Below are 115,343 nucleotides of genomic sequence, written 5' to 3' on the forward strand. Positions count from 1 at the left end.
AAGAGTAGGGGGTTGTTAGTTAGCTGGCAAGGCTTTTTTCATTTTCGGAAATGGTCTGCACTTTTCGGTTGCCAAAGAGTGTACTTTTATTTTGCCAAACACATACAAAGTAACTTTATCCACCAAAAGGGGAATCAATACATCAATACTATAATAAAAGGTCAACCCCAAACTTTATTTGCTATGAAGCGAATCAATGCTGGGCCGGACATATCCAGCAAGGACCTGGTTCGGGTGATGGAAAGATAGAAGCGTATACTTAACTCCCATCCAAAAAGGGGTGAACTGTGACCCGCAAGATGGACACTTGAAAAAAGTGACCGTCTTGCGGGTTTTTGTGTTTTAATCTTCTCCGGTCTTCTTAGTGACCTGGTATTTGAAAATTAGTTTTAGACTATACGTCAGAATGAAGCTATCCACGGATCTAAACTGAATAATTAAGTTGAACACTGCCTCATTGAACTATCGAACCCTTTAGTTCAAAAACAACCTGTGTTCATCATATCGTTTTTCTTTTAAAGTACACTCTTGTCCATAAAAAGATTGCATTACCTATCAACAAAATACTAAATTCCCATCCAGTTTTACCCTTAGAGAAGAAATTAATTAATGACCAAGTCAACAATGCTAAATTGAAAAATATATAAGCATTTTTGGCAGACTTATCATTTTGGTGTTGCTCCATTTCATCAGCCTTACGCAACTTCATTTTGAGTCCTCCTCGTAAGTAAATAATTCATCAATGGTCGTTCCCAGATGGATTGATAATCTAAATGCCAATGATAATGTGGGGTCATATTTATCATTTTCGATAGCATTTATGGTTTGTCTTGTAACCCCACACATATTAGCAAGATCCTCTTGAGATATATTAATCTTTTTTCTAATTTCTCTTATATTATTCTTCAATGAGTAACCACCATATCTAAAATGTAAAAAACTTTTTACATTTGTTACTTTAACCTCCGTCATGATAAATGTCAAATTGTTTTTACATTATAACCATAACCTCACTGCAATCCTTCCGAGACGGTCTACTTTATTTAAACTTCCAGTTAGCTTAACGCGCTGCCAGTCTACAACTTTATTATTCGAATTTTACTTATGAAACAATACAATACGACATCGAGTCTAAAACTATTTATAAATACCTTGGCGATTAAAATGACCGGGATTCCTTGATAGATAAGGAGTGCCGGTCTAATACTTTATTATCACTGAACACTACCCCTAAAAACCGTGTCATATCAACAATTCCAGTCTACGACTTTATTATCATCGGACACATGGAACCAGGCAGTCATAATCCAAGTTGCAGAGTTTACAAAACGAACCCCCGCTTCTGGTTAGTAGCGGGGGTCTTTTACGACCAACAAGTCGGTGAGTGCTTCTGTGTGACCTTATGGCCATTTAACTGACGATTCCTAGGCATTAGACGGCCGCTTGCTATTACTTCGAATATCCGATGAGGACCGCTGTGTTTTCGTGCACAGAGAAGCGGGCTTCTTTATTGCTATGTATATCAATAACCCGAAGTGGTCCGGAGAGTCCTGATAAAATAGCTGCATTCACAAACGAATCGGCAGTAATGGTTTTGGTGTTACCAAAGCGATCGGTTACGGCAAACTGAGTATTCAAATTTTCTCCTCCCGGAGTCTATATATTTTAAGGACCGGACGGAAGTTCTAAGTCCTTTGCAGTCTTGGTTCTTATGTGGTACTTGACTTAAAGATAATACTTAACATGACGGGTGTCTATTCACGTCACATTGTCGCCAAAGCAACGAGGAATCAATCGCTGCCCCAGAAATTGCTTATCAGACATTTGCAAATGATGACAGTTTGTCTTCCGAATATTGTAAAATGTAATAGAGAATACGAATACAAGTATGCAAGTGCTATTGGGGGAAGTAAGCGTTGGAATGGGCGTATTTAACTGGTACTAAGGTTGAATTAGAAGTAGAGGCGCAACATCTTGTTAATCAAGGGTACGACAGAAAAGCAGCTAAGCGTGACTTGGTAGCTAAGTATCGCGGTATTTCACAGAAGGACGGCTTCACATGCCCTACGTGTCATCAAAAAGTACATATTGTCATGGATGACCCTATATATTTCCGCCATTACTCTGAAGAACTGTCTCAGTGTGTTTCGAAGGAAAACCGGGAGACATATGAAAGACAGAGCAAAGCAGAAGATCAGAAAATTCATAGAGTGGGAAAGCAGCTTATTTATACGATTTTAGAAGGCCAAGCAAGGATCCATGGAATTACTGTGAGAGAGGGATATTTCTATAACAAACGATTGTCCATCGTTCCTGATTTTGTTCTTGAATTTCCTGGTTCAGAAAAGACCTGGGCGATTGATTACCTAACTGGTTTAAAAACGAGTAACCTCTACCTTGATGACATCATTCGTCGGAAAGCGATTTATCAGTCATACGGAATCGAACCCTTTTTCTTTCTCGATATTAAATGGTTAACTGTACATCCGGAAGAACAACTATTGGGTCTTATTATACCGGCCGAGCAGGAAATGTCTTCAGTGTCTCCTTGCGATAGGGAATGGTCAGACTGGCTGAATGAAAAGGAAGCCATGATTGGCCAATTGCATTATAACGAAACACATGTATTGCGTTCACTTCGACCATATTCGGTTAATCATGTCGTCTACCTTGATCCACATGAAAGGCATGCTTATATACTTCGATATTTGAAAACCAGTACCCAATGGAATCTCTTAATGACATATCCATTTGCAATTCCTTTGGAGAGCGCTTTGACACTTGAACGTGATCACTTATCTTTTAAGGACTCATTGGGTGTAGAGTCGGAGCGTAAAGAATGGTTTATTGAGTTGCTCAAGGAGATACACGATATTGTCAGAGCGGAAAAAGAGCGACAGAGAGCTGAAGCTCACAGACTAGCAGAGAAGGAAAGAAACCGGATCTTGTGGCTTGAGGAAGAAAATGAAAAGATAAAACGAGAAGCTATGCAAAGGAGAGCAAGTAGTAATTCTAATGATGGTGTGTCCAGCTACGATGATTGGTTGATAAAAACAAAACAGATTGTGCTTAAACAAAAAAACAAGCAACAAATCAAACAAATCACGGAGCTTCTTCACTTTTATGAGGTTATTGGTATCTCACATCATGGAGACTACAACCAGGCGCTCAAATTAATCGAAATGATTGATTGGAACGGCTATATAGACCTTCAGAGTCATAATGTACTCGTCAATGCCCTTCAGAGACTGTCAGACTTTGCTATCCCTTTCATCAATGAGTTTCGATCTGCAGGGAATGAAGTTCCGTGGCAGCTAACCAAACCAATAAACTTGGTCATGGAAAAGCAGCCAGCAAGTAAGACAAAACTTGAGGAGTCCAGGAACAATCAAGAGCAGCTCGTAATGCCATCTCTTGATAAAAAGCAGAAAGAAAAAGTTAAGAGGGTTTTTCTCAGTAGGATTGATGGTGAATCTTACTTAAATAGTGGCGCAGTGGAGTGGGAAGGTATTCAGGTAGCGTTATGGAGGGTCGTAGTCTTCAAGCATTACAAAAAAATTGCAGCTGGTAAAATGAACTTAGCGGGTCTCATAAAAGAATTTGAGGAAAGTGGAATAACGTTTAATCAGCAAACTAGCCTGGTGCAGTACCCTATACATAAAATGATTGAAGCAATTGAGAAAGCTGTAGGAAATAAATAAATGGTTGGAGTGTGGATCCGTGGGTGCAAAGTACCATCATTTAATACCCCAGACGTATCTTAAAAGTTGGTGTTATTCTGGTAACAGCCTTTATATGAATTCGAAACATGACATGAAGACGTCCGAGCCAAGAAATACTGCGAGTATATTTGGGGAAGACCATTATCATTCAATAAAAGTTGGAATGCCAATTTGTACAGAAGATGACCTTACTAAGATTTTTTCACCTTTGGATGGTATTAGGGTGGAATGCGAGGGAAAAACACTTACCACATTAAGAGACTACAATAAGTTTTTCACTGATTTTGACGACTGGAATCTATTTTACCCGAATGGTCCCAAAGTTCCCAAAGGAGCTAGGAATAAAATTAAGCATGAAATATCAAATTGTAAAATTCTTGATATTGAAGAAGCCTGGAGTTCCAAGTATGAGAACGGATGGAATACATTATTGAACAAGATTAAACAAGAGGTTTTACAAGGAAAAGACATGAAGATTGCCAAGTTTTATAAAGAAGAATTAATGAAATTCGTCGTTTCGTTAAATTGGAGAAGCTATACAAGTAATGAAATCCTAACAGAAGAATTGCATTCACTAAATAATATCGTCGATATGAAAGGGATTGAAATTCCTGTTGAGGAAAGGGATAGACATAAAAGTGTTACCGTTTTTGATGATTTAATGCATAACTATTTATTAAAGAAGTTCAGAGAGTTCTTAAATGAAAAAGGAGTTATGTACAGCCATGCATTACGGTGCATAAGGGAATTAACTATTAGATTTTATTTCGCCGGAGGGAAAGTTCGATTCCTTACAAGTGATAATCCGAGTTTTCAGTATTTTGACAAAAATGGCTTTAGACATCACATTATGCCTGTTTGCCCTGAAATACTAATTAGTTTTGAAAAAAATAATCCCATTACAGATAATTACTATGTGGAAATTATTGATGATGAAACCGTTCATCAGTACAATTCGCTAATAGTAAGTAATTCTGATCAATTTGTTATAAGTATAGAGTCCGGAATATGAAATTATCTGTAAAAACCCCAGCACTAATGAATGTATTATGATTATCTGACTAACTAGGTAAGGAGGGATGATGAGTGGAAAAGAAAAGAAAATGCGTACGGTATGCAAGCTTCCCTGACACAACTAATGGGTGTATTGGCTTTTATCAGTTTAAAGAAACTGGAGAAGCTATAATTCCTCGGATTAGCGTTGTAAAAGAAAAGGAGCGGGGGAGATCATTTGTTCAAGTAAATACACCCGAAAAAATGAATGAAATTGCTAAGCAGGTTGGAGCGAAAACAAGAGAGCAGTTTCAAGATGAATTGGCTGGACGGCCTTGGTTAGATTCTTATTCTGAGTATTTATCTGGCAAGATAGGTGAGTACTTGGAACGATACGAAGAAAGAGGAATCGGATTGCTAGTGCACGTCAATGATGGTAAGAATATTGATGAATGGTTGGAACTTTGGTGTCCACCAGGTGAGTTCGTGCGTTGGGAAAACAAGAGGTATAGAAAATGAGGAAATTATAGCAGAAACGAAGCCAAACAATGAACGCCCTGATATAGGGCGTTTTCTCTATATAATGGGGAATTTTCGTTATCTGCATGGTACGTTTGTAACACTCGTGAGCGAAATGAGAGTTATGCATAAATCCATTCATGGAAAGATATGCTAATTCCATCCGAATCATAGGAAGGTGGTGTATGAACAGGTGATGCGATACCAGATCATTAAGCCACTTGATGATGACTGGGAAGTTCTTGGGCAAGTATTACGTACAGTCCAACGCGAGACTCATACGCTGCTGAACAAAACCGTGCAGTTGGCATGGGAGTGGCAAGGTTTCTCTTCTGGATACAAAGAAAAATATGGACTGTATCCTATACAGCAAGAGGTACTCCCAAAGAAAAAAGGCGGTAATGTCGGGTCCATTAGGCATTACGCCTACGATCTCCTAAAAGACGTGTACACGGTTAGTGACAGACGAAACCTCAATCAGTCAATTAAGCGTGCTACCGATAAGTGGAATTCTGATGTGCTCGATATCCGCAAGGGTGAGAAGTCGATCCCCTCATTCAAAAAGGATTGCCCGATTGACGTAGTATCACAAGCGTATTCGCTTCATAAGGAATCGGAATGCTTAGTCATGCGAACAGGGCTCATGAGCACAGAGTACAAAAAGGAGTTAGGGCGTAGTTTCGGATCGTTTGACCTACTCATTGCCGGGGAGTATAAAGCCGGTGTCTCACAGATCTTATCTCACAAGAAAAAATGGTTCGTGAATCTTACATACTCGTTTGAGCAAGTAGATTCTGTTCTCAATCCGGATCGTATCATGGGAGTTGATCTGGGTATCGTGTATCCCGTTTACCTAGCGTTTAATGACCTATTTGAGCGTTATAAGATTGATGGCGGTGAGATCGAGAATTTCCGTAAGCAAGTTGAGCGCAGGCGCCAGCAGCAGAACTGGCAAGGAAAATACTGTGGAGATGGACGAATAGGTCATGGCGTTCATACGAGAATAAAGCCGACAGAAGTCACCGAAGAGAAGATTGCTAACTTCCGGGACTCCTGCAATCATAAGTACTCACGTTTTGTGGTGGAAATCGCACTTAAACATGGATGCGGTACCATTCAGATGGAGGACTTGTCGGGATATAGTGAAGTAAAGGATGATGCATTCCTCAAAAACTGGGCGTACTATGATCTCAAACAAAAAATTGAGTACAAGGCGAAAGATGCTGGTATTAAGGTAGTGAAAGTGAATCCGAGATTTACCAGTCAACGTTGCTCGAAGTGTGGTCATATTGCTAAAGAAAACAGGCAAGAGAGGGCGTTTCTCTGTCAGGCATGTGGATTCCAGGCGCATGCGGATTATAACGCTGCAAGGAATATCGCAACAAAAGATATCGAGGATGTCATCAAACAGGTTCTTTGAAATTTTAAAAACTAATGGGGCGATCCAGCGTCCTTAAATCGAGAGGGTGGGTGCGAGGATTACATATTATGCGCCAAGACACTCGATAAGGTGAAAAGCCACTCCATGCAGTGCGTGGGAACAGTCTCAAGCTTATGATTTCGAGCGGCCCTGATGTTTTTCGTTTCAGGGTGCTCGCATAAAAACTGCCAAAACAGGTGGTGCGAAGCCATACCAGTACTAGCGCTCGGAACAGTCATACAAGCTTGATTCAGTTTGGAGTATGGTTTTTTTACCCGGTACGAAGTAGCGCTATCGGCTTGGAACAGCGATTCAAGCATGTTATTGTTTGGATCTATAAGAAATGTTCTTATATACCGCGCGCTCATGCCTCGAAACAGTCAAACGAGTAAGTTTCTATTTGGAGGAAGCGATCCAGCGTCAAAAAACCATTGTAGGAAATATCGTTTTCCTACATGGGTTTGTTTTTATAATCCTTAATGACTACCAACATATTATCAGCACTTCGGGGAGTATAACCAGGGAGGGGTAAGTACCACTTAAGATAAGACTCTTAAATTTTACGGGATAACCGGCACCGTTGTGGGAGAGGTAAAACAGGGTAATGACCGCGTAAGCATCGAACTGCATGACAAACTGAAGGCGTTGAATGTTTATAAGCAGATAATTGGGCGTAGAACATTCAGTCTAGACAGTAAGTATATCTAAAAGTTAAGTAAGTAATGCCAGATGGATGATCCAATAACGTTAAAGAAAAAGATTCAATTTTATGATGTTATGTAAACTTTAAATATTATAATCGTTTTCAGTTCATAAAAGAGCCATTTCATGAACTGAAATGAAAACGTAACAAAACTGACTAAACTCATCTTCTCCCGATTAATTAATAAGTGGAAGAATGGATTCGCAAAAATACGTGTATACAATTGTTAGCCTGTGAATGTATCGATGAGCATTTCAATATTTAAATTTACAGATGAGCTCACTTCAAACGAGTTAGTATTTTGTTGTCGTTGAAACCGACACAAAAGTACTTACCATTCTGCCGAAACCTTAAAATCTAAGCTCCCAATACACCTTCAATCAGGTAAGTACTTTATTGACGTAAGATACGACACAAAAATACTTACTATTACTGCCGTGTTTATGAATAGTAAGCATTTTAGTGTCGTTAATGATTATAGTAAGTACTTTGTTGTCGGTATCGTTAGTAGATTGGTGTCGTCAGACAACATTACACGTATTTACTTATCCCATCTAATTGTTGCTCTTTTTATAAGTTTACATAATATATATTATCGGACTCAAAGCAAAATAGGAAATGATAAGAAGAGTAGCCATCTCTTAGCTGCATTACCTCAAAAATACTAATAATCATATGCAGTGTTCTTTACCGCCGGCATGTGCATCCATAAACACATCGATCATCTTTCTCCTAAAGTTACGCATTCGCTGCTTAAACATGTGGTCAACATCAGCCACAAGTGCTCATCAAAATACTCAAAAGACATAAACTCAGAGGTCTTTTCATATTGATGCCAGTTCTGAACACCGTAATCACGACAAACCCAGACTTCAAAGAGCCAAATAACCGAAGCTTAAACCTAAATACAATTTAATTAAAAAAATTAAATATATTTAAAAAACACTATTTACAAATATTGTAATTTAACTTATATTATAATTAAGATAACTGTACTTAAAAATGACCGGAGGCTCCCCCCATGACAAAACTAAAAACAAAAGCTAAAACCCCCTCTTCCACACCAAAGAAAAGATCTTACGAAGAAACCTTGAACAACCTGGCTGTATACTTGGAGCGAACCAAGAAAAAATAAAAACGAAAAGAGTGCCAAAGGGCGGCACTCTGCTTCGTCGTGTAAGGAACTATTTAGATGCTCTGAGATAAAAACTCGCAGTTCTCTTCCCTTCTACCTCATTCTCCCTTGATTCTCATCCAATCGAACAGGTAAAAATCCGTTAACAAACAAACAATCTCTCCATTTGCATCATATCCAATATAGCTCGCATAGCTTCCATCTCCCCAACCGGTTGAAAACATCATGATGTTGTTTCCATCGCCGATATCTTTCGTCAGCCATGAACGTGTGTGCTTGTATGTATGGTCCATTTCTTTTGACAGTTGTTCTACATACGTGTCGTCTTTGTCCATCTTCTTTTCAAGAAGCTGACAGGCACTTTCATCCATAAAGGAGCCTGTTCCGGAATCGACTCCGTACCCAAAAAATTCGTTGGCAGCCAATTGCGAGACATCGGAGTTCTCCCAAATTGCCATCTTCCAGGCTGCAACCGGTTTATCTGCAAAAACAATTCTCGCAAAAGCTACGCGCTCATCTGGCTCCTGTACCTCCGCCTCAGAAGAAGCATCCGTTGGAGATACTTTTGCGATGGCCAATTGAACAGGAAACGAGCCTTTTGGAAACGACTCCTTAAACGACTCCGTTTCAAACATGACGAATGGATCGTTAGCGATAAGCTTTCCCGTCTTTACCTGCAGATTTCCAAGATCTTGGCGATAGAGACGATATTCATAGTTATCTTGCTCAAACGCCGTATCTTCCACGAACGCTGTTTCAAATAGTTTGGGATACGCAACACTCATGCAATGCTCCTCCTTAAATAGAAAACACCCCACTGACGCTTACTGCCAGCGGGATATCTGATTCCTTGTGTTTATTTGTTCAAAGCTGCTTCAAGTGCTACCTCGATCATTTCGTTGAATGTCGTTTGACGCTCTTCGGAGGATGTTTCTTCGCCCGTAAGAATGTGGTCACTAACCGTTAGAATCGACAAAGCATTGCGCTTGTATTTCGCAGCTAGTGTGTACAATGCGGAAGATTCCATTTCAACAGCCAATACTTGGTACGCAGCCAATTTTTTGTACAAATCGAAGTTCTCACGGTAGAAGCTGTCACTCGTAAAGATATTTCCAACTTTTACAGACATGTTACGCTCAGTAGCTACTTGGTAGGCTTTGTGCAAAAGATCGAAGTTTGCTGTAGAAGCAAAATCAATTTGGTTAAACAGCAGGTGGTTCACCTGTGAGTCTGACGAAGCGCTCATGGCAATGATGACGTCGCGAACTTTGATGTCCTCTTGAATTGCCCCACACGTTCCGACACGGATCAGGTTTTGCACACCATACGATTCCATCAGCTCGTTCACGTAAATGGAAATTGACGGCACGCCCATACCTGTACCTTGTACAGATACGCGTTTACCTTTGTATGTACCAGTAAAGCCCAGCATGCCACGTACATTGTTATAGCATTCTGCTCCCTCTAGGAATGTTTCTGCAATGTATTTGGCACGTAGCGGATCGCCCGGTAACAGGATCGTTTCAGCAATTTGGCCTTCCTTTGCCCCGATATGAATACTCATGTTTATTGCCCCTTTACTTTCAAAAAATTACCTACCAGAATATCGTACTACAAAAACCGAACATTGCAAAATGAAAGTTGCAAGAGCCGATGCACGCACACTGTGTCATCGGCACATTTTCATTTTTGTTTCTATGGAATCAGATGGTTATTTCGTTCGGCAATATAGTGTATGGCTTCCATATGGTCACCCAAGCAAGTGAGCTCCCGCCATGCTCGTTTTCCTTCTGGCCTTCCTTTTTCTCCACTTGTTGCCCCCTTGATGCGATGAGAGCGTTCAATACGAAGCCCTCTCTCAATGGCCATAGCATGCGCCAAAGGAGGAACGAGCAGATGCTGGAACCCGATCTGAGCAGCTGCCTGCCGAGTGATGGCAAAAGGCAAATCGCACATGGAAGACGTACCTAATTCGTCTCGGGAGAGCAAATTGTTTAAAAACGTTCTCGCCAGCATGATTGTCTCCATATTTTGTGCTTTATCCATAATCCTATTCCGGGACCGTTGTAAGGCGATGTCAACGCCTTTATAACACGCCATGGCAAAAGGCTGCAGTTCCTCGGCTTGAATAATGGTATCAGTATCGAGGAATAAGCATACATCGCCACTCGCTTCGCTGGCACCAATGGAGCGCCACACATCTTCTCCGAGTGCAAAAGGGTATATATAGATCTTGAGAGCGTACGTGGAATAAGACAAGATGAGATCAATGGAGCGATCATTGCTTCCATTAATTACCACGATGATTTCTTTCGGGCAAAGCTTTTCAATCTGCTTCAATATTTTTTTCAAAGTCTTCTCGGATTGGGCTACCCCAAGAATGACGCTTAACTTGCTTTGGTTTTCACTTTTTTCGGAGTTGTTTATGCGATCTCCTCCCTGCTTTCTTGGGGGACGAGCGCTTCGCTTTGCGTTTGGCACCCCGTCCATCCACCTCCCTTTCACTGGGTTCCTGATTGAAGACGGAGCGCAAGTGAAGCAATTCGGGGACCTGTAATAATACTCGAAATCGCTCTCCATCAGGCAAGCCAGCGCGCTGACCCTTATCTTGCATGAGGTAACAGATTGCTTCCGCGTGTTCCCGTAAAACAAGCTGCGTTTGCTTCTTCATAGCGCTATGCTTCCCTGCGTACCGTCTCCTAGTAGAAGGGGGCGTAACGGTTGTAACAGAAAGCCCCTGTTCTACTGCGCACGCAAGCGCAAGAGCAGGTGTACAAAGCATTTGATGGCCCATTTTTTTTAGTGCACTTTTGTTCAATGCATATGGAACAAAGCACAACGAGGCGGCTTCCAATTCTGTTTTCCCACTAATATGGTTAAGCAGTCGAGCAGCCAGTCGTTGTGCGGATTGTTTTCGTTTTGTCGGTAAGGATGAATAGGCTGTCAGGACGAGGTCCCAGCCTTTTCTTGAAGCGTCTATGATGTTGCTCAGCAGCGCAGGAGAGGCGCTATTTTTTTCCTCTAAAAAAAGTATCGTTTCTCCTTTTGCGTGCATGGCACCCAGCGATCTTGCTTCGTCATACGTAATGAGTGCATACGAATGAACCACCTTGGCCCCTAATGCATGTGCGTGGCGGGTCGCCCGGGATGTCAATCCAGGACAAACGACAATTACCTCGAGGGTAAGCTCCGTTTTTTTTACTGATTGAATGGTCCTTTGAATCGTCGAGGATTCGTCACTAGAGGGGATGATGACAGACACTTCCGGAAGAACATTGTCTAGGCTGTCCATCTCATCCCTCCCTCTCAAGAGAATTCGTTATACTCTTACTTTACGCTGTCAAACGACAATCGGACACGGCACCTATACCCATCTGATGACTCTGGCAATAGCAACAAAAAAAGGACGAGGAAAAGTCCTTCGTCCCTTGAGTTTGAGTAAGTCGCGTACAATCAGTATGCGCGCCGCTGTAATGAGCGCTGTCTCATGCGTCTTTGTCTTCTTGTTTTCCTAAAGGTATACGCTATTAAAAAGAGGTTCATTCCCAACCAGACAAACATAAGACTATAACGAGCAAAAGGATATTCTTGTTCGTTTGTCGGAGCTTCTGCTGCTTGCTGACGTGCAGCCGGTGGTGAATTACGATGTAACGGATACAACGCAGAGAGTGAACCCGCTTGGACCGAAAGCTGCCCATCGTTGGTTAATTGAACTAATGGTTCACTGCCAATCGGAACGGTTGCATACAGGTCATCTGTTGCCGTATACGTAACAACAGAATCACTTCCTGGAACAGCTGACTCCGTGTAAGCCGCACCACGTGTCGCGATCTGTCTCGTTTCAAACCCTGCAAAACCATAGTCGAGCATCTTCGTTACATCTTTATAAGCATAAGGACTCGATGCGGCTTTCATTGTAACCGCAATCAATTCCGTGTTTCCTCTTTTAGCAGATCCAACTAGCGTGTGCATGGCTTGATCCGTAAAACCATTTTTAATACCAGTCGCTCCTTCATAATCACGCAATAGCTTGTTGTGATTAATCAGCTCCGATTTCCACTCCTTCCCGTCCCAAGGAAGTCGATTCGTACCGACGATCTCACGGAAGATCGGGTTTTTCATGGCATACTGAGCGATTTTGGACATGTCAGAAGCTGTTGTGTAATGATCCGGATCGTGGAGACCATGAGCATTTGCAAAATGAGTCTCCGTGACACCGACCTTTTCTTGAAGGTAAGCATTCAGTTCCTCGGCAAATGTCTCCGTCGTCTGGCTCATATGCTCAGCAATCGCTGTAGCAGCATCGTTGCCAGAATGCATCAATAGACCATACTCCAGCTTTCGCAGAATCACTTGTTCCCCTTCACCCAGGTATACCCGAGTTCCCTCTTCATAGCGTGCTTTTTTGGATACCGTGACAATATCATCAGGGTTTCCTTTCTCAATGGCATAAATCCCGGTTGCGATCTTGGTAATACTGGCAGGGTACAACTTTTCATGGGGATTCTTTTCAAACAGGACTTGTCCGGTTGTAGCATCAATCAAAATAGCTGATTCTCCAAATATGGCTTCCGGCGAGAGTGTTTGCCCCTCTTCAGCAAAAGCCATAGGCAGGTCACAGCTCCAGAGAAGCGTGGCCACAACGAGAAGGTTCGTTAGAAAAAAACGCATGGTAGTCAATATCCTTTCCTTGCTTGTCGCTATTTTACAGATGGCTTTTGTTTCGTATGAAGTTATCTTTCCCTACTTAAGGCGCTTACCTAACAGGTCATAAATCATTTTAAACTTGGGATTATCGGCAAACGCTTCTTCAAAACCACTTACATGCTCTCGATACAGTGCTGCTGCTAATTCCAAATCCTGCTTGACGTACAAGGAAAAGATTTCTTCCAGCTTTTCCTCGAGTGTCGAGTCCACCTCAGCAGGCGTTAGAATCTCCTGTCGCAAATTGTTCATCAACACATCCAGCTGATGAGTGATCACGGAAGCTTCATGCAACTGCTGCAGGACATCAGCCGGGATATTCCCATCGTACTTGTAACGCAGCTCATGCTCGTTAGTTGCCCAAAAATTCATCCCAAGCGTACGAATTTGAATCTCACAATACAACGTCTTCTTTTCGCTTCCATGATAAACGGTATAGGAAACGATCATATGGATGCTACGATACCCAGACTCTTTTGGTGTAGCAATATAGTCCTTGATATCGTGAATCGTTATATCTTCCCGCTCCTGCAGAAGCTGTTGCACTTCTCGCACATCGTCTACATAGCGGCAAACGACACGCAGACCTGCGATATCTTGTACTTCTTTAGCTACCTCGTCCTGCCACTGTGCATTTTGAAAATCAATGCCTTTTTCCTTTGCTTTCTTCAAGAGACTATCTACTTTTTTTACCCGACCTACGACAAATTCAATCGGTGAATAGCGACCGCTTTTGAGAAAGCCGTATTTGATCCCTTTTAATTTCAACTTTAATTCTTCTACTGCCTGTTCATAAGGTGCCAAGAAATGAACCATGTTGTTCAAAACCTTGCTCGGCACGTGTGTAGCTCTCATTGCAGAACACCTCTCTTTACTTCCAGAGGAAAGGTGATTCTTCAAAAAACGGCAGCGGATTCACGTACGTATTCCCGATCAGCATACCGTAATGAAGATGAGGACCTGTGGAGAAACCTGTGGTGCCCATTTGCCCGATCACCTGTCCCTGCATTACCTCTTGCCCGGTTTTAACCTCGAGCTTGGACATATGAGCATAGATTGAAAAGACGTTTAAGCCATGATCAATGATAATGGTGTTTCCAGTTAAGTACAGCGAGTCCGCCAAAACAACTTTACCGTGATTGCTAGCCCAGATTGGCGTACCCGTTTTGTTTGCGATATCGATTGCTGCGTGTCGATTGGCAGGTACTCCGTTTACGACTCGCTGATAACCAAAGGGAGTCGTAAGCTTTCCGATAGCAGGCTGCTTGAAAGGTCCGTCAAAGTATGCAGCTTTGGCAGAAGTAGATCTGGCTGCATTGATCTTTTTTTGATCTGCGTTAATCCGAGCTGTGTCTTGACGCATTTGATTCATTTTTTGACTGACTGTTATGGAATCGACTTCAAATTTTTTAGGTGAAATGGTTAGTGAAACGGACAGCTTTTTATCAGCAGATTGCACCTGATAAGATCCCGGCTTCGCATTAAATGGAATCGGGATAAAGCGGGCATACTCTCCTTGAGAAGGCTCTAGATGATAGGACTGCGAAAACAGCGTTACTGTCTGCGCTTCTTTACTGCGCACAAAAATAACATCGCCCGGATACGTACTGGCTGGCGACACGCTCAGCGATGGCTGTTGTTTTTCCAGTTGAACTTGAGCACCCTTTACCACCTGGCCGTACGTGCTTGTCCCCGAAACGAAAGTCAATGCAGCGACCAACATGAAACTGACCATCGAATGCAACATAGCACGCTCCCTCCCATTTTCCAGTATAACAAAAGACAACTCGAAATGAAAAAGAAAAAGAAGGCTATATAGGAAGCCTTCTTCGAACGAAACCTAGTTTTACAGTTTTTTAGTATATTCCGCCATCATATCCATGATGGATTGCACCCCGGTCAGCATTTCACTTGCCCGCTTCGTTTTTTGCGAGATGGTATCAAAGTCAAGCTTGCTTTTTTTCCGATCATTCCACTGCTTGAACATCTCTTCGGCCATTCCGGGATTTTTACGCACCGCCGTGACACGCATAGAATCTTCAGATACCCACGCCTCAAACTCAGGGTTATCTTTTAAGAGTCGTTTCACTTCTTTTCGTTTCATCCGCGAATTTGTCACTCCTTTCCGATGTACAAACAAAGATAGATTGCTGTTCGTTACACCATATGACTAGTCCGCGGATGTGCTTGTGTGTTTGCACTATAACAGGAAGAAAAGGGCTATAATAAAATAAACAGAAAGGCCCCATAGAAGGGACCTTTCCACATCCAGCTATTTACTTGTAGAGGCTTGGCTTAGCGGCCAGCCATTTGTTGCTCTGCAAAGCTTACCAGACGTTTCGTAATTTCGCCACCAACAGAACCGTTTTGACGGGAAGTAGTGTCTGGTCCGAGATTTACACCAAATTCAGAGGCAATCTCATACTTCAGCTGATCCAAAGCTTGGTTCGCTTGAGGAACTAACAGGTTGTTGCTACCAGAGTTGTTGTTAGCCATGATTGATTCCTCCCGACGCTTTTTTCTTCCTGGACGGCGATGAACCGTCAGCATCGCTGCTTCTCACTTTCGAGACCGGAAGTTGTTGTACAAGAGGTGTTTGATTACCTCTTGTGCTACTATCATCCCACCACATTCGTCAACCATGCATGCTAAGCAAAATGTAATATCTGTCAAAGTTACTTTGGAGCGTTATGCTATAATGATCCGTATAGCTTATAGCTTAGGTTGAGAGGAGTTAGCTTTTGTGAACGAATCAGGTAAGGTATTGCTCATTGACGGCATGAGCTTTTTATTTCGCGCGTTTTATGGATCTGCATGGGGGGGTGGATATCGCCAAACCTCTAGTGGTGTGTACACGAACGCAGTGTATGGCTTCACCAAAATGATGCTGGACTACGCTGAACTGGTACGCCCTACCCATCTCGTTGTTGGCTGGGATGTCGCTTCACGAGAGTCCTTGGTTCGCAGCCAATGGTACGATGGCTACAAATCGAACCGACAAGCAGCACCGGATGAGCTGATCCCGCAGTTTGATTTAGTAAAGGAAGTAACTCAGGCATTCTCGGTTCCAAATTTGGGGTGCCCTGGATTTGAAGGCGATGACGTTTTGGGAACAGTAAGTACACGCCTTGCATTGGACGGGCATCAAGTGATTATTGCCACAGGCGATTACGACAGTCTCCAGCTTATTTCCGAGAATGTGAGTGTAAAGATACTAAAAAATGGCGGTAAGCATGAACACTATGATCCTGCGAGTCTTTTGAACTTGCGCGGAATCACTCCTGAGCAGGTAGTAGATGTAAAAGCATTGATGGGCGACGCTTCTGATTGCATTCCAGGCTGTCCGGGGATCGGAGAGAAAACAGCGACAAAGCTCATCACCGAACACGGTAATTTGGACAACCTATACACGAATCTGGGTAGCTGCACACCGAAAATGCGGAGCAAATTGGAAGAGAATCGCGAGCAGGTATACCTCAGCCAAAGACTAGCAACGATCATTCGTGATGTCCCAGTAGATTTTTCCTACGAGGAAGCGGCTTGGCAATACGATCGTTCTACTGTTCATAGCAAGTTTGACGAGCTGGAATTCGGAAAAACGATGGCAAGCAGAGTCAGCTAGCCCCCTTCACTCGTCCAAGCAAAAAGTACCCATAAAAAAACCCTGACCTGCCATCTTACATAAGTCTTTGGCGGAATCAGGGTTTTTTGGTTTTCTATTTAACAGATTGAAAAACATCGAGCAGAAGCCCCGTATTTTCTTCCCCATCCGTTTCCCAGGTGGATGCAAAACGTACCCGATGGGAAACCCCTAGTATATCGTACTCTTGAATGAGATGCTGACGGGCAGAGCCGACAATAAGACTGTGGAGACGAATTTGCTTTCGCTGCCCAATACTAGAAAGCTTTTCCTGCACATAAGGAGATATTCCACCGATCCCGTCCGTAACCATAACAAAATCGGCACCCTGCATCGATTTTTGACCTTCGACCATTTCGATGGCTCTTTTCATCGGAGCATCAAAATGAGTTCCTCCGCCAAAAGCCATCTGCGCAAGATTGTAAAACGACGTCCAATCAGGCTTTCGATGATAGAGAGCTTGTTCACGAAGTTCACCCTTTGCTCCAAACAACAGAAGTACAAAATCTCGCTTCTCCAGCATCGAAAGAGCCCCGAACGTCATCACAAAAAGTTGAGCTAGCCTCAGTTTATGGCCGCGCATCGAGTGGGAGGTGTCCAGCATGCAAATAACTGGCCCTTTTGTCGGTTGTTCGACCCATCCAGACGTATCATACGTCATGAGCTTTTGCTCGAGCCATTTGAGCATAAAGTAGCTCTCGTAGTCCGGATCGGCGAGAAGTACCGCTTCTCCAGGGAGCATGTGCGCAATATCCCCTGATTGACGCAAATCGTAATATTCCTCGGGCAGCTGCTTGGAGCGAATTTCCTTGCGTCTCATCCGGAAATGATGAACGTTTCTCCCCACCTCGTTGAGAAAAGCGATCAGGTCAGGATGGCGCTTTAGCTTTTCCATCCATTTCATATAGTCCTCAAAGCTCTGTCTCCGAAGCTTGCCCAGCTCATGTCCCCAAGAACGATTGGCAAAGCGCTGACTGGCTGTAACGAGATCATTTACGAAAAGGCTGTCGATCTCCTCTTTTGATAACGATTCCTTCAGCGATTGCTCAAGCCACTGCCCTAGCTCGGTTTCAAAAGCAGCTATGGCCTCCCGCTCCTGCTTGTGCAGACGATCGAGCTGCTTTTCGCGTTGGGCGAGCTCGTCTTCCAGCTTCTTCACTTTTTGCATAAGCTTCGTCCGCTTGGTAAACTGTACGCTCATTTCCTCGCGAAGGCTCGCGATCCGCTCCTGCAGTGCCTTGACTTCTGCCTTTACGAGTGGCTTGGTGTCGATTGCCTCCTGCTTATCTTCAACCATGCGCTTCCCTTGCTGAAGCGTATAGCCGACCAGCTGGAGCTTCTCCATCTGCTTATCGGACAAAAGCTCTGCCATCTGGGCCTGCTGCTGACCTTCTTTTCCTAGCTGCTGCTGGAGCCCGGCAATAAGGGGAGTAAGCTTGTTATCCTTTTCACGCTCTTTCACTTCTTTGTGAAACGTCTCGGTTAACCAGAGAAGCGCTTTGATCGCTGTTTTAAAAGCGGCACTCTCCTGCCCAACCGTCCGTGGCCGAATCATTTTTGTAAAGTACTGCTTCATCAAGCTCCGAATCATCCAATGATGGAACGGTGTTGCTTCCTGAGTCTGATCAACCTCAGCCTGTTCGAGATAAAAGACAAGAAAAAAGTCTGCGAGAAGCTCCAGATCAAACCAAGAAGCGTGTGCACGTGCCTCTTCCACCCATTCCTGAGCAGTTCGAGATGACTTGAGGTAATTCTCAAAGAGATACCGATCTACACCGCTGGCACGAATAATCATGACTCGCACCTCCTACAGTGTAAAGTCGTACTCGGTCCCAGCGATTTCCTTGTCAAACACGGTCCGATACGTACGCTGCAGCTGCTGCAAGATCCGTTCTCCCTCAACCCGCAGGTAGGCATACTTGACCGTGTATTTTTCCACATTGTGGATGAGACGGTTTTTATCCAAAACGAAAGGCTGCAAGTCCTCTTCGCGACGTTGCCACTGAATCAGGCGATTACGCAAATCTTTGGCTGCATCCTCCAGCTCGATGCGACTTTGCTCAAGCAGATGTCTGCTGCGTTCCAGAGCATCCTTTCCCAGTTTGGCGCCTACTTCTTTTTTAAATTGGAAGGCGTGCAGCTCCGATTCCTTTTCACGCCATTTATCCGCTACTTGTTGGAAACGAAGCAATGGCAAGTCATTTTCCATCTCGACTTTGAGCATTTCTGTAAATTGCAGCTCAAACAACTCTTTCATCACTGGCAAATCCTCAGGAACATCCCACATCATATGCGGTGTAAACACCGTATCCCAGATCGTTACCTCTTCACGGCCATGCAGGGCAGCCGATGTTTTCCATACATGAGCAATTTTGCTCCAGCGACGATCGGACAAAATGTATTCTTTAGCTTCCAATTCCTGCTTCATTCGGTAGAGAAAATAGATGATGGGCTCGGGGATTTTCACTTGCTGCGCTGCAGCCTGAATATCTTTTACATCGTACAATGAAAAGACGACTGGCAATGTCGTCGTTGGCAACGAAAACATGCGTTCATAGCTGGATGCCTGCTGCAAATAGTTGACTTCATAGCGAAACAAGAAGCGATCGTACAGCGCTGTCAGTTGCTCATCCTCGTCTGGCAGCTCATTCGAGGCGGCAATCAAAAATTGCAAGGGTACCGCTTCTTTTTCTCTCCCATTGAAATAAATTCGTTCATTGAGAATGGACAAAAGAGCATTCAGGATTGCGCTGTTTGCTTTGAAAATCTCATCCAGAAAAGCAAACTGGGCAGCGGGTAGATACCCATCCGTTTTACGCACATAGTGATCGAGCTTGAGCTGTTGCAGAGATACAGGACCGAACATTTCATCAGGTGTCGTGAAACGGGTCAATAAATATTCAAACCAGTGCTCAGAGCCAAACAGCTGCGAGACTGACCTAGCCAGTTGTGATTTTGCGGTACCAGGTGGTCCGATTAAGAGAGCATTTTCTCCACTCATCATGCCGAGCATCAGCAAGCGAATGAGCTCGCTACGCTCCAGAAAACGGCGTTCTAATAGTTCGATGGCCTGGTCCATTTTTCGTTGAATAGCTGTTGGTGTGTTCATAGCAATAGGCGCCCTCACTCTCATGGTAGAAGTAAGAAAAAACGCCGCTTCCCTCCTCTTGCTTGAAGTCCTAGTCGTTTTTTATAGTGGCATAATGTGGACAAAAATGCTAGTTTTCTATCTGCAAGGTGTATCCTCCCACCTTTCTGTGCACTCACCCATGTCTGCCATAGAGCATATTCTGTGGCAAAAGACTGCAAGGCGGAGTACAGAAGAAGGAGGGTTTCGCATGGGAATTGAGCTTGCTTGGCTTCATGGTGTTTATGTATTGTTCGTACTAGGCATTATTTTCATGATGGTGATGCGAAGGGACACAAGTCTGATCAGTATCGTTGGTATTGCGATTCTTGGGCTCGTTGCGACCGGCTCTGTCACGACAGCAATCGGCGGAATTTTTGGCAGCTTTATCTATGCGATTACGGAGTTGTTACCGACAATCCTCGTGATCTGTATCATCGTAGCAATGAGCCATGTTTTAACAGATACTGGTGTAAACGAAACCATGATCAGGCCCATGACACACCTCGTTCGGAATGCAACACTGGCATATTGGGTCATTGGTATCGTCATGATGGTCATTTCCTGGTTTTTCTGGCCCTCGCCTGCAGTAGCATTGGTCGGAGCCGTCATGCTCCCGGTTGCGTTGCGTGCGGGCTTGCCAGCGATTGGTGTCGCGGTTGCGATGAACCTGTTTGGTCACGGAATTGCTCTGTCGGGAGATTTCGTCATTCAGGGTGCTCCGACGTTAACTGCAAAAGCGGCAGGCATTCCCGTAAATGACGTGATTTCAGCGAGCATCCCGCTTGTCATCGTCATGGGGGTAGTAACGACGATCACTGCATTCTGGTATTTGCGCAAGGACATGAAAATGGGGATTGTTCCTGCGCCAGGAAAGGACACATCCATACCAGATACGGTTTTTACGTCTGCAAAGGTTCCCTTGCGAGATGGTGTGCGGCGTAGCTTGGCTCTTTTCGTGCCAATTCTTTTCGCGCTTGATGTGGTAGCCATGTTTGCTTTTGATTTACGCGGTGGTGATGCGACTGCACTTGTCGGTGGGACCGCTTTGCTGATCTTGATCATCGCAACCATGCTGGCCCATCAGAAAAAAGGTCTTGAACAAGTAACCACTCATTTGATTCAAGGCTTTCAATTTGGCTTTAAAGTGTTTGGTCCTGTTATTCCGATCGCAGCCTTTTTCTATATGGGAGATAGCGGGTTTCTCAAAGTATTCGGTGAGGTCTTGCCGAGTGGGTCGCACGGAATTGTGAACGACTTGGGTGTGGCCCTCGCTCAAGCCATTCCGATCAGTAAAGAGGTAGCCGCTCTCACCGTGTCTGCTGTCGGAGTCATTACAGGCTTGGACGGTTCTGGCTTCTCTGGCATTACTCTTGCCGGCTCGCTAGCACAGCTTTTTGCTACAGCTCTAGGTGCAGGAGCCGCAACCTTGACTGCCCTTGGTCAAATCTCAGCTATTTGGGTAGGCGGCGGCACGATTATTCCATGGGCACTAATTCCCGCTGCTGCGATTTGTGGAGTAGATCCGTTCGAACTGGCGAGACGTAATCTATATCCCGTGGCCATTGGTTTGCTCGTCACTACTATTGTTGCCATGTTCCTCCTATAAGAGTACGCCTATCTATATTGAAAAGGCGAATGGTGGCTGTTTCGCACCGTTCGCCTTTTTTTCTGCGATCAAATTCTGTTTTTGCTGGGGGCTCATACACTTGTACTAGCATCCTATTTGGAAAGGAACACACCGTATGAAGTTGTGGGGAAAAAGTATACAGGTCGCCGCTACATACATTGGGACGGTAGTGGGTGCAGGCTTCGCGAGTGGACAGGAAATTCTTGCCTTTTTCACTTCCTATGGTCATGCGGGAACCATTGGCATCCTAATCGCGACAGCGTTTTTCGTTTGGCTCGGTTATAAAATGATGTGGCTGGCCCATACGCTGCGTACACCCTCGTACGAATCGTTCAACCAAAAGCTGTTCGGTCGTTTGATAGGCAGAACGATGAATATTCTCGTCTTTCTTACCTTATTTGGCGTCACTACGGTGATGCTGGCCGGAGCTGGCTCTGTTCTGGAGGAGCAATTCCATATTCCTTATTTGGCAGGGACGATTGCTACTGCCTTTTTTGCTCTCCTGATCCTTCGTAAAGGGCTGGATCAGCTGCTGATCGTAAATGCCATCGTCGTTCCGTCTATGTTCTTGTTTGCCTTGCTCATATTGGTAGATGGAACGGTCGATTCGCCGCTGCCGATCGCAGCTCCTGTCAGCTATGAATTTCTATGGAAAACGGTCCTGTATGTGTCCTTCAATCTAGCTATGGCGCAATCTGTTTTGATCCCGATTGGTTATACGATTCGCGAACCAGTCATCCTGCTTCGTGCCGCGGTAATAGGCGGTGTTGTCCTTGGCTTTATGCTGCTCGTCGTCCATACCGCCATGCTTGCCAACTGGAATGATGTGCGCTTTATGGACATCCCGATCCTGTTTGTTACCGAGCAATGGAACGAGTGGCTGCAGCTATTCTTTGTGTTTGTTCTGTACTCCGAAATTTTTACCACATTGATTTCTAATGTGTTCGGGATTGGACAACAGCTGCGTGAGCTGGTAAACATCCCCGAATCTCGTCTGTACCTCTTTCTCTTTTCCTCGGCATTCGTGCTTTGCCTCATTGGGTATAGCCAGCTTTTGATGTTTTTGTATCCGCTATTTGGTTATTTGGGGCTGTCCACGTTGTGCAGGATTGTGATGCCGCGGGGGCGGTTGTCACGCTAAAACTTTCCACCAATAACCGTTCTGAAACTTATCCCAGTTTTTGCCCGCAATTCGGGCAGAAATTCGCCCCTTCGTTTTTCGTACCGCAGTTTGGGCAAAAGTTCGGTTTCTTGCCCTCTGAAGACGGTGCAGACGGTGCAGGATTCGGTGCTGATTGGCTATCCGTAGATGGCTTTTGATTTGCGTTCATGTTTTTCATCATTTCGTTTGCGATGTTCATCCCCATCATCATGCCTGCCATGTCTGCAGCGGCTCCACCGCCTTTTACATTGCCAGATGCCATCCCGTCCGTCATGGCAATCTGTTGATACTTTTGCAGATTGCCGACCATTTCGTAGGAAGCAACTTTTGTGATCTTATCTTGTATTTCTGGCGGATAGTTGAAGCTCATGACCTGGAAGCCTGTGATCGTCATTCCGATATCCATCACTTGCATGTCGAGATCTTCTCGAATCCCCTTGGCAATATCAAACGCATTCGCTTGTAGATTGAACATATCTTTGCCTTCTCGGCCGATCCACTTCATGAGCAATTGGTCCAATAAGGAAGTAATCCGGATTTTCACATCTTCCACTAAATAGCTTTCTTTTACCCCAGCGACCCTGTCAATCAAGGTGACGTAGTCGTTCACTTTAAAATTGAAGGTACCGTTCGCCCGAATCGGCATACCGCCTGGGAGCTGTGGAGTAGGGATGAGAACCGGATTTTTTGTTCCCCACTTGACCGTAAACTCCTTCGTATTAACGAACAAGACCTCGACTCTCATCCCACTGTTAAAACCAAATTTAAACCCTTTTAATGTAGATAAAAACGGAATGATTTCTGAGGCAATTTGATACTCTCCCTCATCCTCAAATATCCCTTCGACCTTGCCGTTATGAATGAAAATCGCGTCTTGACCGGGACGAATGATTAGCTTGCTGCCTTTTTTTATCTCCCGATTGCTCCACTTCCAAAAAATCATATCATCTCTAAATTCTTCCCATTCCACTACGTTGGCAAATTGATTACCAAAAAAAGACATTCCAAATCCATCCTTTCCAGCTAAAAAGATCCTCGGCTTCCGCTATGCGAGTGTCCGCCACTAGTCGTTCCGCCACCACCACCGCCGCCCGAGCCATTGCTTTCTTGTCTTTGAATCTTTTGTTTCGTTACTGTTGTTCGAATGTATTGATCTCGTCTATCGAGAATTCCTGATGTATTCGCATCCTCATAGGTTCTTCGATTAATGGTGATACACCCTCCCGAACGGAAGACCATCGCCGCGACAATAATCCCCCCGATGATGCTAGATGCTCCCAATTGTACCCACACATTAAATAGTGGATTGTCCGGGTTTACCCCAGGTTCATACCCCATGTATTTGTCCACTGTCTGCATATAGGTTTGGAAAGCTAGCGCATAATCTCCGCTATTCAAATCCGGGGTAATCTTGTTCCGTATCTTATCGAGCCTCTCGTCATCCAGATACGTCTTTGCTTTATAAAAGCCGGCCAGATACACGTCTCTATTTTTCATGTCCAACGTCAAAATAACCGCATTGCCGTGAGGTTTATCATAGCCTGGCGCATACTCGTCATAAAAGTCTTCCGTCATTTTTATGACATCGCCACTGACATCATTGTTCGTAGTTAAAATGATAATGTCCGTTTCTCGATGCTCCCCATACTGTTTCGCAAGCGTAGTTAACTCTTTATATTCCTCCTGCTTTAATAACCCCACTTCATCAAAAATCAGTTTTTTCCCTTCCGGCGTTAGTGCCACGGCCGACTTCATTCCCATGGGAGAAGCAAGAAAAAACGCGAAGAAGAAAAAGACTACCGACAGAATCAAGCCGCTCCTTCTCACCAAAACCCGCCTCCCATCATCCAGGAAATCAGCTTCAGCGAAAGGAAGCACGAGGCGGAGATGCCCGCGAACCAAGCCATCACTTTGGGCTTACTAATAGGTGGCTTACCAACTACCTTGCCCGTCTGACCGTTCATCGCAAACGTATACTCCAGTTTGTTGTAATCATAGTGCACCACCCACACAGGCAAAAGTGCATACTCTGCATGCCCTAGCTTCGTATCAATCTGCTTATTGGTGTAGTTCACCGTGGTATATTGTGTCATCGTAGACCGAATATACTCTTCGATGAACGGGTGAATTTTACTTTTTGCCCGTGGGAAAAGCTCCTTCTCATCGAAATTGTATTTTTCAGCAACGTAACCAGCCAGATAAGCCGTTTTGAAGCTTTTTATCTGATCATATGGAAATGGCTCTAATTTATCCATCAGTTCATCGTTCATTTTCTCCGAGGCATCAATCGGAACATCGACATAATTCAAACGAATTTTCCTGTAGACATCGAAATGCTGTGTTTCAGTATACCGGTAGTCTCCTTTTGTATAAGTGCTCACCCTCGTCCCATGAGCGTGAACCTCTACGGCATTATTTAACTCGTAGAGCCAAAAGGGGACGTACATCCCGGTTATTCCCTTCACTCGATCCGCTGTCATGAACCCGTTTGGCGTCAGGCGACCATTCCTGCACCATTTTCGAAAAGCCCGCATCGCTTCTTCTTTGCTAATGGAAAAGGGGATGACAAGGGCTGGAGCTAGCTTCCCAGTCAATCGATCGCCAAGGACTATGACAGAACCGCAGAAAGAGCAAGACGTTGCTGTCGTATCCGCATCAGTGATTACTACTGCTCCGCAGCTTTTGCAATGGTACTCGGTAGCCTCATCCTCTGAAAAAACATTTCTTTTCAGCGGATCGGGCATCAGCTTAATATCGTCAGTTCTCCCGCAGCTATGGCATGACAGCATTCCTGATTCGCTGTCGTAAACCATGTCGCTCCCACAATTTGGGCATTTGAAATCAATAACTTGCATCCGCTCACCTCTAAAAGAAGCTGGTTAATCCTTCTTTTTCATTTTTTCTTTTAGCGCAGCCAATTCATCTTCAGCAGTCGTTTTCGAGCTTTTTTCAAATTCCGCAAACAACTCGTCAAAATCGTCCTTTGCTTCCGTACGAAGCTCGGTAATGGCAATAGCTTCGTTATAGGCTTTGTCTACCTTTTCCTCCACGGCGTCAAATGCATTCTCTACGTCGCCCATAGGAGAACCGAGGGAATTCAAGCTTTGCTGAGCTTTCGTTGCCGCTATCTTCTCCTTCAGCTTCGTACGACGCCCTTCCAGCTCCCCAATGTCCGCGCGTAGTTTTTCTTCGATTTGTCGCATGCCAGTGACATTTGAAGCTGCTGCTTGATATGCAGCTTGTAGTTGGACTTCTTTTTCTGCCAGCGTAGCCTTTTTCTTCAGGAACAATCTTGCTTTGTCCTCATCTCCGGATTCTACAGCCTTCTCGGCATAACGCTGCAGCTTTCTGATCTCAGCGCTGCATTCATCAAGCGCGCTTTTTGTCCTTCTTTCATTCGCCAGCACTGATGCCGTCTCTGCTTTTAGCTGCCCCAGATCGCTGTTAATTTTCCTCATGAAGTCATCGATGGTTTTCTCCGGGTCTTCGGTCTTATCTAACAGCGCGTTAATATTACTGGCTAAAATGTCTTTGATCCTTGACAAGATTTCCATAGCGACCTCCCTTTTGACTATGGTATGCAAACCATACTACTCCAAGCCAGCCGGTTTTTCTCTTCCATCGAGCGGGTACCATCTGATTACCCCACGTGGCGGGTTCGTCAATCCCTCATCCAGCAAGGCACTTTGCCAACGAATTCCACCCGGACCATCTGTCGTGTCGCCCTCTTTAATAACAGGTCCATTCTCGTACACATAGTTGGATATATTTCGCAGGAAACCAGCCACTTCGTTTGGATCGCATGCGTCGCGGTGGAAAATCGCCTCGTGATCCATCGCATCCAATTGAAGCATACCAACTGTATCCATCATGAGCCATTCTTCTGGCAGGTTGAACAACCGGACGTTGGACCACAGCTCCAGCGGAGGCAGCTGCGTTTCTTCATAGCGTTGCTTCAGCTCCTGCATCAGTTCTGCTGAAGCGAGACACTCTCCGTTTGGGTTAAAGTAGCAGAGCGCTTCCGGCATTTGAAGCAAGGCTTGAGCAACTGCGCCTACAGCCATTAGCTCTGGGAACGGGTCATAATCTTCCGGCAGTACTGGAGCCTGATCGTCTACCTGGCCAAGCGTATAGCTAGTGCGCACGCGGATAAACGCGGTATGTTCGGCAACAGCCAGTCGCCCTTCCGGGTAACCCCATGCTTGTTGTGCAGCCCGCTCCAGGTTCTGCGGGTACGTATGAGGTCCGAAAAAGCCCATGGTCCACGCACCAAAAAGAGTGGTATCCTCAGCCGGGTCACCCATTTCGTCCGGCCATGGATTGTCCACAACATCCACCTGAATATATCCGTTTTCCTCTGGCCGATATGGGATGAGCAGGCTCGGTCCGCTGAACACCCATTGTTCGGATGAGTCTTTTACATTCGTAATTTCAAACGATTCCTTCAGTACTTTTTCTATGCTATGAATCGATACAGGTTTAGACAGGAGAACAGCGATCCCTTGAGAAAAAAAGCCTTTTGGCATATCGTTACAGCTCCATTCAGTTGTTTGTTTTATCAGCCTTGGAGTTCTCGTTTTACATAAATACCAATCGCTTCTAATTCTTTTACGGCTAACTCCACATTTCGTTCCAGATTTAATTTCAGGATGGCTTTTTCACTGATGGTGTGGCTCTGCAAAATTGGCTTTACCGCATCGATGGATAGCTCGATTTCGTAATAATCCTCAGCCCACTCTATGTAATCCTGTGCCGTCTCATAAATCATACCTAGTAAAAAATCCGATCCGTCATCGAGTTGTTCTGGATTCGCTACTTCACCTGTTCTCCACTCGGTATCACCTGGCTCCCTCCATAAACAAAAAGTGACGTCTTCCTTTGTAAGCGCCTCGTCCTCCAGCCTCTTTAGCAGTGCATCAGGTACCTGTTCGTAAATGCCAGGCCATACCTCGTACTCGTCTCGGGCATGCGGACTCATCGCAGATTCATGGTCGAATCCTTTTACAACAACACCTTCGGGAGCAAACAGGATGTACATATCATCTCCGGAGCCGTTGCTGATGCTTGCCATCGTTACACCTTCATCCCATTGCGGGAAAAATTGATACCTGCGCAGCCAGTCTTCTGAGCACAGAACAATATCGAGCGCGCTTAAACCGAGCAACTGCTGCTTTAATTTTTCTGGATCAAAGAAAGGTTTTGGCCAAATGTTCATACTATTTCAATTCTCCTTTCATACAGCACCATGAGAAAAACACTTTTCTCAATTAAGGATAGCTATCATTAAATACTCGATGTTCCGAGACTCTCCTAATCCCAATCCATGTACGCCTGACATGTCAGCTTTTCATTGCCGCAACCAGGACAAGCCAGGACTACGACCTCGATCTCTTCATCTATCGGCTTTGAAGGCATGACTGTTGAGCAGCGGGGGCAATCATAGCAATTGGTATATGAATCCGAATCTGATTCCATGTGCAAATAGACCGCATTTAACAAGAATTTACATTCCTTACATACATAAAGACCATCATAACAGACGTGTTTGGTACTATTGTCCTTACTAAATTCACGAATACGTTCCTTGACTACGGAATCTTCGTACCATTCCAGAATATCCGTTATATACACGTATCGGAAACCTATGCCTAGAAATACGTTCTGATTGTATGTGCAGTGATTGCAGGTCAGGTTATATGCTACGCCCATGGTTACTGTCCCAGCCCCTTCTTTAACAACGCCTCAAACTTCTTCCGATTCAATATCTCATGTGTTAAAAACTCTCCATTCCAATAAGCCGTATATGTTGTAAACGCAGAAGGCGCACTTTGCGCTTCCTCTCTACTGGTTATTTTGATTTTTGTAACCGGGATTCGGAATTCTTTTTCGATTTCATCAAGCTCTTGATTCGCGTAGTAATCGGTAAAAGGGCATTGATCGGTATACATGACAACGAGCCCATTTGTTTGATCGATGCTTGCTTTCTTAGCATTTACTTTGAATTTCGGTTCAGGAGCTTGGGTAACGAATCGTTTTACCAGGAGTTCAAAGTAAGGCGGGGCAGTATCACACACCTCAAAACCGTTCTTAACGAAAAAGCTCTTATCTGAAAGATACGGTTTTTTCTTCGCACTAGAGATGGCAACGATGCCGTGTTTTTGTTTTTCTTTCGCGTCTTCCATGCATTCGTTTAGCAATCTCGCTCCATATCCCTGCCCTTTATATCTACCAGCAACCCAAAAGCAATTGATAAACAAGTAATTTGGTGCTTCAATCGGAACCCACGCATACTCGGCAGGAATGTATTCAATAAATACTTTTCCGCGAACATCTAGCTTTTTAAACACCAGACCTTCTTCCATGCGGCAGCTTAGCCAATGTTTTTTTAGAATGACACCGTTTTGATTGTCCTTGTCTGATAGGGAGCAACAGATGTGCTGTGAGAAAAGATTTTCCTGAGTCAACGCTAGAATATCCGTCATTTTATCACCTTCTGGTAGTTGTTTTTGGAAAAGCAGATAAAAAAGGATCATTCGGATTTTCGTGATACGACCATCCATTTCAAAAGTATTAGCCCCGTAATTTTTTTCACCTTTATGATCCGAAACAGAAATTATCCGAACGTTTAATCTCTGCGAATGAAGAATATACGCACTTTCACTACTTGTTCTTTATTGCTTTCTACTTACGCTTACTGTCAGCCATTCTTCTTAAGTCCTAAATCCTGCTTACACTAATCTGATAAATCTGTTGAGATGAAGCATCCTCTTCTGCAACAAAACGCAGTTGTACAGAATCGATTTTATAGACGAGATAATGACCTCCGTAAGCTTCACTCGTAAATTCTTCATCTGGGTTTCCTAACGCTTGCTTCACCTCATCTATGCTAAGCGGCACTCCATAAAATTCTGGGGAAACAGCGATTTGATTCACAATCGTTTCGTTTTGTAGTGGAGCAGCTTCAGAATTGCAGGAATCATGCTCGTAGTAAAAAGCTGCAGCACTTTTAGGATGCTCGTACGAATACGTCCAACACTCGTTATTCCCGATTGTTTTTGGTTGTCCATACCTGCTTGTGACTTCTCCATAGGTCGATCCTAATGGCATGTTCACACCTTTGATGCGGCCCTCTTTTGCTGACTCCATGATGTCTTCCAAGAGGTGCAAACTGACTTCTGCAAGATTTCGCTGATTCCCTTCACCTACTGCCAAATCACTTGACTGTCTCTCAGCTTTCTCAGCCACCGAACATCCTGATAACAATACTGCTACAGCTGCCATTCCCCAAATGACAAGTTTCACTTTCCACATGCGCATCCCCACATTTCCAATTTATACAAAATTATCATAACCTTTATTATAGTACGTTTCATTCATGAGAATAAATGGAAATTAAATAAGACACTAACATCTTGGTCAGTGTCTTTGTAGAGCGCCTAGATTTGTCCTGAATTCCGGGCACATCATTCATCCTTTCCGTTACATGATCTGCTTTCGGGAGGTATGAACCTAGTACTTTTTCTTACAATGTGGCGGATGCGGAGGGGGTGTAGGTGGGCATTTAACTGGCAGTGGAACCTGTTGAATTTGCAAAACTTTAAGCCCTACACGTAGGACAATGTTTTCCTGAACAGACGTAAATGCTTGGGCGAACCCGGAGACATTTTTCAGATTGTGACCGATATCCAGCTCAGTAAATTCTGTATAGACCAACTCGCAATAAGGCTTCTCATTGTAAACTTGCCGGTTACCGAATAGCCCCTCGTTCAGCAGAGGTCCATTCCCGCTTTGATTGAGCAGCTCTCCGGATGATGAAAAGTCTGGAGAAAGCTGTAAGGACGGTCCAGCTTGCGGAAAGGTAATATCTGTACAAAAATCGAAGGGAATCATAGCGGTCATGTGGCGAATATCTCCGCATACAGCGCTTGGTGAGGTATGGTCAACTGTTGTATATTCAATATTTTTGCGAATGAACCCTTTTACAAAAAGCTTTGCCGCGTATGGATTAAACGTGGGTACCAGCTCACATTGCTGCAATATCACACTTTTCCATACACGAATGATTTCCAGCGCTGGCTTTTCCAACTGGATATTTGCTTCTACGGCAACGACTACGGAAATCTCTGCAAGCGTCACAGGTACTTTAATGGTTTTCGGAAAAACAGTATCGGTTGTCGTTGTTCCGAACACACGTACGCTTTCTACACTACAGGAATTCGATGGCGGTTTTTTCTCATGATCCTTTTCATGCTTGTGGTGGTGTTCATGCTCGTCGTCATCTTTTTCTTCACAAGAATATTCGACTTTGTATTTATCTTTATCCTTATCGTCATGTTTTCCCATTTGGCTTCCTCCCCAAAGTTACCCTTCCTCCCTATATTATATGGCTTGGCAGTAAGGTGGTATTGGCGATTGCCAAGCGTTAAATGCCCTTTTTTGCTCTTGTAAAGAGATGCGATTATGTATGGTGGAAGCGTAAAAATGAGCATGAGAATAAAGACATGTCCTGTTTCCGTGTGGCTCAAGATTCATCCCCTGTGCCATTGCAAAATTGCTAGTGTCGTTCCCGCTATGTTGTGGCTCCCAGCTCGTTTAAGGAAGGAAATGAGTAGCTAGCCACTCATTTACGTGACAACTCCTTCACCTGGCTGCCACCTTAGGAACCTGGTTTTATGTGAATCATGTGCAAGGGGATGAATTGTTTTCGAAACCACCATACGCGCCCGCTAATCGATGCAAGCCCATGGTACTCTCCCGACGTTTGGGAAAAATGATTGAACGGATCTGATAGAAGCATAGCCTTCCAGTCTCCTGTCTCCATCCATCTTTCATCTAGCTCAGCGGGTTCTTGTTCAGACGTCGCTTTGGGTTCCATGCTTCGCTTGGCAATAGCAGGGTGCAAAACCGTAGAGGTAAAGGGAAAGTATAAGGTTTCATGTGCTCGCTTGTTCGTTTCGGTGGACGTCCCTTTAGCCGTTAGCTCTAAATCCCCCCTGATCCATACAATTTTTTTATGGAAATCCTGGCGAATGTCCTGAATGTTGAGCGTAATATCTGTTTGAATCTCTACCCAGTCTTTTTTCCAAATCACATCAATCGGCTGGACCCAATCCACCTCCCATATTTCTTCAAGGAGCGGCACCTGGATCAAGGAAGCGCCAGCTTGGTCTTTGTAGGCTATGTTTGCCAGGATTACTTGATTGTTTGTTCTGGCTTGCGGTGCTGCAGAGCTTTCGGTCAACCGTTTTTCCGTAGTGTGACCATCTGGTATAGACTTACGGATCTCTTGTTGAGGAAAGGTAGATGACTGGTCGCCATCTTGAGTTGAAGTCGTATCCTCTGGTAGTTTCAAATGTACTTCCCGATTGTCAGGCTTTTGGTCATCATCCACCTCTTTTTGATAGAAAACAGTTGGGGCCAATGATGGTGAGCTGGCTTTCGTCACTTTTGACCGTGCCATAGTCACTGGTTTTGAATATTTCTTCTGCCCCTTTTGGAGAGGAATTGATTTTTTTCTCCCATTTATGCTTCTCTTGGGAAGATTCTTGTCATGATCAGGCTCTTGCTGCTGTTCAGACTGTTTTACGTGGGTAATTTTTTGATGAGGCGCTTTCGGCGTGTTCTGGAATCCTTGATGATTGATATAGGGCTTCTTTTTTGCCGGTGTACGCTTCGGGATAGCCATCTCTTGACCTCCTTCTCTCCGCTATCAGGGATACACATTTTCTTTTTCCATTACACCTTCTCTATAAATACGTGACCAATGTCATTGCGGTATAGTCGCTTGCCTCCTTTTTGGAACAAATAAACCTGTCACATTCGCTGAGGGAAAAAAATAAGCGGTTCCCCCACTTGCAAACAATACGAAATGATTAGATAATCTGACGTATAATGTAAAAACACAGCTCCGGTTGGTAGTCCGGACGCAGGTGCGATACACCCGTATCCCCTGTCAGTAACCTTCCCCCCTTGGGATGTCCATCATTTACGATTCAAATAAAGGGGGCGGTTAATTTGAAACTAACCGTATTTTTCAATGGGCAGTATTGGGTAGGAGTCGTTGAGCTTCAGGAAGGGAAAAAATTAAAAGCTTCCCAGTTTATTTTTGGTTCTGAGCCAAAAGATGCGGAAGTAATGGATTTTGTTCACCATCAGATGCTTGGCCTTCTGTCATCCAGCAAGGAGCAGGTCGACATCAGGACGGCCTCGGAGCAAAAAGTCAATCCGAAGCGGCTCGCTAGGCAGGTTGCCAAGGAAATGCGGACGACGGGCGTCTCCACGTTTGCCCAAGAAGCCATGAAGCTTGATCTGGCGTTACGTAAAAAGGAAAGAAAAGCAACGAATAAGAAAAAAGATGAACTGCTTCAAGAGAAAAAATACCTTCTGAAGGTCCAGAAGGCAAAAGAAAAGCACAGAGGACGATAAGGGTTGCCTGAGGCAGCCCTTTTTCTGTGCATGCATCTATTTGTTTATTGTACTTTTGTCAACCAGTCTGTGATCTCCTCAGTCTGCGACAGGACTGCAATCGGGTCGTAATACCACGAACGCTCCTCTTTCCATATGTAGACACGATTTTTTTTCACCGCATCCAAAGTCGACCAGATCGGATCTGCTTTGAGGTCTTCGATGGTACGATCATTTGATGTCAGGATGATATAGTCTCCGGCATATTTGGGTAATAGTTCATTGGATAGCTCTGCCCACTGCTTATCAAAAATGTCTTTGGCTACCGCAGCTGGCGGTTTTAATCCGAGCGCCTGATATACGGCTTGTCCACCGCGTCCGAAATTATCTCCATAGGCAAATGTATTTTTATCTGCCGATTCCAAAATGGAGAAGGTTGCATTTTCCGGTATGACCATTTTGACCTTCTCTTTGGCAGCAGCGATCCGCTGATCATAGTCTGCAAGCCATGCTTCCGCTTCTTTTTCTTTACCGAGAAGCTTGCCAAAATAAGTCAGCTCTTCATGTGCATTTTTCAAGTTGCCGTAAGGAATGGAGATGGTCGGAGCAATTTTGGATAAAGACTCATATCTGTTTTGGTTGTCGCCTGTTACGATGAGATCAGGCTGCAGCTCGACTACTTTTTCCAAAGATCCGGTTACATCGCCCGTATCATCTACCGCTTTGAGCGCTTCTGCCAAATACGGATTCTGTCTGTGCAAGCCCGGTGCACCAATAGGTATAACCCCAAGAGCAATGAAACTGCCCAGATATTGATCAGCAACGATGCGGGTAGGATGTTCCGGAATCTCTATATCACCGTTGATCGTCGAAATGAACTTTGTTTTTGTTTGCGCAGAGCTTTGTGGGGTAGTAGTCGTTGCAGAAGACGACTGATTCCCCTCTGACGGTGACTGCAAATTGGGAGCATGGCTGGAGCAAGCGCTTATGAGCAGCGCTAAGCAGAGCGTCAAGGTAGCAACTGTGACGGATTTGGATTGTTTGGACATCAGTGTTCGTCCCTCTCTGTTATGCCTAAATTGATAATGATTATCATCACCAATATATCTCCAGAGTCGATCCAAAGCAATGGACGATCTGATGGGAAGAGAAGGACTATCCTTTGCCTTTCGCTCATTACGCTCATGCGCTCTATAATGTGCGGGAGAAATCCCGACGACCTTTTTAAAGATGCGTCCAAAATAAAACGAATCCTTGTACCCTACACTCGCAGCAATTTCTTTTACGTTTGCATCCGTCTGAGTAAGCATCGTCTTAGCATATTCAATCCGCTTTCGTATGACGTAATCAATGACGCTGTAGCCCGTCTTTTTCTTGAAAAGCACAGATAACTGCGGGATGCTGTAGCTCAAGAATTCTGCTAACAACTCCAGCGTGATCGGCTCTGCAAAATGCTCCTCGATGTACAACATGGCTTGGAGAGCAGGGTCCGGTGCTTTCATTTCGATACCTTCCCTATGTATTTGCGACAAAACAAAAGCGACGAACTGATAGAACAACGATTTAATCTGGAAACGCTGCAAATAGCCAAATTCCCTCCACTCCCGCTCCATGTCCTTGATGATCCGAAAGATGGATAGAGGTTGGGTTGGTAGAAAACGGTATTGCAGTTGAAAAGGATTGCTATGCTTGAAAAGCGCAACCAGTTCTGGCCGGAGCGTCAGCGGAAGCGAAGCTTTATAATAAATCATGTAGTACTCGAATTCCTCTTCTACCAAAAAGATGTCCAGCATCGTTCCTTTGCCACTGTGAACGATCTGAAATCGCTGGACGACATGCTCTTCTTCATCCAGCTTGATGTATGCTTCTCCCCGAGTGGCGAACAAGAACACACTGGTTGGCAGCCTATATGACTGCACGGCTTCTCCTGCCCGTAGTACAGAGTGGCGTACATCCAGTACCTTAATGGACGCGTGATTCCACAAAAGAAGTTGGTCGTTTATGATCATTGTGTTTGTTCACCCCAGTTCATTTCCATTCGACCAGCTTTATTATAATTGATAATGATTATCATTTCTAGTAATTATCTTCTTTCGGGAAAATGCAAATCGTTGTAAAATAATAGACAGCTTTGAAAGGAGATGAAAGCTGATGATGTATTCACCCCTTTTCGAAAATGATGTACCTGTAGTTATTCTCCCTTAACGGAAGAATAATTACGTCTCCGTTAAGGACATGAATGATTGTCTATAAAACGGAGGGCAACAATGAAAAATACGTTACTTGGTTCTTTATATTTATCACTCGCCGCGAGTATTTGGGGCGGTATGTATGTTGTTGTGAAAGTCGTGGTCGATATTGTACCACCACTTGAATTAGTATGGCTTCGCTATGTAATTGCTCTTTTCACATTACTACTGATCGGAGCGGTAACAAAGCAATCATGGCATGTTGCAAAACGTGACTGGCTGTTGATCATTTTGATTGGGTTCATTGGGAATACCATTTCAATCGTAACCCAAGAGGTCGGAACCATGCTTTCCACCGCACAAATGGGAGCCATTCTTACTTCAACGACACCTGCCTTTATGGTCCTGTTTGCACGCATGATCTTGAAAGAAAAAATTACGGTAAAGAAAGCCATTTCCGTTGTACTAGCGACAGTTGGCGTTTGTGTGATTGTGGGAACTACTCAAATCGATCCCTCCAATCAGCTAGGTGGCTTATCCCTAATTATCGCAGCACTAACATGGTCGCTTATGTCTGTCCTTGTAAAGCGTGTACCTGGAGAATATTCGCAAATTGTCGTAACAAGCTACAGCATCCTTGTAGCCATTGTCGTTCTGACGCCGTTTACCATCGGGAGATTAACCAAGCTTGATTTTCAAGCGATCATGCAGCCTTCTATTTGGGGGGGCCTGCTATACTTGGGGGTCATTTCTACTGCGTGTGGCTTTTTGCTGTGGAATCGAGGCTTGCAAAAGCTGAATGCTTCTAGTGGCGGACTGTTCTTCTTTTTCCAGCCGATCGTTGGTACTTTTCTAGGTTGGTTATTACTGGGCGAACAGATTGGCTTGTCTTTTTGGATGGGTACGACATTCATTTTTACTGGGGTACTATTAGTCATTCGTGACGAGAAACCTCAAAAAGAAACGATAAACATGGATCATGAATAGGAAAGACTGTCAAAAGACAGCGGCAACCCAGGACTCTTTTTCTCGTCCGAGATTGTCGCTGTTGTTCTTTTTCCAGGGGCTAGACTGCTTGGTTTTCGCTTCCTGCCGGTTCTACTTCTTTTTTGCCGCAAGGAGACTCTCTACAATGAAATCCAGCTGTTTATCCAAAGAATAAATATCATTGTAATAGGACAAACCAAAGCTGATTTCGATAAGACGACCTTCCTTTACAGCGGGAATACTATTCCACACGGAGTTTTGGGACAAATCTACCATACCTTCGTAAGAGGAGCGGAAGACGTAATCGCCTGCGTATACAGGCAAAACTTCAAAAGAGACATTGTGCATGGCCGTGTTTGTAGAAAAGGTGGCTACTTCCTCTTGGATAATCGCCGGTGCTCTCATCCCCAAGTATTCATAAATGACCTGCGATCCGCGGCCATATTGCTTACTATTGACGACGCCCATGCTTCCTTTGCCGCCTTCCATGATGCTCACGGTTTTGTCCATAATACCTGCTTCCTTCAATTTTTTCTTACTCTCTTCCACTTTTGCATAGAAGTTTTCCAGTAAGGCTTGAGACTCGCCTTCCTTTCCTAATACTTCCCCGATCTTCTTCAACCGCTCTTCTACTGACATACTTTCATAAGGAACGTAGACTGTCGGAGCGACATTATGTAACGATTGGTATGTTTCCTCGGAGGGAACAATGATCAGATCAGGATTGAGCGCCAGGATAGCTTCTGGATTCGGTTCAAACCAGTTTCCAAGCGATGCCACTCCATCCAGTTGATTCTCAAAGACAGCTCCCTTCTCTACATCTGATACACCTACAGGCTTCACATTAAGTGCTAGTACATCACCCAGCAAATAAAGGACAACCACACGCTGCGGGTTTACAGGGACTTCGACCTCCCCTTTAACGGTGGTGACCATTTTGGTTTTTGGACTCGCTTCTGTCTGATTAACCGTAACTGCTGTCTGCGCCGGTGCAGTTGATGCCTGTCCCCCATTATTTGCAGAATTCCCTGCTGTACCCGCGGAGCATGCACTGAGTTGAAGCGCCAAGCAGAGTAACAAGATCAGTGCCCAAGGAGCTTTGTTGCCAGTAAACATAGGCATATTTCCCTCTTCTCTATATTGACAATGATTCTCACAATCATTATCAATATACGTCCTTGCTTTCCTTGGGACAATGGCAGATAGCGACTCAACAGATGTCGATTTCGGACGGTGATCCCATTGCATGTGCTCTGTTCGATAACGTATCGGAGGAATACCAGTATACCGTTTGAACATTTTGGCAAAATAATACTTATCTGCATAGCCGATGCCTTCCGCAATTTCTTGCAGGCTTGCCTCTGTTGTAAGTAACAGCTCCTTCGCTTTTTCCATGCGAAGTTTAATCATGTAATCGATCGGAGTGCTACCTGTTTGACGCTTAAAAAGCCTCGATAAATGGCGTGAACTGCAAGCCAAAATATCAGCTAGCAGCTCTACTGAAATGGATTCGTAATAATTCTTCTGGATGTAGTCAAGCGCCTGCTCGACTAAATTCTTATGCTGATACGGTATTTTGTGGTTGTGAAGCTGCCAGAGTAGCTCGTACACAAACTGATAGAAAATCGACTTCACATGAAAACGCTCCAGGCCACCTTTCGCTTCCCATTCACGCTGCATCAAGTCCACTTTTTGAAGCAAGTCGACAGGATTCTCAGGTATAAAGCCATATTGAAGATGAAATGGATTTGCTCTCTCCAGCATGGAGACAATTTCTTGTCGGGCTGGTAGCGAGATCGTTGCCTTGTAATAAATCATATAGTATTCGAATACTTCCTCTATCGGAGCGATTTCTAGGACACTCCCTTTGCCCCCATGTAAAATGAGAAAACGGTTTGCATGATATCGCTCTCCGTCCAGCTGTAAATTCGCCTTGCCTCTTACAGCATATAGAAAAACACTGGTTGGAAGCCGATACGAGCGGAGGACTTGGCTCTGCGGCATAATATCATGGCGAATATCTGCAATTTTTAGGGATGCATGATTCCAAAGGACGAGCTGTTCATTTAACTGCATGGTAGCCTTTCAACTCCTCTGTCCGCTTAACGGAGCTGTAACCTGTAGTGGATATATCTGGGGTTCATTATATATGATAATGGTTTTCATTATCAACAGAACGAGTTCATCATATTTATTTTCCATGCATTTCCTAAAATTATGCCTTTTTCCTATATAATAGATGCAATCGTAATTTTTCGCTTTCGAAAATGGCCATCTTAGAAAAAAGACAGGGTCTGCTTTTGCTCCCCTCTTTTTCGCTAACTCCTATCTCGATCACGCGTATTACGATTAACTAACATGGAACGGGTGAATCTAATGAAAAAGAATCCTTTTTGGTTTCATCTCCTCTCCATCGTTGTTATTGTCATAGCCACGACATCCTTAATCACAAGGGCTTCCTTTTTCCACTTAGCTACTATGCTGGGCTTGGCGGTAGTCATGGCTTCTTTGGGATCGTTGGAATTCTATAAAAACCGAAAGCTGGCCTATATGCTTTTTTGTGTTGCTCTCCTCCAAGTAGTTGTGTTCATTGATTCGATTGTTGTCTTCGCTTCCAAGTAACATCCGGGAATGGTATTGGTACACCTCGCCTCAGAGACTGTTCTTAGATAACAGTGACTAAACCGAAACAAATGTGAAGCAAGCTTTAGGTTACATAACATTTGTTATGTAAGATCAAATTTGAATGCATAGAATGTTCTTGATGAGGTGATTTTAGATCCTCCTATAGAGCTTGCTGTAACTACCATACCTATATTGCTGGATGTCTGCACGACCATCATCCATGACAAAAAGACTGTCGACGAGTAAGACCGACAGTCTTTTGTTATTAAAGGAAACGCCACCCTTTTTGTATCGCTTCGAACCACCGTCTATTCCAATAATTGCATGACCGTTTCAACAGACTGATCAACGAACGTTCGATCCGGACGAGATTTCATCATGACGGTCAATCCGATTAACGACACTACCAATGTATTTGCCAGAGCCTTTGCATGAATATGCGCCTGAAGCTCTCCCGCTTTTTTCCCGCGCTCAATCGTCTCCTGAAAAATAACGGTCAAATACAGCTGGTGTTCTCGTGTTAGAACTTCAAATCTTGGCTCATGGGGGGCTAGCTCTACCATCGTATTAATACAAAAGCATCCCCGATTCCGGTCGTCTTGATAGGCTTGAGACACAATCTCCTGAAAAACCGTGTGAATTGCCTCTTTCACAGAGGGGCCGCTCTGCAAGTGACGTCGGAAGAAGGTCGCATGCTCGTGAATATATTTACGCAGGGCTGCTTCAAACAAATCCTTTTTGTCTCCAAATGCAGCGTAAATACTTGGTTTTTGAATCCCCATACTGATTGTGAGGTCGCTCAAGGAAGTAGCCTCATATCCCTTCTCCCAAAACAAAAGCATGGCCTTCTCCAGTGCCTTGTCCTCCTGAAACTCACGTGGTCGCACCATAGCGTTTTCCTCTTTTCTCTATGGATAATCCCATTTTAAATAGGGATAGATAGTTAAATACCATTCGGTACACTTACAGTACCAACTAACTCTTTTCGTGTCAAATGGAGCAAAGCAAGGAAATGAGGAGTCATCTTTTTAATTGATTCATAAATTTTATTTCCCGAAAAGTTGTTTGATCACAAAACTTCAAATGACCATTGACAAACGGTTGAAACGGATAGTAAAGTAACCTCACAGCTGTTATGTACCGATCGGTAATTAACTTGAATGTCACTCACTCAAAAGAAAAAGGGGCTGGAATTTCTCATGATAGATCCTCATCGTGACGGAGAGATTCGCGACATCTCTGCAAGGCAAAAGAAATTGTCTCATTCTGAATCGGACATTGAAACAACTCAATCTGCCTTTTCCTTTACACGCTTGCTGACTATTCTTTTCGCAACTGCGTGCGGGATGGCTGTTGCCACCATTTACTTTGCCCATCCCTTACTGGATAACATCGCAAGTGATTTTGGAATTAGTCACTCCTCTGTCGGTATTGTCATTACCGTTACGCAAATATGCTATGCTCTCGGACTATTCTTGCTTGTGCCACTTGGTGATCTCGTGAATCGTCGGCACCTAATCATGACTCACATGATTCTCATGATTTTTGCTTTGATCGGTGTTGGTTTTTCGTCATCCAGTTACATGCTGTTTGCCAGTTTGGCTGTCGTCGGCCTACTCGCCGTGGTTACCCAAACACTTGTCTCCTATGCCGCTTCCTTGTCTGAAGAAAGCAACAGAGGAAGTGTTGTCGGTTTCGTCACGAGTGGTGTCGTGATTGGTATTTTGCTAGCGAGATCTTTTGCCGGCATCGTCACTGATTTGGCTGGCTGGCGCTCCGTTTATCTCGCTTCCGCTTTCCTTACAGTGGCCATCTCCATTCTTTTGTACCTGAAGCTCCCTTCGGATGAACGCAAGAAGGAGTCGCTATCTTACCAGCAACTGCTTACATCTACACTCGTTCTTTTCGCCAAGGAACGCATCTTGCGTATCCGTGCGGTGTTAGCTCTGCTTATTTTCATGGTGTTCAGTATTTTGTGGACTTCGCTTGTGCTGCCGCTTCATGCTGCCCCCTTTTCTTTATCCCACTCCGCTATCGGAGCCTTTGGCTTAGCCGGCGTTGCAGGCGCGATTGCAGCAGCGCGGGCAGGTCAGCTCGCCGATCGTGGACTCGGTCAAAAGACGACGGGGATTGCGCTCTTGTTGTTGCTATTATCCTGGTGGCCGATCTATTCGCTTGAGTATTCTTTATGGGCTTTAGGGGCAGGTATTATCTTGCTGGATCTTGCTGTGCAGGCTGTACATGTGACGAATCAAAGCCTCATTTTTGCTGTCCGTCCTGAGGCTCGCAGCAGACTCACAGCCAGTTACATGATCTTTTATTCGATTGGCAGCGCGTCAGGCTCAATCGCTTCTACCACTGTGTATGGCTACGCTGGTTGGTATGGTGTTTGTCTGTTGGGTGCTTCTGTTAGTGCCGTCGCACTGCTGTTCTGGGGATTGACTCTGCGTGAACCGCGCCAAAAAAGCTCGGTATGAGCTGTGGAATGACAGAGCAACTTTTCGAACATCACCCTGTGTTATAACTGACATGAATCCAAAACAGGGAGATGAGAATATGAGCAAGCTGGAAGGGAAAATTGCTTTAGTAACGGGTGCTAGTCGGGGGATTGGTCGTGGAATTGCGCTGCGACTGGCGAGGGAAGGCGCGATCGTAGCTGTGCACTACGGCCAAAGAGAAAAAGAAGCAGCAAGCGTGGTTGATGAGATTTTGCAGCATGGTGGCTTCGCTTTTTCTATCGGTGCAAACTTGACTACACAAGATGGTATACGTGATTTATATACGACATTCGATGAAGAGCTTCAAAAACGTACCGGGGAGAATCAGTTTGATATTCTGGTGAATAACGCAGGGATCGGGCAAATGTTGACCCTGGAAGAAGCGACAGAGGAATCGGTTGACGAGGTCCTGAACATAAATGTCAAAGCCCCCCTATTTGTTACGCAGCATGCGTTGTCTCGCCTGAGGGATGGCGGCCGCATTATCAATATTTCATCCCTTGTCACACGAGCTGCATCCCCTAATGTTTTCACCTACAGCGTATCGAAGGGGGCAATCAACACATTTACACTAGCCCTGGCTCAGCAGCTTGGAAGTCGCAATATTACGGTCAATGCCATTCTTCCGGGCATCATTAATACAGAAATGAATGCTGGAACCTTGCAAAATCCGGATGGACAGAAATACGCAGCTGGTTTGTCCGTTTTTAACAGATGGGGCGAGCCAGACGATGTGGCAGATATTGCTGCATTTCTTGCCTCAGAGGAAAGTCGGTGGATTACCGGGCAGTTAATCGATGCAAGTGGCGGGTCACATCTCTAATCGTCCTCGTACAGGAACGTAACAAAAAAAGCATGAAAGTTCCTTATCAAAAAGGGATTTTCATGCTTTGAACTACCTATAGAGAATCGCAACAAAGATAGCTTCGACAATCCCCAATCGCGTGGGAATTGTATAAAACCATCTTTCGAATACGAAGAGCTTTCATAACAGAAACTTCCACGGTCTTATTACATGGTTCTCAATCCCTTCATACAAAGCGTAGCTAAACGTTTGATGTTAATCCATTTGGCACAACTGCTTGCGCTAACCAGTGCTTATCCGTTTGCACATGATTTTTTCTGACGAATTTTGCTGCTGACCACTTGAAGTCCTCGTAACAAAATCCCTCGGTGACTCTGACTACGTATCCTTCCTGCTCACCGCCAAACCTTGATACTTTCGTGTAGCAGCTTTTTACCACTCCCTCATTCCAGACCCCTCGGTACAGAACAGGTGCAATCTCTAAGCCCAAAAGTGATGCCCACTCGATCATTTCATCCCAAGACAGACATTCATTGTTCTCATTCCAGATCGAGAACACATAAAAGTAGCTTGTGAGCGTCTCATAATGAATAGAGTGCTTGGCAAAAACATTTTCCCCGCATATTCTCCAGCCATCGGGAATGTGGAAGGCTATCGTACCGTGTAGCATTTTCACCCAATGCCTCGATTCGTGGTCCTTGCTATCGATGGACCTGGCGTGAATGTAATCCCGGTATAGTGTAGTGTTTTCCCCATCTAGTTTTTCAGTGACTACTACTTCCCTTCCCTCGAAGTGAGTGATGGTTCGCAAGATTTTATCATCGTCAGTTCTGGTTCGCGACCAAGGTAAATGGAAGGTTCTCGGGTATTTTTTCCTCATGCATTTATTCACCTTCTTACTTGGCATAGGCATCCGCTTCTTTAAAGAAATACAACCTCCATAAAGCTTCATCGCCTAGCAAATGATAAATTTCAGACAGATCCTTTTGAGTGCCGTAATTGATCTTCATGTGCATTTGAATCAAGTTTACGACCTGGAATATAAAATCATCTTCGAATCCTAGCTCTTTCAAGAAGTGACAAGCCATTTGTGCCGAAACGTACTCATGGCCGTAGTAAGAATAATGGCCTTTTAACGGTTTGTACGTTTTGCAAAACGGTTTGCCAGCATCGTGAAACAAGGCAACTACTTGCATCAGGAACTTATCCGATTCAGTGTAAAAAGCATTCACATAATCCAGCACATGGTACGTATGCTTGCACAGCGTATGCCGATGATGCGGGTTTTCTTGATTGAAACCAAACATCTCCTGAAAGACTGGGATCATGCTCAATTTCTCGAATAAGGCATCATAAGCTGGCTCACTTTTTACGAGCTGGACAAATTCTTCTTTCGAAATCGAATAAGGCATTGGTTCATGCAGAAGATAAATGCCCTCCCATCCCTCATTTAAAATTGGGAAGTGGAAGTTTTTCCTCATCTTCGTCATGATGAATTCGTCTACCTTTCGCTTACGGGATCGATTGCGATCTAGGCAAATCGCATAAGGCACATCCAGATAGTAGCATTCCTTTTGTGTATCAGGAAATTTCGAAAGAGCCTTCATCCTCTTTTCGCGGTCAATATTGGTGGCATCCAGGATGACATTCTTTCCTTGCGCCAGCTCGCTTTCCATTTTGGAATAGACCTCGTAAAAAACTTGCGCGGTGCGCTTTTGCCTGTCTTCGTCACCAAAGAGCCGCTGTCTGATTTCGTCCGTGGATATGATCGTTGCTCGTTCCTTTTTGGCAATTTCTTTTGCCCACGAACTTTTTCCGCTACCCGCAATGCCAGTCATTACAATAAGCTTCGTCTTCACTTTATCTCACCTCCTTTCCATGGAAGGTAATTCATATCATCATACCAAATTTTAGGGAAGCGTCGAGATCTTTTTTATTCTGCTACAGAAAAAATCCCTCCGGAGAGGGATTTTAGAGGCGAAACATTTGCTGTTCTGCGTATTGTACCAACCGCTTTGTCATCTCTTAGCCAACTGAACCATTTTGGCGGGAGGTCGTGTCTGGACCCAGATTCACGCCAAAAGAAATATCAAAAGAAAGAAGTAGATCTCTCTTATCATTGCAGTGAAACAGTAATTTAAGCTTTTTCCAACAACGGATATGGAAATTCTCAGTATATTGGGCTTATTAATAAAACGAAATGAAAAGCCAGTTTTTACTACCCTTCCACTGCAGATATAATTTGTTCCTTAATTAATGCCCACCTGTCACGAGGATTCATCATGAATTGTGAGGCAATCGTGACCACGAGGTCTTTTTCTGGGATGCAGCAAATCACATTGCCTCCATCCCCTATTGCTGAATAAGCTAAAATGCCGTCCTCTTCACGCAGCCACCAGAGATAGCCATATTGATAAGGATTCATCTCTGTCGATTCTTCAATCCACGCTTTCGAAATAATCGATTCAGTCCCCCACATGCCATAATTGAGATAGAGCAAGCCAAAGCGTGCCATATCACGCGGATGCAGCGTAAGGCCCCAGCCACCTGTGGAGTTTCCGTTTGGATCTTTCACCCACCCTCTCACCTTGTTCCCGAATAAATCATCAAATGCAAAGGCTTGCATCTCATGATCCGGAATTTCTTGCATGCCGATCGGTGTGAATAAGCGTTCGTTGGCAAACTCGCGAGCACTTTTTCCTGTGCTTCGGGTGATGATGGCTGAAAGCAGGTGTGCTCCTGCAGTGGAGTACTTAAAAGCTCCAATTCTCCCCTTTTTGCCCATCATATCCAGCGTATACTTGACCCAATCTGGCTGCATACACAGCTGGTTCAGCGGCTCTTGCCAGTCTTCAAATGGATAAGGAGCTGTCATCGTGAGAAGATGGCGTATCGTGATTTCCCGTTTTTGTGAGTCATCAGCTCCGGGAACAAACTCGGGGAAAAAGTCCAACACCTTCTGATCGACATCATTTATATATCCTGCTTCTATTGCAATGCCTACGAGAGAAGACAGGACGCTTTTTGTAACCGATGCCACATGATGAGTATCATCCGGTCCATATCCGTTAAAATAATTTTCATAAGCCAGATAACCATGCCGTACAACAACGATGCCGTTGATGTTACCATAGTCAGATATTATTAGAGGTTCTAGCTCTGCAAGCTTTTTCGCGTCCATTCTCACGGTCGCAGGGTTTACGGCTTGCCATTCAGAAGTGGGCAAGTAGCTACTTTTCATTGATTGGGCTCCTCCCCAATAAGCGTTATTTTGTTTTGAATCATGTGCTTTTAAGGTATTTTGCAAGCATGGTCTCTACTTTTTCCTGATAGGAAAGAAGACCTTTGTAACCATATCCTCAAATGCACCACTCGTTTGGTTAGGGTCGGTTACATACACTTCATATGGCGACTTCACCATTTCATATCCTTCCTTTTCGATCCACTCCCTCAGTCTGGCGTAAATCGATGTCAAATCAGAATAGGGCCCCTTCCAAACAGACCTCGCACAAAGACCACCAGGCATATCTCTTGTTCCCTTAACTGCTTCCTGAATGGGGATGGCAAACTCTGTATCATTCCCGTCAGGATTGTATTCAGCGCTGTGATAAATCGTCATGGGTGTTCCTAGCAGCGTGAGTTTTTCCTTCGCTACCTTTTTATATAGCCTGCTAAAATACGCTCCATAGCCTTCCTCGTAGTCATTCCTATTCATTAGCTTCCTCGTATAAAGGAGCGTCATGGGCTTTGTTTCCACAAGCTGTACTTCTATATCGTTGAGGTAGGTCATAACTGGAATGCCCTTTCCTAATTGGAGAAGATCACTATTCATTTGCTTGAGGGTATATTCCAGAGCTTGCAGGTTCTCCTGTATTTCGTTTCGTTTGCGAGTGAGGGCAGAATATAGCTTTTCTTCTGCTTGATCCTCCTCCGCATCCAGAATTGCTTTGATCTCTTCCAGCGAAAAATGATACGATTTCAACCGGTTAATAAAGAGCATCTTTTTTAACTGCTCGATGGAATAATACCGATAACCACTTTCAGGATTAATCTCCACAGGATTCAATAATCCAATTTCCTCATAATAGCGAAGCGTTTTGGTAGATACCTCGCATATCTTCGAGAACTCGCCAATTGAGAGCAACGCTTCCCCTCCATTCTTCACTTTTTATTCGATTTTGTAGCATATTGCATGCCGCTTTGCTCCTTTCAACTATGTGCCTTCCCCTAAGGGTAAAGTCAACGGCAAAATGAGCGCTACATTGACATAAAAAAGGACCTAACCATTCAGTCAGGCCCGGTAAGGAGTGTAATTTGCACGCTTTCACAACTGCTCTGCGTCTTAACTTATCTCAGCGTAGAGCCGCCTCGATCTTCGCCAAAGCCTGCTCCCAATGCTCCTTCATTTCTTCTCTTGTATTCGCATCCGCAAGCTTCTCCTGATGAAAACTGATCGTCGTTTTTTCAGCGCTCGGTGTCAAAAAACGAACCTGGAGCGTGGAGGGATCTTTCCATTCAGCCTTTTTCCAGGTCATTCTCACGTGCCCACCCGGCTTTACCACGCGAAGCTCACCCGAACAGCCATCTTTTGTCTGAAAGGACTGACCTTTTTGCAATGGGATATGCTGAATGTCTCCGAGCCAGATGGACAAGCCTTCTGGTGAAAAAAAGAAGTCCCATACATGCTTCGTCTCGGCTGGAATGGTTCTTCTCACGCCAATCTGGTACCTTACGCTTGCAGTTAATCCAACGGGCTTTTGTGCGGTCATTATGATTCCTCCGATCTTGAAAAGTCCAGCCAATACTTTTCCACATCCATCGCCCAATCCCTTCTCCCTATTTCGCATTCTTAGGTATATTTACCAGAAATTCGCTACAAGCTAGAGACGTAATCGAGGCGACTTTCAACAAATTCGAAAAACAAAGGAATGAAATGAATGGCAATAAATGTATATCTGAGCTTTAATGGAAATTGTCGGGAAGCGGTAGAGTATTATGCCAATGTGTTTGGTCAAGATATCCCCCAAATGATGACGTTCGGGGATACACCACCCGATCCGAATTTTGCACTTCCCGAGGAAGCGAAGAACCTCGTCATGCACACACGTCTGATGATCAATGGAAGTCCTGTCATGTTTTCCGACGCGTTTCCAGGCCTGCCCTATCAAGCAGGAAACAATTTCAGTCTCGCGATGGTCAGTGCGAATCGTGAAGAAATCGAGTCCTATTTCCATAAGTTAAAAGAAGGTGCTCAAGTGCGGTTGGAGCTGCAGGAAACCTTCTGGAGCAAATGCTACGGCAGTTTAATCGATAAATTCGGCATCGAATGGCAGTTCAACTACGAGCCTGGCGAGTGCGGCGATCAGATGTAACAGGCAAAAGAGGGCAACCAGCGCGGATGCCCTCTTTTGTACGGCTTTCGTACTGTCATTTAGTCAAGGCAGGTAAAATACAGCCAGATACCTCTCCAAAACCGATCCGATAGCCATCTCCCTGACACCACCCTGTCAGAGTAAGCTGGTCACCATCCTCTAGCCATACTCGCCTCTCGCCATTTCCAAGCTCAATCGGCTCTGTTCCTCGCCAGGCGAGTTCCAGCAGACAACCACGATTGTCTTTTTCCGGACCACTGATTGTTCCCGACGCCAATAAGTCTCCCGGCCGCAAATTGCATCCGGTCACGGTATGATGTGCAATCTGCTGTGCCATGCTCCAATACAGATGTCGGAAATTACTCGTCGCAATGCGCTGTGGCTCTGCCATACCCGCCCCTCGCAAATACACCTCTAACTGAATATCAAAGGAGGCTTTGTCTTGTGCTCGCAAATAAGGAAGCGGCTCCGGCTGTTGTTTTGGACCTGCCACACGAAACGGCTCCAATGCTGCCAAAGGAACGACCCAAGGCGAGACGGAGGTAGCGAAGTTTTTCGCCAAAAACGGCCCGAGCGGTTGATACTCCCATGACTGAATATCTCGCGCGCTCCAGTCATTTACGAGAACAAGGCCAAAAATATGATCCTCTGCCTGTTCAACTGTGACAGCTTCACCTATCTGATTGCCAGGTCCAATAAACCAACCCATCTCTAATTCAAAATCAAGCTGACGGCTGGGTCCGAAATGAGGAGTGGCCTCATCTGGTGCTTTCATTTGTCCTCTTGGCCGATGCACATCCGTTCCGCTTACCACGATAGAGCTTGCCCTTCCGTGATAGCCAACAGGCAAGTGCAGCCAGTTTGGCATCAAGGCATTTTCCTTACCTCGAAACATGATTCCGACGTTCGTTGCGTGTTCTTTGGACGCATAAAAATCCGTGTAGTCACCAATTTGTGCGGGCAGCTGCATCTGGACATCCGCTTGTCGCAGCAGCGCCGCTTCTCGAAGCACAGGACGATCCCGCAGAGAGGGCACTTCAGCACTGAGCAATCGCTGGATGCTTGTGCGAACCTCTGCCCACGACTCTTTTCCAAGCGCCATAAACGCATTTAAAGAAGGCTGGTTGAAAATCTCTTTGCCGCTTACAGTCGTCCCGACAAACAGACCAGCATCATCGATCACAGATAAATCAAGGATATAATCACCAATGGCAACACCGACTCTGCTCCCGCCGCCTTTTTTGGGACGAAAGACACCGTACGGAAGGTTCTGAATAGGAAAATTGGAATCTGGGCTAACCTCTATAAAGGAACGGATCACGATTACTCCTCCTCGGATGCACATCTTGAATCAGAATAGCTGACTAGTCGTCAAAAGAACTCATAAAAATCGGGAGCTGAGATAATTCATTGCGGGGACAGTTCTCCTCTCCAATCCAATTCGTCATGCAGGCAACAATCCCTGTGCGTGACCTACTCTCCCAGATAGTGAAAAATGTTTTTCATCAGGTCATGGTCCGAACATCCCCTGATATTTTTCCCATTTACCACTGCAAAGGCCTCCACCAAGCATTGCCCACAATAGTTCAAGCATTTATGATCTTCTACTACGGTATCTGGCATTTCTCTCAATTTTACCTTTAGCTCTGAGGCGCTCGTAAGCTGATTGCAAGGACAAAAACGAACCTTGTTCCCCATGTTTTGTTCACTCCTGAAAGCGTTCTCTTTATTGGAATAATCTGATAGTACTATCCTCATACAATCTGCGCAAATGCACACGGTGACGCGTTTATCCTTTGATTCGGTTGTCCTTTTATTCATTTATTCTGTGCTTTGCTAAAGCACTTGAAAAGTCTCATGGATCATCATAAAAAACCCCAGCTCCTTCAGCTCACTTTTTTCAAAGTCGAGCCGATTCACTGAGGTCTTGCCTCTAGGCTTTCTGTTAATTACTTCTTGTTAACCACATGAATTGCATGTCCGAGTACACTTGCTGCAGCCTCCATCCACACTTCACTCAATGTAGGATGAGCGTGGATCGTCATCGATAAATCCTCCGCCCGAGCGGACATTTCCAGCGCGAGTACCCCTTCTCCGATCAAATTCGATGCTTCCGCTCCAACGATGTGCATTCCCAATAGGAGATGGCTCTCTGCGTCTACGACTACCTCAGCGAAGCCGCCACCTTGATCGGTTGCGAGTGCCCTGCCATTTGCTCCATATGGAAAAGCTGCAGACTTGACGTGATATCCAAGCTGCTCGGCCTCTTCTTTTGTCAACCCGACTCCTGCTATTTGCGGTTCGGTAAAAATGACATATGGTACCAGATCGGAATCGTTCGCACTTGGCAAACCTGAAATCACTTCTGCTGCCACTACACCTTGCTTTGCAGCGCGATGTGCAAGCGCCATTCCTGGAGTCACGTCACCAATTGCGTATATATGAGGGCGATTGGTACGGCATGACTGATCAACAGGGATGTAGCCTCGCTCATCTACATGAACGTCTGCTTGGGATAGTCCGATCTTCTCTGTGTTTGGCATGCGTCCAATTGTGACGAGGACCTTGTCTTGAACGAGCAGCTCTTCTCCGTCTTTTTCCGAATATAGTCGCAGCTCCACACGTCCATCGACGACAGTAGCTGATTCCACTCTCGTAGAGGTTTTAATCGTCATTCCGACCTTTTTTGCCTGTTTTTGAATTTCTTGCGAGAAAGCTGCACCAATTTGAGGCAGAATCCGCTCAGCAGCTTCAATAACAGTTACCTTTGCTCCAAGCTTGGAAAATGCCATACCCATTTCCATACCGATGTAGCCCCCGCCAATGATCGCTAGCTTCTCAGGAACGTTTGTGAGCTGCAATAAATCGGTAGAGTCAAGAATATGTGTTCCGTCCCTTTCAAGAAAACCAGGGAGAAATGGCCGTGAACCAGTGGCTATGATCGCATTTTCAAATTTAAAGGTCTCAAAATCGTGCCCAGTCTCGACTCCGATCCGATCGTCGGATAAGAAGGTAGCTGCTCCTTTCACGACGGTTACGCCATTTGCCTCACAAAGATGGCTGACACCTTTGTGAAGCTGGGAGATGGTCGACGATTTCCACTGTTGCCACTCGGGCATGTGAAACGAGGACTCACCCTGTGGCAAGCGAATCCCCATTTTGCCCATACTCGATAGCTTGTGAAACTCACCAGCAGCATGGATCAATGCTTTGGAGGGAATGCAGCCTTTATTCAGACAGACTCCGCCGAGCTCATCTTTTTCGATCAGAACGACCGATTTACCGAGCTGCCCGAGTCGAATCGCTGCCGCATAGCCCCCAGGCCCTCCGCCAATCACGACGACGTCTGTTTCTACTGCTACTTCACCGACTACCATCTATATCATCTCCGCGAACAACAGATTCGGTTCCTCGATCAGTTCCTTGATCCTGTTGGTAAATTTCACAGCCGTTACACCGTCGATCAAACGATGGTCAAAGGATAAGGACGTATTCATCATCCAGCGAATTACCCCTTCATCTTCTCGGACCACCCAACGCTTCTCCATTTTATGAAGGCTCAAAATCGCCGCCTCCGGATGATTAATAATCGGGGTCGCCTGTAATCCGCCGATCGCACCCACGTTACTGATTGTAAAGGTCCCGCCTGATATTTGTTCCAACTTCAGCTTTCCATCTCGGGCCAGCTGTGCCAAGCTGCTGATCTCAGCAGCAAGCTCGAAAATCGATTTTTGGTCGACATCCTTGATAACAGGCACGATCAGGCCTTGTGGCGTATCTGTGGCAATACCGATGTGATAATAATGCTTGAGTACAATTTCATTTGTCTCTTCATCAAGAGAAGAATTGAGCATTGGGAATTCTTTTAGCGCCAGCACCAGTGCCTTGATGAAAAAGGGCAGGAACGTCAGCTTGACGCCTTTTTTCTCAGCGAATGGCTTCAATCGCTCCCGAACCGCTTTCAGCTCATCCATCTCAAACTCGTCAACGGACGTAACATGTGGAATCGTAGAGACAGACTTCGCCATTTGTTCAGCGATTTTTTTGCGGATGCCTTTGAGCAAAATTCGCTCTTCTATTTTCTCTCTGGAAGCTGAAGAACCTTTCGCTGGCGAAGATACAGTCTGCAATGCCGGTTCCAGGGTTTTCTCCTTGGTCGGTTTCGCATGAGTTCCTTGGGCAAAACGGCGCAAATCTTCTTCTGTCACTCGTCCAATCGGACCTGTTCCCTGAACCTGCTCGATATCGATTTTCATCTCACGCGCCATTTGCCGTACAAACGGCGTTGCCAGGACACGCTTGACTCCCTGGCCGGCGGATTTGGCAGAAACGGGCTCTTTCACCTCTTTTGCTTCAACTGCTCTTGTCTCTTCGGTTTTAGGAAGTGGAGCTTCCTCTGTTTTTGTCCCATTATCTATCGTCAAAAGTGTCGTTCCTACATGAACGGTATCTCCTTCGGCAAAGAAAATCTCAGTGACGACACCTGATGCAGGCGCAGACAACTCCGCATTGACCTTGTCTGTCTGAACTTCTAAAATCGGTTGATCCATTTGAACAAACTCGCCTGTTTTGACGAGCACGCGCAATATTTCACCTTCATGCATGCCTTCTCCGACATCCGGCAGTTTAAACTCCACCATAGAACAAGCTCCTCCTTTTGCTAGAATTGAATGGTTTGTTCGATCCCTTGTTTGACCCGTTCACTCGTCGGCAAATAATCGTCCTCGATAGAAAATTGCGGTACGGGTACATCAAAACCAGCGATCCGTTTTACGGGAGCTTTCATGTAGATCAATGCTTCATCGTTAATAATCGAGATAATTTCGGAACCCATGCCTGCTGTCTTGTGCGCTTCATGAACAACGAGCGCACGACCTGTCTTTTTCACAGATTTCACAATCGCCTCGCGATCCAGAGGATAAATCGTGCGCAGATCGACGACCTCACATGACCAGCCGCGCTCGCGTTCGATCTGCTTCGCGGCATCCTCCGCAACCCGAACCATGGCGCCCCAAGCAAAGATAGATAAATCACTGCCTTCACGGGCGACCTTTGCTTTTCCGATTGGTACACGGTACATTTCCTCTGGCACCTCTTCTTTAAAAGCACGGTAAATTTTCGTTGGCTCTAAAAAGATGACGGGGTCAGGGTCTTCAATAGCAGAAATGAGCAAGCCTTTGGCGTCATAAGGTGAACTAGGAGCCACTACCTTCAGCCCTGGAACGTGAGCAAAGAAGGTTTCTACACTCTCTGAGTGCAGCTCCGGACCACGGATACCAGCACCGTAGGGCGTGCGAATCACCATCGGAACATGGTATTGTCCACGTGTACGATATCTCATCCGTGCTGCATGGGAGACAATTTGTTCAAATCCTGGGTAAATAAAAGCGAGAAACTGGATTTCTACAATGGGAATCATTCCGTTCATTCCCAGGCCGATAGCTGAACCGATGATGCCTGCTTCAGCAAGTGGGGTATCGACTACCCGGTCAGGACCATATTTTTCGAGCAAGCCTTCTGTTGCACGAAATACGCCACCATTGACGCCGATATCCTCACCAAGCAGCATGACTCGCTGATCGTCTGCCAGCTTTTGATCCATTGCTTCCGTTATTGCTTGAATGATCGTGAGTTTTCTGCTCATGCTGTTACCCCTCTCTCGCCTTTTGAAATCGGAAGCTCTTTCTCCTGTTCTTTGATCATCCATGTCGGTTCAGCGTAGACGTGCTGGAACATATCAGACGGTTTGGATTTTGGATAGCTTTCCGCTTCAAACAGTGCCTTATCGATTTGCTCAGCCACCTGCTTGTTCAAAGCTGCTTCCCTCATTTCATTCCAAAGTCCGTGTTTATCCATATAGTTGCGCAGTCGATCGATCGGATCGCGCTTGCTTCTCCACTCTTCAGCCAGGTTGTGCTGGTCACGGTATTTGGTTGGATCATCTGCTGTCGTGTGTGCTCCATAGCGATGGGTGACCGCTTCAATCAGCGTAGGCCCAAGCCCCGTAAGTCCTCGCTCGATGGCAGCTCTCATCGTCAACCAGACCGCAAAAACATCGTTGCCGTCTACGCGAATTCCCGGAATGTCATAGGCAGCTCCACGCTGCGCAATCGTTTTGGATGCAGACTGCTGTGATAATGGTACGCTGATCGCAAACCCGTTGTTTTGGCACAAAAAGATCGTAGGCGTTTTAAACACACCCGCGAAATTCAGCGCCTCATGGAAATCACCCTCGGAGCTGGCTCCGTCACCGAAAAATGCGAGACTGACATGCTTCTCCTGCTTCAGCTTGCTTGCCCATGCCGTTCCAACAGCATGAACCATCTGTGTAGCAATCGGCACACACGGCGGCATGATGTTTTTCCCCTCAGGACTAATGCTGCCTTCCATATGCCCCATCCAGTATAAAAAGACGCGAGACAGAGACTGACCGTGAACAATCGCCGCCGCGTGGTCCCGATAGGTTGGAAACATCCAGTCTCCAGGGGACAATGCTAAAGCGCTTCCAATTTGAGCCGCTTCCTGTCCTTCAAAGGGAGCATATGTCCCCATCCGCCCTTGACGCTGCAGATGTACGGATTTGCGGTCAAATGCACGCACCAGCACCATACTCTCGTACATTTTTACAATCATCGCATCGTCTAGCTTATCACCTATATTTTCAAGAAGCTCTCCATCTGGAGTCAGCACTTGATACAGATTTGTCAGATCACTCATTACAATCCCTCGCTTTCAACGGAATGAAAACCATATGATATTTGGCCGTTATCATATAAAATGAATAGAGCAAAAAGTATGCCAATTCATTTTTTGCCAAATGCTGAGTGATGTAAAAGGATCCGAGATAGGAACTATCATATTTGCATATGCAAATATGCACATGGATGATTATTTTTGACCATTTCATATGTACGCGCTTTCTTTCCAATATGTGTGAACTGCATTTTTTCGGGTAAATAGGAGGGGACCTGCTTGCATAAAACCCAGTACTTCCAAACCAATGATAAGAACGAACTACTCGGTCTCATTTCCACCATCTTCAATACGTCCCACGACGGTTTAGCCATATGTGACCGAAACGGATATGTACTTCTTTATAATCAAGCCTATTTGCAGCTGACCGGTGTTTCGGCTGATATCTTGGATCATTACAGCTTCATTCAACAGCTGGATATGGAAATCGTCTCTGATTCCTCTGCAGTCAAAGCGATCCAAACAAAAAAGATTTACAGCACCGCGATTGATTACGGAAATGGACGCAAAACGATCAATACCGCTACACCCGTACTGGATGAAAACCGGGAGCTGCTGTATGTCGTGGGCAATGTCAGGGATATTACGGAATTAAATCAGCTACAGCGAGAACTCGAAGAAACGCGCCAGATTAACGTGGAGTTTCAGAAGGCGTTAGAACAAATTCAAAACGGCAGCGATTCAAATGAACAGCTCGTCTATCGTAGTGGGATCATGCACCGGATTGTTTCTTTGGCCCAACGCTTTGCCAAGAACGACTCCCCCTTGCTGCTTTTGGGCGAGTCGGGTGTCGGAAAGGATGTCCTCGCCAATTACATCCATACCCAGAGTGGGCTAAGCGGTGAGCTTATTAAAATAAACTGTGGGGCAATCCCCGATCATTTGCTTGAATCCGAATTGTTCGGGTATGAAAAAGGAGCGTTTACAGGGGCAAACCATGCCAAGGAGGGTTTATTTGAGCTCGCTGACGGAGGGACGATTTTCCTCGATGAAATCGGTGACCTGCCTTACCCACTTCAAGTCAAGCTATTGAATGTGCTACAGGATGGAAAAATCCGCAGACTTGGTGGCAAAAATGTCCGTCGTGTGCAAATGCGAATTATTGCTGCGACCAACAGTGATCTCGAAGCGATGGTGGAGCAAAAGCGATTCCGCCAGGATTTGTATTATCGGTTAAACGTTCTGTCAATCACGATTCCGCCACTGCGAGAGAGGCGTGAGGACATACCTGCTCTGGTCTTCTACTATCTGAAAAAAATGGAGCAAAAATACGAACAGGAAAAACGGATTGATCCCGAAGCATTGGAAACATTGACCCACTATGATTGGCCGGGAAACATACGAGAATTGAAAAACGTGATAGAACGCACCTACCATATGTGTGAAAACGGAAAAATAAAGGTGGATCAGCTGCCTGCTTCCATCCAAAGTTCCAATAAAGCCTCGCTTCCAGTAAACATCGAGCAATTTGATGCCCCATTGCCGCTAAAAGAGGCTGTACAGCGCTTTGAAAAGGAGTACATTCATCGTATGCTTGCCCAGACCAAAACGATGCAGGAATGCGCTGACCTGCTGAAAGTAAACATCTCTACGCTTGTGCGCAAAAAACGCGACGCAAAATAGTTTTCCTTATAAAGAAACCGCCCCTGATCTTCGTCAAAAAGGGCGGTTCTTTTCATTATCATGATTTATGGACTGGTATGGAAAATCGGCCATATTTCCGGAGTTTCTTGCCCGATGAACCAGGCTGCTGTCCCTTTTAAGTCATATTTATTCACTAGATCTACTCTTTGCTGCAAGGAATCTTTGTCTTCCAGCCAAATTTGATGCTTTTCATCGTTTTCGACGAACTCAACGTAATTTTGTTTGACGTTTTTGTCCCACTTCTTTTGCAACTGTTTGTCTTGCATGATTTCATCGACCTCAATCATGGTCCGGTCGTACCGCGTTTCCTTTTTGGTTTTCAAATTCGTAACCCATTCTCTCGTATAAAAGGGAACAGCCAAGATGACCTTTGAGGGTGGCACCTCTTTGATCAAGAGCTGGATTCCTTCCTCTACCCATGGCAATGACGCAACAGAACCTATTTTTTCTCCACCACCTAAATCCTCATCGTACCCCATCATGATGATATAATCCGCAATCTTGCCAAGCTGTGCACGATCATAGCTACCTGACCAGAATGGATCTGGATTTTCTCGCGTGATATCGATGGAAACGACAATTCCGTGTGGGGAAAGTGACTGTTTTAGTTGCCGAACAAACGCCACGAAGTCATTTTTATTCTTCATATTGATATTTTCGAAGTCGACGTTTATCCCGTCTATTTTATTTTCTGTGAGTATTTTTTCCAGCTTCTCAGCTATTTTCACATGATTACTCCGCTGGCTTAGTACCTTATCGGTCAGCTCAACATCAAATTTATTTCCAAAAAAAGCCCAAACCTGTTTGCCCGACTGATGGGCCCATGCTACGTAGGCTGGATCTACTTCCCCTGTGACGAGATGCTCTGAATTCAGCGATAACCACCGGGGAGATACTACATTCAAATTTGGTGACACACGATTTTGTTCAATATAGGTTTCCGTCGTTCCAAAAGCATTCCAGCCCATAACAATTCGCTCGGGTATACCTCTATTTCCCTGTGCTTGGTCAAGCTTAAAAGATTTTGGCTCAGGCTGCGTTGGTTTGAATGTTTGGCTTGAACTGAGAAGAAGAATCATAAGTACGGGAAGAACGTAGCTCCATTTCCTCAAAGCCTTATTTTCCTTTCATGAGATCATTTGTCGTTGTTAGTTTATCCAAAAATCGTGAGGAAGGCTTTGTAGTTTGCAGTGGTTGAAAAAGGAAAAACCCGTATCACACAAACCTGTGCATACGGGCATCTTCCATATTTTTCTTATTTCATTGCCTTTTACTCCAAATATTTTGATACAGGTCTGTGACCGTCAGCTCGACAACCCCTGCTTCCTCCAAGGTGACATCTCCCTTTTCATAAGCTTCTGACGGAAACACATAAAAGGAAAAATCATCTCCGTCTTTGTAATTGAGTCCGCTCATACCAAATCGTGAGCTAATATAGGTGTTCCCTCGATATTTTGCGGTCATCTTTGCAGACATGTTCATTTTAAAAGAATTTTCATTTACGGTCTCGTGATGAACGCCTGAAAGCAGAGAAGCTCCATCTAAAGAATACGGACCAGTGGAACGAAACCCAATACGATATCCACCCGAATCCATTTGGCCTGTATTATCTACCCAGGCTACATAAATGTTGTGAATACCATCCTGATAGAGCACTTTACCAATATTGCTTTCCAAATTAGCCAGGTCGATGGAAATGGTGTATTGTCCATCTACGGTATGACCTGTTGCATCTGTATAATCCCGGGTGTTATTCACGATAGATGCCATTCCTTCTGTCCATAAAGCGAGAAAGCCAGTTTGCCACACACTGAAAAAAATCAACATGACGACCACTAGGGAAATTCGCGCTGTTCTTTTTGTTTTCATTTGCCTGAAACCTCTTGCTTCGTTTCTTTTCTATGAAATGTTTGTACTTGTTCGATCGCCATCTGTAGGTAGTCACTCCTCATCAAAAGGGAAAAATTGAAAACTGTTTGTCCCTCTGAATTATACCGGATATTCCCAGATCTGAGAGATTATTTTCCTTCAAGCTAATATCCTTTTTTGTCCGTTCTGAAAAAAAGACACTAGCTCGTAGTGTCTTTTGCCGAAATACGTTGTTCGATTTTGTTATTACGAAAATCCGCCCATATATGTAAACCTTATCTCCCTGATCTGTACATGGCTGGAACCGACAGGACTTTCTAAAACGATTGAATCTTCAGGCCCAGCCAACAGTAATTGTCTACCAATAGGGGATAAGAACGAAATTCGATTATTGTCAGGATCAATATCTGTTGGATAAACCACAGTAAATGATTCCTCATATCCATCCTCTTCAAATAGAACCTTTACACTGCTACCCAGGAGCGTAATTCCATGTAATGACTTTGATAAAGCTTCGTCGTCACCAGAAAGTAATTTTTCCAGTGTCTCCTTGTAACGTTTTACCAAGCTATCTACAATCTGTTTATCCTTACCGTAATCACGAACGTATTGATCGTAAAAGATCGAATACTGCTCATCAAAGAAAACAAGTTGACTAATCAAATGTTTGCGCGTGCCGCTCATAATACTATGGTTCATAGTAGATGTCACCTCCCAGTTGTTTTTCATAAACAAGTTTGACGAGAGTATAGTCTTTCATGCAAAAGCCCTCCTTAAAAAAATAGCCCCCGAAAGGGCTTTCCAATCATTTTATCAGGAATTCACAAATGATTCCATTCCATCAGAGAAATATGGAAGGTGTAATATGATTTTCCACCGCTTCCATTATGGTGTAATCACTTTTTCAGGAAACGATTCGCTTTGACCAAATGGATTATAACCGATGACAATGATCTTATCGTTCTCGGTAACTAATAAATGATAATGAGAGCCAGGTCCCTCGATCCAATATCGATACGTTGAAGAAACCAAGCGAACTGGCTCCGATATCCGTTCTTTGATTGACGGACTCCAGTCATGCTCAAAAATTTGACCGTCTTTAGTCAATCGAAGTCTGCCACTTATTTTGTCAATTCCCTCTTCTACGCTAGTACCTATCTCAGCTTGAATCGAAGTGATTCTTAATTGTTCAAACTCTGGTTGAAGCAGCAGCTCTTGGACACGCCCCCTATCATCCAGAGCCCATACCGATGCTGGATCATGAGTTGCACGAACAAAAAATTCTGGAGCTAACGCAATAATGTTGTGTATGCCCTGGACCCTTTTGAATTGGTAGGGAACGTCTTTGGTGCGATCTGCATATAACACTTCGCCCTCTTTGGTTAGAGCCAAAAATGTATAAAGATTCGCATACAAATTCATTATTTGAGGGGCGAGGGAAGAGTCGATCTGAACCATTTCCACCTTGCCAGGAACAATCTGAACCGAGTCTGGCTCTGTAGATTCATGATCGAATGCGATTGCCATGTACCGATCGTCAAGTGTACGTACCAGCAAATGGTCGTCACCTGCAACCATGTCTTTGACTGAAAAAGGAAGCGTAAGTGTTTGGCAGGATAAGAAATCCTTCTGCCACAATTGTACTTTGCCAGCTTGATTGATTGTTACCGGAAAACCAAACATGCTGTCCAGCTTTTGTATGTGTGCGGGACCCTTTATTTTAAAAATCGTACGGTTTTCATGCATGCTCCAGATGGTACCGTCTTTACGCAGGAAATATGGCTTTTCCATTTTAGTTACAGCTTGTTGAATGTCGGATAATTGTCCCAGCTCAGTCCACTTCGCAAAAAATAGAGGTAATCTGCCTAGCTGGCCGGTCATATTGCTCCCCCATGAATAAACTTGCCCGTTTTTATCCAGTGCCAATGCATGATCTGTCCCTGCCTGAACATCGATGATGTCGGTGAGTGTTTGGATCGGTACCGGCTTTTCAACGGTCTTTGGCTGACTTTCTCCAAGCATGTAGTTCGTATTTGCCCCCCACCCCCAGACTGATCCATCTGCCTTGACCATAAGGTACATGCCATCGCCATTTACTGCCAGTCTTTTTGCTCCATCTGCTAACGGCATTCTCTTTGGCTGCTGCTCTTTGGTTAAAAAAGCGTACACCTCCCCTGATTCGACTTGAATAAGGGCATGATCCTGATAGCTCACCGCGAATTGCTTCACTTTTCCAGGAAGCGGGATCACTTGCTTGTTCTCGCTTTTGAATGGTCCCTCGCGTCCACTCAAATAATGGAGCCTTCCAGTCTGATCAATGAGATATAACGAGTAAGCAGAGGCATACAGCTTTTGCATGTTTGCGATTCCAGTCAGCTGCTCAGGCTTGTCAGAATCATTTTCTAGCTTCCAAAGAGTCCCATCCTTCCCCAGTACATATAGAACATCAAACATCTCGCCAAGCTGAATCGATTCGACGTTTTTAAGCTCCTTTATTTTCTCAGCGGTCCCCTCCTGATCAAGCCTCCATACCTGGCCGTCATTCGTCAGCGCAAACGACGCAGTGATTTGCTTGACACCCTTTATCCCTTTTACTTGAACAGGAAAATCCATTGGTCGATCATCATATCCCCACTTCCACACCGCCCCGTCTTTTGTTATCGCATATGACGTTCCTGGCTTCCAACCGTATCCAGCCCCATCAAAAATAGGATCGACACTGATCGAAGCGATGCCACTGAGTGGTCGTCCATTTCCAAGCTGGCGCCATTTTTTTACGGTTGGATCTACTGAAGTCGTCTGCTGCATACTTTCGGGGCTGCAAGCAGCTAGCTCTATCTGCGAAGGAATTTGCTGATTCTCAGATGCATTCGATACTGTTTCAGCTGGCTTCTCTGGTGCTTGACTGACTTTAGTTGGTTGGCTCTCTTGCGAACAACTCGCTATGGCAATCCCGATCGTTAAAGATGACAGCATGATAAAGGAGGCACGATTTTTCTTCCTCATTCGCCTGTTCCTCACATTCTTTCTTGTTATCTATGTAAGACGTTCGGACAGAGATTGTTGTTACAAATATTTGGGAATTATACCAGCTTTAATGCCTCATATGCGCCTGCATCATTTAAAACAGGAACATGCTGACTACTATTTAATTGCCCCGCCACTTGTACATCCTCAAGATACCCACTGCGAATCAGCTCTTGCCCTGATCCTGATTGTTCCAAGAACCATGCGAGCTCTCTTTTTGCAGTGGTATACGTAGCGACAGCCATTTGCGCTTCCGGGGAAAGTGTGTGTTCGTTTAATTCATACAGGATGGCTCCCGCAGCGATGATATCCTCGATGGCTGGCCGCAGGGCACCGTTTGGCCATCTTTCTCCACAGGCAATGATCGTTACCGTTTCTTTGCGCTCACGTATGTAATTGGCTACGGCTGAAGCATTGCGTAAACACGCTGCGATAACCGCTGCTTTGCTTTCTTTTGCCAGCACCGTGCATGTGGAGCCATTTGGCGATGGCAGAACAATCCTGCTATTTACGGGTATCGATTGCAGGGCAGCGGGAGATAAAGAAATGCGTTCGCCTCTTCTCCCAGCGAGCAACGCCCCTTTTTTCTCGGCGTAGAGACGAGCTGTCTCATCTTTAAAGCGATAGGGAAATACACTGCCCCCTCTGCCAATTACAACGTCGACGCATGTAGAAAACGAGAGCACATCGATGATGACTATGATTGATGATCCTAGTCCAAGCTGTTCAACCCCTTCATATCCCCATTCAAACCTTGCGCTATATTCTGATTGCTTGAACAAATTAGCATATATCAACGATTTCCACGCCTTCCTAATCGAAATGGTTACTCGTCCCCATGCGTTCGCCGTTACAAAAAGGTACAAGATGAAATAAAGTATTATGTCCCACTAATTAAAACATCATGAATGGAGTGAACGTGAATGTCAGATGGAGGAAGAAAAAACAGAAGACAAGAAGTAAGAACGACAGGAATTTTGCAAAATAACCTCGCCGTCGTACTAACAGCACATCTTGACCTGGTTAACTTGAACAACGATGAAGTAGAGGTTCGCGTACAGGTATTAAACTGGGGTAACGCTGTAGTGCAAACTAATCCTGTCAGCACGCTGCTCGATGTTACTCAAACGCTTGCTGGTAATACTCGCATTGCGTTTAATGCAGCAGTACCTGCTTCCTTTCACTATGAAGTACGCCTTACTGTCGGCTGCAACAATAATAACAACAACAACAATAACGGCAATCGAAGTTCTGAAGAAAATGTTCTTCTCACCACTTATGGCCGGACATCTGTTGGCGGAGGTATCGTGAACGGTCTTACTGTACTCGACAGCCAATTCCAAACTGTAACACTTGATACTTGTTTCTAATCCGTTCTATACCTGAGAAGGAACTATGATTTTTTCATAGTTCCTTTTTTATGTGTGTGTTTCAGTCCGGCTGAACCAGATCGGAATGGTGCGTTCAAATGCTTGATGCTCCTCAATGACTTTATTGACTCGCTGGTTCATATCATCAAGCAGCGAAGGCACCACACGTCCCGTCCAAACGACAGAGGAGAAGATTGTCATGGCCGTGTAAACAGAATATAAAATCCAAAACAAGTCTGGCGGCTCTTCATTGTGGAAATATCCCGTAATTTGTCCATTGCAAAATGGAACACTGATTTCCCTGCTGAAAAAAGCAAGCTTACTAAACTCGTGAATGGGGTCTCCCCAGTCATAGCGATTAAAATCAATGACACCTGCATATTGTCGCTCATGAACAATTAAGTTTCCAACATGAAAATCATCATGCAAAAAACGATTGGGCCTGTTTTTCAAAAAGGTAAGGTGATCCTCGATGAAAGCATTGATTTTGTCAGCGTGCGTAATTTCGAGGGAGGATTCCTGGTAGGCACGAACATAATTTCGGTGCTTTTGGATGCACCTCTCATACCAGGAAGAAACGGAGGTTGGAGCGGAAAGCTGATGCATACTTGCCAATTCACAGCCTGCTATGTAACCGATTTGTTGCTGCTCTTCTATGGACAATTTTGGCAGGACATCACGAGCATCCTCCCCGTCCAAATAGGATAAAACCATGTAGCCTATGTCCAGCGCTGGGATCATTCCGAGTTCTATTGGCGATGACGCTTTGATCCCAAGGGTTTGAATGGTCTTTATAATGTCGTACTCGGCTTTTTTCTGTTCCCATTGATCAAGCTTAAAAATACGCAGCAACCGGTTCTCTCCATTAGACAAATACACGCGGTACTTCTCATCAGTAGAAAATCCTTTTAGAATCTTTTCAATGCGGGTTGAGCTTCTAAGGGCTGCAATTTCTTTTTGCAGTTGGTCAAGCCATTCACTCATGGTAACTCCTCCTGCCTGTAGCCATGTAAAAGAGGAACGTACAGGTAATTTACATGAATTGGAATACGTATTGTAGCATAACTGTTCCCGTAAATAAACAAGACGCCAGGATTTATTTCCCGACGTCTTGATTTGTTATTACTGTGCAGTCCAACCGCCATCAATCACCATTTCAGTACCGGTTACAAAGCTTGATTCATCTGATGCGAGGAAAAGCACGCCATACGCAATATCTTCCGGTTTGCCCAAACGTGGCAGTGGTGTCCCCATTTCAAACATTTGTTGTGCTCCCTGATCCAATGCATCCTGAATCATCGGGGTAACAATAATACCCGGATGAACAGAGTTTACGCGGATGTTATCCGGGGCGAGTTCCACTGCCGAGGCTTTGGCCAATGCACGCAGGGCCCCTTTGGAAGCAGTGTAGGCGTTTGTATAATTCAATGCTACCAGTCCAGCAATTGATGAAATATGAATGATGGAGCCACCACTGACTTTTTTCATCTCGGGTACCACATATTTCATTCCGATGATGCACCCTGTCAAATTAATGTTCAAAACTTTATTCCAATGCTCCAGATCGAATTGATCCAGCTTTTTATCGGTGCTAACTCCTGCATTGTTGACCAGGACGTCCACTTTACCAAAAGCCTCTACCGCTTTTTCCACTACGTTTTTCCAGTCTGCATCGGAGGCAACATCATGCTTAACAGCGATCGCTTTGCCACCTGCACTCGTAATTTCTCCAACGACTTCTTGCAGCTGTGCTTCTTGCATGTCTGTTGCAACAATACTAGCGCCTTCTTGCGCAAACATTTTTGCTTCCGCTGCTCCTTGTCCCATCGCAGCTCCAGTAATGATGACTACTTTTCCAGCTAGACGATTCATCCTCGATCCGTCCTTTCTGTTAGTTATGCCTCACAAATAAATTGGTTTTTAATAAACAACTAGTTGTTTTTACGACACCGTGTCGTACATAATTATAACAATGCCAATTTTGTTCGACAAACAACAGAACGTCTCGTCATGACGCTTATCCAACACCCGATTTGATTTTGTCGATCAACCTACAAAAGTTAAACAAGGAGCTGCATTTTGTTGTCAAAAGCAAGAAAAGTAGACCCCCGTATCATTCGAACGCGTCACTTATTGCGTGATGCTCTCGTTTCACTTATCGATGAAAGCGGGTATGATAGTATTACGGTTCAGGATATTACAGACCGTGCTACCATTAACCGCGCTACGTTCTATCTCCATTATCGCGACAAGCATGACTTACTCATTTCGAGTACGGACGATATTCTTCTTGAATTAATCACGAATCTGGAGATGACGAGTACACCCGTGATTTCCTTTGCCGATCTTGAGAAACCACCGCCGTCCTTTGTCGGGTTGTTCGAACAGATTGCCAAACACGCTGACTTTTACAGAGTCATGCTCGCCAAGCAGCATATGCCTTACTTTGTCGCGCGATTGCAGGAGGTTCTCGCTGGATTTATCCAGGAAGGGATGTCTTCTGTTCTGGCAAAAGAAAATGAATTGACCGTCCCCAAAGAAATGGTCATCCGCTACACAGCTTCTGCCTTTTTGGGAGTCGTCATCTGGTGGTTGGAGAATGATATGAGCTATTCGCCTAAGTACATGGCGAGCAACCTGCTCCGGATGGCAACCAAAGGTCCTTATGCCAATAACCCCTTTTAATCCAAAACAAAAAAACCAACCTCGCTTTGTTCAAATCAAAGGGGGTTGGTTTATAATATCTTAGCAAATTAAAAAAGCGGCCCGCGAACGGACAGCTTTTTTAATAAAGGAGACTTACAGTTTTACTACGTTCTCAGCTTGTGGACCACGGTTGCCTTGAACGATGTTGAATTGAACGCGTTGACCTTCATCCAAAGTTTTGAAACCGTCGCCTTGGATCGCGCTGAAGTGAACGAATACATCGTCTCCGCCTTCTACTTGAATGAAACCGAAACCTTTTTCTGCGTTAAACCATTTTACTGTTCCGTTCGTTTGCATTTAAAAAAACCTCCAAAAAGTCAATTTTGAATATGCTAGTCATATTTACCGAAGCAATAAAACTCACATATCATGAAGAAATACCTCTTGTCTTGAAGCGATATGCCTTCATGATATGTGAATAATATCTACTTCGATCATATGTGATTGTCGTAATGACGGAACTGCAATGTATAGCTTTTTGAAAACCTAAAACAACGAAAGCCCTTCCTCTCTTCCATCCTTGCGGCTCCGATGACCGCGCCAGTGTGAATCGGGGATTCAAAAACGTTATCCATGAGCATACACCTCGATGAATTTATGGGCCTCGATTTTTTCAAGTAGCATCATCATTCTACCATGGCTGTCCAATTAAATCAATATCTCTTAAGCTCTGCCAAGCTCTTGCGTATTTGCTACAATAGATGAAAGGAGGGATTTAATCATGACAAACACCATACATAGTAAAACATTAAAACAGATGTTAGAGAATAACTCGAACCTTATTTTACTAGATGTGAGGGACAACGACAAGTTCGTTATGGGCAGTTTATATAGTACAAATGCACCAACAAAAAACGTCCCTTACCTCATTATGAAGGAACAGGATAAGCCTTTTGACGAGGACACAGCCAAGCAATTGGAAAGTGCACAGATCGTAACGATTTGTACAACTGGAAACAAAGCACAAAAGGCTGCTTCCCTACTTCGTGAGCATGGGTTTCAAGCCGCGGCACTACTAGGCGGACTAACTGCCTGGAACGAAGAGAATAACGAGAAAGAGTAGCTAACTACCAAATATTACTCCTTTATTTCGGGTGGGATAGTCTGATATTCTGGGTCATGCCAAACCAATAAGCCGAAACTTCCACTCGAATGGAAGTGCGGGGGACTTTTTTTGCGGAGAAATCTGCATGGGGTGAATCGCCACTGGCGACGGGTTGTTTCCTCAATCCGAATCCGACAACTAACCTCGTAGGCTAAAAAAAGGAGACGATGTGAATATGAAACGCTTTGGTACAGCTACCATCGCTATGACTCTAGGATTGGGCTTGGCCCTAACAGGCTTCTCCACCTCAGCTTTTGCTGCATCTACAAATTGCCCAGTTCAATCGAACTTTCAATCTCAATTAACCCCTTTCCTGCAGCAAATGCAAAAATCAAATCAAGCTTCTATGCCAACGTATTCACAGCCCGTTTCTAAACAGAATCAACCATTCAACTTCTTAAATTGCCAACAATTCGCGCCGAAGCAATATTTTGTTCAGCCAACTCAGCAAGCACCTGTACAAGCTCCAGTGCCACAAGCGCCAGTGCAACAGGCCCCTGTACAGCAAGCTCCTGCACAACCAGTAGCTACACCAGCTAACGAAACGAACCAGGCTCAAGCCTCCAATTTCGTAAAGCAAGTTGCTGACTTGGTCAACCAAGAGCGTGCAAAAGCAGGTCTCAAGCCTGTTCAATTGGACTCGGCTCTCTCGGATGTAGCGCTTGCGAAAGCTGCTGACATGTCCAACAATCACTATTTCGATCATAATAGCCCGACATACGGTTCTCCATTTGATATGATGAAAAAGTATGGCATCTCCTTTATGACTGCAGGTGAAAATATTGCCATGGGTCAACGCAGTCCTGAAGAAGTTATGACTCAATGGATGAACAGTGAAGGTCACCGCCAAAACATTATGAATCCTGCCTTCACTAAAATTGGTGTTGGATATACAAATGGTTACTGGGTACAAGAATTTATCGGATAATCACTCAACAAGCGAAAGCCGAGCTTCTCTTCTGTAGAGAGCTCGGCTTTCTTCATGCTCATCCTTATTCTTGTTCAGCCTTGGAAGCCTGTACTTTCTTTGGCGTGTCACAGCTAGACTGCCCGGAACAACAGCAGCTGTCCTGTTCATTCAGAAGTGCCACGTCTTCCTGACCAACTTTTTGCTTGGTTGGATAAGCAGATACTTGCTGCATCTCGGCATTGAAATCAGAATGATTATTCATCCCGCAGGCCTCCTCAGAGTGGTTTTACTCTGTTGCCTGCTTAGTATAAACGAATCTACCTCGGGCATCCGAACAAAACGATGGGAAACGAAAAACGTTTCATGAGAAGTACTTTACCTGCTAATAATATGTTCAAGATCCTTCAAAGCGGCGGCTGCAGCAGCAACCGGGTCCGACTTTCCTCCGACGACCAATAAATCACCCATTACATCTGTTTCGACACGAATGGCCTTCGTCGTACCCGTCACATTGGCAAACGGATGTGACACATTTATCGCCTGTAGAACGACTGCTGCGCTAAGTCCGTTTTCTGTCTTGCGAATACTACCTATCAGCTTAGGGAGCTTTCCTTGCTCCTTCCAAAGCGCCATTTGGTCCGGTGTTACGTCCCGCACACTCATTTTTGGAACATCTGCTAGCTGCAAGGAGGCACCGAAAGCGGCATTTGCCAATATGGTGACCTTGCAAGCCGTATCCCAGCCATCTATGTCGTAGGACGGATCAGGCTCAGCGATCCCTAGCTCTTGAGCACTCCGAATCGCCTCTTCAAGCGACAAGCCTTTCTCCATCATGCTAGTTAATACATAATTTGTCGTCCCTGTAAAAATTCCCTCGATAGCCCGCACTTCACACCCTGCCAGGTTGTACTGCAATAAATCAATCGTAGGCAAAGCGGCTGCTGTTGCTCCACTGATCTTGAGCATGACGTTATTTTGCGAAGCCAGCTTCGACAAACCCGCATAATCAACGACCAGTGCCCCTTTTGAGATCGTGATGGCATGCATCCCTTGTGCTAAAGCCTGTCTTATATAAAGCAGTCCTGAGCCCCCTGTCTGAATGTCAGTGGGACCTGCTTCAATCAGAATATCCGCATGACTTGCAGCCAAAAAAGCAGCTCCATCAAACGTTCCTTTCGTCTGAGCTCTCTGTGCGCCGAAGTCTTCACACTGCCTAGCAGTCAAACCATCAGCTTGCAGACAGCCACCCGCAGAGCGAGCGATGCCTACGAGCCTGACATCAGCCTGATATTTTTCTTTATAAGAAGTGTGTCTGTGTTCTAACAATCGAGCCACTTGCTTGCCTACTGACCCAAATCCCGTAATGACAATGTTCCATCTTCTCATTTTTGTTCCACCCCGTTGTTTCACTTTTTCTGAATCAATCTTCTTTGAAGCAAAATGGGATGGGCGTCTTGCGGCTTCAGTTTTTTTCCCGATCGTGCCGAATACAGTTCATCTACGTAATCAATAAATAGGATTCCCTCGAGATGATCCAGTTCATGTTGAATACAGCGAGCCAATAAATTATCAGCCTCGATCGTAACAGTCTCCCCTCTGCGGTTTAGCGTTTCGACCTTTACATAAGCTGCTCGGGTGATGAACCCTACTACACCTGGTATCGAGAGGCATGCTTCTGGTCCCGTCTGCTCACCTTCTGTTTCGATGATTCGGGGATTGATCAGCTCAGTTAAGCCACTGCCACAGTCCATAACAATCAGCCGTTTCGGTATTCCAATCTGAATAGCTGACAAGCCCGCCCTGCCTTTATCAGCATAAATCGTGTGTGCCAAATCATCTAAAATCTTTTCCGTATGTGTGGTGATCGTTGAGACTTTTTTTGAGACTTCTCGCAAAACCGGATCTCCCAAACGGATAATCTTGTGTTCTGCCATACTCCTCAACCTCCCGCACATCGTACTTCGTCGCTTCCAAGGTAGCAAAGCCACCCCATCCTGTCAAAGGAAATCCGTTCAAAAATCTGAAAAATCGTCCCATGGTAGATGACAAATGCGTGTAGATACGCTATCTTTATTGGTAAACATACAGATGTTCTAAATGAAGAGGGAGGCTATCATGCATTCTATAGCAACACAGCTGAACGAAACGATTCAGCGGGAAAATCCACACGTTTTTGACATGCTGTCCAATATCGGAAAACAGATTTATTTCCCAAAAGAAGGGATTCTTAGCCAGTCTGCTGAAGCAAAAGCGAAAGCAAAAAAATACAATGCTACGATCGGGATTGCTCTCGAAAACGGGCAGCCTATGCATTTGAAAGTTATTCAGGATAACCTGTCTGCTTTTGCGCCAAAAGACTTGTACGAATATGCTCCTCCCGCAGGAAAACCTGAGCTGCGTACCGCTTGGCGTAAAAAAATGATTGAAGAGCAGCCTTCCCTGGCTACAAAATCATTCAGCAATCCGATTGTGACCAATGCCTTGACTCACGGATTGAGCGTTGTGGCTGACCTGTATGCAGATAATGGTGACAGTGTGATCATTCCAGATAAAAACTGGGAAAACTACGAGCTTACTTTCGGCATCCGCCGTGGTGCAGAAATGATGTACTACCCGTTATATAACGATGAAATGAAGTTTAATGCTGCTGGGTTGCGTGACGCGATTCTTGCACAAAAAGAAAAAGGGAAAGCAATCGTTATCCTCAACTTCCCGAACAACCCAACAGGCTATACTCCTGGAGCTGAGGAAGGAAAACAAATCGTAGAAGCACTGAAAGAAGGCGCTGAGGCTGGTATCAATCTCGTGGTTGTAACAGACGACGCTTACTTTGGTCTGTTCTTCGAAGATTCGATGACAGAGTCGATGTTTGCAAACCTGTGCGATTTGCATCCACGTATTCTGCCAATTAAAGTAGATGGTGCAACGAAAGAAGAATATGTATGGGGATTCCGTGTTGGTTTCATTACCTATGCGGCTCCATCCAGCGATCTCTTAAGTGCACTGGAACAAAAAACATTGGGTATTATCCGTGCGACGATTTCCAGTGGTGCACACCCTTCGCAAACCTTTGTTCTGCACGCTCTCACTTCGCCGGAATTCCACGCGCAGAAGCAAGAGAAATTTGAGATCATGAAAGGCCGTGCAAATCGAGTCAAACAACTGCTGGACACTGGCAAGTTTGATGATGCATGGGGCTACTACCCGTTCAACTCCGGCTACTTTATGTGCCTCAAATTGAAAACAGTAGATGCAGAAGCATTGCGTAACCACCTATTGGATCAATACGGAGTCGGTACGATTGCTCTGGGTGAAACAGACCTGCGCGTTGCCTTCTCTTGCATCGAGGAAAATGGAATTGACGAGCTGTTCAACCTCATTTACAGCGGCGTAAAAGATTTGGAAAATGTACTGACCAAATCATAACCAAAAAAGCGTTTTGGCCCTAAAGCCAGAACGCTTTTTTTGATCCAAAAGGCAGGAAAAACTCAGGTTCTCTAACCCTATCTCTGCACGGTCATATCTTTTTGCCGAAATCGCATCGTTCCAACGACAATAGATGCCAGAACCAGAGACATTCCAATCGCATGCATCCATGAGAAAATTTCATTCAGGAACAAAATAGCTACGAGGGCTGCGCTAATTGGCATCATCCCTGTAAACAAACCCGCTTTGGAGGCTTCGACTTTGGCCACTCCTTTATACCAGAGGAAAAAAGAGAGAACACTTGCAGTAATCGCATAATACAAGATCAGTCCCCAGACGCCAGCAGGTACGCTCCCCCATTCAAAGCGAAGTCCCTCCCAGATGGCAAACGGTAAAAATAAGACAAAGCTAATTACATTGATCGCAGCTGTCATCTGGAAAGGCGTAATCTTTCCAGCCAGTCGTTTTGCAAAAATGGTGAATAGCGCCTCACTGACAACCGCCAAGAATACAAGTGCATTACCTAGCATGCTTGCCAACGACTGCTCGACGTTTCCACCTGTGGTGAAGGTGATGAACGCGATACCGCACACTGACAGTAAAATGGCGAACATATTGTTAACCTGCAGCTTTTCCTTGAGAATCCAAAAGGAGAACAAAGCAATACAGGCGGGTACGGTGCTAGTAATAATCCCTGCTGCTGTCGCGCTCGTCCACTGCACCCCGTAAAGCATGCAAATACTAAACAAAAATACGCCGAAAAACGATTGCCAAAATAATACCTTGCCCTCCTCCCGGGTCCAGGAGGTTTTCCATTCGCCACGTGAGGCAAGCAGCGGCAGCAGGATTAGGATGGCGATTAAAAAACGGAGCTCAGAAAACAAAAAAACAGGAACATGCGCTACAATTTCTTTTCCGATGGAAATGTTAATGCCTACAAAAGCCATGGATAGCGCTAATTGAACGTAGGCAAGCAGCATAGCATTCTCTCTCCTTCCTTTTCTCCCTCCTACTATTTTCCATCGCTCATCCAATATCCTTTTTCATTTCTCTTCGTTTCCCTGATTTATTTTACTTATCGCCACCCTATTTTTTCAAATCGGCAGCGTAGGTATTCCCCGTTTTTGATCTGTGCTTCATTCGCAGATGTGCGACGATATAGAGCAATAATGGCAAGAACGAAAAAATCAGTGAGGTTTGAAAGCCAGCCGTTTTTGCTATATTGCTGGATAACGTTGACATATCGGGTGCCGTCCAAAAGCTGAACAAAATGAGCAATAAACCAAGCGGAAAAACAAGAGGTCGGTAGTCGTCTATTCCCATCAATTGAGCTGTTCCGAGGGATAAGGAATAATAGAACATCGACATTTTAACAAAAGCTCCAGCTACCCATATCGCAATCACTACGGCATCGAAGTTCTCAAAAAAATCCGCATAACTAATCATTTGTATGGCTGTGTAGAAGGGGTATGTCATCGCGCCTACCTCTCCTCCGAGTATCAAAAGCGCAGACAGATTCAAAGAAAACAGAGCCATAGCTGCAAATATCACTGTTACAAAGCCGGCTTTCATACCTTTTGTTTGAGAGGGCAAAAATGGTGCTAAAAAAGAAAACAAGATGACTTCACTAAACCACCCTTGAGGGGTTATAGCCCCACGCAATACAGGAATAAAACCATGCTCGAGGACGGGAAAGAAGTTCTCTGTTTTCATAAACGGAATCATTAAAAGAACGACAACCATGTAGAACAAAAATAAGAGAGGAACCAATATCTGAGCAGCACGAGCGAGTACCTCCAGTCCCGCTCGAATCGTGAACGCACAAAGCAGCAGTATGCTTGCCATAACAACAACTAGAGGCGTTTCATGTAAAAAGGAGCCAACAATAAACTCCCCGTACAATCTCAAGATGTTGCCGTTCGTGTAGAGAATATCGTACAAAATAATAAACGCTACGATTTTCCCTGGAATAGCGCCGACTATTTGCGTACTGTATTGGATAATCGTCTGTCTCGGATACAATTCATGTAGTTTGAAAATGAGATAGACCGTCAAAAAACCGACGATGGAGGCACAAACGGGTGACAGCCACATATCCCGCCCTGCGTATTTCGTTGTTATGGTAGGTACGATGAGATCTGCTGTTGCCACAATCACCGGGAACAACAGGAGCCCCATTTGCATTCCGGATATTGTTGTTTTATGTGCCATGTCCTTCACCCTGAAGTTATTAATGTAGTCCTACTATGTTGGAGAGAGGCTTAAAAATGAATAACCACACTTGTGAAGGACCAGGCATATCTGGAAAAAGGAAGAGGAGAGCTCCAATCACCCAGCCCACAACAGTCAAAAAGCAAAACGTAAATTTCGTCCTGCCTGTACTTGCCTTTACTGCTTTTCGATCCACCATCCAGATGATTACAACAACCAAGGTAAGTCCGAGAATAGCCGCCCATTTCACTTTTCTCTCACCTCAGATTCAGGAATTCCTCCTGGAATCGTAGTCAACCCTGGGCGACGTATATAAGCTTTAATTCTTGTCTCGACTTCAATATTTGGAAAGACCTGTTCCCATCTGTCCTTAACTGCCGCGAATTCTCTTGGATACTTACGTCGAAAATGAGTAGCAAAATCAAAAATATCTGCCTTGAGGTCTTTTTGTGCTACCTTGAGTGTACTTTTGACTCGGGTATCAATATCTTCTCTCAGTGCTGTTTCCATAATCTTCATCAGCTTGAGTACTGTAAGATTCAAATTGGTGCCATTTTGAATCAAATCCCCCTCTGTCTCCACTTCAACGACCATTTTCCATTTTCCATTTTCAATGATGGGATCTAGCCTTGTTACTTCCCTAATCGGGTTTAGTGAGACAAAGCCTTTGACTCCCTTTGCTTTGACGGTAACCGTGGTGGCAGATATTTCGTTTCGAATCCACATGGCTCCTCTGGTGTAGCGCTCCGATAACATGCCGCTCATTTTCCCCTGTTTGAATACGGCTGTTCCGATTAGGTAAGGATTGGTTTTCATCGGCTGTGACATCTTTTCCGGCGGCATAATCGATATCATAGGAATAACTGCCGCTCTCGAGCTCCCGTCCAGCATCTTTTGAAGCTCCAGAAGTGTCACCTCCATACCAACATCCAATCCTGTCAGCTTCCGGACCACTTCTGCCGAATTCATTTCTAGCCGCGGTGTTAATTTGAGCAATTCTTTTGCTTTTCCTTTACTTACAAACATGAATGCTCGATTACGCGGCTCTGGATGACGCGTTAAAAAGTCTACCAGCTCAACAATTCCGTGCTTGGCCAATTCTTCTCCATACATGTAAATCTTGCAATGTCCCCAAAAAATGGTTCGCGGCAGATTCGCCTGCATTTTAGATAGAGCATCCGCCACATTTACTCCTTTGGTCGTCCTCATGATAGTCGTAGGGAGATTTCCTCCTCCTCCTCCTCCTCCTCCTCCAGTGGATGAATTACTACCACTCAGCGAACGAGGAACAAAGATTTGGACGGACAGCTCAATTTCTTTCTCGTTTGCCTTGTCGAACGCTACAGCAGTAATAATCGCCAAATCATTGATTTCTGTCCGGTCCCAGCATCCAGCAAGCGATAGCGTGCTCAGAAGGATAACCGGAATGAGAAGCATTCTTTTCATAAGCTCACCACCGCCTCCCCCCTCATTCCAGCCTAGTAATCGGCCAAACATAGCTTTCCACACCACGAGCGTAAAAAGCGTAATCGGGATTTGCCGCAAGAGGGATCGATAAGCTACTTGTCATTGTATTTTCTCTCATGTGGACAGCTGCCTTTTGCAAGACCCATGGCTCGTGATAGACATCCGCGAAATAGAGGCGATTTGCACGCCTACAGCGACAAAAAAGTGTATAGCGTTCCGTGAGCCAATTCTCGATGGCTCCCTCTGCTGCTTCAATCGGCTGTCCACTTGCCTCATATTTGCCCGAAAACTGTACGGACAGACGATTCTTGTCTAGCCTGCGCGACTCAAAGTCAATGGTTTGTCCTTGCCTGGAAAAGCGCATACTGGCATGAGAATAGGGCAGGCGATACCATTGTTTCGCAATTGCTGTTATCAGTGGATTAGAAGCATCTAGCGAGAGGAAATACACACCAGACTTTTGCTTCGCTTTTACGTAGGTCCTCACATTGATCTCCGGAAACGTCGACGTAAACGGGACCATCGGCATTCGCCGTATCCGAACACCGCTCATCAAAAACGGTATGATCCCAAGCCACGCCATGCCATTATACGTGTCTATCTCCAGTTCATTTGGAATGAGACCTCGGAGTAAGCTTGGCGAAACTGCCCAGTGAACAAACAATAAATGCTCCCAAGTCTGTGTCATGATCCATCCCGGCTTATGAAAAGGCTTTTTTATCTGGATGATCTCCCGGTTGATATGAATCCCTCCTCGCCAAAGCCCTCTTATCCCCCATTTTGTCCTTTCGAGGGGGCTTGATACGCCAGAGGGACCCTCGTTACCTTGCTAGTCAATTCATCTAAAGCCACTAGATCATCAATCGACACTTCTGCCAAAGAGGTTTTCCCCATTGCTAATAGGGCGATCTCCATCTCATCTACAAACGCCAGAAAAAAGTTGGTCAAAAAATGTGTCGCTTCATCAGCATTGAATTTTTCTTTCAACGTACCTGGATAATTGGTAAGCATCGTTGGCGGTTCCCAAGGGATTGCTTTGGTTACCTGGTCATGCGTCATCGCCCATAACATTGCTGTTCCCATAAAAATGCCATCTGCCCCCAATGCGATTGCTTTTAAGCATTCTCCTGGATTGTTATAACCACCACCGGACAAAAGCGTGATTTTGTCCTTTACTCCACGCTCCTGTAAATAGCGAACGGCACGTGTCAAAGCGTAAATGGTTGGCAGACCAAAATCATCCTCAAGGATTGGAGGACCGCCTTTGGTACCCGCTTGTCCTCCATCAATACTGATAAAGTCCACACCGGCTTGAATTGCGATCTCTAAATCCGCTTCAAGAATGGCACTCGCACAAATTTTGACCCCAATCGGTACTCCTCCCGTAATCGTGCGCAGCTTGTCAACGAGCTTCAAAAGGTCTTCTTGATTGTTAACCTCTGGCTGTCTGGAAGGAATAACCACCATCTCCTCACCCTCGACCCCCATTAATTTGCTAGCTTTTCCTTTGAGAAACTCAGCGGGAATAAAGCTTGCGGCTGCAGCAGTCGCTCCTTGTCCAAAATGAATTTCGATCGCGTCGGCTTGCTTTAAGGTCTCCGGCTCTTTTGACCATGTCCCGGAGTTGTATTGAATCACCAAGTGCTTGGCGAATTGCCGTTCCTCTGGCAGGAGTGGACCTTCTCCCGTATTTGTGAGCGTCCCTGCGGCGGCTGTCCCTTTTGCAATAGCGATCTTTACACTCTCACTGATCCCGATTCCAAACCCCATCGCCCCTGCCATCACCGGGATGTCGAGCTTCAAAGGTTTTTTGGCTATGGGACCAATCGTAATGCTCATATCGACCTCCTCATCCTCATGGGCAGGCAAGACAGCTAGCTGAGCGGGGGAAAAGATCAGTCCGTCAAAGTTAAGGAATTTACGTGGACTGCCAAATGGACGTTCAATTGCTTGACCTGAAGTCGCACGCAAGCTATTTTCCAGTACGATCCGAGGGCTTACTTTTGTCATGGCAGATACCATTTCAAAGATGTTCTCCGGGTAACGATCTGACATCAAACGCTTCATGAAACGCCCTAGCATCCATTGTGTAATGGAGCGAAAAAACAGGAACAGAATCAGACACAGACAAATCGTTGCCAATATCGTTCCCACGAAAGAGCCTATGAAAAAGGGAATCCATCTACCATCCATGCTATGCCCCCTTTCTGGACTTTTTTATCCAAAGCCTACTTTTTAATGACATCCTCCTCAGGAACCCCCGCAGGTGCTGAGATCAATCCAGGGCGGCGGATTTTAACATTGATTTGGCTACGGACCTCTATCTTCGGAAAAATCTTTTCCCATTGATCTTTGTTTTGCTCCCACTCTTTTGGATACTTCCGGTGAAAAGCACCCGCGAAGTTTGCCACATCTGCCTTCAATCCCTTTTGCAAGGTACCGAGTGAAAAGGTGATTCGGGCTTGAATATCATCCCGAACTGCTTTTTGGACGATGGAGAGCAAGTCAGGATTCATGAGGTTGAGCAATGTGCCGTTTTCTACGACATCACCTTCCGTGTCGACTTTGACCAGCATACTCCATTTTCCATTTTTTATCAGAGGGTCCAGCGTTACACTGGAACGGCTAGGCATCACAGAAACAATTCCGTTGACATGTGGTGGCTGTATCGTTATCGCCGCTTTGGTGACTTCATTTCGTAACCACATAAGTCCGCGTGTTACCTTTGGAGAAATATGACCGATCATTTTATCCTTCTTGAAGACTGCTGTACCAATTAAAATGGATTTGGTTTGGATTTGCGCTGGCGTTTGCAGCTTTGATCCATTCTCAATCATTGGAACCGCTACCGCCTCTGACTCGCTTTTTAGCATGTTTCGGTAATCGACGAGTGTCACCGCCATTCCAATATGGAGACTTGCAAATTCGCGCAGAGCCTCTGCAGAAGATCGCTCAAGCACCGTTTTTAAAGCAAGCCCTTCTTTTGCTTTTCCCCTCGTTACATACAGATAGGCTCGATTCCGGGGACCTGGGTGTCGGACGAGAAAGTCGATGTGTTCCGCCATTCCCTGTTTTGCAGCGTCCTCACCAAACAAATACACCTTGCAATGTCCCCAAAAAATTTTGCGGGAAAGCTTGGCTTGTACTTTGGACATCGCGTCCGAAATATTAACCCCCGTTCCACTGTAAACTGTGGTCAATTCACCACCACTACCACTGCCAGTCCCTCCTTGTCCACTCGTTAGCTCTCGCGGGATAAACACCTGAATACTCAATCTGATCTTCTGGTCTTCCTCATTATCGATTGCTGCCGCGGTAACAATCGCCAAATCATTGATTTCTGTCCGGTCCCAGCACCCGCCAAGCAACAAACTGCAAAAGACAAGAACCACATACTTGGCCCTCATCCGGACCCTACTCCTTTATAGGCCGTGTTGCTTTTTTTTATAGCAGTGATGACTAGCAGAATGACCGGAATTAGACAACAAAACGAAACAAGCAGAACTGGGATGACAAAAAGATGCAAATTCCCTACTACGGCTAAATTAGGCAAGCCCCAAAAGCTAAAGATCACGGTAAGTAAACCAATCGGGAGTACAATTGGTCGATAGGTAGTGAGATTCAACCATTGTGCTGCCCCAAGGACGGTAGCGTAGTAAAACATGGAGACTTTTACAAACGCGCCAATCACCCATATAGCCATGACTCCCGACTCCAGATTTTCAAAAAAGTCAGCGATACTTATATATCTGGCTGTGTCCATCACGGGAAACAGAATCCGTCCCGTCGCATCTCCCATCAAAAAATACGTGACGAGGTTTACCATAATCATAGAGAGCATGACCAGTCCAACCGTTATCATTCCGTATCGCTTTCCTTTTTTCTCGTCTGTGAGGAAGGGCAGCAAAAAGGAGATGAGAAACACCTCACTGAACCATCCTAGGGGAGTAACTGCTCCTTTCAATGTCGGGATCAGACCATTCCCTAAAATAGGAAAAATGTTTCGCGGCTCCAAATCCGGGAAGATAAGCCCAATCATGACCAGCAGAGGAATCACGAACAGCGGAAAAAAAAACTGAGCTGATCTTGCCATTACCTCCACACCTCCCATCACCGCCATGGCACACACGAGTACAAGGACTCCTGAAATCAAACTGAGTGGAGTGTTTACCAGGAAGATAGAAATAAAATCTGCGTATTCGCGAACAATGAAGCCGTTAATCTGCAGGAAAAAGCAAATGTAGAAAAATCCTAGCAACTTGCCAAGCAGTTTGCCAAGGATTTCTTCGCTCTGCTCGATAAACGTTTTTTGGGGATATTTTGCGTGCAGCTGGTGGGTAACGTACACGCAAAGAAATCCGATAAGAGCGGCCCATATTGGTGAGATCCACAAGTCATTCATTGCTTCCTTCGCCATTATATTTGGTCCAGCCAGCATCGCCGTAGACATCATGACCGGATAAATCGTCATCACCATTTGCAATGCTGATATTTTTCCTGTCTCCAGCATGTCTTTTTGATCCCCCTGACTAGGATTCGGTGCCATCTGTCAGTGCGGTGCGCCCTGTCTGACTTGCCTCATCTCTTTTTTGCCAAAAAGCAAGGATCAGCAGCAGGAGAGGAAAGACCGTTTGAACAAGTGGGCCGTAGAATGGAAAGGCGAAAGTATCGAACTGGCTAACGTGAAGCTGGTCCGGGATCGACCAAAACCCCATGATAACGACCAATATGCCAAATGGCAGGACAAGTGGACGATAGTCATGAAGCCCAAGCAGCTGACTCGTTCCAATGACGGTAGCGTAATAAAATACACTGATTTTTTGGTACAACCCGATAATCCAAATTCCCATAACAACTGAATCCAGGTTCTGAAAGAAATCGGCAACACTGATGTAGCGAAATGCGACCATCACCGGGTACAGAAAATCTCCGGCCTGTCTTCCCATAACAAGCAGAATGAACAAATTGATAATCGTAAGTAGCATCATGGTCCCAAATACGCTCAGCATGCCTGCGCGCATACTTTTTTCCTGATTTGATACAAAAGGAAGAAAGTATGTCATCAAAAAGACTTCACTAAACCATGCTTGTGGAGAAGCAGCCCCCAGAAACGTTGGCTTTAGACCATGCTCCAGTACGGGAAACAGATATTGAAGCTTCATTGACCCGAATAAAGATGGCATGAGAGCGACAGGTATCAGAAAAATGATGAAAAAGAATTGTGCTGTCCTCCCTAATACTTCCCCCCCTCCTTTGACTGCGAGTGCAGCAACCAACACCATACTGATCATGACAACACTAATTGGTGTTCTCGTGAGGAAATTGCCAACGACAAATTCAGCGTAGCCTCTTACAATCAGACCAGTCAGATGTAAATAGAAAAAAATAAAAAAGAGACTCACGACCTTGCCAAGAAATCTCCCCAAAATGGTTTGACTGTATTGGATTATGGATTGATTCGGATATAACTGGTGCAGCCGATAAGCGATATACACCGTTACGTAGCCGATGATCGACGCCCAGATTGGCGAGAGCCACAGATCATTTTGCGCATATTTTCCGGTTATCCCGGGGATTACCGTAACAGCGGATGCGGAGATGGCAAAAAACATCAACAAGCCCATCTGTCCGGCCGATATTTTCTCGTTACCGAGCATCTTCCCACCCTCTTCTATACATTACTCGAGCATTTTCGAAAACGGCTTGAAGAGTGATTCGATCATTGTGGTAGGGCCTGGAAGATTGGGAAGGTCAAACAGCGAAAGAAACCATCCCATAAACACAAGCACGAAGAAGCTCAGCTTGTCTTTCTTCGGGAGCGGCTTTAGCTTGGGCCACTCGTAAATGATAATTAGCCCAACCAACGTGCTCATGCCCAACAACAGCCCCCATTTCATGATGTGTCGCCTCCTTTCGATGGATCAGGCTTTAATCCCTGAGCTTGCCGGTACATATTTGATTCACCAGTCAAACGCGGTCTTGTATTCAGCATCCACCAAGGTGCACGAACAAGTGCATCCTTCAATTCCTTTCCTTTCATTGGGGCAAACGGAGTCAAATATGGCACGCCAACAGAGCGGATCGTACACAAGTGGACGACCGTCGCAATAATACCTAGCATGATGCCCAAAAGGCCTAACGTACCCGCAAGAAACATCATGGGAAAGCGCAAAAGTCTGATTGCAATCCCTGCAATGTAGTGCGGAATCATAAAGGATGCAATCCCCGTAATGGCTACCACGATAACCATTGGAGCCGAAACCAAACCAGCCTGAACCGCAGCCTGTCCAATTACCAATGCTCCGACGATACTTACAGCAGCACCTACCTGCTTTGGGAGTCTCACTCCCGCTTCACGCAACGCTTCGAAGGTTATCTCCATAATCAAAGCTTCAACTAAAGCAGGGAACGGAACAGCTTCCCGCGAAGATGCCATACTGATTAATAACGATGTTGGAACCATCTCGTGGTGAAAGGTAATTAGCGCTACATAAAGGGATGGCAGTAATAAAGACATGAGTGTGAATACATATCGCAGCAAGCGGATCGCCGTACTGGCAAAGGAACGCTGATAGTAATCCTCGCTCGATTGCAAGAGGGCTATCAATGTGGTCGGAGCAATCAAGATGAACGGCGTGCCATCCACCAGGATCGCTACTCGACCTTCCAGTAAGTTCCCGCACGCAACGTCTGGTCTCTCTGTGCTCAATATTTGTGGAAACGGTGAGCCAGGATGATCTTCTATCAGTTCTTCAATGTATCCACTTTCCAACACGCCATCAATATCTATTCGGTTTAATCTAGCCTTTAGCTCGGTTACCAAGGTCGGGTCGACTATGCCATCAATATAGGCAAGAATTACTTTTGTTTTGGTGTACCCGCCTATTTGCATCAGCTCCATCTTCAGCGCTGGACTTTTGATGAGTCTTCGGAGCAACGAGGTGTTGACGTTTAGGGATTCGGTAAAGCCCTCACGCGGTCCTCGCACGACTCCTTCTGCGACAGGCTCTTCGATCGCACGCTTCTCCCACTTCTCCAACCCAAAAGAAAGTGCTGCTTCTTGCTGATCGATCAAAAGAACTGGACAGCCGTTTGAGATGGACTCTATACAATCCTCAAGCGTAGTGATTTCCCGCCATTTTGAGACCGTAATCGTCTTTTCCACGAGCTTGCGTGCATTCGTCTCTTTGGATATCTTCCCATTCATCAAGGAGGACAGGACACTTCTGTCTAGCTCCTCTGTGTTTGAGAGGCCATCTATGTAAATCACAAGTGCTTTCGTCGAGCCGCCAATAAGAAAGGATCGGTAAACGACATCCGTACAATTGGTGTATAGCTCGCGCAGGACGGCTTCGTTCGCTGCAAGCTCTTTCGCTATCTGCGTGCTTGACTCGGGCTTTTGCTGTTGCTGTTGCAGCTTTTGTTTATTCATCCTCCACCATTTGCGTGCGTTCCGATTCACCCAGCCACCCCTCCTCTCGACGATCCACGGACGAAGATAGGGAAATTTTGCCCATTTGGCACCACTTTTATCCTGCTATTTCCATGCATAAAAAAACCTCTATCGAAGACTTCTCAAAGATGAGCGACCGCGCTTTAGCGGTTGGTTTTACCGAAGTAATGCCAGAAGCGGACCCTGAGGCACCTTGTTATGCGTTCCAGAAAATTTAAGCAATGACGTTTTCTCACGGTGAAGCAATTAAACTTTCTTACACGTTAAAAAAACCTCTATCGAAGACTTCTCAAAGATGAGCGACCGATCTTTTTCCCAAAAAAGAAAAACGCCCAGTTTAACTGGACGCTTTTGAACGTAACCATTTCCATAGGTAACAATAACAGGATGTCAGGATAAGAACGATTACAATCGTCAAAATCGTATCAAATCTCATGATTTCCTCCATTCCTTTTCATTGGCATGATTCTCGCGTAGGTCAAACAACGCCACAGCCATTCAGCGGGTCCAAACTGATAGTGAGTCAGCCACCATTCGCTCACCACAATCTGCAGTGGAAACAGGAGCAAGCAGTACACAAGCCCGACCAGTAAGCTCAGTGATCCATACATCTTGAAAACCGCGACCAGCACGAGTGTAACAATGGTTTGTGCCAAATAATTTGAGAGAGCCATTCTACCGACTGCCTCCAAATGCTTCATTCCTTTTTGTAAAGCGCCTTTCTCGTATAGGAAGAGAAATGAACAAATGTAGAAAGCACTTAGGGTCAGGCCACTCCAGTTCACAAATATGAGTACTGCCACATTATCTGGTGCAGGGAATTGGACATATCCGCTTTTCACTAGGGGAATGAGCGCAACAAAAACAAGACTAAACAATAACGTCATCCACCAAACTCGTTTAATAGCATCGCGGTTTAGTCCATTTGCCGAAAAGACACCACGTCTGGCAGCAAGCAAGCCGAACAAAAAAAGCGGGAAGACAGTCAAAATAGCCAGAAATTCATTGGATGCGACGATGGGGAATTCATGAGCGATTCGAAATTGCATCCATTCTCCCCAGTTCCCACTTGAATATGCTGCCACCGCCCTCTGGGCAAGGGCATGTGAATCACTACCGACCACTGATGGATCAGCGGGAATGAACAGCAAGAGTGCGTACATGACTTGCACCATGATCAGTAAAGACCAAGCCCAATTGCGAATCGTTTTATCCGCTCGTTTAAAAAACAACAACAGCATCATACCGGCGATTGCATACGTGTGCAAAATGTCGCCATACCAGAAAAAAACAAGATGAATGGCACCAATCAAAAACAGGACAGTAACTCTTCGCAAAAAAAATGTGTTCTTCGGCAGTCCCTTTTGCTCTGCACGATTCATGAACAAATAAAAGCCCGCCCCAAACAAAAACGAGAAAATCGTGTAAAACTTCGTTTGTACAAACATATCAAACAACAACCGTATCCATGCATCTGAAATCGAATGTTCATAAGGGAGTCCATTCGCAGGAAGAAACAAGATCGGATGTAAAAAAGTCGGCATGTTTACTAGCAAAATCCCAAACAAGGCAAAGCCTCGTATACCATCCAGCTGATGGATACGATCTGCCTCCAGCACAGGAGTACCTCTCACTTCTCTCTTCCTCTCTAACACGTGTTATATCAGTACACTCTTATTACGACTGGAAATGAAAAAAGTAACAAAACGTTCATAACCGTTTTCCCCTCTCGTCGGGGGACAAAAGTGTTTGACCGCGGGCGATCACATCCACTTTTATGAAAAACGTCGAGACGTTTTTCACAGAAAAAAGGAAGCCTCCTCTTCGTGAAGCTTCCTTTCTATCTCAATTCTCTCTCGTTCTGTTTTTGAAATCGAATAGCATCCCTGCGCATCCAGCCAGCAAAGCAGGCATGACCCACCCCGCACCTTCCTTGTAAAACGGAAGCTCTATTAACCACTTGTCCCATTGATGCGTGAGAAAAGTCGTATTAACGAGGTCAACCAGGCCAAATAAGGCAACTACCCCAACAGCTGTAATATACACAAACGAATGCGGCGGAATAAAGCGTTCTGCTAGCCCCAGGAGAATCAGGACAATCGCCATCGGATAGATCAGCCCCAGTATCGGTACAGATACGCTTAAAATCTGAGTTAACCCCAAGTCGGCAACACCCATGCTCGCGATACATAGGATTGTCACCCACCATGAGTAGCTCAACTTGCCAAAAATCTGATGAAAGTACTGGCTGCACGATGTGACCAGCCCGGTCGATACACACAAGCATGCGACGGTAAAAATGACACCCAGAATAAGAGTACCACTTTCTCCAAACAGCTTACTCATTAGTAGTGTCAAGATTTGTGCTCCATTTTCAGCCTTCTCTTCAGAAAGATGTGTTGAACCGAGAACGCCTAATATCACGTAAATTACGGTTAACAGTATACCTGCTCCAAGACCTGCAAGCACCATGTAGGAAGATAAGCTCTTTTTATCCTCGACGCCTTTATTTCTGAGCGTATTGGCAACCACGATACCAAAAACAAGAGCAGCCAATGCATCCATGGTCAAATACCCGTCCAGAAACCCTTGGATGACAGGTTGAGATGCATAATTGCCAGTTGGCTCAGTGGCACTCCCAAGCGGAGTAATCCAGCTTTTTACATAAATGATGCCGATCAACGCCAGCAGGGTCGGCGTCAGCAGCTTGCCAAACCGATCCACCAATTTGGAAGGCGACAAGCTGAACCACCAGACAATGGCGAAAAAAATCAACGAATACACCAAAAGACTGGATTCGGAATGGGCCCATTGCTCCGGTAAAAAAGGCTCCATCCCCATTTCAAAAGCGAGACTGCCAGCACGCGGAATAGCCAAGCCTGGTCCAATTGAAACATAAATTAAAAACGGAAAAATAAGAGCAAAAAGACCATGGACTCGACCTGCTAATCCTGGAAAGCTCCCGGCTTTTGCAATGGCAACAACGCCGAGAATCGGCAGCCCGACCGCTGACAGAATAAAGCCGATGAGAGACAACCACGCTTGATCCCCAGAAGACTGCCCGAGAAAAGGTGGAAAAATGAGGTTACCGGCACCAAAGAACATGGAAAAAAGCATGAAGCTCACAAAAATGATGTCTTTTTTTGATAGTAATGTTCTCAAGAAGTATACATCCCCTCATCATAATCAGCTGGATTCTATCAGCTTTTTTCCTCATATGCCAGTGCTTATCCCTTATTCGAAATTGCAAGTTGATTTTACTTTGTTTCATGAATTTGAAACAATCGATCAATTATCGCTTCATCACTCCCAGGACCAGTTGAAATAACCAAAAAAAGAAGGGATTGCCATTGTACTGGCGCTCCCTTTTGTTAGCCCTCAAGCATTTTTTAGTATTTTGCCTGCATCGCTCTGATGCGACGATAGAAGGTCTGATCCTGTAGCTGGCGGAAAAGAGATAAGGATGGGCGAAAATTCGCTTCAATGATCCACGGCTTTGCATGGATATCGATGCCCAAATCCAATCCGATCTCTCGCAAACTCGGGTACGCTTTTCCCAAACAGTTTGCAGCAGCAAGCGATACTTTCCGTACCTCCGGCAATAGGTACATGGAAGGCGGTACATTCGATTTGCGTATGGCGGTACGAATGGGTAAAACTCTACCTCTGCTTCTGGCTACATTGGTCACGACATACCCAGCTCCTGCGACCTTGGCAACCCAGCCTGTGATGATCCACGGCGATTTCTTGTTCAACCGTTGAACCATCACGCGTACGTCAAATGGCTTCCCGTCAATTCTTCCTAAAGGGATACGTGGTTGGAGCAAGTATGGCTTGGGACGAAATAGAGATTTCACATATCGAACCGTGTTCTCTTTCCCATCCACGACTCGCCTTTTGCTTCCTGCGTGCACGAGATATTGGTCTTCCCCTTTACTCGTGAGCTGGATGATTCCTGCTCCACCGCCTCCCCCTGAGGGCTTCAGCATCACTCGTTTATAAGTCTTTGCATACTCCCACAAGCCTTCTGGAGTAAACAGCTGCGTTCTTGGCAGATGCTCTAGCAGGAACTTATCTTTTATCAGGTGTTGATGCTTGCCCCATTTCCCTACGTTTGGCGCTTTTATGGCGATGTCTCCCCATTCGTAATGAGATGGTGCTCCTCTATTTTCGTAATCTGGTTTTTCTCATCGACAAATACCACTTTCGGCACCAGATTGTCTACCTCGCACTCATCGTACATCCCCATACTGAGAATAATCACAATATCTCCTGGGGAAAAGAGATGCGCTGGCGGTCCGTTCAAGCAAATCTTTCCCGTTCCTTCTGGTGCTGGCAAAGCATATGTCTTCCAGCGCGTTGCATTGCGCAAACTCGTTATTTGCACGATTTCATATGGCTTGATGTCAGCCGCTTTCAGTAGCAGAGAATCAATCGTAATGCTGCCTACATAGTCTAGTTCTGCCTGTGTTACGGTTGCCCGATGAATTTTTCCTTTACACATATGTCGTTGCAATGCCTATACTCTCCTTTCCAACCACTGACACCAGTCTATGTGGAAAAGGATGTCCATGAAACCAGAAGCAATCAGCTAATAGCAAATTCAAGGGGTCAAGTGGGCATCGCCAAAGTTAAAGCCATAAGTAGCGCATAGCTGTGTCAATTCTTCCACGACATTTGCCGAATAAGGAATCCCGTTTTTCAAGCGCTCCTGCCGTTTTCTACTCTCAATCTCGCCTGGAATCAAGATCTCGGTTGTCCCTTCCTTTTTAGGTCCGCTCTTTACTTGGCGAATGTACTCGTCCATGTTTTGCTGAAAGACAGGCAAAGGCATAAACCTCTGAATATCGATTACGAAAAAAATATGTCCTACGTTCTGTGGGTGCTCCCAGTTGTCATACAGGCTTTTGACGCCTGGACCAAATGCAGCGCCAGTCAGCAATCCGCATAACAAATCAATAAACATGGCAAGTCCATAACCTTTTGCTCCTCCAATGGGAAGCAGTGAGCCAAGCAGTGCTTGTTCTGGCTTCGTAGTCGGCAGGCCATCTTTATCGATCGCCCAATCCGCCGGAATCGCTTCTCCTTTTTTGGCTGCCATTACAATTCTTCCGCGCGCAGTCACACTTGTGGCCATGTCGAGCAAAAACGATGGCTCCTCGCCAGCTGGAATACCTACAGCGATCGGATTTGTACCCAAAAAAGGACGAATTCCCCCTGATGGCGCCATCGATTCCGGAGCATTTGTCAAAACTAACAAAATAAGCCCCTCTGCTATCGCTCGCTCCGCGTAATACGAGCATGTACCGAAATGATTGGAGTGACGCACCCCTACGAAGCCGATCCCTGTCTGACGTGCGAGCTTTATCGCCTGTTCTAGTGCCATCAATCCGACCACGGCACCAAGCTGATTTTTGCCGTCAACAAGTGCTGTTGCTCCTTCTTGTATTACAAGCTGTGGTTCCTCTACTCGTTCGATCAACCCTGCCTCAATCCGCTTTACATAGATCGGCATCCGCGATAGGCCATGTGACTCAATACCTCGAAGATCAGCATGCACGAGCGACTCTGCAACCACCTTGGCCTTCGCTGCGGAAACGCCTGTTTGCTCGAATATTTCCGTCGCGAGCGTCTCCAGTTTGGTCCAACAGAAGCGTGTTGGAATCACTTTCAATGTCCCTCCCCTTTCAACCTGCATCCCCTTCGTTCCCATCCTGATCTGAATATAGATATGTTCACGCCCTTGGTGCGGACACAGTCAATGACCTAAAAAAGGAATACCCCACGAAGGAGCATTCCTTTTTTCTGTTACGCCTTTATTCATATTCAGCGAGAAGTGTTACGATCTGATCCTGGATAGCTGTGAGCCATCGATTTTCCGCGTAGCCATTCGAGATGATGGATACAACAAGCCTCTCCCCGCTCTTCGTCGTGATATAGCCTGATAAGCTATTCACACCAGTCATTGATCCTGATTTCGCATGTAAATTGTTAGCCGCTGCCGTATCCTTCAGACGGTTTTTTAGTGTTCCATCTACACCAGCAACCGGCAAGGATTCATCAAACGCTGCAAACTCTGCCTGTTTGCTCATGCCCTCCAAAACAGAAAGGATGTGTCTTGCCGAGATGAGATTGTACCGAGTCAAACCAGAACCGTCAATCATATCGAAATTCGTTTTGCCACCAAGTGATGACACGGTTTCCAGCACGACTTCCGCTCCTGCCGATGAACTTCCTTCCCCTTTTTTGACTGCACCGACTGTTTTTAACAGCATTTCTGCATAAAAGTTGTCACTCTTCTTGTTCATATAGTGGACGATTTCTCGCAGGGGGCGTGAATGAAACTCGTTCCATTTCACTGCGGAGGCAGGAAGTAGTTGAACCAAAATCGTGCTATTCCCTCTAAAGGTCACTCCTTGTTTGGCCAAAACCTCCTTGAAGACGGTGGCTACATATTTGGCAGGCTCCTCGACAGGTACGCGCTCGTAATCATCGCCATGATCTAGTGGAAGATGGCCCGTGACTCGAATCGTATTGGTCCCACGTTCTCGTTCAATGGCAAACGTATTCTCTTCGCCCGCACCTACTGTCACCGCTTCGTTAATCACCTTCACATACGCGGTTTTGGGTAACAAATTCAGTTCTACTCGCTCATTGGGCTTCTTCGCTGGCTTGAATTCAACCATCACCGTACCCCTGTTCACAGCTAGTGCTCCGAGTGTTGGGTTGTAATAATAGCTTTCATCATCCCATGCCCAGCCTAATCCCAATCGCTGCTGATCAAAATAGCTTTCATCAACAATCAGATTGCCATTGATCTGCTTGATTCCCTGTTCCTTGATCCAGGCAGCCATCTGTTCGATTGAAACGCCATCCTGCGCCTTGAGTGCATTTTCGGTATGAAGCGTAGGGTCACCATATCCTTTTATGTAGACGTTACCTTGTTGCACACCGTTTTGCGTGACTGGAGCATCTCCGTAGATTTCGGTTTTAAACGTAAAATCTGGACCCAATTGCTTGAGTGCAGTAGCTGAAGTCAGCAATTTAAGATTGGAAGCTGGCGTAAGCAATGCATCCGCATCCCGTTCATACCATATCGCTTCTTCTCCCGACGAATCGAGTGATTTAACCATGACGCCAGCAGTGACCCCTGCCAAATCTGGTTGATCCAAAATCGGATCGATGAGCGCAGCGAGCTTGTAGGTCTTTTCCGCTTCGGGAACGTAACCCTCGGGTTCTTTTATTTCTGGGTAGGAAGCCAATAGGACTGCGACATAGTCTTGCAGATCTCTGGCGTATTTCGACTTGTATATTCCGTTGATCAGGATAGAAAATGCGATTTTATTTCCATTTTTGGCTGTAACATAGCCAGACAAGCTGTTGACACCGCCCATGGAGCCTGTTTTCGCTAGGACCTTCGCTTCAGCAACAGTTCCTTTTAACCGGTTTTGCAAGCTGCCATCTACGCCTGCAATTGGGAGCGATTGTTCCAGAACGTCGCGATATTCCTGATCTTGTACAAACATTAAAAGAGTAATCATTTGCTCGGGTGTAATCATATCAAACCGAGATAGACCTGAACCGTCTACTTGCGTAAAGCCAGTTACGATCCCAGCCGTCTTCATTACATCTGCTACTACCTCACTCCCGGCTTCAAAGCTGCCTTTTCCTTTTTGCGTCGCGCCTAACGTCTTCAACAGCATTTCGGCATAAAAGTTGTCACTCTCTTTGTTTAGCTCCACAATGATTTCACGGAGTGGTTTGGATAGATGCGTGTGAAAAGGGACTCCATTTGCCACGGTTGTCTTTTTCATTTCCGAATTTTGATTGATCTTGATCCCTTGAGCGACTAACTCCTGCTTCCACAGCTCCCCGACGAAGAGTGCCGGGTCCTCCATCGTTACATCCTCTTGATAAGGCGTGGCTTTTATACCGATCGTCCCCGATACAATCACTTCATTCTTTCCTCGCAGACGCTCTACCGTAATGCTGCGTTTGTCACCATCAACCGTTTTGAGCTGGTTGCTTAGCTTCACATACGTATTCGCAGGCTTCATCGAAAGCACGGGAGGAGCTGCTACTGTTTTGCCAGGTGTCATGGTTACGGTCACAAAATTTTTGTGGACAGCCAGCGCGCTTAGTTGAGCGCTGTACCCAAAAGGCTCATCATCCCACATCCAGCTTACGCCCAAACGAGTGTCATCGAAGTAGCTTTCATCAAGGAGCAGATTTCCGGTAATATGCTTGATGCCTTTTTCGTTTAGCGTAGCCGCCAATGTTTTGAGATCCTCAGGTGTTAAGCTCGGGTCTCCGTATCCTTTTAAAATCAAATCTCCAGTTAGTACTCCACCATTCGTCAGCTTGCCAGCTACATAGACTTCCGTCTTCCACTGATAAGCCGGGCCCAGTTTATCAAGTCCTGCTACGGTTGTAAAAAGCTTCATGTTAGAGGCCGGGATGTAGTTTCGCGCTACATTGTGTCTATACAGGTATGTATTTTCGGTTAGATCATAGACAGCAATCCCTGCGTGCAAGCCCATGCTGTTCTCGTCTTTTTTTAAATCAAAGAGGTATTTCTCAATGCTTGCGGACAGGGGGCTTGCCGCCTCTGTGCTTTTTGCATAAGCAGGAACTGCTGCCATCTGCAGTGCCACCATCAGCATGAGAATCCACATACAGACGCGTCTGATGCTCAGGTAATTCATAATAACCTCCTCATCCTATTCTTTTCAGTTGCACCAAAATATGCAGCTCGCTCCCATGATAGCATGTAATTTGTATTTTCGGAATATTACCATAATACCAAAATCTGATTAACATAACTGTCGCTGTCTATACTAATTGTCATGACTATTTAAGAGCTGGAGGAAACCACGATGTTCTATCGAGTCTTACTAGCCCTTTTCATCCTGACTGGATCCGTGTTGCTGCCTGTCTCTGCAGCTCCGGCCATTGGAGATTTAGAAGTAGATGCTACCACAGCCAGTTCATGGCAGGAGCTTGCGAAACGAAGTGAATTAATTGTGATTGCTTGGGCAGATAGCGCAGGGCACTCCTATCCAACCAGACACGCTGTCGAACAGGGAAAGCTCGTAAACTACACCCAGACCTTGCAAATCAAAAAAGTCCTAAAAGGGGCTCCACCTCGTCTCCTGAATGTGGTTAGCACGGGCGTAGAGCCTATGCCTGACGCATCAAGTCCTCTCAATTTCAAATATCCAGGGCCGCTTGGTGAAGGAAACTACGTACTCTTTCTCCAACCAGTCAAAGGAACCTCTTATTACAGCATCACCGGGCTATGGCAGGGTGTCTACCCACTGTATCAAGGGCGGACCATTGCGCTCGAGGGCGTTGGTTTTGCTGAATTAAACCAGCTGTCTCTAGCAGAGCTCGAGCTGAAGCTCAAGAGCGCTGCGCCCTGACCGTTCCTATCATTACATACGCAAAAAGCCGCTCGTTTCTGCCGAGCGGCTTTTTGCATACAAAGCTATGGGTAATTCAGTTTGCCATTGCGTACATGAAGATCACCATGGAGACTGCACATGCAACAATGACACCGACAAAGCTCAAAATGACCAATTTGTTGTTGCTATTGTTGTTCTGATTATCGCTCATCAAAACGACTCCTCGTACAAGCATTCATCTTTTATTATAAGGTGAATCTCTACGAAAAGGAAATGAAGGTTGTGAATAAAGAAAGAATCTTCTGCGTGCTACGCCGCTAAATCTGTCTTATGCAGCCAGCGGATAGCAAGGAAAGACACTGTCACCAAATAGCTTATACTCATCACAAAAAACTGAATCGTTTCAACGCTCGTCAAGCTTTCTTGGCTCAGCACGCCCATCCCGATGGTAAGGAGCGAGTGCGGAAAGAAAAAGCCGAGTTTTGCTATGTACATTCCCAGTCCGAGAAAAACGCAGCAAAGACTAATCCCGATCGGAGTGGCAAAGCTGTGGATGCGCATCGAAAGCCAGAGCTGAATCACGGCAATCGACATAGCGGCAAGCCAGCCTCGCATGATCCATCCGAGTGCTTCGACAGGAAAAGGCGTATCGATTTTAAATGCTGTACCAGCCACGTAAAAGAGAAAAAGAAACAGGCTCTGTACGAATAACGCAAATACGCCGATTACCACCAATTTTGCCAGAAACACGTATGCAACTGGCAGAGGGGCAGTCATCACCATGTTCCAGTTTTTATTCGTATGCTCAAGCCTGCACACATACGCGCAGCATATCGCAATCAGGACGGGCAAGAAAAATTCGCCGTAGAAAAGACTTACCTGTGTCCACAAGCTGTACCACCCGTATTGCAAAGCCCCTCGATTGAAGTAGTAATTCGCAGAGCCAATGAACGCACTGATCACAGGAAGGACTATAAGGATTAGCCACATCCTTGAATGGCGCAGCTTAAAAAACTCTGCAGAGATACATCTAGTCAGCATGTATAGCCTCCTCATTCCTTAAACTTCTCGTCGTGATGCAAAATAGCTACCTGCTCCGTAAACAACCACGGCCATGGCAAGTACAACCATTGGCAAAACGACTCCACTGCTTCTCGTAACAAACTCCATCGTCTGATTGACGTACTGGTACGTAACTGGACTCAAGCCCGAATAATACGACCAGATAAATAGTCGACCAATCTCGGACGGGAAGAGGTCTGAGGTCATCCCGATGAAACCACCGATCATTCCTAGGCTTAAGCAGAACGCTTGGTTTTTGATCATAATGGATACCCATTGCTGTAATCCGATGACCACTAGATTGGTTAGTACGGTTCCACAAAAATAGCCAATCAGTAACGAAATCGGAACTGGATCAGCAAGTGGTAGTCCATAGCCGATACCTATGATGACCATTACCTGCATAATGGCTGCAAAGGTCAGCAATACATTTGCACACGTGTATTTGGCAGCATACAATTGATTTTTGTTTACAGCCGCGGCCATTAAAAGTCCCCAAGTGTTCCCCTTGTGCTCCATATCACAAAGGCGAGAAACGACGACTGCTGCAAGGATCGGCAAAAACAAACCGTTCATCGACGAAACCGTCACCAGCATCGCTTCCCATCCTGTGCTCTCCGGGTTTCTTGCAAGGGAAATACTGACGGACGCAAACACCCAGCCGAGCTCCACACTTAAAAACAGCGTAATCATCAACGGAAGGTGCTTGCGTCGCAGCTTATAAAACTCCAGCCCTAGTGCATTCATCTACAGACTCCGCTCCTTTCCCGTAAGTTCCAGGAAGATCGTCTCCAGGTTCTTTCTCTGTTCGGAAATCCGTATGACATCTATTCCGTCATGAACAAGTACGCGATTGACTTCTGCTACCTCGCTGTCCGTTACAGCAGGCAAACGCAGAAAACCGTCCGTACATGCTGCTCTAAATCCAGAGTGGAAAAGAAGTTTCATCGCTCGTTCATTATCACCTGTCTTAATGGATATCACCGCTTGATGCTTCTTCTTCAGCTCTTCCATACTTCCCTGATACAACAGCTGCCCATCGTGAATAATGCCGACACTGGTCGCTATTTGTTCAATTTCTGTAAGCAGGTGACTGGAGATGAAGACAGTCATGCCATACAGCTCTGGCAGTGAACGGATCAGCTCGCGTATTTCGCCAATGCCAGAAGGGTCAAGCCCATTCGTAGGCTCATCGAGAATGAGCAGCTTCGGAAAGTGGAGAAGTGCCATCGCAATCCCGAGCCGCTGTTTCATCCCCAATGAATACTGTCCTACTTTTTTATCCTTTTGCTTTTCCAATCGCACGATGCGTAGTGCTTCTGTGATGTTTTTGTCTGGCACATCTCGTATGCGCTGAAATACCCTCAGGTTTTCCAGGCCAGTAAGGTGTGCGTAGTACGAAGGTGATTCGATTAATGATCCCGTTTGTTTCAAAATCGCTTGGCGGCTTTTGCTGAAATTTTTTCCAAATACAAAGACCTGCCCGCTAGTAGGCTTCACCAGACCCAAGAGCATTTTGATGGTAGTTGTCTTCCCAGCGCCATTCGGACCTAGAAAACCATAAATGTCCCCTTCATTTACCTCTACATTTACCGAATTGACCCGATAATCGGCTCCGTATCGTTTCGTCAGGCTGCGCGTAGTAACAATCGTATCCAAAGCTGTTCACTCCCGTCTTCTTGTATACACGATATTTGCTTCACAGGAAAAGCATATACGCGGCACCCTACCCCAAGCTGACGACAACCTTACAGTTACCTTAAATCAACTAGAAAGAGAAGCTGGCCGGTAGAAGCACAGCAAATAGCCAGTATAATGTAAGCAGGTGATGAATGTGTTTGAAGATGTAAAGCAAAAAAAAATACTCATCGTGGATGATGAGCTGGAAATCAGAAATATGATCGATGGTTTTTTACGCAAGGAAGGCTTTTTTCGTATTTTTCAAGCTGCGAGCTGCGGTGAAGCTCTGACTGCATGTCGGACCGAAAAGCCTGACATTGCCATCCTGGATGTGATGCTTCCCGATGGCGACGGCTTTGCCCTGCTATCTTCTATTCGCCGCTTCTCACAGATTCCCGTCCTATTTCTGTCCGCAAGAGGCGAAGATGAAGACAGGCTGCTCGGGCTCGGATTAGGTGCTGACGATTACATGGTCAAGCCTTTTTTGCCAAAAGAGCTCGTCCTGCGTCTGCACGCTATTTTGCGCCGGGTCTATATTCCACCTGTGGATGTGCCCCACCCGATATTTAACCTCGGCAGCCAAACAGTCGATTTGAATGCTGCTGTGGTTCGCAGGGAACAAGGCAATCTAACCTTGACGGCAAAAGAACATGCCATCCTTGTAAAGCTATATGAAAACCGTGGGCGAATCGTTACGAGCGACGCTCTTTGTCAAGCGGTGTGGGGCGACGATTATTTTGGCTATGAAAATACACTAATGGTACATATCAGAAGGATTCGGGAAAAGATTGAAGCCACTCCTTCCTCTCCCGAATACTTGCTCACCGCTAGAGGACTAGGATACAAACTAGACGTAAAGGAAGAGTAAAAAATGGATGGTGTTGTTCGCATCTTGCACCGATATATCGGTACCACAATCGTGATCGCAGTGTTTCTACTCATTCTTAACTTTATCTTTCTCGGAACATGGGTTTTCGCTGGAATGAATGAGGGGCTTCCTCCAGCAAGCATCGCACAGCACGTAACAGAAGGATTAACCATCTCCGAATCTCGTTTTTCTTTGGAACCTGCGGCGGAAAAACTTCTGCGCCAAAACTATGCCTGGGCTATGCTACTGGATGCTCAAGGACAGATCGCGTGGAGCTACTCTCTCCCCAACGAGCTGTCTCATTCCTATTCACTGGTGCAAGTCGCACAGTTTTCGCGAAATTACTTACAGGATTATCCAGTATATGTCTGGGAGCATACACAAGGACTCGTCGTCGTAGGCTTTCCGAAAGACAGTGTTGCCAAATATCAATTTGTCTTTCCGATTGATTGGATCAGCAATCTCCCCTATCGTTTTTTGGCTCTGCTGGCTGGCAATGTCGTACTAGCCTTACTTGTGGCCCTGCTGATCGGCTCCAGATTTGTTACGTCGATTAAACCTCTCGTTCGCGGGATTCATGCACTCGCAGATGAACAGCAAGCCTATGTCGAGCCCAAAGGTGTATTAAGCAGCCTGGCAAAAAGCATGAACCAAACGTCAACACTCCTCCAACAAAAAAATGAGATGCTAAAAGCAAGAGATGAAGCGCGTTCAAACTGGATTGCTGGAATCTCCCACGATATCCGCACACCGCTCTCCATGGTTCTAGGCTATGCAAGTGAGCTGGAGGAAAGCGAGCGCATACCCATAGAGGAGCAGAAGAAAGCTGGTATCATTCGTAAGCAGGGCGAAAAGCTGCGCTCACTCGTTCATGATTTGAATTTAGTTTCTATGCTGGAGTATGACATGCAGCCATTGTACCCGAAGCCATTGAGACTGTCAGCCATTGCCCGGAGTATTGCTACTGAATTTCTGAATAACGGATTGGATGATTCTTATACACTGGAGGTTGATCTCTCAGATGAATGTATCGTGGTAAACGGGGATGAAAAGCTTTTGACGCGGGCTGTCTCCAATCTGGTTCAAAACAGTATCACGCACAATCCGAAAGGCTGTCGAATTGTCTTGCGCACAGAGCTATCAGCAGATCGCCTGTCTGGTCGAATCATCGTTACAGACAACGGCAAGGGGTATCCGTCAGACGATCTCTCAGATTTGCTAGAGCTGCCCTACTCTACAAAAAGAAAAAGCCCGGTCCAAAACGGACACGGACTTGGTTTGCCAATGGTCGCAAGGATTGCCAAAGCCCATCGAGGGCAGCTTTTGCTGACAAGTACGATCGGAAACGGTATGGCATCTGAAATTGTTCTTACCGTGCAAGGTCGCGCATGACCTGCTCGGCTTTTACATCTGTTGTAATCAGTTTTTCGTTTTTCATCCAATCAATAAGCGTTTGCCATGACTCAGCCGTTTGATAGCCAAATGGCTTATCACCAGCATCCATCATCGGAATCAGGATATCCAGGCTTTTTGTCTCGATGTCTTTTTCAAGTGGGAATTCTCCTGCCTGTTTTGCCAGGAGCAGGTCGAGTGCCTTTTCCTTATTGTTTTTCACGTAGTCTTGACCTTTGGCAATTGCGCGCAGGAGCGCTTCGATCGCCTGCTGTTTTTTGCCGAAGGTGTCGTCGCTAGTAGTAAGCACCAGCTCATAGTAGTCAGGCACACCAAACTCAAATGGCTTAAAGGCATGAACAGCTACCCCATTTTTTTCGAGAATCAATTGCTCGTGGTTGATGTATCCTCCCACTACAGCATCTACCTTCTTGGCAGTCAGTGCAGGCACGATGTCAAAACCGATATCGGTAAACGAGAGACCCGAATCGTCTCCCCCTGCCTGTTTCACTACTGTTCGAACGATCGACTCATCCAGTGGAATGGACGGGTAACCGATATTTTTACCGGCAAGCTGCTGCGGGGTGTCGATACCACTGTCCTTGCGTGTCATGATGACGTTGAGCGGATGGCGTACAAGTGCCCCGACAGAAAGCACAGGAATTCCTTCTGAGCGAGCCTGGACGACCTGTGGTTGATAGCTGATTGCCAAATCAACCTTCCCTGCTGCAGCCATTTTGAGTGGATCATTGCTGTCAGATGGCATTTGCAGATTTACCTTGAGGTTTTCTTCCTTGAAAAAGCCTTGGTCTTCCGCTGCATACAGGAAGGAGTGAACTGCGTTTGGATACCAATCAAGTGCAATCGTCAGCTCTGTCGGTTCTCCTCCTTTTGCTTCCGGCGCCGATGTGCCAGGGCTGGTTCCCGCTTGGTTTCCGCAAGCTGCCAGACCTGTAGCGAGCGTCAGTGCCATTATTGTTTTCGTCCACGTATTTACACGTTTCATTGGTGTTCCTCCTAGTTTTTCACGTTGCTGCTTTTTTTCACTTTTACTTGCGGGCTAAAATGCCGCTCGACTCTTCCTACCAGCCAAAAGAGCAGCATCCCGAGCATAGATAACAGCAGGACTGAGGCAAACAAAGCTGGTGCCTGAAAATTACCAGAGGCGCGCCGGCCGAAATAGCCGAGTCCTTCACTCGCCCCAAGCCACTCCCCGATGGTTGCTCCCGCGACGCTGTACGTAGCAGCTACCTTTAATCCGCTAAAAAAGTGCGGCAGGCTCGATGGCAGCTGTAGCTTGGTAAAAATTTGCCCGCGTGTGGCCCCCATCGTTTTTAGTAGATTCAATGTATCTTTATCTGTGGAGCGCAGCCCATCATACGTATTGACTACGATCGGGAAAAAAGTAAACAAGATTGTGACCGCGATTTTTCCCGATAAATCATAGCCGAACCACAAAATAAAAACGGGTGATAATGCTATAATTGGGATTGTTTGGGAAATAACGATATAGGGGTAGACCAATCGCTCGACGATGCGACTCGCGTTCATCGCAAAGGCAAGCGATATCCCAAACACGATGGAAATTGACAACCCGATCAAAACCTCTTTTAGAGTCGCCCATAAATGCAAACCCAGAAGTGATTCACGCAGCTCCCATAAAGAAATCGCCACAGCACTCGGTGGGGGCAAAATAAACGGTGGAATCGCAAGCAACCGACAAGCGAGCTCCCACGCGATTAGGAACAGGGCGATGGAAAAACCAAACCAGACGCCTCTTTGCCAATGTCCCATTACGCTTCCCTCCCCAAGGAGGGCTGGCTCCGATGGCTGCGGAGCAAATCCCATATTTCCTCACGCAAAGCGAGGAACCCAGACTGATTGCGACTGACCAACGAACGTGGGCGATTAATCGAGACCCGAAGCTCAATTGGTTTCGTAATCGGTTTACCCGTAAGTACAACGACCCGATCCGCCAGTAAAATCGCTTCATCGATATCATGCGTAATCATCAGCATCGTGCTTCCCGTTTCCTGCCACTTGGCCATCAGCCATTCTTGCATGTCCATCCGGGTAATCCCGTCGAGAGAGCTGAAGGGTTCATCCAGAAGCATCATGCTTGAGCTTGACAGCAGGGCACGTAAAAAGGACACTCGTTGGCGCATCCCACCAGAAAGCTGTGCGGGATAAGCGTCCGCCCATTCTTTCAGACCGTATTGGGGAAGCTCATTTCTCACTCTCTCATGTGCTTCTTTTTTGGAGATGCCTTGGATTTCCAGTGGCAATGCAGCGTTTTCAACAATTGTACGCCACGGCATCAGTAAATCGCGCTGGGGCATATAGCCTACTTGCCCCAGCCGATTTGCCATCGCTTCTCCTCCTAGCAGTATCTCTCCCTGTTGTGGCTGCAAGACCCCTGCTATCAGTTGAAACAATGTGCTTTTGCCAATCCCGCTTGGTCCGATCAGACTTACAAATTCGCCTTTGGCTACGGTTAGGTCAAAGTTGTCGAGGATCGGTTGATCACCATAGGCAAATCGGACACCAGCGAAGGCTAGTTGATCTCGCACGGCCACATTTCCTTTCTGTACGCCATATCCCAGAACATATACTCCATTTTTGTGGTATACAGGAAATGTTCTTCGAGTCGAGCCAGTTCTTGCTCGTTCTTGCCGTCCGCCAACTCGTTCATAATATCGATCAGCCAAATTGCAAGCTGTCCAAACTCATCAGAGCTGTACATCCGCACCCATTCACCGTACAATTCATGCTCCAGAGCACCTTCTACTTTGGCCAAATGCTTGCCGATCTCCCAGTAGCTCCACGTGCAAGGCAGCAAGGAACTAACAAGCTCCGCCAATGATCCTTGATGAGCAACGCGCAGCATGTAGCTGGTATAAGCCAGCATCACAAAGGACGGCTTTGTTGCTTCCAGTTCCTCTCGAGAGATGCCAAAGCGTTCTGCATACTCTCGATGCAGCTCCATCTCCCCATTCAGCGTCGCTTCCTGCAAGCCTGCGAATCTGGCACTTGTAGTCAAGTCATAGGCTTTCGTGCTTGCCAGTGCAAACATTTTGGCGTAGTCGATCAAGTAGACGTAATCTTGCTTCATATAAAACTTGAACGAATCTACTGGCAAGCTGCCATCACCGAGCCCGGTAACAAACGGATGTTTATGCGTCTGTTCCCAAATCGGAGCCACACTGTTCCACAGTCGTTCTGTAAATTTTGTCATGATACATTCACTCCTTCGCATTTTTTGCCGTATTGCACCATTCGGCGATGAATCTGGCCATGATTTGGGCAAATTGGACAAGCTGTTCCGGATTGATAGATTCATCGACGGAATGAGCATGCTCTAGCTCTCCCGGCCCAAACAGAACGGCAGGAATTCCCGCATGAGCAAACCACCCCACATCGGTCACGCTCGGAGACATGTCAACCACCGGAGCTTGCTGTAGCTGGTTTTCGTAGGCAGATTGCAGCATGGCAAGTGCAGGATGATTTTGATCCAATTCTAGGGATGGAAAAATCTCTCCGCGCTCTTCGATCATAGAGCGGCCGCCCCAGCGAAAAGTTGGCGGATGATCCCGTAGCCACACATCGGCTGCTGCAGCTCTCAGCACATGGTCTTCCACCTCGCGAATAATCTGTTCGTACGATTCATTCGGGTAAAAATGGACCGTAATCCACAGTGCGCAGCGATCTGCAATAAAAGCAGCATGGCGCCCACCCTCGATCACAGCAGGATTAATTGTATTGCTACCCGCCGGGAAGCCTGGATACGATTTCAACACTGCCCAGTCTCGTTCGAGCTCTTGCAGGGCACTCATGATTTTCATCATTTTTTCAATTGCTGAGGCTCCTCGAACAGCGCCCCCAGCGTGAATGGTTTTAGATCGCATTCCGTCATGCAGAGTCGATGGACTTTCGATCGTGATCCAGCCAGTGATGACGCCCCCCTGACCTTGCATGTGCAGGTCACTCGAATCGACAACCACTGCGTAATCTGCCGTATAGCCACGTTCGATCGCTACCAGTGTTCCAGCTTCTCCTGCTTCCTCTCCGATAACGGATTGGAACATCAGATCGCCTTTGAATTCGATTCCATGCTCGCGAAGCATTTTAATCGCAAACAGTGAAGCAGCCAAACCGCCTTTCATATCTGCCACACCACGGCCATAAAGACGCCCATCCTCCCCTTTAGACAAAGAAAAGGGTGGGTATGTCCAACCGCTGTCGTCTCCCACTTCAGCGACGTCCATATGACCATTGATAATGAGGCTATTGGCTTCGCTTGGTGCCGTTCCCCGGAGACGACCCACAACATTGTCGTCCCCAGGATACACTTCCCACCGATCGATCTCGAAGCCTATTGCTTGCAGTTCATTTGCCAGGAAGGACTGTGCGCCATCACTGTTTCGTGCAGGCGGACTAACCGTCGGATGAGCGACCAGCTCCTGCAACAACGCGAACATCTCTTCTCTGCGGTTAGCAATCGCTGCTATTGCCTCCTGTAGACGGTCCACGTTACTCAATCATCCCTTCCGTTGGGCTGCTCGCAGACGCGTAACGTTTTTTGGCGATTCGACCTGCCAAGAAGCCTTTGCGTCCGGCTTCTACACCGAGCTTCATTGCTTCAGCCATGAGTACGGGATTGTCTGCGAGAGCGACGGCTGTGTTGAGTAGCACGCCATCAGCGCCAAGTTCCATTGCTTTTGCACAATCCGCGGGGGCACCAATTCCTGCGTCAACGATGATCGGTACTGTCGCTTCTTCAATGATAAAGCGCAGATTGTTTTCATTTACGATTCCTTGACCGGAACCAATCGGAGAAGCACCTGGCATGACTGCATGCACGCCAACCTCTTGCAGACGTCTTGCCAGAATCGGATCGTCATTGGTGTACGTCAAAACGATAAAGCCCTCTTCAACAAGGATTTTCGAAGCTTCCAGCGTGCCGATCGGATCAGGCAGCAGCGTTTTGGGATCGCCGATAACTTCGACCTTGATCATGTCACACAGACCGGATGCTTTTGCCAGGCGAGCGATACGGACTGCTTCCTCAGCAGTATAAGCACCTGCCGTATTTGGCAAGAGCGTAAATTTTTTCAGATCGAGCTGTTCCAAAAAGTTAGGCTCTTGCGGATTTTCCAAATTAAGTCTGCGAATGGCAAACGTCAAAATTTCTGCCTCTGATACTTCCACCGCTTTTCCTTGTGTATCCAGATCCGCAAACTTACCTGTACCCAAAAGCAAGCGCGAACGGAATTCGTAAGGTCCAATTTTCAATGCATCCATGATGATCATCCTCCTCCTACAAAATGAACAATTTCTATGCGATCCCCATCAGCAATGGGTGTCGTCTCATACTGGGAACGATCTATGATGTCGCCATTTTGCTCCACCACTACAATCTTCTCTTGCAGCTGGTAAGATGCCAGCAATTCACGCAACGTGCCGATTTCTGCTGCCAACTCTACTTTTTTTCCATTCAGTTGAACAACCATTGTATTCCTCCTTCTCATGCGCCCCAAGGATTGTACTCTGCAACATAAACGTCCCGCTTATAAATTCTTACACGTAGAAAAAAAGCTCCCCCCACCTGCTGGTTTACACCCAGTCAGACAGAAGAAGCCGAATAACGGTACACCCTAAAGCGAATGGCGAATAAAAAAACCATCCGCCTTGGGATGGTTGAGTTTCGATCCTCTCGAAGAAGTTCTCGTTTAAGTGTGGATGCACTCAAAAAGACATCTTCTAGTGATAACGATTCGCTATACCTCTTCCTCCGCTGGCATGACCCAGGTCAGGTTCAACGGTCAGTAACACATTCGTTACAATCTCAGCCAACAATGCTCGGCCCCCGTTTGGTAGTTAACCTATTCAGTTGTCTTGCTCGATTTCTACAGTACCACTCTATTTTCTGTTTGTAAAGGTTTCCTTGTGCAATGCTTCCAATTCAACCAGACAACGCTCTGCCCAGATGGACATTTTTCTGAGCTTGTCCATCTCGCGCTCCATTGCCACGCGAACAGACTCCTTATAATCAGGAATCGCCCCATTATAACGAATCGGCCCTACAGATGAAGTCATAAATTTTTCTTGATAAGACAAGGCTGGGCGCTGATGAAACAAAGGAACGTCAACCTCAAACGATGTGTGCAGGTCGCCCTGTGTCGGAAATTTGGTTACTGCCAGTACCTTTACCAACAGCTTGCTATCATGGTTTTCTAGCACTTCCGTAATATATTCTCCCGTTTTTTGTGTGACACGTACGATATCTCCCGGGTTCCACATCATCATGATCTCCTCCTCAACGATACGAATGATTTATACTCCAGCTTATGCTTCCAATGCTGTTTCCAATAGCTTGCGTGCGTGAGCAAGTACATCTTCGGCAGCCATCACAGGTTGTCCACCGCCTTGAGCCATAGCAGGGTTCCCGCCACCTTTTCCAGAAATGAGCGGCAGCGTTTCTTTTATCAGTTGATTGACTGCTACCGTAGAAGCTTGTCCGCGAGCAAATACGAGCTGTAATTTTTCCCCTGTCGCAGCCAGGAGACAAACCGTATCTGGTGCCTCAGCCGTCATCATTTGGGCAAATTGCTGGAGCTCTTGTATCGTTTTATCAGTAAAGGCAAGCTGGATTAAGCGTACGCTTCCTATTGTTGTAGCATGTGCGAGTTGCTTTTGCACCTCGACACCTAGCAGCAGCTTTTCTTTTTCCATAAGCGTTTGTTTCAGGAGATCCCGCTCTGCAATGACTCTCTGCGTCTGCTCGATCAGCTCTGCTTCACTCGTTAGCAAATCACGCGCCAGCTCACGAACGGTCGCTAGCTTGCGGGTGTAATCACGCAATGCTCGCCAGCCGCAAATAAACTCCAGACGGATATTGCCGCGATGGCGTTCCCAGCCCAAGATTTTAATCATCCCGACTTCGCTTGTCCGCACAGGATGGGTTCCACCACATGGATTGTAGTCAAAATCGGGAATCATGACCACGCGAATATTTTCGGTCACGGTTGGCTGTTTTTTCAATGGAAGTGTAGCCAGCTCAGCCTCTTCTACAAAACGAGCAATGATCGGGTGATTTTCGAGGACGACCTGGTTTGCTCGCTGCTCTACCTTTGTCCACACATCCTCCGTTAATTCATCCAGACGCACATCGATTGTGACGCGTTCTTTGCCCAAATGAAAAGCGAGCGTCTCCGCTTGTACTACCTCTAGAAAAGCGGCGGAGAGAATATGCTGACCTGCATGCTGCTGCATATGGTCAAAGCGGCGCTCCCAATCAATCTGCCCAGTTACCTCAGTAATCTCTTCTGGCAATGAAGATGCCAGCCTATGACGCACTTCGCCACCAATTTCTTCGACATCCACCACTTGAATATCGCCGAGCAGCCCTAAATCACACGGCTGTCCGCCACCTGTTGGATAAAAGGCGGTCTTGCTAAGCACTACATACGCAGTACCATCTTCCTCTGTTCCTCTTTTAGTGATTTGCGCTGAAAATGTTTGAATGTAGGCATCTTGGTAATACAATCTATCTTTCATCATGACTCCTTGCCGTATGGAACCATTCCACACTTGTCTTTTATTCCAGCATTTTCTCTGGCTAGTCGTTGCTAGTATAATAGAGTTAGGAGGTGTTTTCTTTGACCAAAAAACTGTTTACGCTAGAAGAAGCCAATGACCTGCTGCCGTATATACGCGAAGAGCTCTCCTTTTTACAGGAAGCGAAACGCTCTTTCTATAATCTCTATCAGCAGCGTGAGCAGATAAAAAGGCAACAGCCCCTAGATGAACAAGAGCTGTTTACGCTGGAATGCCGTCTAGAATTTTTGGAGCTGGAAGCCCAAATGCATATCACGCAGCTGATTTCAAAAGGAGTCCAGGTCAAGGATATCGACATCGGGTTGTTTGACTTTCCAGCGATGTTGGGCGGCAAGGAAATCCTGCTGTGCTGGCGCGCCGGCGAGGACGCGATTACGCATTATCACGGTCTTCACGAAGGCTTCGCAGGTCGCAAGCGAATCGACTAAGCCAGATTGCGGCGTGTCAATCACGTCTAGCTTAGCCTAGCAGCTGGTCCATCTCTTCTTCACGCTTTAAACGCTCCTCTGGACTCGCCAAATCGTACTTTTTCAACAGGTGGAACCATTTGTTTAGGTTATCCTGCGACAATTCTGTTTGAAATAATGCTTGCAGCTGCTCCACCCGTGAGCTAGGTAAAAAAGGAGATTGTTCTGCCAGCTTTTTATGTACATCCTCTACACTATGATCTAGCTTGCACTCACCCATGATCCGTCCCCCTTATTCATGATAGGCTTTACGCCATCATACCATGATTCTCCTGGCGAAAAAAAGGCGTACAAGCCCGTGGATTGTACGCCTTGCACCTATGCTCTTTTCCGTACCCGAAAGTTGGATTCGATGAGAAGCCAGTTTTGCGGAAATGGCAAACCCAATTTCCAGTAGCTGACTCCTCGAAGTCCTAGCTGTTTAACCAAATTGAACTTCGCCTGAATGGAACGGGCATCTTCAAACCAGACTTGATGCTTTTTGTCCTGATCGTCCGTATATTCAAAAAACGGCGCCTGCGCACGGTAATCATAGTGGATCGGCACATTTTGCTTGGCAGCCAAAGCGATTGCCGCTTGTGGACTCAGTGCTTTTGCTGTCGTTCCCGGCTGATAAGGCAGCGTCCAATCGTATCCGTACAGATTTTGACCCATCAAGATTTTTTCTGCAGGCATTTCTGTCAGAGCATACTGCAATACTCTGCGAACCGGCCCGATCGGTGAGACAGCCATCGGCGGACCACCACTGTATCCCCATTCATACGTCATGATGACAACAAAATCGGCAATCTCTCCAATCGCTTTGTAGTCATGAGCTGCATACCATTTGCCCTGTTGCTCCGCGCTAGTTTTGGGAGCTACAGCGACTGACATCATCATACGTGCTGCATGTGCCCGGTCCCGAGCTTTTCGCAAAAAGCGAATATATGCGTCTCGATCCTGTGCGGGCAGCGCCTCCATATCAAAATGGATATCTCCCATTCCTAACTCTCGTGCCGTCTGGATAATCGTGTCCAACAGCTTGTTTTGCAGCGCTTCATTATTTAGGATAAGACCGCCCAGTTCTGAGCTGAACTGATCTTTTTCCAAATTCGTCACGACCAGCATCAAAACGACCTGATTATTTTTCGCGATTGCCTGAAAATCGTTTAGCGCAGGACGTTGGAGTGTTCCATCACGCTTGATTCGAAAGCTGAAGGGAGCTAAGTACGTAAGATGGGGTGCCGCCTGACGAACATCAGCTTCCAGCTCGGGCGATACTGTGCGCCTAGGCTCTGCATACGCATTAAAGTCTGCCGCTCTTCTTGAGCGGGGCGGAATGTAGAGTCTTTGACCGACTTGCAATGGCCGATATTGCGAGATGCCGTTGACCTTGGCTAACTCGGCAGCGCTAATTTGATATCGCTGCCCAATCGTATACAACGTATCTCCTTGCCTGACCCAATGGTAACTGCCTACGATCGGAATTACCATCGCCTGTCCGATGACAAGATCATCCGGGTTTGGCAAATCATTCGCTTCTTGTATCGCCGCTGGGGTTGTACCGTACGTTTCGGCGATGCTGGACAAGGATTGTCCGCTTTCCACCACATGGATTTGCATGCGGCCTCCTCCTTCACACAATGTCTCTCTTCTATGTTATTCAGAGTGAAGGAATTAGGTGTATGTCTATGCCAAAGGCTTCAGCACCTCGTACAAAAAGCCGACCGATTGAATGGCAAAATGCCGCTCCAGAAGCTTACCGTTTTGAAACATCAATAGTGCTGGTACACTCGTGATCATAAAACGTTCTGCCAGTCCCTGCGCAAGATTGATATTGAGCTTATAAATCGAGATAGCAGGCAATGCTTCACGAGTCACCCCAAGCATTCTTTCTGCCAGCTTGCATGTACCGCACATCGGTGTATATACAAACAAAGCAAATGATTGCTCCTTTTCCAACGAAGTGTTAAGATCCGTAACGCTGATTTCCTGCAAGACGCCTCTCCCCTTCTCCGGTTCATAGAACATGATGCTTTATCCTAGCCTCGGTACTTCTGTCTGTCAAGATGCGTAATACTGCAGCAGCATTAAACATAGGTGTATACACAAAAACCCACAAGCTGGCACTTTTCTCAAAGTGTCCTTCTTGCAGGTCAAGGCTCAATCCTGTCGTGTCCTTTTTTTGTTGAGAGGAACGAAGAATTTCTATTATTTTCGGAGTACAAGCTGAATGACATGGGCTAATCCATTGTGCACCTTTCCTGCCACACGTTCTTGCTCGCCATAGAAAAAATGAATCACCTCATGACCTTCGCACCACGCTAGTATATCTTTTGGTTCATATAGCATTTCAAGTTCTGGCGGTCCTCCAGTCCCATACTTCAATTGTTCCTTGGAGAATACCTCAAGCATGAGAATTCCTTTAGGCTTTATCGCCTTTTTCATTTTATTAAGAACCATGGTCTGTGCGTTTTTATGAAAATGTCCAAATACCATAATGGCGGCATCGTATTCTTCACTCGCCACATCCTCTACCATAAGATCAATTTTTTTGGTGTGTATGTCAACGCCATGCTTCTGTGCTAGTTTTTTCGCCTTTTGCAAACCGCTTTCCGCATAGTCAATGGCTGTCACTTCAAGATTTCTTTTTGCTAAAAAAACAGCATTTCTGCCTTCTCCCTCTGCAAACGCAATAACTTTTTGATATGGTTCCAATCGAAAAGCTTGTTGTTGAATAAATACGTTCGGTTCTTCCCCGTAATAATATTCTTCCGAATTAAAACGTTCGTTCCAAATATTTTCCATCCTCACCAGGCCTCCTGTGATTAAAATACTGTCAAGACTGTAATTAGTGATTCCCTCCCACACGCATCTATTCAAGTAAATTGATATAAAAGACATTTAATGTCCTTGATTTCAATAAAAATAATACAATAAAAGACTATATGTGTCCATAATAACTACTTTCTAACCATCGGTCAAGCCGAGTATCAAGTATGTGATTGGAACGCTCCTGTTGCTCATGTCCTGATGCCATCATTCTATATGTTGTTGGAGCCCAACTGTTTCAATTACATGATGTATAGTTTATTTTGCCTGTTGTGAAATATACTTTAATTAGGAGATCATCATGTCCTAGCACGTCCCGTAAACATCCGCCAAATGTAGGTATGATAAGGAGGCTAATTATGCTCGGAAAAAGTACAAATTCAGGCAGAAGGTCTGCATTAATTACTGGGGTGCTATTAATAGCCGGATTGGTTACAGGTATACTTAGTGTTGTTCCTGTTATTGATGGAGCAGACTACCTTGTCGAAGCTTCTACAAATGAAAATCTGGTACTATTAGGAGCGTTTTTCCAGCTGTTAATGGTTGCTGCATACGTTGGTATTCCAATTTTTTTGTATCCGATTTTAAGTAAGCATCATAAAGGCTTAGCTCTTGGCTCTGCTGCTTTCGGAATCATTGCCGGTGTGTTCATTATTATTGGTGTAATTATTCTTTTGCTACTATTGACAGTAAGCCACGAATTTGCAAAAGCTGGAACACTGAATGTATCTTATTTTCAGACCCTTGGTGGATTGTTACGGGAAGGACGGGATTTGGTAAACCATGTGGGAACGACGCTGGCATTTGTTTTGGCTATGCTCTTGTATACCTGCATATTTTACCAAACAAAATTAGTTCCACGGTGGTTGTCAGTTTTAGGTCTGATTGGGTCTACATTGTCCATATTGGCAAGCTTATTATTCATGATTCGATTCATCGGTCTGGATTCAACGTACATGATGTTGAACTTTCCAATAGCCATTCAACAATTGGTTCTGGCTATATGGCTAATCATTAAAGGATTCAACCGCGTGGACTAGGCTGTAGGACTTTCATGTTCTGCAATTGTAAGAAGATGTTCATATCGCTCGACTACTCACCATTCAAAAAAATTTTCCTCGATTAGTACCTCGAATGAATCCGCTAACAACTTGATCTCCCCGGAATCGTGATAACAGATGAAAACCTTTCCTGCCGGATTGATGAAAATCGGTCGCCTGAACCATCCATTGAAATGACATAACTGGATCGTAACACCTCGGCAAAAGGAAGTTCCTTGAATTGCTCTCGGAACCCCAGTGTTAAATCGACAACCGTTTCATTTCCGAGACTAGAGCATTTGAGAATGCATGCACCGCAAGACCTGCATATGCTCCACCGAAAGTCCGGATAAATTGCAGGTAGTCCTCATGAAAGTTTACATTTAGCTGCTGCTGTGCCTTAGCAATTTCCTCCTCGCTCGCCTGAATGCCTACTAGTATGCTATTATCCTCCCGATGAAGGAATATCTTTAATGTCTCCATTAACGCAACGTTCCTTCTCCTAACCATTGAAGTCCCTCCTGCTAAGAAAGAGCCAACCAGAGCTGTTTTGCAGCATTGTTGTAACGATAACGGTAGTTGGCTCTTTTCTAGGAGGAGGGTTTACAGGTAAAATCACTCGGTCTCATGAATTCAAGAACTGGTCCTTTTCGAAAGAAGATTCGAATGCATCCAGAATGGCGTTCAACAAGCCTGGAAAACGAAATTCAAGATCTTCGGTTCGCAACGACAATAAACGCTGCGTTCCCTGGACGCGAACATTTACGATTCCCGCTTCTCTGAGAGTTCGTGCATGGTGAGACAACGTGGATTTGGCCACGGGAACGGACATATCTCCACAAGTACGCTCACCCGCTTTTTTTATTTCAGACACAATATATAGCCGTACAGGATCACTTAATGCATAGAGCACGGAAGACAAATGAATTTCTGATTTGTCCGGGTGATGGAGTATTTTCATGGTAGCGCCTCCCTGACTTGATATACCTTCCCTTTATATATTATCACAGGACTAGCATTAATCCTATTTTTCCATAACAATCGAATTATCGAACGGAAACACAGCTCCCCTTCTTTTACAGTTGTCACAACTGAAGTTGATTCATAATGATTGCAAATGAGCGAAACACATGTTATATTTCTGTTGTTCGATAACAATCGAAATAAGAAAAGAAGCGAGGTATATAAAAATGGCCACTCCGCAAATTCCAACCCACACGCCAGAAAGAGTGCCGCTGAGAGAAGGTCCTGCTATTCTGCTGCTTGGAATCACCATCGTACTTGTCATCATGAATACCATGATGTTTAACTTGGCATTGCCAGATGTAGCCGCGGCTTACCACCTGTCACCTTCTTCGACCTCGTGGATTGTAACCGGCTATTCGATTGTTTTTGCCATATCATCGATTACGTACAGCAGACTGTCGGACTTCGTTCCTATACGTCGTTTATACTTAATTGGTATTTTATCCTTAAGTCTTGCATCCATTGCTGGCTTGTTCACCAACAGCTTCATCATGCTCCTGATCGTCCGCATCATCCAAGCTTCTGGAGCAGGCTCAATCCCTGCCTTATCTATGGTCTTACTCGCCCGCTACATTCCAACGGAACGACGTGGAAAAGCGATGGCAGTGATTATGTCCGCAGTTTCGTTGGGCCTTGGTTTAGGACCTGTTATCGGTGGAGCTATTGTTGAATTTTCAGGCTGGCATACCTTGTTTGTTGTGACCGCCGTGACATTGCTTCTCGTGCCACTCTATTTATCGCTAATTCCGAAAGAAAATGCCAGAAAAGGCTCTTTCGATGTGCTGGGCGCCATCTTTATTGGAGTAGGCACAACGGGTACACTCCTGTTTTTAACGAATCGTTCATGGATCGCGCTGGTGATCGGTTTAGTCGCACTCGCACTGTTCATCATAAATATTCGATCGGCGAAGGATCCTTTCGTACTCCCGTCCTTATTTCTTAATCGATCGTATCTCGCACTCGCAGCCGTTGGTATTGCAGCGTATTTATGCAGCTTTTCTACCCTTTTTCTGATCCCGCAAATTATGGTGAATCAATACCATCTGAGTGCTATTAATGTAGGGCTCGTTCTGTTCCCTGGCTCATTACTGGCTATGATTCTTTCCCGATATGTGGGTCAAGTCATTGATTTGCGAGGCAATTCACCTATTATCCGCTATATTCCGGTGCTTTTCCTGATGTCCGTAGTCTTATTCGCTTTGTTTGAACACATTTCATATTTCGCCGTTATGTCCATTTATATGCTGATGAGTATCGCATTTACGTTTCTTTCAAGCAGCATCTCCAATGAAATGTCCAGAATTTTGCTTCCTTCCCAAATTGGTTCTGGACTTGGATTATTCCAGCTCCTCCAATTTTTCAGTGGCGGATTCGGAGTGGCAATGACCGCTACTGCTCTGGTTTGGCAAAAGGAGCTTCCCATAGCTCAAGCGTACAGCAATATTTTTTGGGGCATGTCTATCGTCATCCTTATGGCCATTGCCTGCTCACTCCTGTACCTTCAAGGTGCTTCTCGCAAAGCCCAAGCTTCCTGATCGTTACTCTAAACGGAATAAGCCCGAATTGATTTCGGGCTTTTCTTCGTTCTCTCTTTTCCTATTAACTTCTCAGCTGCTGGTCATTTTTAATCCATATATTTCGCTGTAGTATTTTTTCTCTAAAATTAGATATGATATTGCCGTTTTAATTCGAAAATCTCATCAACGGCTTGGCGATACCCACCTGATCGTTGAAAGGATTCACTTATATTTGCAACAGCTATCTGAAAAGATGGGTGGTTTAACACATGTTCTACGGTTTCACGTAATTGACTTGCAGTCAAGCTCTGCATTTGCAGTGTCACACCTGCTCCGATATTGGCCACTTGCCTCGCAATGATTGGCTGATCCGCACTTAGTGGGATTACGACGAGCGGAACCCCGTAAAAGAGAGCTTCATTGGTACTGTTCATTCCACCATGTGTAATAAATAATTTCGTACACGTTAGAACATCCATTTGTGGAACATAGCTTTTTACGATGAAATTTGTGGGGATTTCTCCTAAATCAGAAATGTGAACTTTATCCCCAATGGACATGATAACGGTATGGTCAGTGTTCCCTAATGCTTGAAAACAAAGCTTATAGAAATCGATCGACTGGTTTACGACAGTACCAAGTGAAATATAAATGGGACTGTTTCCTTTGATTGCAGTAAGGTCGAAGCACTCCTGCGTGTACCGTGGGGAGATGGATGGACCAACAAATTTGTACGATTGGTCGAATGCTTCACCAAAAGGTTGAAAATCCTTGGTCGTATAAACAATTGTAAGTGGTGCAGGATTACAAAAAACCTCATAAGGAGAAAGGATCTCCACATCATATTTTTCCTTTACCATTTTCGTAAGGCTATGAAATTGATCTTGGATTGGTTTCACGATTTCGGTAGGGATTTCATTGAAAAATGGTTCCAGATCTTGATCAAAGGATGCCTTTGTTTGCGCAAAAGAAGTACAAGAATTTATTGCGGGAAGCTGCAGAATCTGTGCCAGTAACCGCCCACACCCAAACATGGAATCGTGGATGATGTAATCAAAATGCTCTCCTTTGATCTGTTCAAGAACGCTAGGTATGACGATATCTGCCGTAAGTAAAAGACCATTGACTCTTTCTAGTAAATAATTTCTTCCACCTGAAATAAATGCTTTAATAAATTTTTGACCGTCAAAAGTGCGTACAGTAGCTCCCGTCTTTTCCATACGTTCCCGATAAGCTTCTATCGTAAAGTACACGACCTCTTCCCCACGCGAGATGAGCTCTTGTACCACCCCAACAGTTGGATTGATATGACCTTCTGATCCACCATTAATAAATAAAACACGTGCCATGTCTAACGCTCCTTAGGTAGTTTGTTCACTAGGTTGTTTTTGAAAAATGGCTTAGTTCTTTTTCAACTCTCGCAATCAGAAATTCCAAGTTGGCTTTCCATTCAGCCCAGGTTTCGGAATCACGCCATAAATCAATAATTTCTCTTGTATCATCCGCTTCCGGAACTTCATCTCTGATGTCTGTTAAATAGCGTAATAAAAACTTAAGGGCTCCATCGTCTGCTGTGAATGAGCTTACTTTTCCAGATATACTTTCCAAGTTAGTAATTTCCCCATTATCAACATACATGATATAGAGCTCTGTAAGAGCCATTGCACAGGTGTCGTAGAAAAAGTCAATTTCCTCATAAGTCTCTCCAAAAAAGCCACTATTTTTCATCGCAGCAACGATTTCAGACAGGTGAATATGACCTGCGTCAGAATGATTTTGTATAAAATCCTTTACATAATCGACCACATCCAAGCCTTCATCACTTTCTAATGCCTTGTATCCCCATGCCCCCATGTAAATCCCCCTCTCTCATTACAAGCTTTCCACTCGCGAAAACGTTATAAAATAATTTGATTGCGAATCGCTTTGGCAACTGCATCCGTTCTATTTTTGCTATCCAGCTTTTTCATAATGGCTGTCACATACTCTTTCACGGTATCTGAGCCAATGTAAAGCTCGGATGAAATTTCTTTTTTTGTTAATCGTTTTCAAGACGTAACCATCTGCCCCTGTGCCCATTTCTTTTACGGTGTGATCTCTACTTTTGTTCTGCATGATTATCGCTTAGCTGCTCGGTACAATTGATACTTTACTGAGTGCATGATTAGCAGATATATTTGAATTTGCACGATCACTGCTCACATGAACCTCCACCACGTTTTGTAAAAAACAATGTTTCAAGTATCATTTTCGATTTAGACCGCTTAGTTCCCTTCCGTTTACAACCGTCGTTGATAGAAATTAAAATGACAGCTCTAGCCCTGAACATGAAAAAGACCGTTCGAGGCTAAAAGCTGTCATGGCTAATGACCATCATATTTTTTTCTTTCAATTACGCAATTTTCTTCCCTTTTCTAGCTCGCAGCTTCTCTGGCTGACGTTTCTTCGTCCGCTGCACGGGTGCTGGTACTTTAGAATAAGCTTGTTTTTTGGGCGCAGCTGCTTTTAAAGGTTTTTTGGAAGCGGCAGCTTGTTTTTGTCCTAGCTTATTCGCCGGGCGAGCTTGCTTTGCTGGTTCTTGCTTTCTTGCTTTGACGTTACTGGTTTGCTGCGGAGAGACTTTTAGAATCGGATTGTTTGTTGTGATGGGGGACCTTTTTGGATGTACCACTTTTCTCCTAATTCTCTTTCGAACCGTTTTCTGCTTTTTGCTTGCATTTTTCTTTTGCAGCCCCGAAGCCACAGATTTCTCATTGGAGATTCCCGAAGACGGTCGAGCTGTTTTTTTGCTCTTACTTTTTCTTTGCATACTTCTTGTTGTGGTCGTTTGCTGCTCAGGTGTGCTCTCGTTTGATTCAAGCACACTCTCAGTCATTTCCTGGCTCCTATCCTCCGCTTTTGCATGCTTAACAACCGGCTTGGATTCCGCGTCTATATTTTTCCTTGTTTTTGTGGACTTCTTTTCTTTTACAATGGAGATTGTTTTCGCTTTGTCTTTTGATTTCTTTGGTGTTTTTTCCGACTTACCTTCGGCTGAGTCTACTTTTTCCTTTGCTACTGCTGATTTCTCATCTTGAGATGTTGTCTTAGGTTTGACTTTGACCAGATTTTCTTCGACTTGCACCGGTTTCGGTTTGGGTTGCGCATGTTTTACGGTTTCTTCTTTTGCTGTCTTCTTTTGCTTTGGTTTTATTGAATCGTCTTCGAAACGTACTGAGAAGGTTCGGGATTTCCCTGATTTCTTACTGATAGATACGATCTGCGGTTGCTGTTTGTCTGTTTGTGCTTCGATACTGGTGATTGGCCTAACGTCAGTGGACTCTGTTCTTTTTGGTGGACTGGATGGAACCATGCTTGAGAAAATCGGTGATTTTTGAATGGTTTTCTCTAACGGCTGCACTATAAAGGAACGTGCTGGCGCTTCTTGAGAAGAAACCTCTTCTTTCTCGGCGAAGCTTGAGTCGATGAGTGCCTCTTCCTCAACAGCCACCACTTCTGGTAGGGCTATGTCGAACTCGACCGCCTCTTCCTCAACAGCCACCACTTCTGGTAGGGCTATGTCGAACTCGACCGCCTCTTCCTCAAAAGCCACTACTTCTGGTAGGGCTACGTCGAACTCGACCGCCTCTTCCTCAAAAGCCACTACTTCTGGTAGGGCTACGTCGAACTCGACCGCCTCTTCCTTAAAAGCCACCACTTCTGGTAGGGCTACGTCGAACTCGACCGCCTCTTCCTCAACAGCCACTACTTCTGGTAGGGCTACGTCGAACTCGACCGCCTCTTCCTCAAAAGCCACTACTTCTGGTATAGCTTTATCAGTCTCGACCACCTGTTCCTCAAAAGACACTATTTCCGGTAGGGCTAGCTCAAACTCAACTGCCTGTTCCTCGAAAGCAACTACTTCTGGTAGGGCTACGTCGAACTCGACTGCCTCTTCTGCAAAATTCACTTCTTCCTGCAGAGTTATTTCAGTCTCTACAGCTTCTTCCTCAAAAACCACGGCTTCCGGTAGAGTTACCTCGATCTCGACTGCCTCTCCTGCAAAAGTAACTTCTTCCGGTAACACGATCTCAAACTCAACCGACTCTTCTACAAAAGCCATTTCTTCTGGCAAAGCAATTTCAGACTCGCCAGACTCTTCCTCAAAGGCTCCTTCTTTCCAAGCCGCAGTTTCACCTCCCTGTGACTGCAACTGCCAGTCACGTGCCTCCACCACTCTCTCTGAAGAAGCAGGCTGTGTCAGGCGAGCTTCCCGCACGCTTTCATAATTCCCGGATTCATATAGGCTCCGGTCCTGCGCTAATTCCGCCAGTGCCTGCGACTTGGATTGATCGGTTGCAACTACACGCTGCAAAATGCCTTCTGCTTCCGTATTCAAAAACTGGACGGGATCAAAAAACATTTCCTTCAAGTGCTTGTAAAACTCATTAGGCATCGCCATGTCATTCAACAGTAGATCATAGGACTCGGCGTCCAGCGGGTTGGCCTGATGATAGGCTTCAATCATTCCCCTCATCCAGCTTACATCCCAGACGCCCATGTCATCCATTGTGCTAGTGATCAATTTGCGTAAATCCCGGAATGGTAGATCATAGGCTACACCGTCAAGATCGATTACCCATAGCCCCCCTGGTCCATTCTGCCCATTTGACCAGCCGTAGTCCTGATGAACAAGTCCCCAGTGTGGTTCACCCATAGCTACCATATTTGCATAAGCAGACTCGTTTAGTTTTGCCAATGCATCTAGCGCTTGCTGCTGGTATTGATCCACTACTGCCAAGATGGAACGACTAGCGATCGCATCTTCATACGCAACCGCCATATCACGCATCCAGCCAATTTTTTTGGCGATTTTTTGATAGTAGGCGGGCCACCGGAACAAG

General features: G+C 45.5%; 112 protein-coding genes, 3 pseudogenes and 2 riboswitches (1 of these 117 running past the window's edge). Of the genes and pseudogenes, 26 read left to right on the forward strand and 89 right to left on the reverse strand.

Translation table 11 applies throughout. From position 1 onward, the window contains the following. The coding region (locus SB752_RS21855; RefSeq protein WP_410717657.1) for a hypothetical protein at positions 1–249 on the forward strand (249 nt) is incomplete at its 5' end. A 250-nt stretch (positions 250–499) separates the two neighbouring features. Here the strand turns inward: SB752_RS21855 and SB752_RS21860 are convergent. The 3 genes from SB752_RS21860 to SB752_RS21870 form a co-directional block, all read right to left on the reverse strand. Next, positions 500–709, reverse strand: coding sequence for a hypothetical protein (locus SB752_RS21860; RefSeq protein WP_410717658.1), 210 nt, complete (start codon positions 707–709; stop codon positions 500–502). Then, on the reverse strand, positions 706–909 hold the full coding sequence (locus SB752_RS21865; protein ID WP_410717659.1) for a helix-turn-helix transcriptional regulator: 204 nt from the start codon (positions 907–909) through the stop codon (positions 706–708). Before SB752_RS21865 ends, SB752_RS21860 begins: the two co-directional genes overlap by 4 nt. Before the next feature lie 540 nt (positions 910–1,449). After that, positions 1,450–1,638 carry a hypothetical protein gene (locus SB752_RS21870; RefSeq protein ID WP_410717660.1) on the reverse strand — a complete coding sequence of 63 codons (189 nt, stop codon included), beginning with the start codon at positions 1,636–1,638 and terminating at the stop codon, positions 1,450–1,452. 278 nt (positions 1,639–1,916) lie between these two features. Between SB752_RS21870 and SB752_RS21875 the strand changes: the two genes are divergently transcribed. From SB752_RS21875 to SB752_RS21890, 4 genes are all read left to right on the forward strand, one after another. Beyond that, the gene (locus SB752_RS21875; RefSeq protein ID WP_410717661.1) at positions 1,917–3,701 is read left to right on the forward strand and encodes a competence protein CoiA family protein; all 1,785 of its coding nucleotides are present in this window, start codon (positions 1,917–1,919) and stop codon (positions 3,699–3,701) included. A gap of 19 nt (positions 3,702–3,720) precedes the next feature. Next, the gene (locus SB752_RS21880) at positions 3,721–4,734 is read left to right on the forward strand and encodes a DUF4238 domain-containing protein (protein ID WP_410717662.1); all 1,014 of its coding nucleotides are present in this window, start codon (positions 3,721–3,723) and stop codon (positions 4,732–4,734) included. Between the two features lie 74 nt (positions 4,735–4,808). Then, a complete protein-coding gene (locus SB752_RS21885; protein WP_410717663.1) occupies positions 4,809–5,234 on the forward strand; it encodes a hypothetical protein in 426 nt (141 codons plus the stop codon). A 196-nt stretch (positions 5,235–5,430) separates the two neighbouring features. Continuing rightward, entirely contained in the window at positions 5,431–6,654 is a 1,224-nt protein-coding gene (locus SB752_RS21890; protein ID WP_410717776.1) for an RNA-guided endonuclease TnpB family protein, read from the forward strand. A gap of 1,936 nt (positions 6,655–8,590) precedes the next feature. Here SB752_RS21890 and SB752_RS21895 read toward each other — a convergent pair. The 9 genes from SB752_RS21895 to SB752_RS21935 form a co-directional block, all read right to left on the reverse strand. Then, positions 8,591–9,277, reverse strand: a complete 687-nt coding sequence (locus tag SB752_RS21895; protein WP_410717664.1) for a DUF4241 domain-containing protein — start codon at positions 9,275–9,277, stop codon at positions 8,591–8,593. A 71-nt stretch (positions 9,278–9,348) separates the two neighbouring features. Then, the gene (deoD, locus tag SB752_RS21900) at positions 9,349–10,056 is read right to left on the reverse strand and encodes a purine-nucleoside phosphorylase (protein ID WP_410717665.1); all 708 of its coding nucleotides are present in this window, start codon (positions 10,054–10,056) and stop codon (positions 9,349–9,351) included. Positions 10,057–10,187: 131 nt separating this feature from the next. Beyond that, a complete protein-coding gene (locus SB752_RS21905) occupies positions 10,188–10,973 on the reverse strand; it encodes a glycosyltransferase family 2 protein (protein WP_410717666.1) in 786 nt (261 codons plus the stop codon). After that, positions 10,897–11,784, reverse strand: a complete 888-nt coding sequence (locus SB752_RS21910) for a glycosyltransferase (RefSeq protein WP_410717667.1) — start codon at positions 11,782–11,784, stop codon at positions 10,897–10,899. Before SB752_RS21910 ends, SB752_RS21905 begins: the two co-directional genes overlap by 77 nt. A gap of 161 nt (positions 11,785–11,945) precedes the next feature. Then, positions 11,946–13,163 (reverse strand): D-alanyl-D-alanine carboxypeptidase family protein, encoded by a 1,218-nt coding sequence (locus SB752_RS21915; RefSeq protein ID WP_410717668.1) that lies wholly within the window; start codon positions 13,161–13,163, stop codon positions 11,946–11,948. Between the two features lie 72 nt (positions 13,164–13,235). Continuing rightward, positions 13,236–14,051: a GTP pyrophosphokinase gene (locus SB752_RS21920; RefSeq protein WP_410717669.1), complete on the reverse strand. Its 816-nt coding sequence runs from the start codon at positions 14,049–14,051 to the stop codon at positions 13,236–13,238. 16 nt (positions 14,052–14,067) lie between these two features. Beyond that, positions 14,068–14,943: a M23 family metallopeptidase gene (locus tag SB752_RS21925; RefSeq protein ID WP_410717670.1), complete on the reverse strand. Its 876-nt coding sequence runs from the start codon at positions 14,941–14,943 to the stop codon at positions 14,068–14,070. A gap of 99 nt (positions 14,944–15,042) precedes the next feature. Next, a complete protein-coding gene (locus SB752_RS21930) occupies positions 15,043–15,300 on the reverse strand; it encodes a hypothetical protein (protein WP_410717671.1) in 258 nt (85 codons plus the stop codon). Positions 15,301–15,491: 191 nt separating this feature from the next. Next, positions 15,492–15,692 carry an alpha/beta-type small acid-soluble spore protein gene (locus SB752_RS21935; protein ID WP_410717672.1) on the reverse strand — a complete coding sequence of 67 codons (201 nt, stop codon included), beginning with the start codon at positions 15,690–15,692 and terminating at the stop codon, positions 15,492–15,494. Positions 15,693–15,939: 247 nt separating this feature from the next. Here SB752_RS21935 and SB752_RS21940 point away from each other — a divergent pair, with 247 nt between their 5' ends. Then, the gene (locus SB752_RS21940; protein ID WP_410717673.1) at positions 15,940–16,818 is read left to right on the forward strand and encodes a 5'-3' exonuclease; all 879 of its coding nucleotides are present in this window, start codon (positions 15,940–15,942) and stop codon (positions 16,816–16,818) included. A 94-nt stretch (positions 16,819–16,912) separates the two neighbouring features. On the opposite strand, the gene SB752_RS21945 is transcribed toward SB752_RS21940, so the two are convergent. Next, the gene (locus tag SB752_RS21945; RefSeq protein WP_410717674.1) at positions 16,913–18,631 is read right to left on the reverse strand and encodes a hypothetical protein; all 1,719 of its coding nucleotides are present in this window, start codon (positions 18,629–18,631) and stop codon (positions 16,913–16,915) included. 12 nt (positions 18,632–18,643) lie between these two features. Next, a complete protein-coding gene (locus SB752_RS21950) occupies positions 18,644–19,945 on the reverse strand; it encodes an AAA family ATPase (protein WP_410717675.1) in 1,302 nt (433 codons plus the stop codon). Positions 19,946–20,174: 229 nt separating this feature from the next. Between SB752_RS21950 and SB752_RS21955 the strand changes: the two genes are divergently transcribed. Further along, entirely contained in the window at positions 20,175–21,572 is a 1,398-nt protein-coding gene (locus SB752_RS21955) for a hypothetical protein (protein ID WP_410717676.1), read from the forward strand. 136 nt (positions 21,573–21,708) lie between these two features. After that, positions 21,709–22,734 carry a YkvI family membrane protein gene (locus SB752_RS21960; RefSeq protein WP_410717677.1) on the forward strand — a complete coding sequence of 342 codons (1,026 nt, stop codon included), beginning with the start codon at positions 21,709–21,711 and terminating at the stop codon, positions 22,732–22,734. A 28-nt stretch (positions 22,735–22,762) separates the two neighbouring features. Here the strand turns inward: SB752_RS21960 and SB752_RS21965 are convergent, their stop codons facing one another. From SB752_RS21965 to SB752_RS22010, 10 genes are all read right to left on the reverse strand, one after another. Continuing rightward, positions 22,763–23,758, reverse strand: a complete 996-nt coding sequence (locus SB752_RS21965; RefSeq protein ID WP_410717678.1) for an SPFH domain-containing protein — start codon at positions 23,756–23,758, stop codon at positions 22,763–22,765. A gap of 20 nt (positions 23,759–23,778) precedes the next feature. After that, positions 23,779–24,582, reverse strand: coding sequence for a TPM domain-containing protein (locus SB752_RS21970; RefSeq protein WP_410717777.1), 804 nt, complete (start codon positions 24,580–24,582; stop codon positions 23,779–23,781). Beyond that, the gene (locus tag SB752_RS21975; protein ID WP_410717679.1) at positions 24,579–25,610 is read right to left on the reverse strand and encodes a TFIIB-type zinc ribbon-containing protein; all 1,032 of its coding nucleotides are present in this window, start codon (positions 25,608–25,610) and stop codon (positions 24,579–24,581) included. Before SB752_RS21975 ends, SB752_RS21970 begins: the two co-directional genes overlap by 4 nt. Before the next feature lie 24 nt (positions 25,611–25,634). Further along, positions 25,635–26,309, reverse strand: coding sequence for a PspA/IM30 family protein (locus SB752_RS21980; RefSeq protein WP_410717680.1), 675 nt, complete (start codon positions 26,307–26,309; stop codon positions 25,635–25,637). A 36-nt stretch (positions 26,310–26,345) separates the two neighbouring features. Next, positions 26,346–27,281, reverse strand: coding sequence for a DUF4261 domain-containing protein (locus SB752_RS21985; RefSeq protein WP_410717681.1), 936 nt, complete (start codon positions 27,279–27,281; stop codon positions 26,346–26,348). A gap of 32 nt (positions 27,282–27,313) precedes the next feature. Continuing rightward, the gene (locus SB752_RS21990) at positions 27,314–27,970 is read right to left on the reverse strand and encodes a hypothetical protein (RefSeq protein ID WP_410717682.1); all 657 of its coding nucleotides are present in this window, start codon (positions 27,968–27,970) and stop codon (positions 27,314–27,316) included. Between the two features lie 496 nt (positions 27,971–28,466). Beyond that, positions 28,467–29,237, reverse strand: a complete 771-nt coding sequence (locus SB752_RS21995; RefSeq protein WP_410717683.1) for a GNAT family N-acetyltransferase — start codon at positions 29,235–29,237, stop codon at positions 28,467–28,469. Positions 29,238–29,472: 235 nt separating this feature from the next. After that, a complete protein-coding gene (locus tag SB752_RS22000) occupies positions 29,473–30,066 on the reverse strand; it encodes a DUF4309 domain-containing protein (RefSeq protein WP_410717684.1) in 594 nt (197 codons plus the stop codon). Positions 30,067–30,264: 198 nt separating this feature from the next. Then, complete coding sequence (locus tag SB752_RS22005; RefSeq protein ID WP_410717685.1) at positions 30,265–31,098, reverse strand: CsxC family protein; 834 nt, start codon at positions 31,096–31,098, stop codon at positions 30,265–30,267. Positions 31,099–31,411: 313 nt separating this feature from the next. Beyond that, positions 31,412–32,440, reverse strand: coding sequence for a hypothetical protein (locus SB752_RS22010; protein ID WP_410717686.1), 1,029 nt, complete (start codon positions 32,438–32,440; stop codon positions 31,412–31,414). A 329-nt stretch (positions 32,441–32,769) separates the two neighbouring features. Between SB752_RS22010 and SB752_RS22015 the strand changes: the two genes are divergently transcribed. Next, positions 32,770–33,180 carry a YjdF family protein gene (locus SB752_RS22015; protein WP_410717687.1) on the forward strand — a complete coding sequence of 137 codons (411 nt, stop codon included), beginning with the start codon at positions 32,770–32,772 and terminating at the stop codon, positions 33,178–33,180. Positions 33,181–33,224: 44 nt separating this feature from the next. Here SB752_RS22015 and SB752_RS22020 read toward each other — a convergent pair whose 3' ends face one another. Further along, a complete protein-coding gene (locus SB752_RS22020) occupies positions 33,225–35,168 on the reverse strand; it encodes an ABC transporter substrate-binding protein (protein WP_410717688.1) in 1,944 nt (647 codons plus the stop codon). Between the two features lie 258 nt (positions 35,169–35,426). Here SB752_RS22020 and SB752_RS22025 point away from each other — a divergent pair, with 258 nt between their 5' ends. Further along, complete coding sequence (locus SB752_RS22025; RefSeq protein WP_410717689.1) at positions 35,427–36,335, forward strand: DMT family transporter; 909 nt, start codon at positions 35,427–35,429, stop codon at positions 36,333–36,335. A 111-nt stretch (positions 36,336–36,446) separates the two neighbouring features. Here SB752_RS22025 and SB752_RS22030 read toward each other — a convergent pair whose 3' ends face one another. Continuing rightward, the gene (locus tag SB752_RS22030; RefSeq protein ID WP_410717690.1) at positions 36,447–38,411 is read right to left on the reverse strand and encodes a helix-turn-helix domain-containing protein; all 1,965 of its coding nucleotides are present in this window, start codon (positions 38,409–38,411) and stop codon (positions 36,447–36,449) included. A gap of 300 nt (positions 38,412–38,711) precedes the next feature. Here SB752_RS22030 and SB752_RS22035 point away from each other — a divergent pair, with 300 nt between their 5' ends. Next, entirely contained in the window at positions 38,712–38,957 is a 246-nt protein-coding gene (locus SB752_RS22035) for a hypothetical protein (RefSeq protein WP_410717691.1), read from the forward strand. Positions 38,958–39,268: 311 nt separating this feature from the next. Here the strand turns inward: SB752_RS22035 and SB752_RS22040 are convergent, their stop codons facing one another. Further along, the gene (locus tag SB752_RS22040; protein WP_410717692.1) at positions 39,269–39,850 is read right to left on the reverse strand and encodes a TetR/AcrR family transcriptional regulator; all 582 of its coding nucleotides are present in this window, start codon (positions 39,848–39,850) and stop codon (positions 39,269–39,271) included. 309 nt (positions 39,851–40,159) lie between these two features. On the opposite strand from SB752_RS22040, the gene SB752_RS22045 reads away from it, so the two are divergent. Both SB752_RS22045 and SB752_RS22050 read left to right on the forward strand, forming a co-directional pair. Further along, complete coding sequence (locus SB752_RS22045) at positions 40,160–41,437, forward strand: MFS transporter (RefSeq protein WP_410717693.1); 1,278 nt, start codon at positions 40,160–40,162, stop codon at positions 41,435–41,437. Positions 41,438–41,516: 79 nt separating this feature from the next. Then, on the forward strand, positions 41,517–42,281 hold the full coding sequence (locus SB752_RS22050) for an SDR family oxidoreductase (protein WP_410717694.1): 765 nt from the start codon (positions 41,517–41,519) through the stop codon (positions 42,279–42,281). A gap of 223 nt (positions 42,282–42,504) precedes the next feature. Here the strand turns inward: SB752_RS22050 and SB752_RS22055 are convergent, their stop codons facing one another. The 6 genes and pseudogenes from SB752_RS22055 to SB752_RS22080 form a co-directional block, all read right to left on the reverse strand. Continuing rightward, a complete protein-coding gene (locus tag SB752_RS22055) occupies positions 42,505–43,143 on the reverse strand; it encodes an RNA ligase family protein (protein WP_410717695.1) in 639 nt (212 codons plus the stop codon). Positions 43,144–43,159: 16 nt separating this feature from the next. After that, positions 43,160–44,122, reverse strand: a complete 963-nt coding sequence (locus SB752_RS22060) for an AAA family ATPase (RefSeq protein WP_410717696.1) — start codon at positions 44,120–44,122, stop codon at positions 43,160–43,162. 112 nt (positions 44,123–44,234) lie between these two features. Then, a pseudogene (locus tag SB752_RS22065) lies at positions 44,235–44,348 on the reverse strand (alpha/beta-type small acid-soluble spore protein); the annotation flags it as partial. A 133-nt stretch (positions 44,349–44,481) separates the two neighbouring features. Continuing rightward, entirely contained in the window at positions 44,482–45,504 is a 1,023-nt protein-coding gene (locus tag SB752_RS22070; protein WP_410717697.1) for a serine hydrolase domain-containing protein, read from the reverse strand. A gap of 75 nt (positions 45,505–45,579) precedes the next feature. Beyond that, entirely contained in the window at positions 45,580–46,407 is an 828-nt protein-coding gene (locus SB752_RS22075) for a MerR family transcriptional regulator (RefSeq protein WP_410717698.1), read from the reverse strand. Positions 46,408–46,615: 208 nt separating this feature from the next. Further along, positions 46,616–47,032 (reverse strand): SRPBCC family protein, encoded by a 417-nt coding sequence (locus SB752_RS22080; protein WP_410717699.1) that lies wholly within the window; start codon positions 47,030–47,032, stop codon positions 46,616–46,618. A gap of 168 nt (positions 47,033–47,200) precedes the next feature. On the opposite strand from SB752_RS22080, the gene SB752_RS22085 reads away from it, so the two are divergent. Beyond that, positions 47,201–47,635: a VOC family protein gene (locus SB752_RS22085; RefSeq protein WP_103106425.1), complete on the forward strand. Its 435-nt coding sequence runs from the start codon at positions 47,201–47,203 to the stop codon at positions 47,633–47,635. Positions 47,636–47,690: 55 nt separating this feature from the next. Here SB752_RS22085 and fahA read toward each other — a convergent pair whose 3' ends face one another. From fahA to pdhA, 6 genes are all read right to left on the reverse strand, one after another. Beyond that, on the reverse strand, positions 47,691–48,956 hold the full coding sequence (fahA, locus tag SB752_RS22090) for a fumarylacetoacetase (protein WP_410717700.1): 1,266 nt from the start codon (positions 48,954–48,956) through the stop codon (positions 47,691–47,693). 152 nt (positions 48,957–49,108) lie between these two features. Beyond that, the gene (locus SB752_RS22095; protein WP_410717701.1) at positions 49,109–49,456 is read right to left on the reverse strand and encodes a DUF1450 domain-containing protein; all 348 of its coding nucleotides are present in this window, start codon (positions 49,454–49,456) and stop codon (positions 49,109–49,111) included. Positions 49,457–49,584: 128 nt separating this feature from the next. Further along, the gene (gene lpdA, locus SB752_RS22100; RefSeq protein ID WP_410717702.1) at positions 49,585–51,012 is read right to left on the reverse strand and encodes a dihydrolipoyl dehydrogenase; all 1,428 of its coding nucleotides are present in this window, start codon (positions 51,010–51,012) and stop codon (positions 49,585–49,587) included. Continuing rightward, on the reverse strand, positions 51,013–52,275 hold the full coding sequence (locus SB752_RS22105; RefSeq protein WP_410717703.1) for a dihydrolipoamide acetyltransferase family protein: 1,263 nt from the start codon (positions 52,273–52,275) through the stop codon (positions 51,013–51,015). A gap of 20 nt (positions 52,276–52,295) precedes the next feature. Beyond that, the gene (locus tag SB752_RS22110) at positions 52,296–53,279 is read right to left on the reverse strand and encodes an alpha-ketoacid dehydrogenase subunit beta (protein ID WP_410717704.1); all 984 of its coding nucleotides are present in this window, start codon (positions 53,277–53,279) and stop codon (positions 52,296–52,298) included. Then, positions 53,276–54,343: a pyruvate dehydrogenase (acetyl-transferring) E1 component subunit alpha gene (gene pdhA, locus SB752_RS22115; RefSeq protein ID WP_410717778.1), complete on the reverse strand. Its 1,068-nt coding sequence runs from the start codon at positions 54,341–54,343 to the stop codon at positions 53,276–53,278. Before pdhA ends, SB752_RS22110 begins: the two co-directional genes overlap by 4 nt. Positions 54,344–54,607: 264 nt before the next feature. Here pdhA and SB752_RS22120 point away from each other — a divergent pair, with 264 nt between their 5' ends. After that, positions 54,608–56,011 (forward strand): sigma-54 interaction domain-containing protein, encoded by a 1,404-nt coding sequence (locus SB752_RS22120; RefSeq protein ID WP_410717705.1) that lies wholly within the window; start codon positions 54,608–54,610, stop codon positions 56,009–56,011. Between the two features lie 65 nt (positions 56,012–56,076). On the opposite strand, the gene SB752_RS22125 is transcribed toward SB752_RS22120, so the two are convergent. The 5 genes from SB752_RS22125 to SB752_RS22145 all read right to left on the reverse strand — a co-directional run bounded on the left by SB752_RS22125 (position 56,077) and on the right by SB752_RS22145 (position 61,725). Then, positions 56,077–57,000 (reverse strand): glycosyl hydrolase family 18 protein, encoded by a 924-nt coding sequence (locus SB752_RS22125; protein WP_410717706.1) that lies wholly within the window; start codon positions 56,998–57,000, stop codon positions 56,077–56,079. A 292-nt stretch (positions 57,001–57,292) separates the two neighbouring features. After that, positions 57,293–57,901: a hypothetical protein gene (locus tag SB752_RS22130; protein WP_410717707.1), complete on the reverse strand. Its 609-nt coding sequence runs from the start codon at positions 57,899–57,901 to the stop codon at positions 57,293–57,295. Positions 57,902–58,147: 246 nt separating this feature from the next. Further along, positions 58,148–58,600: a GreA/GreB family elongation factor gene (locus SB752_RS22135; RefSeq protein WP_410717708.1), complete on the reverse strand. Its 453-nt coding sequence runs from the start codon at positions 58,598–58,600 to the stop codon at positions 58,148–58,150. Between the two features lie 186 nt (positions 58,601–58,786). Next, entirely contained in the window at positions 58,787–60,907 is a 2,121-nt protein-coding gene (locus SB752_RS22140; protein ID WP_410717709.1) for an RCC1 domain-containing protein, read from the reverse strand. A gap of 77 nt (positions 60,908–60,984) precedes the next feature. Next, positions 60,985–61,725, reverse strand: a complete 741-nt coding sequence (locus tag SB752_RS22145; protein ID WP_410717710.1) for a 2-phosphosulfolactate phosphatase — start codon at positions 61,723–61,725, stop codon at positions 60,985–60,987. Between the two features lie 126 nt (positions 61,726–61,851). On the opposite strand from SB752_RS22145, the gene SB752_RS22150 reads away from it, so the two are divergent. Then, a complete protein-coding gene (locus tag SB752_RS22150) occupies positions 61,852–62,298 on the forward strand; it encodes a hypothetical protein (RefSeq protein ID WP_410717711.1) in 447 nt (148 codons plus the stop codon). 48 nt (positions 62,299–62,346) lie between these two features. Here SB752_RS22150 and SB752_RS22155 read toward each other — a convergent pair whose 3' ends face one another. Together SB752_RS22155 and SB752_RS22160 are read right to left on the reverse strand one after the other, a co-directional pair. Then, positions 62,347–63,282 carry a phosphotransferase family protein gene (locus tag SB752_RS22155; protein ID WP_410717712.1) on the reverse strand — a complete coding sequence of 312 codons (936 nt, stop codon included), beginning with the start codon at positions 63,280–63,282 and terminating at the stop codon, positions 62,347–62,349. 138 nt (positions 63,283–63,420) lie between these two features. Continuing rightward, positions 63,421–64,170: a glucose 1-dehydrogenase gene (locus SB752_RS22160; RefSeq protein WP_410717713.1), complete on the reverse strand. Its 750-nt coding sequence runs from the start codon at positions 64,168–64,170 to the stop codon at positions 63,421–63,423. 210 nt (positions 64,171–64,380) lie between these two features. On the opposite strand from SB752_RS22160, the gene SB752_RS22165 reads away from it, so the two are divergent. Further along, positions 64,381–64,983, forward strand: a complete 603-nt coding sequence (locus tag SB752_RS22165; RefSeq protein ID WP_410717714.1) for a TetR/AcrR family transcriptional regulator — start codon at positions 64,381–64,383, stop codon at positions 64,981–64,983. Positions 64,984–65,097: 114 nt separating this feature from the next. On the opposite strand, the gene SB752_RS22170 is transcribed toward SB752_RS22165, so the two are convergent. Next, the gene (locus SB752_RS22170) at positions 65,098–65,301 is read right to left on the reverse strand and encodes a cold-shock protein (protein WP_023556900.1); all 204 of its coding nucleotides are present in this window, start codon (positions 65,299–65,301) and stop codon (positions 65,098–65,100) included. Between the two features lie 424 nt (positions 65,302–65,725). Here SB752_RS22170 and SB752_RS22175 point away from each other — a divergent pair, with 424 nt between their 5' ends. Both SB752_RS22175 and SB752_RS22180 read left to right on the forward strand, forming a co-directional pair. Beyond that, on the forward strand, positions 65,726–66,067 hold the full coding sequence (locus SB752_RS22175) for a rhodanese-like domain-containing protein (protein ID WP_410717715.1): 342 nt from the start codon (positions 65,726–65,728) through the stop codon (positions 66,065–66,067). A 60-nt stretch (positions 66,068–66,127) separates the two neighbouring features. Continuing rightward, positions 66,128–66,277: riboswitch (cyclic di-AMP (ydaO/yuaA leader) on the forward strand. Between the two features lie 7 nt (positions 66,278–66,284). After that, positions 66,285–67,037: a CAP domain-containing protein gene (locus SB752_RS22180; RefSeq protein ID WP_410717716.1), complete on the forward strand. Its 753-nt coding sequence runs from the start codon at positions 66,285–66,287 to the stop codon at positions 67,035–67,037. 64 nt (positions 67,038–67,101) lie between these two features. On the opposite strand, the gene SB752_RS22185 is transcribed toward SB752_RS22180, so the two are convergent. The 3 genes from SB752_RS22185 to def all read right to left on the reverse strand — a co-directional run bounded on the left by SB752_RS22185 (position 67,102) and on the right by def (position 68,953). Then, a complete protein-coding gene (locus tag SB752_RS22185; RefSeq protein WP_410717717.1) occupies positions 67,102–67,281 on the reverse strand; it encodes a hypothetical protein in 180 nt (59 codons plus the stop codon). A 113-nt stretch (positions 67,282–67,394) separates the two neighbouring features. Next, positions 67,395–68,405 carry a homoserine dehydrogenase gene (locus SB752_RS22190; protein WP_410717718.1) on the reverse strand — a complete coding sequence of 337 codons (1,011 nt, stop codon included), beginning with the start codon at positions 68,403–68,405 and terminating at the stop codon, positions 67,395–67,397. Positions 68,406–68,425: 20 nt separating this feature from the next. Beyond that, positions 68,426–68,953 (reverse strand): peptide deformylase, encoded by a 528-nt coding sequence (gene def / locus SB752_RS22195; protein ID WP_410717719.1) that lies wholly within the window; start codon positions 68,951–68,953, stop codon positions 68,426–68,428. Between the two features lie 181 nt (positions 68,954–69,134). Between def and SB752_RS22200 the strand changes: the two genes are divergently transcribed. Beyond that, a complete protein-coding gene (locus tag SB752_RS22200; RefSeq protein ID WP_410717720.1) occupies positions 69,135–70,445 on the forward strand; it encodes an aminotransferase class I/II-fold pyridoxal phosphate-dependent enzyme in 1,311 nt (436 codons plus the stop codon). Positions 70,446–70,522: 77 nt separating this feature from the next. Here SB752_RS22200 and SB752_RS22205 read toward each other — a convergent pair whose 3' ends face one another. From SB752_RS22205 to dacB, 17 genes are all read right to left on the reverse strand, one after another. Continuing rightward, positions 70,523–71,425, reverse strand: a complete 903-nt coding sequence (locus tag SB752_RS22205; protein ID WP_410717721.1) for a DMT family transporter — start codon at positions 71,423–71,425, stop codon at positions 70,523–70,525. 106 nt (positions 71,426–71,531) lie between these two features. Next, the gene (locus SB752_RS22210) at positions 71,532–72,656 is read right to left on the reverse strand and encodes a GerAB/ArcD/ProY family transporter (protein WP_410717722.1); all 1,125 of its coding nucleotides are present in this window, start codon (positions 72,654–72,656) and stop codon (positions 71,532–71,534) included. 19 nt (positions 72,657–72,675) lie between these two features. Beyond that, the gene (locus tag SB752_RS22215; protein WP_410717723.1) at positions 72,676–72,906 is read right to left on the reverse strand and encodes a hypothetical protein; all 231 of its coding nucleotides are present in this window, start codon (positions 72,904–72,906) and stop codon (positions 72,676–72,678) included. Further along, positions 72,903–74,102 carry a Ger(x)C family spore germination protein gene (locus SB752_RS22220; RefSeq protein WP_410717724.1) on the reverse strand — a complete coding sequence of 400 codons (1,200 nt, stop codon included), beginning with the start codon at positions 74,100–74,102 and terminating at the stop codon, positions 72,903–72,905. The genes SB752_RS22215 and SB752_RS22220 overlap by 4 nt, the downstream gene beginning before the upstream one ends. Positions 74,103–74,124: 22 nt before the next feature. Next, positions 74,125–74,811 carry a YqjF family protein gene (locus SB752_RS22225; protein WP_410717725.1) on the reverse strand — a complete coding sequence of 229 codons (687 nt, stop codon included), beginning with the start codon at positions 74,809–74,811 and terminating at the stop codon, positions 74,125–74,127. 80 nt (positions 74,812–74,891) lie between these two features. Next, on the reverse strand, positions 74,892–76,316 hold the full coding sequence (locus SB752_RS22230; RefSeq protein ID WP_410717726.1) for an FMN-binding glutamate synthase family protein: 1,425 nt from the start codon (positions 76,314–76,316) through the stop codon (positions 74,892–74,894). A gap of 35 nt (positions 76,317–76,351) precedes the next feature. Beyond that, on the reverse strand, positions 76,352–77,530 hold the full coding sequence (locus SB752_RS22235) for a Ger(x)C family spore germination protein (RefSeq protein WP_410717727.1): 1,179 nt from the start codon (positions 77,528–77,530) through the stop codon (positions 76,352–76,354). After that, the gene (locus tag SB752_RS22240) at positions 77,527–78,633 is read right to left on the reverse strand and encodes a GerAB/ArcD/ProY family transporter (RefSeq protein WP_410717728.1); all 1,107 of its coding nucleotides are present in this window, start codon (positions 78,631–78,633) and stop codon (positions 77,527–77,529) included. The genes SB752_RS22235 and SB752_RS22240 overlap by 4 nt, the downstream gene beginning before the upstream one ends. Positions 78,634–78,652: 19 nt before the next feature. After that, the gene (locus SB752_RS22245) at positions 78,653–79,780 is read right to left on the reverse strand and encodes a GerAB/ArcD/ProY family transporter (RefSeq protein WP_410717729.1); all 1,128 of its coding nucleotides are present in this window, start codon (positions 79,778–79,780) and stop codon (positions 78,653–78,655) included. 21 nt (positions 79,781–79,801) lie between these two features. After that, entirely contained in the window at positions 79,802–80,020 is a 219-nt protein-coding gene (locus tag SB752_RS22250) for a hypothetical protein (protein WP_410717730.1), read from the reverse strand. Next, complete coding sequence (locus SB752_RS22255) at positions 80,017–81,555, reverse strand: spore germination protein (RefSeq protein ID WP_410717779.1); 1,539 nt, start codon at positions 81,553–81,555, stop codon at positions 80,017–80,019. Before SB752_RS22255 ends, SB752_RS22250 begins: the two co-directional genes overlap by 4 nt. A 446-nt stretch (positions 81,556–82,001) precedes the next feature. Then, positions 82,002–83,210, reverse strand: a complete 1,209-nt coding sequence (locus SB752_RS22260; RefSeq protein ID WP_410717731.1) for a DUF418 domain-containing protein — start codon at positions 83,208–83,210, stop codon at positions 82,002–82,004. Between the two features lie 211 nt (positions 83,211–83,421). Beyond that, positions 83,422–84,738, reverse strand: a complete 1,317-nt coding sequence (gene brnQ, locus SB752_RS22265) for a branched-chain amino acid transport system II carrier protein (RefSeq protein ID WP_410717732.1) — start codon at positions 84,736–84,738, stop codon at positions 83,422–83,424. 227 nt (positions 84,739–84,965) lie between these two features. Then, on the reverse strand, positions 84,966–85,709 hold the full coding sequence (locus SB752_RS22270) for a YheC/YheD family protein (protein WP_410717780.1): 744 nt from the start codon (positions 85,707–85,709) through the stop codon (positions 84,966–84,968). Then, positions 85,700–86,092 carry an aspartate 1-decarboxylase gene (panD, locus tag SB752_RS22275; RefSeq protein WP_410717733.1) on the reverse strand — a complete coding sequence of 131 codons (393 nt, stop codon included), beginning with the start codon at positions 86,090–86,092 and terminating at the stop codon, positions 85,700–85,702. The genes SB752_RS22270 and panD overlap by 10 nt, the downstream gene beginning before the upstream one ends. A gap of 87 nt (positions 86,093–86,179) precedes the next feature. Further along, on the reverse strand, positions 86,180–87,244 hold the full coding sequence (locus tag SB752_RS22280) for an Ldh family oxidoreductase (protein ID WP_410717734.1): 1,065 nt from the start codon (positions 87,242–87,244) through the stop codon (positions 86,180–86,182). 148 nt (positions 87,245–87,392) lie between these two features. Beyond that, positions 87,393–90,281: a D-alanyl-D-alanine carboxypeptidase/D-alanyl-D-alanine endopeptidase gene (gene dacB, locus SB752_RS22285; protein ID WP_410717735.1), complete on the reverse strand. Its 2,889-nt coding sequence runs from the start codon at positions 90,279–90,281 to the stop codon at positions 87,393–87,395. A 171-nt stretch (positions 90,282–90,452) separates the two neighbouring features. Here dacB and SB752_RS22290 point away from each other — a divergent pair, with 171 nt between their 5' ends. Then, positions 90,453–90,998, forward strand: a complete 546-nt coding sequence (locus SB752_RS22290) for a hypothetical protein (protein WP_410717736.1) — start codon at positions 90,453–90,455, stop codon at positions 90,996–90,998. A gap of 291 nt (positions 90,999–91,289) precedes the next feature. Here the strand turns inward: SB752_RS22290 and SB752_RS22295 are convergent, their stop codons facing one another. From SB752_RS22295 to SB752_RS22305, 3 genes are read right to left on the reverse strand one after another with little or no spacing between them, the layout of a single operon-like run. Beyond that, on the reverse strand, positions 91,290–92,018 hold the full coding sequence (locus tag SB752_RS22295; protein WP_410717781.1) for an ABC transporter permease: 729 nt from the start codon (positions 92,016–92,018) through the stop codon (positions 91,290–91,292). Between the two features lie 21 nt (positions 92,019–92,039). Continuing rightward, positions 92,040–92,789, reverse strand: a complete 750-nt coding sequence (locus tag SB752_RS22300; RefSeq protein WP_410717737.1) for an ABC transporter permease — start codon at positions 92,787–92,789, stop codon at positions 92,040–92,042. Continuing rightward, entirely contained in the window at positions 92,790–93,701 is a 912-nt protein-coding gene (locus SB752_RS22305; RefSeq protein WP_410717738.1) for an ABC transporter ATP-binding protein, read from the reverse strand. A 175-nt stretch (positions 93,702–93,876) separates the two neighbouring features. Here SB752_RS22305 and SB752_RS22310 point away from each other — a divergent pair, with 175 nt between their 5' ends. Next, positions 93,877–94,590, forward strand: a complete 714-nt coding sequence (locus SB752_RS22310) for a response regulator transcription factor (RefSeq protein WP_410717739.1) — start codon at positions 93,877–93,879, stop codon at positions 94,588–94,590. Positions 94,591–94,593: 3 nt separating this feature from the next. Then, the gene (locus tag SB752_RS22315; protein ID WP_410717740.1) at positions 94,594–95,982 is read left to right on the forward strand and encodes a sensor histidine kinase; all 1,389 of its coding nucleotides are present in this window, start codon (positions 94,594–94,596) and stop codon (positions 95,980–95,982) included. On the opposite strand, the gene SB752_RS22320 is transcribed toward SB752_RS22315, so the two are convergent. The 9 genes from SB752_RS22320 to SB752_RS22360 form a co-directional block, all read right to left on the reverse strand. Further along, on the reverse strand, positions 95,960–96,988 hold the full coding sequence (locus SB752_RS22320; protein ID WP_410717741.1) for an ABC transporter substrate-binding protein: 1,029 nt from the start codon (positions 96,986–96,988) through the stop codon (positions 95,960–95,962). The genes SB752_RS22315 and SB752_RS22320 overlap by 23 nt on opposite strands. A gap of 11 nt (positions 96,989–96,999) precedes the next feature. After that, positions 97,000–97,776, reverse strand: coding sequence for an ABC transporter permease (locus SB752_RS22325; protein ID WP_410717742.1), 777 nt, complete (start codon positions 97,774–97,776; stop codon positions 97,000–97,002). Then, a complete protein-coding gene (locus SB752_RS22330; RefSeq protein ID WP_410717743.1) occupies positions 97,776–98,552 on the reverse strand; it encodes an ABC transporter ATP-binding protein in 777 nt (258 codons plus the stop codon). Before SB752_RS22330 ends, SB752_RS22325 begins: the two co-directional genes overlap by 1 nt. After that, on the reverse strand, positions 98,537–99,217 hold the full coding sequence (gene tenA, locus SB752_RS22335) for a thiaminase II (protein WP_410717744.1): 681 nt from the start codon (positions 99,215–99,217) through the stop codon (positions 98,537–98,539). Before tenA ends, SB752_RS22330 begins: the two co-directional genes overlap by 16 nt. A 7-nt stretch (positions 99,218–99,224) precedes the next feature. Continuing rightward, entirely contained in the window at positions 99,225–100,520 is a 1,296-nt protein-coding gene (locus SB752_RS22340; protein ID WP_410717745.1) for an acetylornithine deacetylase, read from the reverse strand. Further along, positions 100,513–101,283 carry a thiazole synthase gene (locus SB752_RS22345; protein WP_410717746.1) on the reverse strand — a complete coding sequence of 257 codons (771 nt, stop codon included), beginning with the start codon at positions 101,281–101,283 and terminating at the stop codon, positions 100,513–100,515. Before SB752_RS22345 ends, SB752_RS22340 begins: the two co-directional genes overlap by 8 nt. Positions 101,284–101,288: 5 nt before the next feature. Continuing rightward, positions 101,289–101,492, reverse strand: coding sequence for a sulfur carrier protein ThiS (gene thiS, locus SB752_RS22350; protein WP_103106379.1), 204 nt, complete (start codon positions 101,490–101,492; stop codon positions 101,289–101,291). A gap of 259 nt (positions 101,493–101,751) precedes the next feature. Then, positions 101,752–101,862, reverse strand: a riboswitch (TPP riboswitch). A 39-nt stretch (positions 101,863–101,901) separates the two neighbouring features. Beyond that, positions 101,902–102,285 carry a sporulation phosphorelay system protein KapB gene (gene kapB, locus SB752_RS22355; RefSeq protein ID WP_410717782.1) on the reverse strand — a complete coding sequence of 128 codons (384 nt, stop codon included), beginning with the start codon at positions 102,283–102,285 and terminating at the stop codon, positions 101,902–101,904. Between the two features lie 42 nt (positions 102,286–102,327). Next, complete coding sequence (locus SB752_RS22360) at positions 102,328–103,542, reverse strand: alanyl-tRNA editing protein (RefSeq protein ID WP_410717747.1); 1,215 nt, start codon at positions 103,540–103,542, stop codon at positions 102,328–102,330. Between the two features lie 89 nt (positions 103,543–103,631). On the opposite strand from SB752_RS22360, the gene SB752_RS22365 reads away from it, so the two are divergent. Then, the gene (locus SB752_RS22365) at positions 103,632–104,027 is read left to right on the forward strand and encodes a DUF2203 domain-containing protein (RefSeq protein ID WP_410717748.1); all 396 of its coding nucleotides are present in this window, start codon (positions 103,632–103,634) and stop codon (positions 104,025–104,027) included. A 31-nt stretch (positions 104,028–104,058) separates the two neighbouring features. Here SB752_RS22365 and SB752_RS22370 read toward each other — a convergent pair whose 3' ends face one another. From SB752_RS22370 to SB752_RS22385, 4 genes are all read right to left on the reverse strand, one after another. Beyond that, positions 104,059–104,286, reverse strand: coding sequence for a hypothetical protein (locus SB752_RS22370; RefSeq protein ID WP_410717749.1), 228 nt, complete (start codon positions 104,284–104,286; stop codon positions 104,059–104,061). A 98-nt stretch (positions 104,287–104,384) separates the two neighbouring features. Then, positions 104,385–105,668, reverse strand: a complete 1,284-nt coding sequence (locus SB752_RS22375) for a glycoside hydrolase family 18 protein (protein ID WP_410717750.1) — start codon at positions 105,666–105,668, stop codon at positions 104,385–104,387. A gap of 66 nt (positions 105,669–105,734) precedes the next feature. Continuing rightward, positions 105,735–106,076 (reverse strand): thioredoxin family protein, encoded by a 342-nt coding sequence (locus SB752_RS22380; protein ID WP_410717751.1) that lies wholly within the window; start codon positions 106,074–106,076, stop codon positions 105,735–105,737. Between the two features lie 180 nt (positions 106,077–106,256). Then, a complete protein-coding gene (locus tag SB752_RS22385; RefSeq protein WP_410717752.1) occupies positions 106,257–106,853 on the reverse strand; it encodes a class I SAM-dependent methyltransferase in 597 nt (198 codons plus the stop codon). 383 nt (positions 106,854–107,236) lie between these two features. On the opposite strand from SB752_RS22385, the gene SB752_RS22390 reads away from it, so the two are divergent. After that, entirely contained in the window at positions 107,237–107,917 is a 681-nt protein-coding gene (locus tag SB752_RS22390) for a DUF4386 domain-containing protein (protein WP_410717753.1), read from the forward strand. 56 nt (positions 107,918–107,973) lie between these two features. On the opposite strand, the pseudogene SB752_RS22395 reads toward SB752_RS22390, so the two are convergent. Both SB752_RS22395 and SB752_RS22400 read right to left on the reverse strand, forming a co-directional pair. Then, a pseudogene (locus tag SB752_RS22395) lies at positions 107,974–108,427 on the reverse strand (SMI1/KNR4 family protein). A gap of 115 nt (positions 108,428–108,542) precedes the next feature. Beyond that, positions 108,543–108,878 (reverse strand): ArsR/SmtB family transcription factor, encoded by a 336-nt coding sequence (locus SB752_RS22400; RefSeq protein ID WP_410717754.1) that lies wholly within the window; start codon positions 108,876–108,878, stop codon positions 108,543–108,545. A 229-nt stretch (positions 108,879–109,107) separates the two neighbouring features. Here SB752_RS22400 and SB752_RS22405 point away from each other — a divergent pair, with 229 nt between their 5' ends. After that, entirely contained in the window at positions 109,108–110,478 is a 1,371-nt protein-coding gene (locus tag SB752_RS22405; protein WP_410717755.1) for an MFS transporter, read from the forward strand. Between the two features lie 128 nt (positions 110,479–110,606). On the opposite strand, the gene SB752_RS22410 is transcribed toward SB752_RS22405, so the two are convergent. The 4 genes and pseudogenes from SB752_RS22410 to SB752_RS22425 all read right to left on the reverse strand — a co-directional run. Then, complete coding sequence (locus SB752_RS22410; protein WP_410717756.1) at positions 110,607–111,809, reverse strand: macrolide family glycosyltransferase; 1,203 nt, start codon at positions 111,807–111,809, stop codon at positions 110,607–110,609. A 28-nt stretch (positions 111,810–111,837) separates the two neighbouring features. Continuing rightward, positions 111,838–112,314 carry a DUF4259 domain-containing protein gene (locus SB752_RS22415; protein WP_410717757.1) on the reverse strand — a complete coding sequence of 159 codons (477 nt, stop codon included), beginning with the start codon at positions 112,312–112,314 and terminating at the stop codon, positions 111,838–111,840. 44 nt (positions 112,315–112,358) lie between these two features. Continuing rightward, on the reverse strand, positions 112,359–112,487 hold the full coding sequence (locus SB752_RS22420) for a LuxR C-terminal-related transcriptional regulator (protein ID WP_410717783.1): 129 nt from the start codon (positions 112,485–112,487) through the stop codon (positions 112,359–112,361). A gap of 2,222 nt (positions 112,488–114,709) precedes the next feature. After that, positions 114,710–115,343, reverse strand: a pseudogene (locus SB752_RS22425) (CotS family spore coat protein) (its annotated part continues 500 nt past the right edge of the window); the annotation flags it as partial.

Source organism: Brevibacillus sp. SIMBA_040, assembly GCF_046535075.1.
In the GTDB taxonomy this organism is placed as follows: domain Bacteria; phylum Bacillota; class Bacilli; order Brevibacillales; family Brevibacillaceae; genus Brevibacillus.

Bases quoted from the DNA above. Each gene is read 5' to 3' on its own strand.
- SB752_RS21860 (WP_410717658.1), bottom strand. From the start codon at position 709: ATGAAGTTGCGTAAGGCTGATGAAATGGAGCAACACCAAAATGATAAG.
- SB752_RS21890 (WP_410717776.1), top strand. From the start codon at position 5,431: ATGCGATACCAGATCATTAAGCCACTTGATGATGACTGGGAAGTTCTT.
- SB752_RS21895 (WP_410717664.1), bottom strand. From the start codon at position 9,277: ATGAGTGTTGCGTATCCCAAACTATTTGAAACAGCGTTCGTGGAAGAT.
- deoD (WP_410717665.1), bottom strand. From the start codon at position 10,056: ATGAGTATTCATATCGGGGCAAAGGAAGGCCAAATTGCTGAAACGATC.
- SB752_RS21910 (WP_410717667.1), bottom strand. From the start codon at position 11,784: ATGGACAGCCTAGACAATGTTCTTCCGGAAGTGTCTGTCATCATCCCC.
- SB752_RS21915 (WP_410717668.1), bottom strand. From the start codon at position 13,163: ATGCGTTTTTTTCTAACGAACCTTCTCGTTGTGGCCACGCTTCTCTGG.
- SB752_RS21920 (WP_410717669.1), bottom strand. From the start codon at position 14,051: ATGAGAGCTACACACGTGCCGAGCAAGGTTTTGAACAACATGGTTCAT.
- SB752_RS21925 (WP_410717670.1), bottom strand. From the start codon at position 14,943: ATGTTGCATTCGATGGTCAGTTTCATGTTGGTCGCTGCATTGACTTTC.
- SB752_RS21930 (WP_410717671.1), bottom strand. From the start codon at position 15,300: ATGAAACGAAAAGAAGTGAAACGACTCTTAAAAGATAACCCTGAGTTT.
- SB752_RS21935 (WP_410717672.1), bottom strand. From the start codon at position 15,692: ATGGCTAACAACAACTCTGGTAGCAACAACCTGTTAGTTCCTCAAGCG.
- SB752_RS21945 (WP_410717674.1), bottom strand. From the start codon at position 18,631: ATGATTATTCGTGCCAGCGGTGTAGATCGGTATCTCTTTGAGAATTAC.
- SB752_RS21950 (WP_410717675.1), bottom strand. From the start codon at position 19,945: ATGAACACACCAACAGCTATTCAACGAAAAATGGACCAGGCCATCGAA.
- SB752_RS21955 (WP_410717676.1), top strand. From the start codon at position 20,175: ATGGGAATTGAGCTTGCTTGGCTTCATGGTGTTTATGTATTGTTCGTA.
- SB752_RS21960 (WP_410717677.1), top strand. From the start codon at position 21,709: ATGAAGTTGTGGGGAAAAAGTATACAGGTCGCCGCTACATACATTGGG.
- SB752_RS21965 (WP_410717678.1), bottom strand. From the start codon at position 23,758: ATGTCTTTTTTTGGTAATCAATTTGCCAACGTAGTGGAATGGGAAGAA.
- SB752_RS21975 (WP_410717679.1), bottom strand. From the start codon at position 25,610: ATGCAAGTTATTGATTTCAAATGCCCAAATTGTGGGAGCGACATGGTT.
- SB752_RS21980 (WP_410717680.1), bottom strand. From the start codon at position 26,309: ATGGAAATCTTGTCAAGGATCAAAGACATTTTAGCCAGTAATATTAAC.
- SB752_RS21985 (WP_410717681.1), bottom strand. From the start codon at position 27,281: ATGCCAAAAGGCTTTTTTTCTCAAGGGATCGCTGTTCTCCTGTCTAAA.
- SB752_RS21990 (WP_410717682.1), bottom strand. From the start codon at position 27,970: ATGAACATTTGGCCAAAACCTTTCTTTGATCCAGAAAAATTAAAGCAG.
- SB752_RS21995 (WP_410717683.1), bottom strand. From the start codon at position 29,237: ATGACGGATATTCTAGCGTTGACTCAGGAAAATCTTTTCTCACAGCAC.
- SB752_RS22000 (WP_410717684.1), bottom strand. From the start codon at position 30,066: ATGTGGAAAGTGAAACTTGTCATTTGGGGAATGGCAGCTGTAGCAGTA.
- SB752_RS22005 (WP_410717685.1), bottom strand. From the start codon at position 31,098: ATGGGAAAACATGACGATAAGGATAAAGATAAATACAAAGTCGAATAT.
- SB752_RS22010 (WP_410717686.1), bottom strand. From the start codon at position 32,440: ATGGCTATCCCGAAGCGTACACCGGCAAAAAAGAAGCCCTATATCAAT.
- SB752_RS22020 (WP_410717688.1), bottom strand. From the start codon at position 35,168: ATGATCATAAACGACCAACTTCTTTTGTGGAATCACGCGTCCATTAAG.
- SB752_RS22025 (WP_410717689.1), top strand. From the start codon at position 35,427: ATGAAAAATACGTTACTTGGTTCTTTATATTTATCACTCGCCGCGAGT.
- SB752_RS22030 (WP_410717690.1), bottom strand. From the start codon at position 38,411: ATGCAGTTAAATGAACAGCTCGTCCTTTGGAATCATGCATCCCTAAAA.
- SB752_RS22035 (WP_410717691.1), top strand. From the start codon at position 38,712: ATGAAAAAGAATCCTTTTTGGTTTCATCTCCTCTCCATCGTTGTTATT.
- SB752_RS22040 (WP_410717692.1), bottom strand. From the start codon at position 39,850: ATGGTGCGACCACGTGAGTTTCAGGAGGACAAGGCACTGGAGAAGGCC.
- SB752_RS22045 (WP_410717693.1), top strand. From the start codon at position 40,160: ATGATAGATCCTCATCGTGACGGAGAGATTCGCGACATCTCTGCAAGG.
- SB752_RS22050 (WP_410717694.1), top strand. From the start codon at position 41,517: ATGAGCAAGCTGGAAGGGAAAATTGCTTTAGTAACGGGTGCTAGTCGG.
- SB752_RS22055 (WP_410717695.1), bottom strand. From the start codon at position 43,143: ATGAGGAAAAAATACCCGAGAACCTTCCATTTACCTTGGTCGCGAACC.
- SB752_RS22070 (WP_410717697.1), bottom strand. From the start codon at position 45,504: ATGAAAAGTAGCTACTTGCCCACTTCTGAATGGCAAGCCGTAAACCCT.
- SB752_RS22080 (WP_410717699.1), bottom strand. From the start codon at position 47,032: ATGACCGCACAAAAGCCCGTTGGATTAACTGCAAGCGTAAGGTACCAG.
- SB752_RS22085 (WP_103106425.1), top strand. From the start codon at position 47,201: ATGGCAATAAATGTATATCTGAGCTTTAATGGAAATTGTCGGGAAGCG.
- SB752_RS22095 (WP_410717701.1), bottom strand. From the start codon at position 49,456: ATGAATAAAAGGACAACCGAATCAAAGGATAAACGCGTCACCGTGTGC.
- lpdA (WP_410717702.1), bottom strand. From the start codon at position 51,012: ATGGTAGTCGGTGAAGTAGCAGTAGAAACAGACGTCGTCGTGATTGGC.
- SB752_RS22105 (WP_410717703.1), bottom strand. From the start codon at position 52,275: ATGGTGGAGTTTAAACTGCCGGATGTCGGAGAAGGCATGCATGAAGGT.
- SB752_RS22110 (WP_410717704.1), bottom strand. From the start codon at position 53,279: ATGAGCAGAAAACTCACGATCATTCAAGCAATAACGGAAGCAATGGAT.
- SB752_RS22125 (WP_410717706.1), bottom strand. From the start codon at position 57,000: ATGGGCTGGAATGCTTTTGGAACGACGGAAACCTATATTGAACAAAAT.
- SB752_RS22130 (WP_410717707.1), bottom strand. From the start codon at position 57,901: ATGAAAACAAAAAGAACAGCGCGAATTTCCCTAGTGGTCGTCATGTTG.
- SB752_RS22135 (WP_410717708.1), bottom strand. From the start codon at position 58,600: ATGAACCATAGTATTATGAGCGGCACGCGCAAACATTTGATTAGTCAA.
- SB752_RS22140 (WP_410717709.1), bottom strand. From the start codon at position 60,907: ATGAGGAAGAAAAATCGTGCCTCCTTTATCATGCTGTCATCTTTAACG.
- SB752_RS22150 (WP_410717711.1), top strand. From the start codon at position 61,852: ATGTCAGATGGAGGAAGAAAAAACAGAAGACAAGAAGTAAGAACGACA.
- SB752_RS22155 (WP_410717712.1), bottom strand. From the start codon at position 63,282: ATGAGTGAATGGCTTGACCAACTGCAAAAAGAAATTGCAGCCCTTAGA.
- SB752_RS22160 (WP_410717713.1), bottom strand. From the start codon at position 64,170: ATGAATCGTCTAGCTGGAAAAGTAGTCATCATTACTGGAGCTGCGATG.
- SB752_RS22170 (WP_023556900.1), bottom strand. From the start codon at position 65,301: ATGCAAACGAACGGAACAGTAAAATGGTTTAACGCAGAAAAAGGTTTC.
- SB752_RS22175 (WP_410717715.1), top strand. From the start codon at position 65,726: ATGACAAACACCATACATAGTAAAACATTAAAACAGATGTTAGAGAAT.
- SB752_RS22180 (WP_410717716.1), top strand. From the start codon at position 66,285: ATGAAACGCTTTGGTACAGCTACCATCGCTATGACTCTAGGATTGGGC.
- SB752_RS22185 (WP_410717717.1), bottom strand. From the start codon at position 67,281: ATGAATAATCATTCTGATTTCAATGCCGAGATGCAGCAAGTATCTGCT.
- SB752_RS22190 (WP_410717718.1), bottom strand. From the start codon at position 68,405: ATGAGAAGATGGAACATTGTCATTACGGGATTTGGGTCAGTAGGCAAG.
- def (WP_410717719.1), bottom strand. From the start codon at position 68,953: ATGGCAGAACACAAGATTATCCGTTTGGGAGATCCGGTTTTGCGAGAA.
- SB752_RS22200 (WP_410717720.1), top strand. From the start codon at position 69,135: ATGCATTCTATAGCAACACAGCTGAACGAAACGATTCAGCGGGAAAAT.
- SB752_RS22205 (WP_410717721.1), bottom strand. From the start codon at position 71,425: ATGCTGCTTGCCTACGTTCAATTAGCGCTATCCATGGCTTTTGTAGGC.
- SB752_RS22210 (WP_410717722.1), bottom strand. From the start codon at position 72,656: ATGGCACATAAAACAACAATATCCGGAATGCAAATGGGGCTCCTGTTG.
- SB752_RS22220 (WP_410717724.1), bottom strand. From the start codon at position 74,102: ATGAAAAGAATGCTTCTCATTCCGGTTATCCTTCTGAGCACGCTATCG.
- SB752_RS22225 (WP_410717725.1), bottom strand. From the start codon at position 74,811: ATGACACAGACTTGGGAGCATTTATTGTTTGTTCACTGGGCAGTTTCG.
- SB752_RS22230 (WP_410717726.1), bottom strand. From the start codon at position 76,316: ATGGATGGTAGATGGATTCCCTTTTTCATAGGCTCTTTCGTGGGAACG.
- SB752_RS22235 (WP_410717727.1), bottom strand. From the start codon at position 77,530: ATGAGGGCCAAGTATGTGGTTCTTGTCTTTTGCAGTTTGTTGCTTGGC.
- SB752_RS22240 (WP_410717728.1), bottom strand. From the start codon at position 78,633: ATGCTGGAGACAGGAAAAATATCAGCATTGCAAATGGTGATGACGATT.
- SB752_RS22245 (WP_410717729.1), bottom strand. From the start codon at position 79,780: ATGCTCGGTAACGAGAAAATATCGGCCGGACAGATGGGCTTGTTGATG.
- SB752_RS22250 (WP_410717730.1), bottom strand. From the start codon at position 80,020: ATGAAATGGGGGCTGTTGTTGGGCATGAGCACGTTGGTTGGGCTAATT.
- SB752_RS22255 (WP_410717779.1), bottom strand. From the start codon at position 81,555: ATGAATAAACAAAAGCTGCAACAGCAACAGCAAAAGCCCGAGTCAAGC.
- dacB (WP_410717735.1), bottom strand. From the start codon at position 90,281: ATGAATTACCTGAGCATCAGACGCGTCTGTATGTGGATTCTCATGCTG.
- SB752_RS22290 (WP_410717736.1), top strand. From the start codon at position 90,453: ATGTTCTATCGAGTCTTACTAGCCCTTTTCATCCTGACTGGATCCGTG.
- SB752_RS22300 (WP_410717737.1), bottom strand. From the start codon at position 92,789: ATGAATGCACTAGGGCTGGAGTTTTATAAGCTGCGACGCAAGCACCTT.
- SB752_RS22315 (WP_410717740.1), top strand. From the start codon at position 94,594: ATGGATGGTGTTGTTCGCATCTTGCACCGATATATCGGTACCACAATC.
- SB752_RS22320 (WP_410717741.1), bottom strand. From the start codon at position 96,988: ATGAAACGTGTAAATACGTGGACGAAAACAATAATGGCACTGACGCTC.
- SB752_RS22325 (WP_410717742.1), bottom strand. From the start codon at position 97,776: ATGGGACATTGGCAAAGAGGCGTCTGGTTTGGTTTTTCCATCGCCCTG.
- tenA (WP_410717744.1), bottom strand. From the start codon at position 99,217: ATGACAAAATTTACAGAACGACTGTGGAACAGTGTGGCTCCGATTTGG.
- SB752_RS22345 (WP_410717746.1), bottom strand. From the start codon at position 101,283: ATGGATGCATTGAAAATTGGACCTTACGAATTCCGTTCGCGCTTGCTT.
- thiS (WP_103106379.1), bottom strand. From the start codon at position 101,492: ATGGTTGTTCAACTGAATGGAAAAAAAGTAGAGTTGGCAGCAGAAATC.
- kapB (WP_410717782.1), bottom strand. From the start codon at position 102,285: ATGATGTGGAACCCGGGAGATATCGTACGTGTCACACAAAAAACGGGA.
- SB752_RS22360 (WP_410717747.1), bottom strand. From the start codon at position 103,542: ATGATGAAAGATAGATTGTATTACCAAGATGCCTACATTCAAACATTT.
- SB752_RS22370 (WP_410717749.1), bottom strand. From the start codon at position 104,286: ATGGGTGAGTGCAAGCTAGATCATAGTGTAGAGGATGTACATAAAAAG.
- SB752_RS22375 (WP_410717750.1), bottom strand. From the start codon at position 105,668: ATGCAAATCCATGTGGTGGAAAGCGGACAATCCTTGTCCAGCATCGCC.
- SB752_RS22380 (WP_410717751.1), bottom strand. From the start codon at position 106,076: ATGTTCTATGAACCGGAGAAGGGGAGAGGCGTCTTGCAGGAAATCAGC.
- SB752_RS22385 (WP_410717752.1), bottom strand. From the start codon at position 106,853: ATGGAAAATATTTGGAACGAACGTTTTAATTCGGAAGAATATTATTAC.
- SB752_RS22390 (WP_410717753.1), top strand. From the start codon at position 107,237: ATGCTCGGAAAAAGTACAAATTCAGGCAGAAGGTCTGCATTAATTACT.
- SB752_RS22400 (WP_410717754.1), bottom strand. From the start codon at position 108,878: ATGAAAATACTCCATCACCCGGACAAATCAGAAATTCATTTGTCTTCC.
- SB752_RS22405 (WP_410717755.1), top strand. From the start codon at position 109,108: ATGGCCACTCCGCAAATTCCAACCCACACGCCAGAAAGAGTGCCGCTG.
- SB752_RS22410 (WP_410717756.1), bottom strand. From the start codon at position 111,809: ATGGCACGTGTTTTATTTATTAATGGTGGATCAGAAGGTCATATCAAT.
- SB752_RS22415 (WP_410717757.1), bottom strand. From the start codon at position 112,314: ATGGGGGCATGGGGATACAAGGCATTAGAAAGTGATGAAGGCTTGGAT.